General features: G+C 68.2%; 95 protein-coding genes, 3 tRNA genes and 3 pseudogenes (1 of these 101 running past the window's edge). 64 read left to right on the top strand and 37 right to left on the bottom strand.

All coding sequences use genetic code 11. The features are described 5' to 3' along the window. Window positions 1-1,081 carry the 3' portion of a tRNA dihydrouridine synthase DusB gene (gene dusB, locus ACIBJB_RS03730; RefSeq protein ID WP_398926124.1) on the top strand. It extends 44 nt beyond the left edge of the window, so the window shows 1,081 of its 1,125 coding nt (coding positions 45-1,125); its start codon lies beyond the left edge, outside the window; it ends in the stop codon at window positions 1,079-1,081. Window positions 1,082-1,513: 432 nt separating this feature from the next. On the opposite strand, the gene ACIBJB_RS03725 is transcribed toward dusB, so the two are convergent. The 3 genes from ACIBJB_RS03725 to ACIBJB_RS03715 form a co-directional block, all read right to left on the bottom strand. Then, window positions 1,514-3,244 (bottom strand): CDP-alcohol phosphatidyltransferase, encoded by a 1,731-nt coding sequence (locus tag ACIBJB_RS03725; protein ID WP_398926122.1) that lies wholly within the window; start codon window positions 3,242-3,244, stop codon window positions 1,514-1,516. Between the two features lie 222 nt (window positions 3,245-3,466). Further along, on the bottom strand, window positions 3,467-5,407 hold the full coding sequence (locus ACIBJB_RS03720) for a glycogen debranching N-terminal domain-containing protein (RefSeq protein ID WP_398926120.1): 1,941 nt from the start codon (window positions 5,405-5,407) through the stop codon (window positions 3,467-3,469). Continuing rightward, entirely contained in the window at window positions 5,404-6,828 is a 1,425-nt protein-coding gene (locus ACIBJB_RS03715) for an MGH1-like glycoside hydrolase domain-containing protein (RefSeq protein ID WP_398926118.1), read from the bottom strand. Before ACIBJB_RS03715 ends, ACIBJB_RS03720 begins: the two co-directional genes overlap by 4 nt. Before the next feature lie 120 nt (window positions 6,829-6,948). Here ACIBJB_RS03715 and ACIBJB_RS03710 point away from each other — a divergent pair, with 120 nt between their 5' ends. Both ACIBJB_RS03710 and ppdK read left to right on the top strand, forming a co-directional pair. Further along, window positions 6,949-8,151, top strand: a complete 1,203-nt coding sequence (locus tag ACIBJB_RS03710; protein WP_398926116.1) for an ROK family protein — start codon at window positions 6,949-6,951, stop codon at window positions 8,149-8,151. Between the two features lie 418 nt (window positions 8,152-8,569). Then, window positions 8,570-11,290: a pyruvate, phosphate dikinase gene (gene ppdK / locus ACIBJB_RS03705; protein WP_398926114.1), complete on the top strand. Its 2,721-nt coding sequence runs from the start codon at window positions 8,570-8,572 to the stop codon at window positions 11,288-11,290. Window positions 11,291-11,460: 170 nt separating this feature from the next. Here ppdK and ACIBJB_RS03700 read toward each other — a convergent pair whose 3' ends face one another. Further along, on the bottom strand, window positions 11,461-11,946 hold the full coding sequence (locus tag ACIBJB_RS03700; RefSeq protein ID WP_398926112.1) for an excalibur calcium-binding domain-containing protein: 486 nt from the start codon (window positions 11,944-11,946) through the stop codon (window positions 11,461-11,463). A gap of 177 nt (window positions 11,947-12,123) precedes the next feature. Here ACIBJB_RS03700 and ACIBJB_RS03695 point away from each other — a divergent pair, with 177 nt between their 5' ends. After that, a complete protein-coding gene (locus tag ACIBJB_RS03695; RefSeq protein WP_398926110.1) occupies window positions 12,124-13,050 on the top strand; it encodes an oxidoreductase in 927 nt (308 codons plus the stop codon). A 13-nt stretch (window positions 13,051-13,063) separates the two neighbouring features. Here ACIBJB_RS03695 and ACIBJB_RS03690 read toward each other — a convergent pair whose 3' ends face one another. From ACIBJB_RS03690 to ACIBJB_RS03665, 6 genes are all read right to left on the bottom strand, one after another. After that, complete coding sequence (locus ACIBJB_RS03690) at window positions 13,064-13,714, bottom strand: LysE family translocator (RefSeq protein WP_398926108.1); 651 nt, start codon at window positions 13,712-13,714, stop codon at window positions 13,064-13,066. Between the two features lie 72 nt (window positions 13,715-13,786). Next, on the bottom strand, window positions 13,787-14,548 hold the full coding sequence (locus ACIBJB_RS03685) for an SDR family NAD(P)-dependent oxidoreductase (protein WP_398926107.1): 762 nt from the start codon (window positions 14,546-14,548) through the stop codon (window positions 13,787-13,789). 88 nt (window positions 14,549-14,636) lie between these two features. Further along, window positions 14,637-15,221: a TetR/AcrR family transcriptional regulator gene (locus ACIBJB_RS03680; RefSeq protein ID WP_398926105.1), complete on the bottom strand. Its 585-nt coding sequence runs from the start codon at window positions 15,219-15,221 to the stop codon at window positions 14,637-14,639. Between the two features lie 46 nt (window positions 15,222-15,267). After that, complete coding sequence (gene nirD / locus ACIBJB_RS03675; protein WP_398926103.1) at window positions 15,268-15,618, bottom strand: nitrite reductase small subunit NirD; 351 nt, start codon at window positions 15,616-15,618, stop codon at window positions 15,268-15,270. Beyond that, window positions 15,615-18,218 carry a nitrite reductase large subunit NirB gene (nirB, locus tag ACIBJB_RS03670; protein ID WP_398926101.1) on the bottom strand — a complete coding sequence of 868 codons (2,604 nt, stop codon included), beginning with the start codon at window positions 18,216-18,218 and terminating at the stop codon, window positions 15,615-15,617. Before nirB ends, nirD begins: the two co-directional genes overlap by 4 nt. Before the next feature lies 1 nt (window position 18,219). Next, window positions 18,220-19,434, bottom strand: a complete 1,215-nt coding sequence (locus ACIBJB_RS03665) for an NAD(P)/FAD-dependent oxidoreductase (protein ID WP_398926099.1) — start codon at window positions 19,432-19,434, stop codon at window positions 18,220-18,222. Window positions 19,435-19,870: 436 nt separating this feature from the next. Here ACIBJB_RS03665 and cpt point away from each other — a divergent pair, with 436 nt between their 5' ends. After that, window positions 19,871-20,416, top strand: a complete 546-nt coding sequence (gene cpt, locus ACIBJB_RS03660) for a chloramphenicol phosphotransferase CPT (RefSeq protein ID WP_398926097.1) — start codon at window positions 19,871-19,873, stop codon at window positions 20,414-20,416. Here cpt and ACIBJB_RS03655 read toward each other — a convergent pair. Together ACIBJB_RS03655 and ACIBJB_RS03650 are read right to left on the bottom strand one after the other, a co-directional pair. Further along, a complete protein-coding gene (locus tag ACIBJB_RS03655; protein ID WP_398926095.1) occupies window positions 20,400-21,032 on the bottom strand; it encodes a class F sortase in 633 nt (210 codons plus the stop codon). The genes cpt and ACIBJB_RS03655 overlap by 17 nt on opposite strands. A 108-nt stretch (window positions 21,033-21,140) precedes the next feature. Beyond that, window positions 21,141-21,659, bottom strand: a complete 519-nt coding sequence (locus ACIBJB_RS03650; RefSeq protein WP_398926093.1) for a hypothetical protein — start codon at window positions 21,657-21,659, stop codon at window positions 21,141-21,143. A gap of 277 nt (window positions 21,660-21,936) precedes the next feature. On the opposite strand from ACIBJB_RS03650, the gene ACIBJB_RS03645 reads away from it, so the two are divergent. Together ACIBJB_RS03645 and ACIBJB_RS03640 are read left to right on the top strand one after the other, a co-directional pair. Beyond that, window positions 21,937-22,518: an NADPH-dependent FMN reductase gene (locus ACIBJB_RS03645; RefSeq protein ID WP_398926091.1), complete on the top strand. Its 582-nt coding sequence runs from the start codon at window positions 21,937-21,939 to the stop codon at window positions 22,516-22,518. A 63-nt stretch (window positions 22,519-22,581) separates the two neighbouring features. After that, window positions 22,582-23,010, top strand: a complete 429-nt coding sequence (locus tag ACIBJB_RS03640) for a VOC family protein (protein WP_398926089.1) — start codon at window positions 22,582-22,584, stop codon at window positions 23,008-23,010. Between the two features lie 111 nt (window positions 23,011-23,121). Here the strand turns inward: ACIBJB_RS03640 and ACIBJB_RS03635 are convergent, their stop codons facing one another. Then, on the bottom strand, window positions 23,122-23,466 hold the full coding sequence (locus ACIBJB_RS03635) for a hypothetical protein (RefSeq protein WP_398926087.1): 345 nt from the start codon (window positions 23,464-23,466) through the stop codon (window positions 23,122-23,124). Window positions 23,467-23,551: 85 nt separating this feature from the next. Then, window positions 23,552-25,207, bottom strand: a complete 1,656-nt coding sequence (locus ACIBJB_RS03630) for a M4 family metallopeptidase (RefSeq protein WP_398926085.1) — start codon at window positions 25,205-25,207, stop codon at window positions 23,552-23,554. A gap of 140 nt (window positions 25,208-25,347) precedes the next feature. On the opposite strand from ACIBJB_RS03630, the gene ACIBJB_RS03625 reads away from it, so the two are divergent. Next, complete coding sequence (locus tag ACIBJB_RS03625) at window positions 25,348-25,773, top strand: gamma-glutamylcyclotransferase family protein (RefSeq protein WP_398926083.1); 426 nt, start codon at window positions 25,348-25,350, stop codon at window positions 25,771-25,773. Window positions 25,774-26,194: 421 nt separating this feature from the next. On the opposite strand, the gene ACIBJB_RS03620 is transcribed toward ACIBJB_RS03625, so the two are convergent. The 3 genes from ACIBJB_RS03620 to ACIBJB_RS03610 all read right to left on the bottom strand — a co-directional run bounded on the left by ACIBJB_RS03620 (window position 26,195) and on the right by ACIBJB_RS03610 (window position 29,186). Then, on the bottom strand, window positions 26,195-27,601 hold the full coding sequence (locus ACIBJB_RS03620; RefSeq protein ID WP_398926081.1) for an alpha/beta hydrolase: 1,407 nt from the start codon (window positions 27,599-27,601) through the stop codon (window positions 26,195-26,197). Between the two features lie 449 nt (window positions 27,602-28,050). Continuing rightward, entirely contained in the window at window positions 28,051-28,386 is a 336-nt protein-coding gene (locus ACIBJB_RS03615; protein WP_398926079.1) for a hypothetical protein, read from the bottom strand. 41 nt (window positions 28,387-28,427) lie between these two features. Next, window positions 28,428-29,186, bottom strand: a complete 759-nt coding sequence (locus ACIBJB_RS03610) for a nuclear transport factor 2 family protein (protein WP_398926077.1) — start codon at window positions 29,184-29,186, stop codon at window positions 28,428-28,430. 111 nt (window positions 29,187-29,297) lie between these two features. On the opposite strand from ACIBJB_RS03610, the gene ACIBJB_RS03605 reads away from it, so the two are divergent. Together ACIBJB_RS03605 and ACIBJB_RS03600 are read left to right on the top strand one after the other, a co-directional pair. Next, on the top strand, window positions 29,298-30,173 hold the full coding sequence (locus ACIBJB_RS03605) for a helix-turn-helix domain-containing protein (RefSeq protein ID WP_398926076.1): 876 nt from the start codon (window positions 29,298-29,300) through the stop codon (window positions 30,171-30,173). A gap of 67 nt (window positions 30,174-30,240) precedes the next feature. Then, window positions 30,241-30,743, top strand: a pseudogene (locus ACIBJB_RS03600) (hypothetical protein); the annotation flags it as partial. Window positions 30,744-30,765: 22 nt separating this feature from the next. Here the strand turns inward: ACIBJB_RS03600 and ACIBJB_RS03595 are convergent. Then, a complete protein-coding gene (locus ACIBJB_RS03595; RefSeq protein ID WP_398926074.1) occupies window positions 30,766-31,626 on the bottom strand; it encodes an MBL fold metallo-hydrolase in 861 nt (286 codons plus the stop codon). A gap of 240 nt (window positions 31,627-31,866) precedes the next feature. On the opposite strand from ACIBJB_RS03595, the gene ACIBJB_RS03590 reads away from it, so the two are divergent. Beyond that, window positions 31,867-32,502, top strand: a complete 636-nt coding sequence (locus tag ACIBJB_RS03590) for a CGNR zinc finger domain-containing protein (RefSeq protein WP_398926072.1) — start codon at window positions 31,867-31,869, stop codon at window positions 32,500-32,502. Between the two features lie 691 nt (window positions 32,503-33,193). Here the strand turns inward: ACIBJB_RS03590 and ACIBJB_RS03585 are convergent. From ACIBJB_RS03585 to ACIBJB_RS03575, 3 genes are all read right to left on the bottom strand, one after another. After that, window positions 33,194-33,532, bottom strand: a complete 339-nt coding sequence (locus tag ACIBJB_RS03585; protein ID WP_398926070.1) for a hypothetical protein — start codon at window positions 33,530-33,532, stop codon at window positions 33,194-33,196. Between the two features lie 212 nt (window positions 33,533-33,744). Further along, a complete protein-coding gene (locus ACIBJB_RS03580) occupies window positions 33,745-35,826 on the bottom strand; it encodes a molybdopterin oxidoreductase family protein (RefSeq protein WP_398926068.1) in 2,082 nt (693 codons plus the stop codon). Window positions 35,827-35,936: 110 nt separating this feature from the next. Further along, window positions 35,937-36,626, bottom strand: a complete 690-nt coding sequence (locus tag ACIBJB_RS03575; protein ID WP_398926066.1) for a vancomycin high temperature exclusion protein — start codon at window positions 36,624-36,626, stop codon at window positions 35,937-35,939. A gap of 223 nt (window positions 36,627-36,849) precedes the next feature. On the opposite strand from ACIBJB_RS03575, the gene ACIBJB_RS03570 reads away from it, so the two are divergent. The 5 genes from ACIBJB_RS03570 (at window position 36,850) to ACIBJB_RS03550 (ending at window position 43,807) form a co-directional block, all read left to right on the top strand. Further along, window positions 36,850-37,680 (top strand): sirohydrochlorin chelatase, encoded by an 831-nt coding sequence (locus tag ACIBJB_RS03570; RefSeq protein WP_398926064.1) that lies wholly within the window; start codon window positions 36,850-36,852, stop codon window positions 37,678-37,680. Between the two features lie 56 nt (window positions 37,681-37,736). Further along, window positions 37,737-38,978, top strand: coding sequence for a deoxyguanosinetriphosphate triphosphohydrolase (locus ACIBJB_RS03565; RefSeq protein ID WP_398926062.1), 1,242 nt, complete (start codon window positions 37,737-37,739; stop codon window positions 38,976-38,978). Between the two features lie 188 nt (window positions 38,979-39,166). Beyond that, window positions 39,167-40,432, top strand: coding sequence for an NAD(P)/FAD-dependent oxidoreductase (locus tag ACIBJB_RS03560; protein WP_398926060.1), 1,266 nt, complete (start codon window positions 39,167-39,169; stop codon window positions 40,430-40,432). 29 nt (window positions 40,433-40,461) lie between these two features. Then, a complete protein-coding gene (gene dnaG, locus ACIBJB_RS03555; RefSeq protein WP_398926058.1) occupies window positions 40,462-42,369 on the top strand; it encodes a DNA primase in 1,908 nt (635 codons plus the stop codon). Window positions 42,370-42,517: 148 nt separating this feature from the next. Continuing rightward, window positions 42,518-43,807: an RNA polymerase sigma factor gene (locus tag ACIBJB_RS03550; RefSeq protein WP_398926055.1), complete on the top strand. Its 1,290-nt coding sequence runs from the start codon at window positions 42,518-42,520 to the stop codon at window positions 43,805-43,807. Window positions 43,808-43,883: 76 nt separating this feature from the next. On the opposite strand, the gene ACIBJB_RS03545 is transcribed toward ACIBJB_RS03550, so the two are convergent. The 4 genes from ACIBJB_RS03545 to ACIBJB_RS03530 form a co-directional block, all read right to left on the bottom strand. After that, on the bottom strand, window positions 43,884-45,812 hold the full coding sequence (locus tag ACIBJB_RS03545; RefSeq protein WP_398926053.1) for an ABC transporter ATP-binding protein: 1,929 nt from the start codon (window positions 45,810-45,812) through the stop codon (window positions 43,884-43,886). Next, the gene (locus ACIBJB_RS03540; RefSeq protein ID WP_398926051.1) at window positions 45,812-47,545 is read right to left on the bottom strand and encodes an ABC transporter ATP-binding protein; all 1,734 of its coding nucleotides are present in this window, start codon (window positions 47,543-47,545) and stop codon (window positions 45,812-45,814) included. Before ACIBJB_RS03540 ends, ACIBJB_RS03545 begins: the two co-directional genes overlap by 1 nt. 169 nt (window positions 47,546-47,714) lie before the next feature. Next, window positions 47,715-49,157: an FGGY-family carbohydrate kinase gene (locus ACIBJB_RS03535; RefSeq protein WP_387537810.1), complete on the bottom strand. Its 1,443-nt coding sequence runs from the start codon at window positions 49,155-49,157 to the stop codon at window positions 47,715-47,717. A gap of 141 nt (window positions 49,158-49,298) precedes the next feature. Continuing rightward, a complete protein-coding gene (locus tag ACIBJB_RS03530; RefSeq protein ID WP_398926048.1) occupies window positions 49,299-49,604 on the bottom strand; it encodes a YtxH domain-containing protein in 306 nt (101 codons plus the stop codon). Window positions 49,605-49,762: 158 nt separating this feature from the next. Between ACIBJB_RS03530 and ACIBJB_RS03525 the strand changes: the two genes are divergently transcribed. The 3 genes from ACIBJB_RS03525 to ACIBJB_RS03515 all read left to right on the top strand — a co-directional run bounded on the left by ACIBJB_RS03525 (window position 49,763) and on the right by ACIBJB_RS03515 (window position 50,156). Further along, window positions 49,763-49,835, top strand: a tRNA-Asn gene (locus ACIBJB_RS03525). A gap of 6 nt (window positions 49,836-49,841) precedes the next feature. After that, window positions 49,842-49,914 (top strand) — tRNA-Asn (locus tag ACIBJB_RS03520). A gap of 168 nt (window positions 49,915-50,082) precedes the next feature. After that, window positions 50,083-50,156 (top strand) — tRNA-Ile (locus tag ACIBJB_RS03515). Between the two features lie 126 nt (window positions 50,157-50,282). On the opposite strand, the gene ACIBJB_RS03510 is transcribed toward ACIBJB_RS03515, so the two are convergent. After that, complete coding sequence (locus tag ACIBJB_RS03510) at window positions 50,283-52,190, bottom strand: tyrosine-type recombinase/integrase (protein WP_398926046.1); 1,908 nt, start codon at window positions 52,188-52,190, stop codon at window positions 50,283-50,285. Between the two features lie 474 nt (window positions 52,191-52,664). On the opposite strand from ACIBJB_RS03510, the gene ACIBJB_RS03505 reads away from it, so the two are divergent. Then, window positions 52,665-53,693 carry a recombinase family protein gene (locus ACIBJB_RS03505; RefSeq protein WP_398926045.1) on the top strand — a complete coding sequence of 343 codons (1,029 nt, stop codon included), beginning with the start codon at window positions 52,665-52,667 and terminating at the stop codon, window positions 53,691-53,693. Here the strand turns inward: ACIBJB_RS03505 and ACIBJB_RS03500 are convergent. Beyond that, window positions 53,628-54,392 (bottom strand): hypothetical protein, encoded by a 765-nt coding sequence (locus ACIBJB_RS03500; protein WP_398926043.1) that lies wholly within the window; start codon window positions 54,390-54,392, stop codon window positions 53,628-53,630. The genes ACIBJB_RS03505 and ACIBJB_RS03500 overlap by 66 nt on opposite strands. 870 nt (window positions 54,393-55,262) lie before the next feature. Here ACIBJB_RS03500 and ACIBJB_RS03495 point away from each other — a divergent pair. From ACIBJB_RS03495 to ACIBJB_RS03450, 10 genes are all read left to right on the top strand, one after another. Beyond that, window positions 55,263-55,433 (top strand): hypothetical protein, encoded by a 171-nt coding sequence (locus tag ACIBJB_RS03495; RefSeq protein ID WP_398926041.1) that lies wholly within the window; start codon window positions 55,263-55,265, stop codon window positions 55,431-55,433. 164 nt (window positions 55,434-55,597) lie between these two features. Next, a complete protein-coding gene (locus ACIBJB_RS03490; RefSeq protein ID WP_398926039.1) occupies window positions 55,598-56,764 on the top strand; it encodes a ParB/RepB/Spo0J family partition protein in 1,167 nt (388 codons plus the stop codon). 59 nt (window positions 56,765-56,823) lie between these two features. Beyond that, a complete protein-coding gene (locus ACIBJB_RS03485) occupies window positions 56,824-57,159 on the top strand; it encodes a hypothetical protein (protein WP_398926037.1) in 336 nt (111 codons plus the stop codon). Next, window positions 57,156-57,407, top strand: a complete 252-nt coding sequence (locus ACIBJB_RS03480) for a hypothetical protein (protein WP_190197142.1) — start codon at window positions 57,156-57,158, stop codon at window positions 57,405-57,407. The genes ACIBJB_RS03485 and ACIBJB_RS03480 overlap by 4 nt, the downstream gene beginning before the upstream one ends. Window positions 57,408-57,422: 15 nt before the next feature. Further along, on the top strand, window positions 57,423-58,343 hold the full coding sequence (locus tag ACIBJB_RS03475) for a class I SAM-dependent methyltransferase (RefSeq protein ID WP_398926035.1): 921 nt from the start codon (window positions 57,423-57,425) through the stop codon (window positions 58,341-58,343). A gap of 237 nt (window positions 58,344-58,580) precedes the next feature. Next, window positions 58,581-58,790 carry a hypothetical protein gene (locus tag ACIBJB_RS03470; RefSeq protein WP_398926033.1) on the top strand — a complete coding sequence of 70 codons (210 nt, stop codon included), beginning with the start codon at window positions 58,581-58,583 and terminating at the stop codon, window positions 58,788-58,790. Window positions 58,791-58,914: 124 nt separating this feature from the next. Then, on the top strand, window positions 58,915-59,157 hold the full coding sequence (locus ACIBJB_RS03465; protein ID WP_398926032.1) for a hypothetical protein: 243 nt from the start codon (window positions 58,915-58,917) through the stop codon (window positions 59,155-59,157). Window positions 59,158-59,214: 57 nt separating this feature from the next. Continuing rightward, entirely contained in the window at window positions 59,215-59,886 is a 672-nt protein-coding gene (locus tag ACIBJB_RS03460; RefSeq protein ID WP_398926030.1) for a ParB N-terminal domain-containing protein, read from the top strand. Continuing rightward, window positions 59,883-61,328 carry a ParB N-terminal domain-containing protein gene (locus ACIBJB_RS03455; RefSeq protein ID WP_398926028.1) on the top strand — a complete coding sequence of 482 codons (1,446 nt, stop codon included), beginning with the start codon at window positions 59,883-59,885 and terminating at the stop codon, window positions 61,326-61,328. The genes ACIBJB_RS03460 and ACIBJB_RS03455 overlap by 4 nt, the downstream gene beginning before the upstream one ends. Window positions 61,329-61,530: 202 nt before the next feature. Next, on the top strand, window positions 61,531-61,860 hold the full coding sequence (locus ACIBJB_RS03450) for a hypothetical protein (RefSeq protein WP_398926026.1): 330 nt from the start codon (window positions 61,531-61,533) through the stop codon (window positions 61,858-61,860). A gap of 48 nt (window positions 61,861-61,908) precedes the next feature. On the opposite strand, the pseudogene ACIBJB_RS03445 reads toward ACIBJB_RS03450, so the two are convergent. Beyond that, window positions 61,909-62,103, bottom strand: a pseudogene (locus ACIBJB_RS03445) (transposase); the annotation flags it as partial. 206 nt (window positions 62,104-62,309) lie between these two features. Between ACIBJB_RS03445 and ACIBJB_RS03440 the strand changes: the two are divergent. After that, the gene (locus ACIBJB_RS03440; RefSeq protein ID WP_398926024.1) at window positions 62,310-63,107 is read left to right on the top strand and encodes a hypothetical protein; all 798 of its coding nucleotides are present in this window, start codon (window positions 62,310-62,312) and stop codon (window positions 63,105-63,107) included. Between the two features lie 191 nt (window positions 63,108-63,298). Here ACIBJB_RS03440 and ACIBJB_RS03435 read toward each other — a convergent pair. After that, a pseudogene (locus ACIBJB_RS03435) lies at window positions 63,299-63,439 on the bottom strand (IS5/IS1182 family transposase); the annotation flags it as partial. Between the two features lie 267 nt (window positions 63,440-63,706). Between ACIBJB_RS03435 and ACIBJB_RS03430 the strand changes: the two are divergent. The 7 genes from ACIBJB_RS03430 (at window position 63,707) to ACIBJB_RS03400 (ending at window position 71,548) form a co-directional block, all read left to right on the top strand. After that, window positions 63,707-63,856: a hypothetical protein gene (locus tag ACIBJB_RS03430; RefSeq protein WP_398926022.1), complete on the top strand. Its 150-nt coding sequence runs from the start codon at window positions 63,707-63,709 to the stop codon at window positions 63,854-63,856. Window positions 63,857-64,031: 175 nt separating this feature from the next. Continuing rightward, a complete protein-coding gene (locus ACIBJB_RS03425) occupies window positions 64,032-64,742 on the top strand; it encodes a hypothetical protein (RefSeq protein WP_398926020.1) in 711 nt (236 codons plus the stop codon). A 311-nt stretch (window positions 64,743-65,053) separates the two neighbouring features. Beyond that, complete coding sequence (locus ACIBJB_RS03420; protein WP_398926018.1) at window positions 65,054-65,590, top strand: hypothetical protein; 537 nt, start codon at window positions 65,054-65,056, stop codon at window positions 65,588-65,590. A gap of 128 nt (window positions 65,591-65,718) precedes the next feature. Then, window positions 65,719-67,125: a terminase large subunit domain-containing protein gene (locus tag ACIBJB_RS03415; RefSeq protein WP_398926016.1), complete on the top strand. Its 1,407-nt coding sequence runs from the start codon at window positions 65,719-65,721 to the stop codon at window positions 67,123-67,125. 125 nt (window positions 67,126-67,250) lie between these two features. Then, the gene (locus tag ACIBJB_RS03410) at window positions 67,251-69,083 is read left to right on the top strand and encodes a hypothetical protein (protein WP_398926014.1); all 1,833 of its coding nucleotides are present in this window, start codon (window positions 67,251-67,253) and stop codon (window positions 69,081-69,083) included. Window positions 69,084-69,165: 82 nt separating this feature from the next. After that, the gene (locus tag ACIBJB_RS03405) at window positions 69,166-70,641 is read left to right on the top strand and encodes a DNA phosphorothioation-associated putative methyltransferase (RefSeq protein ID WP_398926012.1); all 1,476 of its coding nucleotides are present in this window, start codon (window positions 69,166-69,168) and stop codon (window positions 70,639-70,641) included. Window positions 70,642-70,699: 58 nt separating this feature from the next. After that, on the top strand, window positions 70,700-71,548 hold the full coding sequence (locus ACIBJB_RS03400; RefSeq protein ID WP_398926009.1) for a hypothetical protein: 849 nt from the start codon (window positions 70,700-70,702) through the stop codon (window positions 71,546-71,548). Between the two features lie 101 nt (window positions 71,549-71,649). On the opposite strand, the gene ACIBJB_RS03395 is transcribed toward ACIBJB_RS03400, so the two are convergent. From ACIBJB_RS03395 to ACIBJB_RS03375, 5 genes are all read right to left on the bottom strand, one after another. Then, entirely contained in the window at window positions 71,650-72,450 is an 801-nt protein-coding gene (locus ACIBJB_RS03395; RefSeq protein WP_398926827.1) for a phosphoadenosine phosphosulfate reductase, read from the bottom strand. 225 nt (window positions 72,451-72,675) lie between these two features. Further along, on the bottom strand, window positions 72,676-73,323 hold the full coding sequence (locus ACIBJB_RS03390; RefSeq protein ID WP_398926007.1) for a hypothetical protein: 648 nt from the start codon (window positions 73,321-73,323) through the stop codon (window positions 72,676-72,678). 74 nt (window positions 73,324-73,397) lie between these two features. Further along, window positions 73,398-74,294 (bottom strand): phospholipase D family protein, encoded by an 897-nt coding sequence (locus ACIBJB_RS03385; protein WP_398926005.1) that lies wholly within the window; start codon window positions 74,292-74,294, stop codon window positions 73,398-73,400. Continuing rightward, window positions 74,291-76,174, bottom strand: a complete 1,884-nt coding sequence (locus ACIBJB_RS03380) for an ATP-binding protein (protein ID WP_398926003.1) — start codon at window positions 76,172-76,174, stop codon at window positions 74,291-74,293. The genes ACIBJB_RS03385 and ACIBJB_RS03380 overlap by 4 nt, the downstream gene beginning before the upstream one ends. Further along, on the bottom strand, window positions 76,171-77,742 hold the full coding sequence (locus ACIBJB_RS03375) for a DEAD/DEAH box helicase (protein ID WP_398926001.1): 1,572 nt from the start codon (window positions 77,740-77,742) through the stop codon (window positions 76,171-76,173). The genes ACIBJB_RS03380 and ACIBJB_RS03375 overlap by 4 nt, the downstream gene beginning before the upstream one ends. Window positions 77,743-78,253: 511 nt before the next feature. Between ACIBJB_RS03375 and ACIBJB_RS03370 the strand changes: the two genes are divergently transcribed. The 6 genes from ACIBJB_RS03370 (at window position 78,254) to ACIBJB_RS03345 (ending at window position 91,594) form a co-directional block, all read left to right on the top strand. Next, a complete protein-coding gene (locus ACIBJB_RS03370; protein ID WP_398925999.1) occupies window positions 78,254-79,429 on the top strand; it encodes a cysteine desulfurase family protein in 1,176 nt (391 codons plus the stop codon). A gap of 58 nt (window positions 79,430-79,487) precedes the next feature. Continuing rightward, window positions 79,488-80,576, top strand: coding sequence for a DUF4007 family protein (locus ACIBJB_RS03365; protein WP_398925997.1), 1,089 nt, complete (start codon window positions 79,488-79,490; stop codon window positions 80,574-80,576). Continuing rightward, window positions 80,573-84,154 carry an ATP-binding protein gene (locus ACIBJB_RS03360; protein ID WP_398925995.1) on the top strand — a complete coding sequence of 1,194 codons (3,582 nt, stop codon included), beginning with the start codon at window positions 80,573-80,575 and terminating at the stop codon, window positions 84,152-84,154. The genes ACIBJB_RS03365 and ACIBJB_RS03360 overlap by 4 nt, the downstream gene beginning before the upstream one ends. Next, window positions 84,151-84,984, top strand: a complete 834-nt coding sequence (locus tag ACIBJB_RS03355; protein ID WP_398925993.1) for a phosphoadenosine phosphosulfate reductase family protein — start codon at window positions 84,151-84,153, stop codon at window positions 84,982-84,984. The genes ACIBJB_RS03360 and ACIBJB_RS03355 overlap by 4 nt, the downstream gene beginning before the upstream one ends. A gap of 529 nt (window positions 84,985-85,513) precedes the next feature. Next, window positions 85,514-90,742: a sacsin N-terminal ATP-binding-like domain-containing protein gene (locus tag ACIBJB_RS03350; RefSeq protein WP_398925991.1), complete on the top strand. Its 5,229-nt coding sequence runs from the start codon at window positions 85,514-85,516 to the stop codon at window positions 90,740-90,742. Window positions 90,743-91,177: 435 nt separating this feature from the next. Further along, a complete protein-coding gene (locus ACIBJB_RS03345; RefSeq protein ID WP_398925989.1) occupies window positions 91,178-91,594 on the top strand; it encodes a hypothetical protein in 417 nt (138 codons plus the stop codon). A 201-nt stretch (window positions 91,595-91,795) separates the two neighbouring features. On the opposite strand, the gene ACIBJB_RS03340 is transcribed toward ACIBJB_RS03345, so the two are convergent. Then, window positions 91,796-92,812, bottom strand: coding sequence for a hypothetical protein (locus ACIBJB_RS03340; RefSeq protein WP_398925987.1), 1,017 nt, complete (start codon window positions 92,810-92,812; stop codon window positions 91,796-91,798). Between the two features lie 189 nt (window positions 92,813-93,001). Here ACIBJB_RS03340 and ACIBJB_RS03335 point away from each other — a divergent pair, with 189 nt between their 5' ends. The 7 genes from ACIBJB_RS03335 to cutA all read left to right on the top strand — a co-directional run bounded on the left by ACIBJB_RS03335 (window position 93,002) and on the right by cutA (window position 97,221). Further along, the gene (locus ACIBJB_RS03335; protein ID WP_398925985.1) at window positions 93,002-93,616 is read left to right on the top strand and encodes a hypothetical protein; all 615 of its coding nucleotides are present in this window, start codon (window positions 93,002-93,004) and stop codon (window positions 93,614-93,616) included. Window positions 93,617-93,765: 149 nt separating this feature from the next. After that, on the top strand, window positions 93,766-94,185 hold the full coding sequence (locus ACIBJB_RS03330) for a head decoration protein (RefSeq protein ID WP_398925983.1): 420 nt from the start codon (window positions 93,766-93,768) through the stop codon (window positions 94,183-94,185). A gap of 12 nt (window positions 94,186-94,197) precedes the next feature. Then, window positions 94,198-95,253 (top strand): major capsid protein, encoded by a 1,056-nt coding sequence (locus tag ACIBJB_RS03325; protein WP_398925981.1) that lies wholly within the window; start codon window positions 94,198-94,200, stop codon window positions 95,251-95,253. Further along, complete coding sequence (locus tag ACIBJB_RS03320; protein WP_398925979.1) at window positions 95,253-95,576, top strand: hypothetical protein; 324 nt, start codon at window positions 95,253-95,255, stop codon at window positions 95,574-95,576. Before ACIBJB_RS03325 ends, ACIBJB_RS03320 begins: the two co-directional genes overlap by 1 nt. A 67-nt stretch (window positions 95,577-95,643) precedes the next feature. Next, complete coding sequence (locus ACIBJB_RS03315) at window positions 95,644-95,970, top strand: hypothetical protein (RefSeq protein ID WP_398925977.1); 327 nt, start codon at window positions 95,644-95,646, stop codon at window positions 95,968-95,970. Window positions 95,971-95,976: 6 nt separating this feature from the next. After that, complete coding sequence (locus ACIBJB_RS03310; RefSeq protein WP_398925975.1) at window positions 95,977-96,795, top strand: hypothetical protein; 819 nt, start codon at window positions 95,977-95,979, stop codon at window positions 96,793-96,795. 99 nt (window positions 96,796-96,894) lie between these two features. Then, a complete protein-coding gene (gene cutA, locus ACIBJB_RS03305) occupies window positions 96,895-97,221 on the top strand; it encodes a divalent-cation tolerance protein CutA (protein ID WP_398925973.1) in 327 nt (108 codons plus the stop codon). 65 nt (window positions 97,222-97,286) lie between these two features. Here cutA and ACIBJB_RS03300 read toward each other — a convergent pair whose 3' ends face one another. Further along, a complete protein-coding gene (locus ACIBJB_RS03300; protein ID WP_398925971.1) occupies window positions 97,287-98,531 on the bottom strand; it encodes a helix-turn-helix domain-containing protein in 1,245 nt (414 codons plus the stop codon). 129 nt (window positions 98,532-98,660) lie between these two features. Between ACIBJB_RS03300 and ACIBJB_RS03295 the strand changes: the two genes are divergently transcribed. The 13 genes from ACIBJB_RS03295 (at window position 98,661) to ACIBJB_RS03235 (ending at window position 114,373) form a co-directional block, all read left to right on the top strand. Continuing rightward, window positions 98,661-99,251, top strand: a complete 591-nt coding sequence (locus ACIBJB_RS03295) for an ATP-binding protein (RefSeq protein ID WP_398925969.1) — start codon at window positions 98,661-98,663, stop codon at window positions 99,249-99,251. A gap of 169 nt (window positions 99,252-99,420) precedes the next feature. Beyond that, window positions 99,421-100,392, top strand: a complete 972-nt coding sequence (locus tag ACIBJB_RS03290; protein WP_398925967.1) for a hypothetical protein — start codon at window positions 99,421-99,423, stop codon at window positions 100,390-100,392. Window positions 100,393-100,458: 66 nt separating this feature from the next. After that, complete coding sequence (locus tag ACIBJB_RS03285; RefSeq protein ID WP_398926825.1) at window positions 100,459-101,979, top strand: amino acid permease; 1,521 nt, start codon at window positions 100,459-100,461, stop codon at window positions 101,977-101,979. Beyond that, on the top strand, window positions 101,979-103,349 hold the full coding sequence (locus tag ACIBJB_RS03280) for a glutamine synthetase family protein (protein ID WP_398925965.1): 1,371 nt from the start codon (window positions 101,979-101,981) through the stop codon (window positions 103,347-103,349). Before ACIBJB_RS03285 ends, ACIBJB_RS03280 begins: the two co-directional genes overlap by 1 nt. Window positions 103,350-103,462: 113 nt before the next feature. After that, window positions 103,463-104,668 carry a methyltransferase, FxLD system gene (fxlM, locus tag ACIBJB_RS03275; RefSeq protein WP_398925963.1) on the top strand — a complete coding sequence of 402 codons (1,206 nt, stop codon included), beginning with the start codon at window positions 103,463-103,465 and terminating at the stop codon, window positions 104,666-104,668. A 66-nt stretch (window positions 104,669-104,734) separates the two neighbouring features. Then, window positions 104,735-104,920 carry an FxLD family lanthipeptide gene (locus tag ACIBJB_RS03270; protein ID WP_398925961.1) on the top strand — a complete coding sequence of 62 codons (186 nt, stop codon included), beginning with the start codon at window positions 104,735-104,737 and terminating at the stop codon, window positions 104,918-104,920. 75 nt (window positions 104,921-104,995) lie between these two features. Further along, window positions 104,996-107,899 carry a lantibiotic dehydratase gene (locus ACIBJB_RS03265; RefSeq protein ID WP_398925959.1) on the top strand — a complete coding sequence of 968 codons (2,904 nt, stop codon included), beginning with the start codon at window positions 104,996-104,998 and terminating at the stop codon, window positions 107,897-107,899. Then, window positions 107,896-109,140 carry a lanthionine synthetase C family protein gene (locus tag ACIBJB_RS03260; protein WP_398925957.1) on the top strand — a complete coding sequence of 415 codons (1,245 nt, stop codon included), beginning with the start codon at window positions 107,896-107,898 and terminating at the stop codon, window positions 109,138-109,140. Before ACIBJB_RS03265 ends, ACIBJB_RS03260 begins: the two co-directional genes overlap by 4 nt. A 37-nt stretch (window positions 109,141-109,177) precedes the next feature. Next, a complete protein-coding gene (locus ACIBJB_RS03255) occupies window positions 109,178-110,080 on the top strand; it encodes an endonuclease/exonuclease/phosphatase family protein (RefSeq protein WP_398925955.1) in 903 nt (300 codons plus the stop codon). Continuing rightward, window positions 110,077-110,907, top strand: coding sequence for a thiopeptide-type bacteriocin biosynthesis protein (locus ACIBJB_RS03250; RefSeq protein ID WP_398925953.1), 831 nt, complete (start codon window positions 110,077-110,079; stop codon window positions 110,905-110,907). Before ACIBJB_RS03255 ends, ACIBJB_RS03250 begins: the two co-directional genes overlap by 4 nt. Beyond that, window positions 110,891-112,024, top strand: coding sequence for a hypothetical protein (locus tag ACIBJB_RS03245; RefSeq protein WP_398925951.1), 1,134 nt, complete (start codon window positions 110,891-110,893; stop codon window positions 112,022-112,024). The genes ACIBJB_RS03250 and ACIBJB_RS03245 overlap by 17 nt, the downstream gene beginning before the upstream one ends. 271 nt (window positions 112,025-112,295) lie before the next feature. Further along, window positions 112,296-114,179, top strand: coding sequence for an ATP-binding cassette domain-containing protein (locus ACIBJB_RS03240; protein WP_398926823.1), 1,884 nt, complete (start codon window positions 112,296-112,298; stop codon window positions 114,177-114,179). 5 nt (window positions 114,180-114,184) lie between these two features. Next, on the top strand, window positions 114,185-114,373 hold the full coding sequence (locus ACIBJB_RS03235) for a hypothetical protein (protein WP_398925949.1): 189 nt from the start codon (window positions 114,185-114,187) through the stop codon (window positions 114,371-114,373). Window positions 114,374-114,947: 574 nt separating this feature from the next. Here ACIBJB_RS03235 and ACIBJB_RS03230 read toward each other — a convergent pair. Beyond that, the coding region (locus tag ACIBJB_RS03230; RefSeq protein WP_398925947.1) for a right-handed parallel beta-helix repeat-containing protein at window positions 114,948-115,343 on the bottom strand (396 nt) is incomplete at its 5' end.

Raw genomic sequence — 115,343 nt, 5'->3', positions numbered from 1 at the left:
CCCCATGGCCGGGATCACCAACGCGCCCTTCCGCACGCTGTGCCGGGAGTTCAGCGGCGGGAAGGGGCTGTTCGTCAGCGAGATGATCACGACCCGGGCGCTCGTCGAGCGCAACGAGAAGACCATGCAGCTGATCCACTTCGACGAGAGCGAGACGCCTCGTTCGATCCAGCTGTACGGCGTCGACCCGGCCACCGTCGGCAAGGCCGTCCGCATGATCGCGGAAGAGGATCTCGCCGACCACATCGACCTGAACTTCGGGTGTCCGGTGCCGAAGGTGACGCGGAAGGGGGGCGGGTCCGCGCTGCCGTACAAGCGTCCTCTGCTCCGGGCGATCCTGCGCGAGGCCGTGAGCGGGGCGGGGGATCTGCCGGTCACGATGAAGATGCGCAAGGGGATCGACGACGACCACATCACGTATCTGGACGCCGGGCGGATCGCGGTCGAGGAGGGGGTCACGGCGATTGCTCTGCACGGCCGTACCGCCGCTCAGCACTACGGCGGCACGGCGGACTGGGACGCGATCGCCCGCCTGAAGGACCACGTGCCGGAGATTCCCGTGCTCGGCAACGGGGACATCTGGTCGGCGTCGGACGCGCTGCGGATGGTGGCGTCCACCGGCTGCGACGGGGTGGTCGTCGGGCGGGGGTGTCTGGGGCGGCCGTGGCTGTTCGCGGATCTGGTGGCGGCGTTCGAGGGGCGTACGGACGACGTTGCGCGGCCTTCGTTGCGGGAGGTGGCGGATGTCATGGTCCGGCATGCCACGTTGCTGGGGGAGTGGATCGGGGACGAGGCCCGTGGGGTCATCGACTTCCGTAAGCACGTGGCCTGGTATCTGAAGGGCTTCGCGGTCGGCAGCGAGATGCGCAAGCGGCTGGCGATCACGTCGTCGCTGGCGGAACTGCGGTCCGGGCTGGACGAGTTGGACCTGGACCAGCCGTGGCCGGTCGGCGCGGACGGGCCGCGTGGTCGTACGTCCGGCAATAACCGGGTGGTGCTGCCGGACGGTTGGCTGAAGGATCCGTACGACTGTGGGGCGGGGGTTGGGGAGGAGGCGGAGCTGGATACGTCGGGGGGTTGAGCGGCTTTCGGGCGCGGGTTCGGTGGGGGCGGGCGTTTTTGCGCAGTTCCCCGCGCCCCTTTTGTGCCTGCGGCGGCCCGTTTCGGCTCCGGTGGGGGCTTGTGTAGCGCGGGGGGGGGGGGGTGGGGGGGGGGGGGGGGGGGGGGGGTCGTTCTTGGTTCGGGCGGCTCGGTTGCTTTGGCGGTGCTCGGTAACGGACGCCGGCCGCTGCGGGCGGACACCCCCCACCCCGTCCCCTGCGCGCCGTACGCGGCCAACGGCCCGTCGTGGCGCACGGTGCGACCAACAGCCGGCCGCGGCGCGCGAGGTGGGGATCGGTCCGTCGTGGCCCGGGTGACTGCAACTCCTTAGGGGCGCGGGGAACTGCGCGACCAGCCCCCACCGGGCCGCAGTCGCCCGACTACCCGACCCGGCACCCCCGTAGGCGCAGCGTCACCCCTTTGACGGGTGTGGAGTCGAGCCGTATGCCGTCAGGAAGCGGTCTCGGAAGGAGCTCATCTTCCAGACCGGGGCGTTGTGGGCCGGCTTCAGGCCGTCCGTCCAGTTCCAAGAGGCGATCTTGTCCAGGACCTTCGGGTCCTTGGCGACGATGGAGATCGGCACGTCACGGCTGGCGTTCTCCCCGCTGACCCGGGCGATCGGCTGATGGTCGCCGAGGAAGACGAGGACCGTGTCGTCGTTGCCGTAGCGCTCCAGCCACTGGGTCAGTGAGGTCACCGAGTAGGAGATGGACTTGCCGTACTCCTGCTTGGAGCGGGTGGGGTCGGCGATGATGTCGGAGGCTTTGTTGCCCGCCTTCTGGATGGGCTTGAAGATCGAGCCGTCGCCGAGGTCGTTCCAGTCGACCATCTTCGGGATGGGTGCCCAGGGCTGGTGGCTGGAGGTCAGGATGATCTCGGACATCAGCGGCTTGTCGCGCTTCTTGCCGTGGATCTGGCGCTGGTAGGCCTCCAGGGCGTACTGGTCGGGCATCGTCGACCAGCTGAACTTGGGTCCCTGGTAGCCGAGTTGGAAGGCGTTGTAGACCTTGTCGAGGTCGTAGTACTTCTGCTCGGGCCAGCCCTTCTGGACGCCCGGCATCACCCCGACCGTGTCCCAGGCGCCGGTCTTCTTGAAGGCCTTGGTGAGGCTGAGGTGGTCGCTGGCCATGACCGTGCGGTAGCGCTGCTGGTTGTCGATCCACAGGCCGGTGAGGGTCGTCGAGTGGCCCAGCCAGCTGCTGCCGCCGTACGTCGCCGACGTCAGCCAGCCGCTCTTCGCGTGGAAGCCGGCCTTCGCGAGGGCCGCGGTGCTGGTGTCGAGGGTCCTGTCCACGCCGGGCGCGATCGCCGGGTCCTCGACGGCGCTGCGGCCGTAGCTCTCGATGAAAGTGAAGATCATGTCCTTGCCGCGCAGGTCGGGCACCAGCTGGGAGCCGGGCGTGTTCCCGAAGGCGTCGGCCTTGGCCACCTTCTGGAACTCCGCCTCGTCCCGCACGGTGTACAGCACCCGCTTGGCCTGGGTGGCGGCGAGCGCGGCGGTGTGTTCGGAGGCCAGCGGAATGCCGAAGATCTGCAGACCGAGCGCGGAGCAGGTGACCCAGACGGTGGCCGCGACGAGGGTGCCCCGGGTGGCGGTCTGCCGGTCCAGGACCAGCAGACCGCTCAGCCGGACCATCGCCAGCGCCATGAGAGCCAGCAGGAGGAGTACGAGGGCGACCGCGCCGACCGCGGCAGCGACCGCCACTCCCTTGCCCATCGAGTCCGCGACATACGACTGCGCGTCGTCGAGCAACTCCCAGTCGAGGACGGGATTGAAGGGGCGCCCGAGGTAGTCGTTGAATCCCATGTCGAGCAGGTTGATGATTGTCATCGCTCCGAGCCCTACCCCGGACACCACGGCCACCACCAGCCGCGGCCGACGCGGCAGCGCCAGCGCCACGGCCGCCCCGATGATCGCCTCCGCCGGAATCCGCACGAACGCCCGCGGGTGCAGATAGGGCACCTTGTTCGGGAGGAGCAGGGCGCCGAGGACGAGCAGGGCGGCCAGGATGTTGAGGGCCCACCGCGTGTTGCGTACGGCGGTGGGGTGCGTGTCCCGCCAGGACCGCTTCCCGGCCGGCGTACCGTCCGCATCCGTCGCCTCGGCCTCGGGTGACGTGCTCTCTGCAAGGGTCTCGGACACCCGAGGGTCCTTCCGTACGGTCCTGGTAGGAGGCGGACCCGATATGGGGTCTCGGATCCGCCACATTCCCGTACGTCCCGCTTCCGGCAGCAGTTCACCGCTGCGGGCAAACACCGGGCAAACGCGTGGTCAACGGTCAGATTCGGCTTTTGGGGGCGCGGGGAACTGCGCGATCAGCCCCCACTGCCCCGCAGACGCCACACAACCTTTCGGCCCCTGCGCTCACGCGCCTCCCACCGCCGTCAGCAGCGCGAGCGGCGCCGCGGCGGACCGGGACTCCCGTACGCACGCGTGCGGGTACGGCACCGGCTCCGCATGGGAGTCCCGCCCGTACCCGGCGAGGACTTCCGGCAGCCGGTGCCCGGTGGCCGTCGCCGCGTCCACCAGCCCGTGGGCCACCGCCCGTGCCTCGTCGTGCAGGCCGTACCGGGCCAGGCCCAGCGTGATCAACGCGTTGTCGTGCGGCCACACCGAGCCCCGGTGATACGAGAGCGGGTGATACGCCGCCTGTCCGGCCGCCAGTGTCCGGACCCCCCACCCGGAGAAGAAGTCCGGCTCCAGCAACCGCCGCCCCACCAGTTCTCCGTACTCCTTGTCGAGCAGACCGGACCACAGCAGATGCCCGGCGTCGGAGGCCAGCGCGTCGACCTGTCGGCCCTCGCCGTCCAGGGCGAGCGCGGGGAAAGTGCGGTCCGGCATCCAGAAGTCCCGCTGGAAGCGGTCCCGCAGGTCCGCCGCGGCCTGTTCGAGGAGCGCCGCGTAGGTCTCGTCCTCCCACACCGTGCGCGCGACCCACGCGGTCCGGCGCAGCGCGTCGTACGCATAGCCCTGGGCGCCCGCGGCCATCACCGGTCCGCTCGGGCGGCTCCCGTCGGCGCCGCAGATCGACCCGGGGGAGTCCTTCCAGTTCTGGTTGGCGAGGCCGCCCTGGTCGGCGCGGTAGACGAGGTAGCCGCGCGAGGTGAGTCCGCCGTGGTCGAGCATCCAGCCGATCGCCGCACGGGCGTGCGGCTCCAGGCGCCGGGCGAGCGGGAGGTCCCCGGTGTGTTCCACGTAGGCGCCGAGCAGGACGAGGAACAGGGGGGTGGCGTCGACCGAGCCGTAGTAGCGGCCGTACGGCACCTGCCCGAAGTGGGCCAGCTCTCCGTGCCGCACCTCGTGCACGATCTTGCCGGGCTGGGCCACGGAGGCCGCGCCGGTCTCGGTGGCCTGGGTCGCGGCGAGCGCGGGGAGCGTCGCGGCGGCCAGCTGGGGGCGGTAGGGGAGGGCGAAGAGCGAGGTGAGGAGGGCGTCACGGCCGAGGAGGGTGAGGAACCAGGGGGCTCCGGCGGCCGGGACACGCAGGTCCTCGCCGTCGGGGCCGGTCGCCGGGACCTGGAGCGAGGCGAGGTCGGCGAGACCGCGGGCGCAGGCGGCGGCGAGCTCCGGCCAGCCGGTCGGGAAGGCGATGCCCTCCACGAACTCGCCTTCCAGCGAGAGGAGTTGGCGGTTCAGTGCGGCCGGGGAGCTCGGTACCCGGCGGGCCCGCTTGTCGCCGTGCGGGCGGGCCATCACCCGCAGCGTCAGCTCGGCCGTGCCGTGCGGCTCCAGGTCCAGCGTCCAGACCAGGCGCCTGGCTCCGGTGCCCGTCTCCTCGACGCCGTCCGGGGCGGGGTCGGCCGTCACCGTCGTACACGAACGCCACTCGGCGCGTTGGTAGGTGAACTCCACGCCGTCGTCGAGGATTTCGCGGCGGCGGGTCGCGCCGGTCTTCGTGTAGGTGCGGTAGTCGGAGCGGAGTTCGAACTGGTCGGTGAAGTCGGCGTCCGCGGTGACCGCGAGGCGGACCGTCGTCGGCACCGGGCGGTTGCTGGTGACCCGGAGGGACTCGACGAACGAGCCGTCCCCCACCGCCTGTTCGCGGAAGAGTGTGCAGGCGGGCGGCTCCTGGCGGCCGCCGCGCGGGACGAGGACACAGCGCGCGGTGTCGCCGTCGGCCACCGGCGACAGCGCCTCCGGTACGGCGCCGTCGACCGTGAGCTGCCAGCGGCTCAGGTGCCGGGCGTCGCGTACGAACAGTCCGTCCGGGGAACTGCCGCCGCCCCGGACGCCGCTGATGTCCCCGCCGTCACCCACGGCCGCGAACGTCCCGCCGTGCACGAGCAGATGATGCCGGTCCGTCATCGCCGGTTCCCTCCCTTGAGTCCCATGTCCGCCGTGACTGTGGTGTCGCTGTGCAGCAGGTCGAGCGCGAGCGCGGCGGTCCAGCTGAAGCCGGTCGCCCCGCAGGCCTCTGAGGTGTACGGGTCGACGTACTCCGCGAAGTCGGTGGTCCCGGCGAGTTCCAGGGCCGACTCCCGCAGCGCGTCGGCCCGGCGGTGCTCGCCCTGGGTGCGCAGCCCGCGCTCCAGCAGCCAGGCGGTGTTGAACCAGGCCGGACCGCGCCAGTAGCGGTGCGGGTCGAAGGCCTCGCCGAGGAGGTCGTAGCTGGGGACTAGGCGGGTGGTGGTGCCGAGGCCGAAGTGGGGGCCGGAGGCCGTCCGCACGACCTCCGTGACGATGTCCCGCGGGAGGCTGGGGAGCAGCAGGGGGAGCAGACCGGAGACTCCGCGCTCGGGGATCAGGGCGCCGCGCCTGTCCTGGGCGGATCCTCGCAGGTCCCGGCAGAGGAACATCCCGCTCGCCGGGTCCCACAGCCGGTCCACCAGCGCCGCCGTCAGCCGCTCCGCGCGCGCGTGCCGGGCCGTGCCGGGCGCCCCCAGCTCCTCGGCGATCCGGGCGAGGGCGTGTTCGGAGGCGATGAGCAGGGCGTTGAAGGCCGGGTCCTCGACGGCGAACTCGCCACCGCCGTCGGCGTATCCGCCGTCCCGGTAGTCCGTCGCCAGCCGCACGTACCGTCCGTAGTCCAGATCCGTCGGCCGGTCCTCGGCGGCCCCGTGGTCGAGGTCGGCGCGGCGGAAGGAGCGGGCCGGCGCCGGTGTGACGCGGGAGAGCGGGAGGTCCCAGGCGGGGCTGTTGTCCATACCCTGTTCCCAGGGGTGCACGACGGACGCGAGGCCGCCGCCGCCCAGGTCGCGGCGGTGCAGGAGGTAGCGGTGCCAGGCGGCCAGGCGCGGGTACATCCGGGCGAGGAAGCCGCGCGCACGGGACAGACCGGGGTCGGCGCGGTGGACCAGCCACACCGCCAGGGCGTGCACCGGTGGCTGCACGATGCCGGACGTCTGTACGGTGCGCGGGGCGCCCGCGGCGTGCCCCGCGGTCGAGGAGCGCCAGAAGTCGGGGCTCGGGAAGTACGCGTCGAGCGGTACGGAGGGGTTGAAGACGATGTGCGGGACGCGCCCGTCGCCCCACTGGGCCGCCAGCAGCGTCTCCAGCTCGGTCTGGGCCCGCAGCGGGGAGAGGTGGCGCAGGCCGATCGCGATGAACGCGGAGTCCCAGGACCATTGGTGCGGGTACAGACTGCGCGAGGGCACCGTGGAGACGCCGGTCCAGTTGCCTTCCAGCACCCTCGCCGCCCTGACGTGCAGGGAATGTGACGAACCCGGCGGATCGTATGCGATCGAGCGCGCCGCGGAAGGGGTGATGAGCTGGGCAGTGCGATCCACTCGGGGCTCCCCGAAAGACGTGTGACCGAGCGGTTCGGTCAGGGCTACCTTAGGGTTACGTCTATTTAACACGCAAAACTCAGAATGTAATGCAGAGTTGAGAAACACAAGGGGGTGTGCATGACCGGACGGAGTCAGACCGGCGCCGGAGATCTGCTCGAACTGGTCCGCAGCGGGCGAGCCGTCACGCGCGGGGCGCTCCAGCAGGCCACCGGACTGTCCCGGGCGACCGTCGGCCAGCGCCTCGACCGGCTCTTCCGCGCGGGCTGGCTGCGCGAGGGCGCCGGGGGTCCCGTCGACTCCCCGCTGGGCGGCCGCCCCTCCATCACCCTGGAGTTCGACGACGCCCATGCCGTCGTCCTCGCCGCCGACCTGGAGACCCGGCACGCGCGCGCGTGCGTGGTGTCACTGACCGGCGAGATCCTCGCCGAGCACAGCGGCGCCCTGGCGATCGAGGACGGCCCGGACGCCGTGCTCGGCGAGCTGGGCCGCTGGTTCGCCGAGCTGCTGGAGAAGGCCGGGCACCGCGCGGAGGAGGTCTGCGGGATCGGGCTCGCCGTGCCGGGCCCGGTCGACCTGGAGAGCGGACGGGTGGTCCAGCCGCCGATCATGCCGGGCTGGGACGGCTACGACATAAGAGGCCGCCTGTCCGGAGCCTTCACCGAGCACACCGGGGCCGGTCCGGTCCCCGTGCTCGTCGACAACGACGCCAACCTCATGGCGTACGGCGAACAGCGCACGGCGTACCCCGACTGCTCGGCGTTCGTCCTGGTCAAGGTCTCGACGGGCATCGGTGCCGGAGTCGTGGTCGACGGCTCGGTCTACCGGGGCATCGACGGCGGCGCGGGCGACCTCGGCCACATCCGGGTCCCCGCGGGCGCGGAGGCGCTGTGCCGGTGCGGTTCCTACGGCTGTCTCGCCGCCGTCGCGAGCGGGGGTGCCGTAGCGCGGCGGCTGGCGGCGGCCGGGGTGCCGGCGGCCTCGGGCTCGGATGTGCGCGACCTGCTCGCCTCCGGGCATCCGGAGGCGGCGGCGCTCGCACGTGATGCGGGGCGGCAGGTCGGGGACGTGCTGGCGACCGTCGTGACCCTGCTGAACCCCGGGGTTCTGATGATCGCCGGAGATCTGGCCGGTACTCCCTTCCTCACGGGTGTCCGGGAGCTGCTGTACCAGCGGGCGCTGCCCCGCTCCACCGCCCGCCTCGAGGTCGTTACCTCGCGGCTGGGGGAGCGGGCCGGGCTGATCGGGGCGGGTGCGCTGGTCGTGGAGCATCTGTACGCGCCCGAGCGGGTCGAGGAGAGGTTGCTGGCCATGGGCGTATGACGTCCGTGTTTCCGCCTCCGTTTCCGTCCGGATGCGCGTCCGCATGGTGAAATCCGGCGCCCTGTGGCAGCGTGATTCTCGCCACCCTTGAGAAGGGTGCCGCTCGGATGAGCGGATCTTGGGCGACTGCACTTCTCCAAGGGGTGGCACTGAGTGCCACCCCTTGATCGTTCATCGATCGAAATCAGACGGGCGAATGGCCGCTCTGATGAGCGGTTGAAAGCGCTTGTGGGGGTTGCCGCGTTCAAGAAGTGAAAACATCCGCCGCCTGTCGCTTGCCAAGCTTTGACTTTCGATCCGCTGGCGGACGACTGGTTACGGGCGTATGACGCCCGAGTAGACGTACCCAGACGCCTTCGATCTGGGTATGTTCCTCGCCGTCAGGGCAGCCACCGCGTCCTCGAGGGAGTCGAGACCCGTGTCGGAAAACAAAGAACCCCACGTAGCGAAGTTCGTCTATGACTTCACCGAGGGAAACAAGGACCTCAAGGACCTCCTGGGTGGCAAGGGAGCGAACCTCGCCGAGATGACCAACCTGGGACTCCCCGTTCCCCCCGGCTTCACCATCACGACGGAAGCCTGCAAGGTCTACCTGGACAGCGGCGAGGAGCCCGCGGCACTGCGTGACGAGGTGAGTGCGCACCTCGACGCGCTGGAGCAGCGCATGGGCAAGAAGCTCGGCCAGGCCGACGACCCGCTGCTCGTCTCCGTCCGCTCCGGCGCGAAGTTCTCCATGCCGGGAATGATGGACACGGTCCTGAACATCGGTCTCTCCGACAAGTCGGTCCAGGGTCTCGCCCAGCAGGCCGGCGACGACCGTTTCGCCTGGGACTCCTACCGACGGCTCATCCAGATGTTCGGCAAGACCGTCCTCGGCGTCGACGGCGACCTCTTCGAGGAGGCCCTCGAGAAGGCCAAGGAGGCCAAGAAGGTCACGGTCGACACCGACCTGGAGGCCGCCGACCTCAAGAAGCTCGTCACCGCCTTCAAGAAGATCGTCAAGAAGGAGGCGGGCCGGGACTTCCCGCAGGACCCGCGCGAGCAGATGGACCTCGCCATCCACGCGGTCTTCGACTCCTGGAACACCGACCGCGCCAAGCTGTACCGCCGCCAGGAGCGCATCCCGCACGACCTGGGCACCGCGGTCAACGTCTGCTCGATGGTCTTCGGCAACCTCGGCCCGGACTCCGGCACCGGCGTCGCGTTCACCCGTGACCCCGCCTCCGGACACCAGGGCGTCTACGGCGACTACCTCCAGAACGCCCAGGGCGAGGACGTCGTCGCGGGCATCCGCAACACCGTCCCGCTCGCGGAGCTGGAGCAGATCGACAAGAAGTCGTACGACCAGCTGATGCAGATCATGGAGACGCTGGAGAACCACTACAAGGACCTCTGCGACATCGAGTTCACCATCGAGCGCGGTCAGCTGTGGATGCTCCAGACCCGGGTCGGCAAGCGCACCGCGGGTGCGGCCTTCCGGATCGCGACCCAGCTGGTGGACCAGGGCCTGATCGACGAGGCGGAGGCGCTCCAGCGCGTCACCGGCGCCCAGCTCGCGCAGCTGATGTTCCCGCGCTTCGACGAGAACACCAAGGTCGCGCAGGTCGGCCGGGGCATCGCGGCCTCGCCGGGCGCGGCCGTGGGCAAGGCGGTCTTCGACTCGTACACCGCGGTGAAGTGGTCGCGTTCGGGCGAGAAGGTCATCCTGGTCCGCCGCGAGACGAACCCGGACGACCTGGACGGCATGATCGCGGCCGAGGGCATCCTGACCTCGCGCGGCGGCAAGACCTCCCACGCGGCCGTGGTCGCGCGCGGCATGGGCAAGACCTGTGTCTGTGGCGCGGAGGAGCTGGAGGTCGACACCAAGCGGCGCCGGATGACGGTCCCGGGCGGACACGTCGTGGAGGAAGGCGACCTGATCTCCATCGACGGTTCGAGCGGCAAGGTGTACCTCGGTGAGGTCCCGGTCGTCCCCTCTCCCGTCGTGGAGTACTTCGAGGGCCGGATGCACGCCGGTGCCAACGACGCCGACGAGCTGGTCGAGGCCGTGCACCGGATCATGGCGTTCGCCGACCGCAAGCGGCGCCTGCGGGTGCGGGCCAACGCGGACAACGCCGAGGACGCGATGCGCGCCCGTCGCTTCGGCGCCCAGGGCATCGGCCTGTGCCGTACCGAGCACATGTTCCTCGGTGACCGCCGCGAGCTGGTCGAGCGGCTCATCCTGGCCGACACGGAGGCCGAGCGCGAGGAGTCGCTGAAGGCGCTGCTCCCGCTGCAGAAGCAGGACTTCGTGGAGCTGTTCTCGGCGATGGACGGGCTGCCGGTGACGGTACGGCTGCTGGACCCGCCGCTGCACGAGTTCCTGCCCGACATCACCGAACTGTCGGTCCGCGTGGCGCTCGCGGAGTCCCGTCAGGAGCCGCACGAGAACGAACTGCGGCTGCTCCAGGCCGTGCACCGGCTGCACGAGCAGAACCCCATGCTGGGCCTGCGCGGAGTGCGCCTCGGCCTGGTCATCCCCGGCCTGTTCACCATGCAGGTCCGCGCGATCGCGGAGGCCGCGGCCGAACGCAAGAACGCCAAGGGCGACCCGCGCGCGGAGATCATGATCCCGCTGGTGGGCACGGTCCAGGAGCTGGAGATCGTCCGCGAGGAGGCCGACCAGGTCGTCGCGGAGGTCGAGGCGGCGACGGGTGTGGACCTGAAGCTGTCGATCGGCACGATGATCGAGCTCCCGCGCGCCGCGCTGACCGCCGGCCAGATCGCGGAGGCCGCAGAGTTCTTCTCCTTCGGCACCAACGACCTCACCCAGACGGTGTGGGGCTTCAGCCGGGACGACGTGGAGGCGAGCTTCTTCACGGCCTACCTGGAGAAGGGCATCTTCGGCGTCTCCCCGTTCGAGACGATCGACAAGGACGGCGTGGGCTCCCTGGTGAAGCTGGCCGCCGAGGCGGGCCGCGCGACCCGCCCCGACCTCAAGCTCGGCGTCTGCGGCGAGCACGGCGGCGACCCGGAGTCGGTCCACTTCTTCCACGAGGTGGGTCTGGACTACGTCTCCTGCTCCCCGTTCCGCATCCCGGTGGCCCGCCTGGAGGCGGGGCGCGCGGCGATCACGGCGAACGGCAGCGACCACCGATAGGCAGCTGACGGGCCTGACGGCCCTGACGGCCCTGGAACCCCGGATCCGCCGCCCGTCCCCGACCCTCATCCGATGGGCGGCGGTTCCGGATCACGAAGAGAGGGCGGCACCCTTGTGCGGGGGTGCCGCCCTTTCGTTGCGGCTGAGGCCGCGAGTCCGCTGCCGACGGCTCAGCTGTCGCAGGCCACCCCGTCGTTGTCCCGGTCCAGGTGGGAGGCGTAGCCCGGCTCGCCTCGGTGGATCGGTGCGGCGCCGGCGGCGCGGGCCTCGGAGCAGTTGGCGTAGGAGACGCTGCCGGGGTCCGGATCGGCCCCGGAGCCGGTGTCCGCCTCGGCCTGTGCCGTGACCGTCCTGGTGACCTTGACGGTCTTCGTGGCGGTCACCGTGGCCGCCGGTTCCGGTTCGGCCGTCGCCGTCGCCGTGGTGGTCGCCGTCACGGTCACCGTCGGCTGCGGCTTGGCGGCGGCGGGCTTCGCGTCGTTCGTCGTCTTGTCCGGGTCGCCGGCGCCTATGCCGATGCCGAGAAACAGCGCGAGCGCGAGGGCCGGCAGGACGTACCGCTTACGGGCCCACTTCGGGGCGGGTCGGGAAGCGGGCGTCGGCGTCGGTGTCGGCTGCCACGGCGGGGTGGGTTGATTGTTGTACGGGTTGGCCATGTCGTCCCCCTGGAGGTGTTACGTGAGGGGATGACCGTAATGCCGGGGCCGCGATTGTGGAGGTGAAGTGTTCATTCCGTGACCATTACATGTCAGGCGGTGGTGGGGGAACGGATTACATCCGCTGCGCCGCGCTCGTAGGGTGGATCCCACCCCATCCGTGGAGGGAGCCCGGCCATGTCAGGTTGGAGTGCGAAGGCCATCCCCGATCAGAGCGGACGCGTGGCCGTCGTCACCGGGGCCAACAGCGGCATCGGGTACGTCACCGCGCGGGAACTCGCCCGCAGGGGTGCCCGTGTGGTGCTCGCCTGCCGCAGCGAGGCGCGCGGTGCCGAGGCCGGGAAGCGGCTGGTCGCCGAAGTGCCGGGCGCCGAGGTGGAGTTCGCCCGCCTGGATCTCGGCGACCTGTCCTCCGTACGGGAGTTCGCGACGGCGTATCCCTACGACCGCCTCGACCTGCTGATCAACAACGCGGGCGTGATGGCACTGCCGTACGGAACCACGGCGGACGGCTTCGAGACGCAGTTCGGCACGAACCACCTGGGCCACTTCGCGCTGACCGGCCTGCTGCTGCCCACGCTTCTCGAGACACCCGCCGCACGCGTCGTGACCGTGTCCAGCACGGCGCACGCGCTGGCCAACATCGACATCGACGACCTCAACAGCGAGCGCTGCTACCGCCGTTGGGTCGCCTACGCCCGCTCCAAGACCGCCAATCTGCTCTTCGTCCACGAACTGGCCCGCAGGCTGGCCGCCCACGGCTCGGACGTGGTCGCGGCGGCGGCGCACCCGGGGTACGCGGCCACCAACCTCCAGACGGCGGGCCCGAAGATGTCGGGCCGCAGGGCGGCGGAACGCTTCATACGGGTCGGTAACCGTTTCTTCGCCCAGTCCGCCGACGCCGGGGCCCTGCCCACCCTCTACGCCGCCACCGCCCCCGACGTACCGCCCGACTCCTTCACCGGCCCGTCCCTGGCAGGGTGGCGCGGTTCCCCGGCCCCCTCCTGGCGGGCCCCCTGGACACGGGACGACCGGGCGTCGCAGCGCCTTTGGGCCGCCTCGGAGGAGCTCACGGGAGTGGCGTACGACGCCCTGAAGGCCTGAGACCTCCGAGCCCTCAGTCCTTGCGGCCGGTCACCGCCACCGTCACGCCCAGCCCGATCATGGTCAGTCCGCCGACCCCGCCCACCAGGGAGAGGCGGCGCGGCGAGCGGGCGAACCAGCCCCGCGCGGTCGCCGCGACCAGCCCCCACACGGCGTCGGAGACCAGCGCGATGACGTTGAACACCAGCCCGAGCAGCAGCATCTGCACGGCCACGTGGTCCTGGCCGCGGTCCACGAACTGCGGCAGTACGGCGGCGAAGAACACGATGGTCTTGGGGTTGGTCACACCGACCGCGAACCCCTCCCAGAACGTCCGCAGACCGCCGTGCCCCGCCGCCGCGGCCGTCACGCCCTCGGCGAACACAGCGCGCAGCGACCCGCGCCCGCGCCACGCCTTGACGCCCAGGTACACGAGGTAGGCGGCACCGGCGAGCTTGAGCGTGGTGAAGACCAGGACCGAGCGCTCCACGATCGAGCCGACCCCGAACGCGACGGCCAGGACCAGCACATAGGCGCCGACCGTGTTCCCGGCCACCGTGGTCAGGGCGGCACGCCGTCCCTGAGCGAGCGCCCGGCCGATCACGAAGAGCACGCTGGGTCCGGGGACCACGATCAGCAGGAACGACATGGCCGCGAAGGCGAGAAGACGGTCGGTGGGCACCATGGCGCCATGCAAGCACGCAGGACCCGCGCCCTCCAGCGGATTTTCGCCGGCCGATCTTCGTCGGCGGATCTGTCAGGCCGTCGCACCGCTGTCCACGACCAGGTCGGTGCCCACCACCGACGAGGCGTCGTCCGAGGCCAGGTACAGGACGGCGGCGGCGATCTCGGACCTGGTCGAGACACGGCCCAGGGGGAGGGCGGCCTTCACACGCTCGGCGCGGTCCGCCTCCGTCTCGCCGGCGCGCAGGGACATCGGGGTGTCCACCGCGCCGGGACTGACCGCGTTGATGCGGACGCCGTCGTGGATGTGGTCCAGGGCCGCGCCCCGGGTGAGGGCGGAGACGGCCGCCTTGGTGGCGGCGTACGCGGCGGCGCCGGGGGCGCGGGTGTGGGCGCCGAACGTGGAGGCGATGTTCACGATCGCGCCGCCGGAGGACTGCGAGCGCATCTGGCGGATCTCGGCCCGGAGCGCCAGGAACATCCCGGTGAGGTTGATGTCGAGCTGCTCCTGCCAGTCCGCCGACGACAGTTCGGCCAAGGGCTGCCCGCCCCGGAACACCCCCGCGTTGTTGACGGCCACGTCGAGCGAGCCGAAGCGGTCCACCGCGGCGTCCACGACGGCCTGTATCTCGGCCTCCCGCGCGACGTCCCCGGTCACCATGAGCGCCTTGCCGCCCGCCTCCTCGATCAGCCGGACCGTTTCCGTCAGCGGCTCCCGCCCGCGTCCGGCGACGACCACCTGCGCACCCTCCGCGGCGAACGCCAGGGCGATGGCGCGGCCGATTCCCGAGCCCGCGCCGGTGACGAGAGCGGCCCTGCCGGTGAAGCGCGTCATGATCTCCCCTGATTCTTGACCGACTTATTCTTGACCGATCGGTTCAGTATGGCGGCAAAAAAAGGGGCGCCGCCTGCCCTGAAAGAGTTCAGTCGAGCAGCGCCAGCGCCTGTTCCGCCGCGTCCCGCACCCGCGCCGGGTCCGCCGACGCCTTGCCGACGACCCGCAGTCCCTGGAGTAGCACCAGCAGCATCCTCGCGAGGGTCAACGGGTCGCGGTCCGCCGCCAGTTCGCCCTGCGCCTGCGCGCGGACCAGCGCCGAGTGCAGCACGGTCTCCAGCTGGTCCCAGTTGCGCTCGACGTGCCGCGCGGCCGCCGGGTCGTGCGGGGCCAGTTCGGCCGCCGCGTTGGTGACCATGCAGCCGTTCCGGCGCAGTTGCTCGTCGGCCGCCTCCGTGGCGTACCGCCGTACGACTGCGCGCACGGCCGGCAGTGCGGGCCCCGGTTGGGACAACTCCCGCACGATCGGCGGGAGTCCTGCCCGGTCGTAGCGGTCCAGCGCCCTCAGATACAGCTCGTGCTTGCTGCCGAAGGTCGCGTAGACACTGGCCCGCCCGATGCCGAGATGCTCGACCAGGTCGGACATCGACGTCGCCTCGTAGCCGCGCCGCCAGAACAGCTCCAGAGCTGCCTGCAGCGCGGCCTCGGGATCGAACTCCTTGGTCCTGGCCACGTACGGGAGACTAGGACCATCGAGAACGATCGGTCAAGAAACCCGGTTACGCCGCCCGCACCGCGTACGTCGTGATCCGCACCGACTCGTCGTCCAGGCACTGCCCGGTCTCCAGGTCGAAGCGCTGCTTCAGGAGCGGCGAGGCCACGAACGGGCGGCCCTGGTGGGTGCCGGTGAGGCCGCGGGAGAGGACCGCCGCGCCGCCGAAGGGGTCGCGGTTGTCGACGGCGTACAGGTTGCCGGCGCGGTCGCGGAACAGGGCCGCCTGACGGCCGTCGGGCAGCAGGGCCGCCACGCCCCGGCCGGGGAGCAGCCGGGCCAGCTCGCAGACCGCGAACCAGTCGTCGTTCAGCCGGAGTTCGACCTTCAGGTCGGTGGTCTCGGGTGCCAGGGTCATCGCTGGGCGCTTCCTTCCAGGGGGCGGTGTCCGATGGTCAGCAGCGGCAGGTCGGGCTTGATCTGGTCGCGCTCGGGGACGAAGCCGACGACCGGGTCGGGGGTGTCGGGGGCGTTCACGAAGGACACGAACCGGGCGAGCTTCTCGGGGTCGTTGATGGTGGTCGCCCACTCGTCGGCGTAGTGCGCCACGTGGGCCGTCATCAGGGACTCCAGCTCCTCGCAGATGCCGAGGGAGTCCTCCACGACCACGTCACGGACGTGGTCCAGGCCGCCCGGGATGCGCTCCAGCCAGGTCGAGGTGCGCTCCAGACGGTCCGCGGTGCGGATGTAGAACATCAGGAACCGGTCGATCAGCTTGATCAGTTCGGCGTCGGTGAGGTCCTGGGCCAGCAGGTCCGCGTGGCGCGGGGTCGCACCGCCGTTGCCGCCGACGTACAGGTTCCAGCCGCTCGCCGTGGCGATGACGCCGAAGTCCTTCGACTGGGCCTCGGCGCACTCGCGGGCGCACCCGGAGACCGCCGACTTGAGCTTGTGCGGCGACCTCAGGCCGCGGTAGCGCAGCTCCAGGTCGATCGCCATGCGGACCGAGTCCTGGACGCCGTAGCGGCACCAGGTCTGGCCGACGCAGGACTTCACCGTGCGCAGGGACTTGCCGTAGGCGTGGCCGGACTCGAAGCCGGCGTCCACCAACCGGGTCCAGATCAACGGGAGTTGCTCGACGCGGGCGCCGAACATGTCGATCCGCTGACCACCGGTGATCTTCGTGTAGAGACCGAAGTCGCGGGCGATCTCGCCGATCACGATGAGACCCTCCGGGGTGATCTCACCGCCGGGGATGCGCGGCACGACCGAGTAGGAGCCGTTCTTCTGGATGTTGGCGAGGAAGTGGTCGTTGGAGTCCTGCAGGGACGCCTGCTCGCCGTCCAGGACGTAGTTGCTCGCGCCGATGGTCGGGGCGAGGGAGGCGATGATCGAGGCGACCGCCGGCTTGCAGATCTCGCAGCCGTCGCCGCCCTTGGCGCCGTCGCGGCCGTAGCGGTCCAGGAGGTCCTGGTAGGTGTTGATGCGCAGGGCGAGGACGATCTCGTAGAGCTCCTCGCGGGTCTGCGAGAAGCAGCCGCACAGGCCCTTGTCGACCTCGACGCCGGACGCCTCCAGCTCCGCGGTGACCAGCTGGCCGAGCACCTTGACGCAACTGCCGCAGGTGGTACCGGCCTTGGTGCACTTCTTCACCTCGGGCACGGTCGTGCACTGGTGGTCGGTGACCGCGGCGCGGATCGTGCCCTTGCGGACGTTGTTGCAGGAGCAGATGATCGCGTCGTCCGGCAGCGCGGTCGGGCCGAGCTGGACCGACTCCCCGGCACCGGCGGGCAGCACCAGCGACTCGGGCGAGACCGGCGGGACCGAACCGGTGAACGCCTTCAGCGTGCCGTACGCCTCCGCGTCGCCGACCAGGATGCCGCCGAGCAGCGTGCCGTCCCGGCCGATGACCAGCTTCTTGTACAGGCCCGAGCGGGAGTCGGAGTAGACGACGTCCAGGCAGTCCTCGGCGGTGCCGTGCGCGTCACCGAAGGACGCCACGTCCACGCCGAGCAGCTTCAGCTTGGTGGAGAGGTCGGCGCCGGTGAACGACAACTCCTCGCCCTCGTCGGCGGCGATGGTCGCCGCGGCCGTCTCGGCCTGCTCGTAACCAGGGGCCACCAGGCCGTACACCCGGCCGTCGGCGGCCAGCGCGCACTCGCCGATGGCGAAGACGTGCGGGTCGGAGACCGTACGGCACTGCTCGTCGACGGTGATGCCGCCGCGCTCGCCGACCGTCAGACCGCAGTCGCGGGCCAGCTGGTCGCGAGGGCGGACACCGGCGCTGAACACCACCAGGTCGGTGGCGAGTTCGCTGCCGTCGGAGAGCTTCATGCCGGTGACGGCACCTTCGGCGTCGACCACGATCTCCTGGGTGCCCACCCCGGTGTGGACGCTCAGGCCCATCTCCTCGATGGTGCGCAGCAGCGCCGCGCCGCCGCCCTCGTCGACCTGCACCGGCATCAGCCGCGGCGCGAACTCCACGATGTGGGAGGTCAGTCCGAGACCCTTCAGCGCGCCGGCCGCCTCCAGACCGAGCAGACCGCCGCCGACCACGGCACCGGTGGTGCGGGTCTTCGCGTACTCCTCGATGGCGAGGAGGTCCTCGATCGTGCGGTAGACGAAACAGCCCTGGGCGTCCTTGTTGGGGACCGGCGGCACGAACGGGTAGGAGCCGGTGGCGAGGACGAGGGTCTCGTACGCGAAGACCTGCCCGGACTTCGCGGTGACCTTCTTCGCCTCGCGGTCGACGGCGACGGCCGGGTCGCCGACGTACAGCTCGATGCCGTGCGTCTCGATGAACTCCATGTCCGTCATGGACAGGTCTTCTGGCGTCTTGCCCGAGAAGTACGAGGTGAGCGCGACGCGGTCGTACGCGGGACGCGGCTCCTCGCACAGCACGACCACGCGGTGGGTGGCGGTCATGCCGCGCTCGGCGAGAGCTTCGAGGAAGCGCTGGCCGACCATGCCGTGGCCGACGAGCACGATCGTGGGGGTGGGCCCCGGGGTGGCGGTCATCTCAGGAGCCTCCATCGTTGGTGAGCAGGTGGAGCAGCGGGCCGCCGTCGGAGGGGAGCGGCTCTGCTCCCTCCCAGGCGCGGGCGAGCGCGCCGACGGTGCCGAGTTCGCCGACGAGGACCCCGCCGACCAGGCGGTCGTCGCGGACGACGACCTTGCGATAGGTGCCGCGGGTGGCGTCCGCGAGCTGGACGACGTCGTCGCCCGGGAGCGCCTCGGTCTCGCCGAACGCCGCCAGGTCGAAGGCGCTCTGGCCGGGCAGCGTGAGCCGGGTCAGCGAACGGGTGCCGGTGTAGCGGGCGTTCGCCCGACCGGCCAGCAACTCGGCGAGCACATCGGCCTGTTCGAGGGCCGGGGTGGCGAGGCCGTAGACATTGCCGTCGTGCTGGGCGCAGTCGCCGATGGCGTGGATGTACGGGTCGGACGTGCGCAGTTCGTCGTCGACGACGACTCCCTTGCGGACCTGGAGGCCCGCGGTCTGCGCGAGACCGACACGGGGGTGGACCCCGCAGGCCAGGACCACGATCTCGGCGTCGAGGGCGTATCCGTCGGCCATCTCGACCGAGCGGACCGCGCCGCCGACGCAGCGCACGTCACGGACGCGCAGATCGGTGTGGACCTCGACGCCGAGGTCCCCGAGGTGGCGCCGGACCAGCTTGGACGCGCTCGGGTCGAGCTGGCGCTCCATCAGCCGCTCGGACTGCTGGGCCAGTATGACCTGGGCGCCACGCTGGGCGAGCGCGCGGGCCGCCGAGACCCCGAGGAGTCCGCCGCCGATCACGATCGCCTTCACTCCGGGCCGGACCGCCTTGGAAAGACCCAGGCAGTCGTCCATGGTGCGGAAGGCGTGGACGCCCTCCGGCAGCTCGTGGTCGGGGGTGAACAGACCGCGCAGCGGCGGCAGGACCGGGTTCGAGCCGGTGGCCAGAACCAGCCGGTCGTATGCGATCTTCGAACCGTCCGCGCACTCGACGGTCCGCGCCTCGCGGTCGATGCCCAGGACCCGGGCGCGGGTCAGCGCGGCCGGTGCCGGCAGCGCGATCACGTCCGGGGTGTACCGTCCCGCCAGCACCTCGGCGAGGAGCACCCGGTTGTACGGGCGGTGCTCCTCCTCGCCGACGAGCGTCACGGGCGTGCCGAGCTCTCCGAGCCGCCGGGCGAGCCGGACGCCCGCGAGCCCGGCGCCGATCACCACCACACGCGTATTCGAGGTCATGTCCACGAGCGTGCGTTGCGGGTGTTACCCGACCGCATCACGTCTGTTTCCCGCGGGGAACGCTGCCCTCAGCAGGTGCCGGGACCGGATGTGAGGGTTCGGCGCGCACGGCCGGTGCGCACTGTGAGGAGGACCGCGGTGCGGGCGTCGGTGCCGGTGAGGACGTACGGCGCGGCCTACGGCCCGTCCTCCGCCGGCCCCCTGTGCGGCGCCCCCGTTCCGCCGCGGTGTGACGGTACGCACGTTCCGCCGCCGCTATCACGCGGTCCGGGTGTCTTCGGGGGCCCTGTGCCGCACGGCCCTCGGGCCGGTCCTGCTGCTCGGCCTGCTGGCACCCCGGCCGCGTAAGCGCTCGGCACCGGCAAGGCGGTCGCCGGTGCCTTCCTCGGCATTTATTGCGTACGAACAACCGCTCGCCCGACGCTACCGTGGCGCCGTGACGACTCAGGTGATCGTGGTCAACGGTGGTTCCAGCTCGGGCAAGTCCGGGATCGTGCGTTGTCTGCAGGCGGTCCTGGCGGACCCGTGGCTGGCCTTCGGGATCGACGGGTTCGTCGAGTCGATGCCCGCCTCGCTCCGGTCCTCCGGCACGGGCATCGAGTTCGCGGCGGACGGCGGAGTGAGCGTGGGTGAGGAGTTCACGCGGCTGGAGGCGGCCTGGCGGGCCGGGGTCGCCGCGACGGCCTGGGCGGGCGCCCGGGTGATCGTCGACGACGTGTTCCTGGGCGGCGCGCACTCGCAGGAACGGTGGCGGAAGTCGCTGGACGGACTGGACGTGCTGTGGGTCGGCGTCCGGTGCGACGCGGAGGTGGCCGCGGGGCGGGAGATCGTCCGGGGTGACCGCTCGCGCGGGATGGCGGAGAAGCAGGCGGAACTCGTCCACCAGGGCGTGGTCTACGACATCGAGGTCGACACCACCCACACCGAGGCCCTGGACTGCGCGCGCACCATCGCCGAGGCCGTCGTCAGCGGTTCCCCGTGAGGTGCGCGAACACCACCACGTTCCCCCGGTAACCGGTCTGGCGTGAGTAGCCCCCGCCGCAGGTGATCACCCGCAGCTCGGGCCTGCTCGCGGCCCCGTACACCTTCTCGTCGGGGAAGTCCTTCGCGTCGTACACCTCGACCGCGTCCACGGTGAACACCGCGACACTTCCGTCGCGCCGGTCCACCTCGATCGCGCGGCCCTTCCGGAGGGCGCCGAGGTCGTAGAAGACGGCGGGTCCTTCGGCGTTGTCGACGTGCCCGGCGAGAATCGCGGTGCCCGTCTCACCCGGGGTGGTGCCGGCCTCGTACCAGCCGGCGAGGTTCTTCCGGCCGGCCGGCGGGACGTCGAGGCTGCCGCTCCGGGTGAGGGCGAGGCCCATCAGCGGCGCGTCCACGCCGATCGCGGGGATGCGCACGCGGTCCGGCGGGGAGGGCGGCAGGGCGGGCGCCGCGGCCCGGCCGGCGGTGCCCCCCGTGCGGGAGTGCGCCTGGGCCGCGGACGGCTGCGGCGGGGCGTGGGTCTCGGCGCCGCTGCGCAGCAGCCACGCGCCGGTGCCCAGGGCCACCACGGTGACGCCCGCTATGAGGGTGTTGCCGAAGCCGCGGTTGCGCACAGGAACCTCCTCGACGGCCTGCCCGTCCCCCTCCGGGCCGCGAGGGGCGTCGGACCCGGAGGGGGAGGGGACATGCGGTACCGGCGGACGGACAGCGGAGGGTGTCCGTCAGATCCCGTCGCCTCTCGCCCGGCGATGCAGGAGCCAGGTACCGCCCGCGGCGGCGACGGCGAGAGCCGCCACACCGGCCGCGGTCTGCACGGGATCGGGGCCAAGAGCGCCACCGACCCCCGTCTTCACACTTCCTCGGGGATGCACCGACTGACGCTGCGAGGTCAGTGTGACCACCAGGTCGCCGGTCACCCGCCGGCCGCCGTCCGCACAGGTCGCGGCGATCTCGTACGTCCCCGGCTGCGCGCTCGGCGGCACCCGGAACTGTCCGATCGCGTCACCCTCGTGCGTGCTGGGCGCCAGCGTGAAGGAGTCCGCGCCCACCGCGCTGGCGTCCCCCTGCGCCGTACCGCCGTCCCCGCACGCGGCCGTGTTCACCGTGACCTGGCCGCCCGGCACCGCGGACGACGGGAACACCTCGAGACCGTCCGAGTCTCCCGCGTACGCGGGCGCACAGACGAGGCCCGCGGCGACGACGAGCGCGCTGCCGGTCAGCAGCCGGGCGGTGGGGCGCATGGTGCTCCTTCGGGCTCTCGAGTGGATGCCTGTGCCTTCGAGGTAAGTGGCAGTGGGCCGAGCCCGCTTCCTGAGAGCCCGTCAGAAATGTGGTGAATGGGTGTCAGATCGCTGCGCCCCGGGCCGGTTCGGCCGGAGTTTCAGCAGGTCATCGCCGTGCCGCGGGCAGGTCGCCGAAGAGAACCCGAAGAAGTGCGGGCGCACGTGTGAACGGGTGACCCGTCGCCCGCGATCCGCGCTTGACCTCAACTTTGGTCGAGGTATCAGGCTGTCCTGCATGAAGACAGACACCGCTCCTCTCCACGTAGCCCTCGTCATCGGCAGCAACCGCCACGGCCGCTTCGGCCCCGTCGTCGCCGACTGGCTCCTCGACCGCCTCCGCGACCGCGACGACCTGGTCCCCGAGATCGTGGACGTGGCCGAGACCGACCTGCCCATGACCATGGCGCCGAGCCCCGAGACGACCGCCGCCCTCGCCTCGGTGACCCCGAAACTCGCGTCGGCGGACGCCTTCGTGGTCCTCACCCCCGAGTACAACCACTCGTACCCGGCCGGCCTGAAGAACCTGATCGACTGGCACTTCACGGAGTGGCAGGCCAAACCGGTGGCCCTCGTCTCCTACGGCGGCATCTCGGGCGGCCTGCGAGCGGTGGAACACCTCCGCCAGGTCTTCGCCGAACTCCACGCGGTGACGGTCAGGGACACGGTGAGCTTCCACAACGCCGGGGGCTCCTTCGCCGACGGCCGCCCGAAGGATCCGTCGGGCCCGGACGCCGCGGCGAAGGCGATGCTGGACCAGCTGGTCTGGTGGGGGCGGGTGCTGAGGGAGGGGAGGGCCGCCATGCCGTACGGAGGGTGAACGGCCGGCGGGTCGGGATGCCGCGCCGGACCCCCGTATCGGCGCTACGGTGAGGTGATGGGCATGGAACAGCGCATCACCCTGATCACGCTGGGCGTCTCGGACCTGGCCCGTTCCAAGGCCTTCTACGAGGCTTTGGGCTGGCGTGGCCAGGAGGTCGCGGAGACCGTCTTCTTCCAGGCCGGGGGACTGGGCCTGGTCCTGTGGAGCCGGGAGAAACTGGCGGCGGACTGCGGCCTCGAACCGGGTCCGGCGTACGGCTTCGGCGGTATCGCCCTCGCCCACAACGTCCGTTCGGAGGCGGAGGTCGACGCCCTCCTCGCGAAGGTGGCGGAGGCGGGCGGCACGATCACCAAACCGGCCGCGGTGAACGAGATCGGCTTCTACTCCAGCGCCTTCACGGACCCGGACGGCCATGCCTGGGAGGTGGCGTACAACCCGGGCTTCCCCCTGGCGGAGGACGGCACGGTCACGCTTCCGGACTTCGGCTAGGGCCCACTGGAGGGGTGCCCCGATCTGGAGGGGCGCCCCTATCTGGAGGGGCGCCCCAATGGCATCGCAGCCGGTCGTCCGGGAGGGCGTGCCGGGCCCCGCCTCCGCGATTCAGCCCTCCCGGCCCGAGAACCCCTCCGCGAGCGCGCGATGCCGCGATGCGGCCTGCTGGGCCTCGGCGGGGGTGAGGGACGAGCCCGGCAGCCGGCCGAGGCGCTCGATCTCGTCGGCGAAGCGCAAATGCTCCGAGCGGGCGTGCTCCCGGCAGGGCAGGCACGTCACGTGATCCGGTCGCGGCGAGGTCATGGCGTACGGCACCCGCAGTCCGCACCCGGTGACGACGACGCTCGGCAGGTCCCCGGCCAGGCCGAACGTGGCCGCGAGCATATTGCGGACGGCGGCCTCACCACGGACCACCTTCACCTCGACATGGATGTGCGGGTCGTCCTCTCCCACCCGTCCTCCTCGCCCGACTGCCCTCGTCCTCCCACGGGTACGGCCGCCCCGGATCGCGGGGCGGCCGTGTCACACGCCAGAACTCTCAGTTCACGTTCACCGCGCTCCAGGCCGCCGCCACCGCGTTGTACTCCGTACTGCCCGCGCCGTACAGGTCCTTCGCCGCGTTCAGGGTGGCCGTCCGTGCCCCCGCGTAGTTCGTCGAGGACGTCATGTAGACCGTCAGCGCCCGGTACCAGATGGCGCCCAGCTTGTCGCGGCCGATGCCGGTGACCGTGGAGCCGTTGGAGGTGGGGGAGTTGTAGCTGACGCCGTTGATGGTCTTGGGCCCGCTGCCCTCCGCCAGCAGATACGCGAAGTGGTTCGCGACGCCGGAGGAGTAGTGGACGTCGAGGTTGCCGACCGAACTGCTCCAGGAGTCGGCGGAGCTGCCGTCCTTGGAGGGCTTGTCCATGTAGCGCAGGGCGTCGCGTCCGAAGCCGGAGCGGACGATCTTCTCGCCGATCAGGTAGTCGCCGGTGTCCGAGGAGTTGCCCGCGTAGAACTCCACCAGCGTGCCGAAGATGTCGGAGGTCGCCTCGTTGAGGCCGCCCGACTCGCCCGAGTACGTCAGCGCCGCCGTCTTCGAGGTCACGCCGTGGGACATCTCGTGGCCGGCCACGTCCAGCGACACCAGCGGACCGAGCTGCGTCCCGTCACCGTCGCCGTACGTCATGCAGAAGCAACTGTCGTCCCAGAAGGCGTTGTTGTAGTTCGTGCCGTAGTGGACGCGGTTGTAGGAGCCCTTGCCGTCGCCGCCGATGCCGTTCCTGCCGTGGACGTTCTTGTAGTAGTCCCAGGTGACGTCGGTGCCGTACTGCGCGTCCACCGCCGCCGTGGCCCGGTCCGAAGTCGCCCCCGTCCCCCAGTGGTTGTCGGCGTCGGTGAACACGGTGGACGGCGCCCGGCTGATGCAGATGGTCAGGAAGCACAGGTCGGTCTTGTTGGCCGCGTCGCCGGTGTAGGTGTTCCCGCGGGTGGCGTCCTTGAGCTGGTACGTCGACCCCGACTGCGTCGTCTGCAGCGAAACCGTGCCGCTGTACAGCGACTTGCCGTCGCCGGCCGCCTGCTCGATGCTGTCCCACGCGTCGATCTGCGCACCCGTCCGCGCGTCCGTCAGCACCGTCCGCGCCACCGGGTTGCCGAGGGAGTCCTGTGCGGCGGCGTTCGTCTGCCAGGCCAGCTTCGGCGCCCCGTGCAGGGCGTCGACGACCAGCTGCGGCTTGGCGGTCAGCTTCTTCAGCGTCTCGCCGAGGTTGGCGGCCTTGAGGGCGTTCGCCGCGAGGTCGGCCGCCTTCGGGGCGGACAGGACCGGGGTGACGCTGGACAGGGATATCGCGCTCCTCGTGGCGCGCGAGGAGCTCTTGTACGCCCCGTCCGGCGCCAGGTGGACCACGAAGTCTCCGCCCAGTACGGGCAGTTGGCGGTAGGTACGGTCGTAGCGCACGTGCTGCGTACCGTCGGCGTCGACGATCACGTCACGGACCTTGGTGTCCTGGCCGGAGGTGAGGCCCAGTGCCGCGGCCCGGTCGGCCAGGACGGAGGCGGCGTTCTCGAGCGCGGTGGCCCTGGTCGGTCTGTCGGCCGCACCGGCGGCGGGGGAGAGGGCGGCGGCCAGCAGGGTGGCGGCGGTGGCGGCGACTCCGGCGGTGGCGAGACGGCGGGAACGGGCACCTCGGACGTACGGCCGTATCCGACTCATCGGTCTCCTCTGAAAGGCGCCATCCAACGCGGCGCGGCGTGTGGGGGGTGGCGCGGACGTTGACCAAGATTTAAGAGGTCATGACAAGCCGTGTCCATACCGCGTCACGTGCAGGTTTGTGAGGGGAGAGAATCGTTTCTGTGACCCCTGCGAGACTCCCGTTCTTCGTCTACGGCACCCTCCGCCCCGGCGAGGCCAACCACGACCTCTTCCTGCGCGGCCGTATCCGCTCCGAGGAACCGGGCCGACTCACCGGCGCGCTGCTCTACGACGGCCCCGGCTATCCGTACGCCGTCGAGGAACCGGGCGGCGGACCGGTTTCCGGCGAGCTCGTGACCGCCCGCCCCGAGGAGTACGACGAACTGCTCGCCGCGCTGGACGAGTTGGAGGAGTACGCCCCGGGCGACCCGCGCAACCTCTATGAACGGGTCGCCCGTGAGGTGACCAGGACCGCCGACGGCACAGCCGTGCGCGCGTGGGTGTACGTGGCCGCGCCCTCCGTCACGGTCCGCCTACGGGCGCGCGGCAAACTCATCGAGAGCGGCGACTGGCTGTCCCACCGCTGAGCGATGCGGGCGGTGCGGGCGGTGTGAGCGACCGGACCGACACGGGCACCCCGCCCGTCGCCGTCGGCCCTGAGGGGAAGCGCACCGCCCTGGTGTACCGGGCTTGTTGACAGAATACCGACGGCCGTTGCCTCGGTGACGGGCCACCGCGAGCCGGCGACAGGGGCCTGGTCCCAGCCCCGACAGGCGGGATGCACAGCAGGGCGCCTGCGGCGAAGTGCTTCGTGCCGCGCTGCATGTCGAGGCCGGCTCCCACCTTGCCGGGACCCACCGCACCTCCGAGGGACGGGACCGGCCACGACGACACTCACGGCGCCGCGGGCGAGAACGGGGTCGTCCTCACCCGCTGCACCGCTGTCAAAAAGACCACGGCCGGCCGATCGACCGTTCGAGATGCCGTGGGCGACTGAGCGGTCGTATGTCAGTGGCGGGTGGGGTACGCCGGGCGGTCGTCGCGGCCGACGGACAATTGGGCCGGGTAGTACGGGACATACGCCGCGCCGTCCAGACCGATCGCGGTGGCCGACTTCTGGAGCGCGACCGGAGTCGCGACGTTGTCCCAGCGGCCGGTGCTGACGCGGTGTTCGAGCGCGTGCAGGGCGGCCACGGTCTCGGCTGTGGTGAATGTGCAGTGGCCCTGTCGCTCGACGAACGCCTGCCGCAGCAACGCGCCGTCGCCGGAGGCGCGCACACGGGCGGCGAAGCGGTTCTCCTGCTCCACCGGAACCAGGTTGTCGCCGGTGGTGTGGATGTCGAGCAGGGGTACGTCGAGTCCTTGGCCGGCGGAGGACGTCTGCTGCGCTCTGCGGACGGCGGCGGCATCGGCGGTGATGGTGGCGCCCTTGGTCAGCGCGCTCAGGTCGGCCCGCAGGTCGAGGCCGGCCGCCTGATAGAGGGCGTGGACCTGAGGTGCGTGTGGGGAATTGGCGAACAGGCCGGCGTAGTCCACGCCTCGGTTCCAGGAGTTGTTGCCGCCGACGGACTGCTCCATGCCGTACCGGGGGATCTCGAGGAAGGACAGGAGGCCCTGCGCGAACCAGTCGTACTGCTGTGCCTCCTGCCCCGCCCAGTCGGTCGCGGCGGGCCGGTCCTTTCCGGGCGACCAGCCGGGCAGGTTGAGGTAGGCGGCGGCCAGCGCGATCCGGGCCCGGCCCTGCGGTGTGGCCTGCGCGTCGGTGACCGCCTTGGTGAGCAGGGTGGCGGTGGCGGTCGCCTCGTCGGCGGAGCCGAAGCGGACCAGTTTGACGTCCTGCTCCGGCAGGAGCAGCTGGGCGATGGTGTGTTCGGCGTCGAGCTGGTAGTTGTCCAGGTCGGTGCCGCCCGCGACCAGGCCGCACTGGTCGAACGCGCCGTCGATGCGCCCGCCGCCGTCCCGGGCGATCTGCGCGTTGATGAGCCCGCCCATCGAATTGCCGATGGCCAGCGTGCGGCGTGGGGTGCCGATCTTCGCTGTGACGGCGTCGAGCGTGGCGAACTGGTCGCGTTCGGCGCTGTTCAGGGCCCACGACGAGCCGTTGGGGTCGTACGACGACCCGGCCATCGCGTAGCCCTCGGCGAGCAGTTCGGTGTGTACGGCGTCGGTGGGGGCGTCCTGGGCGGTGAGGGTGCCGAAGCCGTGGCTGAACAGCAGCAACGTGCCGTTCCAGTGGTCGGGTACGTCCGCGACCCAGGTGGCGTCGTCGGAGAGGGTGCCGGTGAGGTGGGTGGTGGCCGGCGTGTCCGCCTCGGCGACCGACAACGGAATGGAGACGAGGGCGACGGATGCCAACGCGGCCAGGGCGATACGCAGGCGTGTGCGACCGACGCGAGGACGGATGCTTGCAGACATGGAACAGCTCCTTGAGAGCGGCTGCGGAAAGGGACACGGGCTGATACTCAGTGCACTGAACGAAGATGCCGAGGAACGTTGGGCTTGTTTCTTGCAGCCCTCAAGAAAATGCACAACATTGATCGTCCGAGGGCAGGTCGGCCCACTTGGCGCCGTTGTCGGCCACATAGCGGACCGCGTCGATCATCTGCCTGTGGCAGAAGCCCTTCGGCCGGCCGCCCCGTCCTTCAAGCAGGCAGGAACTGGCAGCACGACCCGGATGACCTGCCACTCCGCCTCCGGCATGTGGGAGGCGTGGGACGGGGTGCGGTCCGGCCGGTCCGCCCGTTGCCGAACCTGTGCGCGAGGCAGTCACACGACAGGGACGGCGAGTTGGACTCCACGCACACGGGCACGAGAGGCTGCGGCAACAGGACATCCTGGTGATCGGTTTGGTTTGCATCCCCGAGCTACCAAGAGGCCCTGCTGTCATGCGCCGGCCCTTGCGCGATCACCCGATCATGAACCCTGTCCGGCCAGGCCGGCCCCGTGATCGGTAAGTGGATGGCGTCCAAGCGGCGGCCGGCGCAGCGGCACGAGGTCGGCTGCTTGTAGCCGCTGAGGCTGCGCGCGGCGAGTGTTTCCAACGCCGCCGGATCGACCGTCAGACTTGGTCGTGGCTGCACATAGGCGACGACGACTTCTCCCCATTTCTTGTCGGGGACGCCGATCACAGCGGTCTCGAGGACCGACGGATCACCGGCCGACAGTTGTCGGCGCTGAGCTCGATCGTCTTTCCGGCCCATCGGGGTGTGCCCGTCGCGTCATCGCCTTTCTGGTCGGGCGATCAGAACAGGCCGTTGTCGTGGGGCAGGGCGTCCGGGATGGGGGCCACGATGTCCCAGTGCTCGACGATCTTGCCGTCGGCGACCCGGAACAGGTCCCAGTACGCGACCGGAACATCGAACACGCCCTCGGTGACCACCAATACGAAGTTGCCCTCGGCGATCACCCGGTGAGTCGTCCCGTAGGCGATCTTCTTGCCCTGCTCGGTCCACGCCGCAAAGGCGGCACCGAGCCCGGCAAGCCCGTCAGCGACCTCCGGGTGGTGCTGGTCGTACTGCTCGGTGGAGATGAAGTCGGTCACCACGGAGAAGTCACCACCCTTGAGGATGTTCTCGACGAACCCGAGGACCAAGGCACGGTTGGCCTCGGTCTTGTCGAGGTCGCTGACCTGCGTCGGGCCGTCGACCTGCGTGCGGCCCGAGACGGTCTTGGTGGCCTGGGGGGTGAGCGCGTCCCAGTGCTCGGCGAGCTTGCCGTCGGCGACGCGGAACAGGTCGAGGGCGACCAGCGGGTCCGGACCGAAGCCGTAGTAGACGCCGTGGACCGCGACCAGGTCACCCTCGGCGATGACCCGGGCGACCTCGTGACGGACGTCGCCGCTGAGGGACTCGATCAGCCCACGCAGGCCTTCGGGGCCGTCGGGTGCGGCCGAGCTGTGCTGGCGGTAGTCGGCGGCGACCCACCGGTCGACGGCGGTCACGTCCTTGTCGCCGAAAAGCTCCTTGACCGCGGTGAGGACGGTGGTTTTGTTGTCGCTCATGTTCGTCATTCCCTCGTGCTGGTGACCTGATGGCCTGGTGGGCGGCTTGTGGTTCTGGCATCAACATTGGGCCAAAATTCGGTCGGTGCTGCGGTAGGTTCTGGTCTCGTGATGGTGAATTTCGGACAGAGCACCGGCATCCTGAGGGTGGACTTCGACGCGGGCGTCGGAACTCCGGCCGGCGTCGAGGTGATGTCACTGGCCGAGTTCCGGCGGCGTGGGGCCGTCAGGTTCACGACGCCGCAACGCCCCGATTTCCACCACCTCATCGCCGCGGTCAGCGGGACGCTGAGGCAGGAGGTCGACTTCACCACCTACGAGGCGACCCCCGGGAGCTGGTTGTGGGTCCGTCCGGGGCAGGTCCACAGGTGGGGAGACCTGCGCAAGGTCGAGGGGCATCTCGTGCTCTTCGAGAGCGACTTCCTGGATCCGATGGTCGCGGCGCGCTTGGAGACGTCGGGTGGCCCGGTGCAGTACGACGCCGTCGACGACCACGCCGTCGATCTGGCGATCGAGCACCTCTGTCACGAGTACGGCGCCGTCGGCACGAGTCCGCTCGACGTGCACATCGCCATCCTGCGGCACCTGCTGTCCGTGCTGGTGCTCCGGCTGGCCGACCGGCCGGGTGGGCATCCCGGCACCACGGAAGACAGCGAGACCTTCCGCCGATTCCGCGAGGCAGTCGAGCGTGACTTCACCAAGACCCATCAGGTCGCTGACTACGCGAGAGCCCTGGGCTACTCCCCGCGCACGCTGAGGAGGGCAACCGCGTCAGCGGTCGGCACCAACGCCAAGGAGTTCATCGACGAACGCGTCACGCTGGAAGCCAAGCGCCGCCTGGCCCACAGCGACGAGACCGCCGCCCGCATCGCCGCACACCTCGGCTTCAGCAGTGCCACCAACTTCAACAAGTACTTCCAGTCCCGGACCGGACAGAGCCCGATCCAGTTCAGGAACGCGGCCCGCCATCCGCGAGGTGGGGCCTGACGCCGCGGACGGCACTCGACGACGCGACCTCGGCACGGCCACGACCACCGGAGCGACCGGTCCCCACGGCCACGACCGCCAGAGCGACCGGCCCCCACGGCCGCACCGCAGTCCCGCCCGAACCACCCAGCCGCAGATCCGCAAGATCGCGCACCTGCGCTGGAAGCAGCGGCTGGCCCGGTACCAAATCGCCGGACGGCTGGGCATGCCCGCCTCGACCGTCCACGCGGTCCTGACCCGGTGCCGGATCAACAGCCTGTCCCACATCGACCGCGCCACCGGCGAGCCGGTCCGCCGCTACGAGCACGACCGTCCCGGCGCCATGCTCCACATCGACGTCAAGAAGCTGGGTTACGCCGAGATCCGCGACGACGAGAGGGCCGCCACCGCAGTCGACGTCCGGCGCCGGGCGGTGGCCTGGTTCGCCGACCGCGGGATGACTGTCGAGCGTGTCCTGACCGACAACGGCGGCCTACCGCTCCCGGTAATGTTCCCAGGCCTTGCGACTGCAGCGAATCAGCCCACCGCAAAGCACTGCCGGCCTGGCTCCATCATTGCAATCACCACCGCACGGACAGGCCGGTGTTCGCTGTCAGTTGCCGAACAGCTGAAGGGCGCTGAGCCAGATCGCCCACGGGTTCACACGCTCGGGGTAGCGCTGCTTCATCGCGTTGAAGAATTCCGCGGGGTTCGTGGACTGCTCGAGGACGACGGCGCCGGCGTCGAGGTAGCGCCGTGTTTCTTCGATGTCCGATGCGGGATTTCCTCGTTGGGTGTCCTTGTGGCTGGCGACCACGAACCGTGGCTTCAGGGCGGCGACCTTGTCGAGGGCCCGGTGCCACGCGTCCAGGCCGCCGTCTCGGCCTTCTCCGAGGTACTGGTGCACGTTGTTGTAGACGACGTCACCGGCTACGACCAGGTCCAGTGAGGGCACGTGCAGCACGCTGGTGTCGTCGGTGTCGGAGTGGCCGACCTCGTGGGCGAGGAGCTCGTGGCCGTCGAGGAGCAGCCCGTCGGCGGGGAACACGGAACCCTGGACGGTCAGCGGAGGCTCGGGAAGGGCGTCGCCGAAGATGTCCCTGTACACGCCGGCCAGCACTCCGCCGGGTGTCTGGCGGGCGATGCCGGCAAGCACCGCGTCGCTCGCGACCACCGTCACGTCGGGGAACCGGCGGAGCAGGTAATTCGTGGTCGCGAAGTGATCGAAGTGCGCGTGGGTCACATAGATGTAGCGCAGCGCCACATCGTGGCTCTCCACCCATGTGATGAGCCTGCCGGCCTGCCCGCGTGTGACCGGCGGGTCGGTCAGCAGCGCCTCGGTCTTCCCGTAGATGAGCGTGTGGGACATCGATGACCACAGTGACGGCCCGTCGTCCGGCCGCGGCGGAGCCGCGACCGTCACCGGCTCCATGTCCGAGACGAAGACCTCGTAGCGAAGATCGTTGCTGCTCATCGGGTTTCCGCCCGTCCGCCGTCCGCTGCGAGGTTCTCCCGCCGCGGGAAGTGCTTGCCGTACGCGGTGTCGGCGACGTACCTCGCGACACCTCTGTCCGGATCAGTGATCACAATCGATCCTCTCCATCGTCGTGACATAAGCGTATGGCTGACACTTCTGTCACCGCAAGGCCGGATGGTCTCTGTCTTCGCAAAGAGGGCGTCGGTGTGGCGCATGCAAAATGTGTACAGTTATGTCATGGAGAAGCGTGGGAAGGGCGATCCCGACATCGGCGCCGCGCATCCGGGCAGCGACGGCAACGGCCGCTTCGGCGTCGCGGTGGCGCCCGGTGAGCTGCGGATCGTTCAGGACCTGCTGAACACCGCGTCCATCCGGAGCGCCGGTGGCGATGTTCCGGACCTCCTGGACGCGCCGGATACCGCGGCGCGGTGGCTGGATGCCTACGGGATCGCGGGCGACAGCCCAGGCCTGAGCGATCTCCGGGCGCTGCGTGACGCCATACGGCGGTCGTTGGTCGAGCGCGACCAGGGCCCGGATCGCGACGACGGCGCCAGTCCGGCAGCCGTCGAATCAGTCGTCCGCGTTCGACTCGAAGCAGACGGGATGGTGAGACTCGTGCCGGGCTCGGTGGGCGTTCCCGCGCTCGGCCAACGGGTACTTCTGGCGATCTACGATGCCCAACTCGCTGGAACGTGGCGCCGCTTGAAGTTGTGCCGTAATCCGCTGTGCGCGGTGGCCTTCTGGGACAGCTCCCGCAACACCAGCGGTGTGTGGCACGACGTGCGCACCTGCGGCAACGTCGCCAACCTGCGGAAATCACGTGCGCGGCGCGCGCGACCGGGCCCCAACCCTCCGACAGGTCGCCCGGACTAATAAGTACGCCTCAGGCGGGATCCTGTTCGCGCTGAACACCGGCAACCATCCAGCCCGGTCGACCGCACACGACCGGGCAGCAAGTGGCACGTTTGCCTGCCGGGTTTCACCATGCCCACCATCGCCATCGTAGGAGCCGGCCCCGGCATGGGCCTGTCCATCGCCAAGGTCTTCAGAGCCCGCGGCTTCGACATCGCGCCATCAATTGCACCACCCGCAGCACCAAGGCACCTGTGATCGACGCGGCCACACCGACACTCGGCTCGCTGCCCGGCGGGACGAGGGTCTCATCTGCTACTCCTGCCACCGCGTCGACCCGGACGTCGTCGAAGAATGTGTCGCCTGCGGCCAATCGGCATGCCGGTCACCCGCCGCCCGGACAACTCGCCACTTGGCGCGTCCTGTTGGACAGGACCCCAGTACACCCGCGTGGGCTGCGGCACCTTCGGTCCAGCCAAGTCGACCGGCCTTGATGGGCCGCTCTGCGCGGGCGAGGCAGAAGACGGCGAGGAAGCGGTACGGCTGACGGAGGAACTCGCCCCCGACCTCGTCGTGATGGACCTCCGGATGCCCGGCATCGAGGCCATCCGGCTGATCATGATGGGCACCGGCTCCACACGCGTCGTCGTCATCACGACCTTCGACGACGCCTACGTCAGTTCCAGCTGCCCGCGAACCAGGTGGGAAGCCGTTACGGCGTCGTCAGGTCCAGTGGCGCAAACGTGTGCTGCTCCCAGAGCCGGCGAGATGCCTCCTCGGGGTAGGTGGCCACCGTGGGTTCGGTGCCGAGGAGCTGGACGAGGTGTCGTTCGGTGTCGTAGGTGGGCCAGCCGGGGTCTCCGGTGGTGGCGAAAGCGGTCCAGGCGGCGCGGAAGCGGGCCGAGAGCGCCTCGGTCTCGGGTGAGGACGTGGGGCCGATCAGCTCGGAGCCGAGGCCGCCGTACATACCGAAGGTCAAGGGCACGTCCAGGCCGTGGCAGGCGCCCAGGGCACCGCCGTTCGCCGGCGCGGACCAGGTGGGTTCGTACACGGGCGTGCGGCCACCGCCCGCCGCGTGCGCCTGAGCAAATACCGACAGTCCACCAGTGGGTGTGCGTCCTGGCGTACCGGGCTCGGCGTCCGTCCTGGCACACTGGCTCGGCGTTCGCCCCGGCGCACCGGACCGGCGTACCACCGCGGCGCGCGCCCCGTGGCTCCCCCGCGGCTCGGCTTCGCTCGCGCGGGCCAGCAGCCGCCCAGCCCCTACGACTTGACCGCCTCCACCCGCACCGCGCATGCCTTGAACTCCGGCATCCGGGACGTCGGGTCCAGTGCCGGGTTGGTGAGGGTGTTGGCGCGGCCCTCGCCGTACCAGTGGAAGGGCATGAAGACGGTGTCCGGGCGGATGCCGAGGGTGATGCGGGCCGGTGCCACGGCCCGCCCGCGCCGCGAGACCACGGCGACCGGGTCGCCCTCGGCCGCCCCCAGCCGCTCCGCGAGCCGTGGGTGCAGCTCCACGAACGGTCCCGGCGCGGCGGCGTTCAGCTCGTCCACCCGGCGGGTCTGCGCCCCGGACTGGTACTGCGCCACGACCCGGCCGGTCGTCAGCAGCACCGGGTACTCCGCGTCGGGCTCCTCCGCGATCGCCCGGTGCGAGACGGGGACGAAGCGGGCCCGGCCGTCCGGGGTGGCGAAGCGGTCCAGGAAGAGGCGAGGGGTGCCGGGGTGCACCACCGTGTCCTCGGTGGGACATGGCCAGAACACGCCGTTCTCCTCCGCCAGCCGCCGGTAGGTGATCCCGGAGTAGTCGGCAGGGCCGCCCGCGCTCGCCCGGCGCAGCTCCTCGAAGACCTCCTCGGGGTCGGTCGGGAACCCCTTCTCCACCCCGAGGCGGTCGGCGAGTTCGTGCATGACCTCCAGGTCGCTGCGGATGCCGTCCGGCGGCGTGATCGCCTGCCGGCGCAGCAGCACCCGCCCTTCCAGGTTGGTCGTCGTGCCCGTCTCCTCGGCCCACTGCGTGACCGGCAGGACCACGTCCGCGAGGGCGGCCGTCTCCGAGAGGACCACGTCACACACGGCAAGGAAGTCCAGGGACTTGATGCGCTCCTCGATGTGCGCGGCGTGCGGCGCCGACACCACCGGGTTGGAGCCCATCAGCAGCAGCGACTTGATGTCCGTGCCGAGCGCGTCCAGCAACTCGTAGGCGCTGCGCCCCGGTCCGGGCAGCGCGTCGGGGTCCACGCCCCACACCTCGGCGACATGCGCCCGTGCCGCCGGATCGTCCAGCTTGCGGTAACCGGGCAACTGGTCGGCCTTCTGGCCGTGTTCGCGCCCGCCCTGTCCGTTGCCCTGCCCGGTCAGACAGCCGTAGCCGCTGAACGGCCGCCCTGCCCGCCCGGTCGCCAGGCACAGGTTGATCCACGCGCTCACCGTGTCGGTGCCCTTGGACTGCTGCTCGGGCCCGCGCGCGGTGAGCACCATCGCGGACTCGGGCTCGCAGAACATCCGTACGGTCTCCCGGAGCTGGGGCACCGGAACGCCGGTGATCCGCTCCACGTACTCCGGCCAGTGGGCCATCGCGGCGGCTCGCGCGTCCTCCCAGCCGGCCGTGCGCTCACGGACGTACTCCTCGTCGACCAGCCCCTCGGCGACGACGAGGTGCAGCAGACCGAGCGCCAGCGCGAGGTCCGTCCCCGGCCGGGGCATCAGATGCAGGTCGGCCTGTTCGGCGGTCTTGGTGCGGCGGGGATCGATGACGATCAACGTGCCGCCGTTCTCCCTCAGTTCCGTGAAGAACCGCAGGGACGGCGGCATGGTCTCGGCGAGGTTGGAGCCGACGAGGATCACACAGCCGGACTTCGGGATGTCCTCCAGGGGGAAGGGCAGCCCCCGGTCCAGGCCGAAGGCCTTCATGCCGCCGGCCGCGGCGGACGACATGCAGAAGCGCCCGTTGTAGTCGATCTGCGAGGTGCCGAGGACGACCCGCGCGAACTTGCCCAGCGTGTACGCCTTCTCGTTCGTCAGGCCGCCCCCGCCGAAGACCCCGCACGCGTCCGGGCCATGCTCCGTGCGCGTGCGGGACAGCCCCTCGGCGATCCGGTCCAGTGCCTCGTCCCAGGTGGCGGGCACGAGCGTGCCCCCGGAGCGCACCAACGGGGAGGTCAGGCGCACCCGGGACGACAGCACCGCGGGTGCCGTACGGCCCTTGCCGCACAGCGCCCCCCGGTTCACCGGGAAGTCCGCGCGCTCGCTCACCTCGACGGTCCCGTCCGGAGCGGGGGTCAGGTTCATGCCGCACTGCAGGGCGCAGTACGGGCAGTGCGTGGGCGTCACGGAGTTCTGCATGCCCTTCAGCGTGCTTCGGCCGTGTTACGCCGAGGACGGCTCCGTGTTACGCGGCCAAGACGGCGACCTCCCGATCGGCGCCCGGGAGCGGTGAGGAACGCCCTCGGAGTTCATCCGGCCTGCTCGGCGAGTGCTTTGCTCACGCCCGGTTCCTTCGGTCCGAGGAACCGGGGGTCCGGCTCGAACATCGCGTCCAGCGCCGCCTTGCCCGCCGCGAAGAGCTCCCGGGTGCCGCCGTAGTACCAGGTGGCGTCGTGCTTGGCGTCGACGCCGATGCCGTACGACGTGACACCCGCCGCCTGGCAGAGCGCGACCGCGCGGCGGATGTGGAACCCCTGGCTGATGAGCACCGCCTGGTGGACGCCGAAGATCTTCCTGGCGCGGACGCAGGAGTCCCAGGTGTCGAAACCGGCGTAGTCGCTGACGATGCGCGTGTCCGGGACGCCGTGCCGGGTCAGGTACGCGCGCATGGCGTCGGGCTCGTCATAGTCCTCACGGCTGTTGTCGCCGGTGACGAGGACGACCTCGATCCGGTTCTCCCGGTACAGCTTCGCCGCCGCGTCGAGCCGGTGGGCGAGATACGGCGACGGCTCGCCGTCCCACAGTCCGGCACCGAAGACGACGGCCACCTCGGTGCGCGGCACGTCGGCCGTCGTCCGCGGCCGGTCACCCGTCACGACGTACATCCAGGTGGACGGCAGCAGCGCGAGCACACACCCCGCCATCACGGCCTGCACGAGCCTGCGCCGCCCGGCACGCGTGCGTGGCAGACGCGGTCTGCGCACCCTCGGCAGTCGCATGGACGGTCCCTCCCCGGTCGGCCTTTCGCCAGGCCTTTCGACAACGAGAGACGTACCGTCAGGCCGATCGGTTCGCCCGCCGACGCGTGACCAGCCTCACTGCCCGACGAGAACGCGCAGGTCACGCCGCCTCACACCCCCGCGCCCCGCATGGTGAACCGTCGGAAAGCACGCGTTATTGCCGTGAAACGGGGTGGCAACCTCAAGCGGTCACCATCGTTCCATGAACCGGATCAGCAGCCAGCCCGGCCTCGTCTCCCTCGACGACAGGCGCCGCCCCGAGCAGCCCGCGCTCGTCCTGGTGGCCCACGGCAGCCGCGACCCGCGCACCCTGAACACGGTCCACAGGCTCCTGGACCAGGTCCGCGAGCAGCGCCCCGGCCTGCCGGTGCACCTGGGCCACATCGAGCTGAACGAACCCCTGCTGCCGGACACGCTGGCGTCCCTGGGCACGGCGGAGGCGGTCCTGGTCCCCCTCCTCCTGTCCCGCGGCTACCACGTCAAGCGCGACATCCCGGAGATGGCGGCGGCCTCCGCGGCACGCACCCGCGTGGCCGCTCCACTTGGCCCGCACCCGCTGCTCGTGGAGACCCTGCACGCTCGCCTGATCGAGGCAGGCTGGAGCACGGACGAGGAGACCCGCCGTACGAGCGCGGTGGTCCTCGCGGCGGCAGGCTCCCGCGACCCCGACTCGGCCGTGGACACCCGCCGCACCGCTCACCTTCTGTCGGACCGCCTGGGCGTCCCGGTGGTCCCCGCCTACGCCTCCGCGGCGACCCCGACGGTCGACACGGCGATCCGCGCACTGGCGGCGCGAGGGCGCGACAGGGTGGCGGTGGCGTCGTACTTCACGGCCCCGGGTCTGTTCGCCACGCAATGCGCACAGAAGGCCCCGTGGATCGCGTCGGCCCCCTTGGGTACGCACCCGGCGATGGCCGACCTGATCCTGCATCGCTACGACCAGGTGACCAACCTCAGGGGCGCGGGGCCGTGTCAGCTTGCGGCTCCGCCGCGGGGCGCGACCAGCCACGGACTGCCCGCACTCGCCGTATAACCGCCCCCCGGCAGACGTACAGGCGAATTGTCAGTCCCTGCCCGTACTGTCGACACATGCCGTACGACCTGCAGTCAACCGAACGCTGGGCCCCAGAACCCGACAAACGCCCCGGCCGCACCGCCTTCCAGCGCGACCGTGCCCGCATCCTCCACTCCGCCGCGCTCAGAAGGCTCGCCGGCAAGACACAGGTCGTCACACCGGGAACCCGCAGCAACGCCTGGGATGCCAGCCCCCGCACCCGGCTCACCCACTCCCTGGAGTGCGCCCAGGTCGGCCGTGAGCTCGGCGCGGCGCTCGGCTGTGACCCGGACCTGGTCGAGGCCGCCTGTCTGGCCCACGACCTCGGCCACCCCCCGTTCGGCCACAACGGCGAACAGGCGCTGAACGAGTTCGCGGACGACTGCGGCGGCTTCGAGGGCAACGCCCAGTCCCTGAGGCTCCTCACCCGCATCGAGCCCAAACGCTTCACCGACGAGGGATCGGTCGGACTGAACCTCACCCGAGCCACCCTCGACGCCGCCACCAAGTACCCCTGGCCCCGCGGAGCGCACGCGTCGCGGAAGTTCGGCGTCTACGAGGACGACCGCCCCGTCTTCGACTGGATCCGCAAGGACGCCCCGGGCACCCGCACCACCTTCGAGGCCCAGGTGATGGACTGGGCCGACGACGTGGCCTACTCGGTCCACGACGTCGAGGACGGCCTGCACGCGGGCCACATCGACCCCAACTACCTGCACGCCGAACCGGAACGCCGGGCCGTCTTCGAGGTGGCCCTCGGCCGGTACGTCCCCGCGGACACCGACCCGGCGGAGCTCGCGGAAGCCCTCGACCGCCTCCAGGACCAGCCATGGTGGCCGCACGGCTACGACGGCTCGGCCGTCGCGCAGGCCCGCCTCAAGGACGCCACCAGCCAGCTCATCGGCCGCTTCTGCCTGTCGGCCGAAGCCGCCACGCGCGAGCGGTACGGCACCGGGAGACTCACCAGATACGACGCCGAACTCGTCGTACCGCACGAGACCCGCCTGGAGTGCGCGGTCCTCAAGGCCGTCGCCGACCGGTACGTCATGCAGCGCGCCGAGCAGGAGCGGCTGCGGGCCGACCAGCGGATCGTCGTCGCCGAACTGGCCGAGGTGCTCACCGCCCGCGCCCCGGACGGCCTCGAGCCGCAGTTCCGCGCGCTGTTCGACGACGCGCCCGACGACCGCGCGCGCAAGCGGGTGATCGTCGACCAGATCGCGTCCCTCACGGACGCGTCCGCCCGTTCGCTTCACGCCCGTCTCACGGGTCACCTGTGATGCTTGCGGGACACAAGTTGTGTGGAGGGGACGGGAGTGACGTGATTCAAGACCGAATGTGACCCTCCGTGGCCTGATCGGGCCACTCCCTCTTCCCCCCTCACACTCCGTGCGGGACGCTCCCATGTGGCGGCACGCGCTGTGTTTACTGGGGGGACACCCCCCAGACCCCCCGTAGGAGGCATCAAGTGGTCGACGCGGATCAGACATTTGTCATCGTCGGAGGAGGTCTCGCCGGCGCGAAGGCGGCCGAGACGCTCCGCACGGAGGGCTTCACCGGCCGCGTGATACTGATCTGCGACGAACGCGACCACCCCTACGAGCGCCCGCCGCTCTCCAAGGGCTACCTCCTCGGCAAGGAGGAGCGCGACAGCGTCTTCGTCCACGAACCCGCCTGGTACGCGCAGAACGACATCGAGCTGCACCTCGGCGAGACCGTGGACGCCATCGACCGTACGGCGAAGACGATCCGCTTCGGCGAGGACGGCACCGTCGTCCGCTACGACAAGCTGCTGCTGGCGACGGGCGCGGAGCCGCGTCGGCTGGACATCCCGGGGACCGACCTCGCGGGCGTCCATCACCTGCGCCGCCTCGCCCACGCCGAGCGTCTCAAGGGCGTCCTGGCCACCCTGGGCAGGGACAACGGCCACCTCGTGATCGCCGGCGCCGGCTGGATCGGCCTGGAGGTCGCGGCTGCGGCCCGGGAGTACGGCGCCGAGGTCACCGTCGTCGAGCCCCTGTCGACTCCCTTGTACTCGGTCCTCGGCCCCGAGCTCGGCAACCTCTTCGCCGAGCTGCACCGCGAGCGCGGTGTCCGCTTCCACTTCGGGGCCAGACTGACGGAGATCGTCGGGCAGGACGGCATGGTCCTCGCGGCCCGTACCGACGACGGCGAGGAGCATCCCGCGCACGACGTCCTCGCGGCGGTCGGCGCGGCCCCGCGCGTGGCGCTCGCGGAGGCGGCCGGGCTCGAACTGGCGGACCGGGCACACGGCGGCGGTGTCGCCGTGGACGAACAACTGCGCACGTCCGACCCGGACATCTACGCGGCGGGCGACGTGGCCTCCTTCCACCACGCGCTCTTCGGCAACCGGCTGCGCGTCGAACACTGGGCCAACGCGCTCAACGGCGGCCCGGCGGCGGCGCGAGCGATGCTGGGCCGCCAGGTGACGTACGACCGGGTGCCCTACTTCTTCTCCGACCAGTACGACCTGGGAATGGAGTACAGCGGCTGGGCGCCCCCCGGCTCGTACGACGAAGTGGTGATCCGGGGAGACGCCGGGAAGCGTGAGTTCATCGCCTTCTGGGTGCAGCAGGGCCGTGTGCTGGCCGGGATGAACGTCAACGTGTGGGACGTCACAGAGCCGATTCAGGGACTGATCCGATCCAGGGCTCAGGTGGACACGGAGGCGCTGGCGGACCCGCACGTTCCACTCGTCAGCCTCGTCCCGTAGGTGTCAGTACCTCCCCGTAGACTTCACGCGTGGCAGGACGGATCAACGACGAGGACGTGAAGGCGGTACGGGACGCGGTCCCGATCGACGCCGTGGTGTCCGAGTACCTCCAGCTGCGCAACGCGGGCGGTGGCAACCTCAAGGGCCTGTGCCCCTTCCATGACGAGAAGTCGCCGTCCTTCCAGGTCAGTCCGAGCAAGGGCCTCTTCCACTGCTTCGGCTGCCAGGAGGGCGGCGACACCATCACGTTCGTGATGAAGGTCGACCACCTCTCCTTCTCCGAGGCGGTCGAGCGCCTGGCGGGCCAGGCCGGCATCACCCTGCGGTACGAGGAGGGCGGCTACAACCCCTCCCACCAGCGCGGCGAGCGCATCCGCCTGGTCGAGGCCCACAAGATCGCCGCCGACTGGTACATGGAGCAGCTGGCCACCAGCCCGGAGGCCGACACCGGCCGCCAGTTCCTCGCCGAGCGCGGCTTCGACCAGGCCGCGGCCGCGCACTTCTCCGTCGGCTACAGCCCCCAGGGCTGGGACCACCTCACCCGCTTCCTGCGCGGCAAGGGCTTCACCGACAAGGAGCTCCTGCTCTCCGGTCTCTCCCAGGAGGGCCGCCGCGGCCCCATCGACCGCTTCCGCGGCCGGCTGATGTGGCCCATCCGCGACATCGGCGGAGACGTCGTCGGGTTCGGCGCCCGCAAGCTCTACGAGGCGGACAACGGCCCGAAGTACCTCAACACGCCCGACACGGCGATCTACCGGAAATCCCAGGTGCTCTACGGCATCGACCTCGCGAAGAAGGACATCGCCAAGGCATCCCGCGCGGTCGTCGTCGAGGGCTACACCGACGTCATGGCCTGCCACCTCGCCGGCGTGACGACCGCGATCGCGACCTGCGGCACGGCCTTCGGCGGCGACCACATCAAGATCCTGCGCCGACTGCTGATGGACAACGGCTCGGCCCGTGTGATCTTCACCTTCGACGGCGACGCGGCCGGCCAGAAGGCGGCCCTGCGCGCCTTCGAGGACGACCAGAAGTTCGCCGCCGAGACCTACATCGCGATCGCCCCCGACGGCATGGACCCCTGCGAGCTGCGCCTCGCCAAGGGCGACGAGGCGGTCGCCGACCTGGCCGAACCCCGCACCCCGCTCTTCGAGTTCGCACTGCGCCAGATCGTCGTCCGCTACGACCTCGACACCCCCGCCGGCCGCGCCGCGGCCCTGGACGAGGCCGCCCCGATTGTGGCCCGCATCAAGAACAGCGGCGCCCAGCACGAGGTCGCCGTCCAGCTCGCCGGCATGCTCGGCATCCTCGACACCCAGTTCGTGGTCAAGCGGGTGGCCCAGCTGGCCCGTTGGTCCCGGGACCGCGGCGGCAGGGGCCCGGCCCCGTCGGGACGCGGCCCGCAGCAGCCGTCGTACGACGGAGCCCACCGCCCCGCCGTCTCCGGCCCCGCCCTCACCCTGCGCAACCCCGTCTACGCCACCGAGCGCGAGCTGCTCAAGCTCGCCCTCCAGCGCCCCGAGCTGGTCTCCCCGGCCTTCGACGCCTACGGCATCGACGAGTTCACCGCCCCGCCCTACGCCGCCGTACGCCAGGCCATCATGGACGCGGGCGGCGTGGAGTACGGCGTCCAGGACTCCCAGGACTACCTCGTCCGGGTCCGTGAGGCCGCCCCCGACGACGCGGTCCGCGCCATGGTCACGGAGCTGGCCGTCGAGGCGATCATGCGCAAGACGGTCGACGAGAACTACGCGGGCGACCAGCTCGTCACCGTCCGCCGCCGCGCCGTCGACCGACGCATCCAGGAGATCCAGGGCACCCTGATCCGCCTCGGCTCCGGCGGCGACCCGGCCCACCTGGCCGCCGTACAGAACGAGGTGTGGGTCCTCCAGCAGTACGGCCAGGCACTGCGGGAGCAGGGCGTGGCCGCTCTCTAGCCCGGTTCCCGTACGCCTTTCAAGTGGTTTCACGGCCTTTGGCCTGCGTACTCGTCAGGCAAAGTAACCAGGCGGTCACGGACCGGACTCAAAAAGTCCTCGCACGCCCCTCGTGGCGGCGATGTGTCGTACTCCACACTGGGTTCCGGTGCCTGAGTCCTCGGAGCGCGGCCGATCCGTCCCCAGCGGGTCCCAGACCCCCGCGGTTCCGCTCATCGCGTACGGGACGGACAGCGGCGAGGCCGCCGACTCCGCCCCCGAAGTACCGCTGCCGCACTCCTTGGCAGCGATCATCCTGGAGGTCGCCCCCGTGCAGACCCAGACCCTGACACAGACCGAGAACAGTACGGACGACACGACAGAACCGGACGCCGAGACCGACGTACTCGTCGCGGTGCCCCCGCAGAGCCGTGTCGCGCACCACCCCGAGGCGGAGCCGGACACGCCGGCCGCGGAAGCCCTCGAGCACGTGGAGACCGAGCCGGTCGAACCGCCCGAGCCGCCCCGCGGCCGCGTCGACACCGCCGGCCCGTCCTCGGACCTGTTCCGCCAGTACCTGCGGGAGATCGGCCGTATCCCGCTGCTCACCGCGGCCGAGGAGGTCGACCTCGCCCGCCGCGTCGAGGCCGGCCTGTTCGCCGAGGAGAAACTGAGCAACGCCCCTGATCTCGACAGCCAGTTGGCCCTCGACCTGGACCGCCTGGTCGTGCTGGGCCGCATGGCCAAGCGCCGCCTCATCGAGGCGAACCTGCGTCTCGTCGTCTCCGTCGCGAAACGGTACGTCGGCCGCGGCCTGACCATGCTCGACCTGGTGCAGGAAGGCAACCTGGGCCTGATCCGGGCGGTCGAGAAGTTCGACTACGCCCGCGGCTACAAGTTCTCCACCTACGCCACCTGGTGGATCCGCCAGGCCATGTCCCGAGCCCTCGCCGACCAGGCCCGGACGATCCGGGTCCCGGTCCACGTCGTCGAGTTGATCAACCGGGTCGTCCGCGTCCAACGCCGCATGCTCCAGGAACGCGGCTACGAACCGACCCCGGAAGAGGTCGCGGCCCACCTCGACCTCGCCCCGGAACGCGTCAGCGAGGTCCTGCGCCTGGCCCAGGAACCGGTGTCGTTGCACGCGCCGGTGGGCGAAGAGGACGACGTGGCCCTCGGCGACCTCATCGAGGACGGCGACGCCGCCTCACCGGTCGAGTCGGCGGCGTTCCTGCTGCTCCGGCAGCACCTGGAGGCCGTGCTGTCGACCCTGGGCGAGCGTGAGCGCAAGGTCGTGCAACTCCGGTACGGGCTTGCCGACGGCCGTCCGCGCACGCTGGAGGAGATCGGCCGGATCTTCGGGGTGACCCGGGAGCGGATACGGCAGATCGAGTCGAAGACGCTCAACAAGCTGCGGGACCACGCTTTTGCGGATCAGCTGAGGGGCTATCTGGATTGACGCCGGGTGCGGGTGTGTGGGGGCTGGTCGCGCGGTTCCCCGCGCCACTGAAGGTCGGACCAGCCCCCTCGCTCCATCAGTCGACCTCCGCCACCGCCTGCGCGAACTGTGCCTTGTACAGGCGCGCGTACGCCCCGTCGGCCTCCAACAGGTCCGTGTGCGTGCCCTGTTCGACGATCGAGCCGTTCTCCATCACCAGGATCGTGTCCGCGTCCCGGATCGTCGACAGGCGGTGGGCGATGACGAACGACGTGCGGCCGTGCGCCAGTTTGGCCATCGCCTTCTGGATCAGGACCTCCGTGCGGGTGTCCACCGAGGACGTCGCCTCGTCCAGCACCAGGATCACCGGGTCCGACAGGAAGGCCCGGGCGATGGTGATGAGCTGCTTCTCACCCGCGCTCACCCCGCTGCCCTCGTCGTCGATGACGGTGTCGTAGCCGTCGGGGAGGGTCCGGATGAACCGGTCCGCGTGGGCCGCCCGGGCCGCCTCCTCGATCTCGCCCCGGGTGACCTCGCGCGAGGCGCCGTACGCGATGTTCTCCGCGATCGTGCCGCCGAACAGCCAGGTGTCCTGGAGGACCATGCCGATTGCGGCGCGCAGGTCGTCCCGGGACATCGTCGCGATGTCCACGCCGTCGAGGGTGATCCGGCCGCCCGAGACGTCGTAGAACCGCATGAGCAGGTTGACCAGGGTGGTCTTTCCGGCTCCCGTGGGGCCGACGATCGCGACCGTGTGCCCGGGTTCGACCTTCAGCGAGAGGTCCTCGATGAGGGGCTTCTCGGGGTCGTAGCGGAAGGAGACATGCTCCAGGGCGACCCGCCCGCGCAGTTCCTCGGGCTTCGCGCTCGACACCGGGTCCGCCTCCTGCTCCTCCGCGTCCAGGAGTTCGAAGATCCGCTCGGCCGAGGCGACACCCGACTGCACGAGGTTCGCCATCGACGCGACCTGCGTGAGCGGCATCGAGAACTGCCGGGAGTACTGGATGAAGGCCTGCACATCACCGATGGACAGCGAGCCGGACGCGACCCGCAGCCCACCCACGACCGCCACCAGCACGTAGTTGATGTTCGAGACGAACATCATCAGCGGCTGCATGACCCCGCTGTTGAACTGCGCCTTGAACCCGGCCTCGTACAGCGCGTCGTTCTGCTCGGCGAACTGCGCGGCGGACTCGTCCTGGCGGCCGAACACCTTCACCAGGTTGTGCCCGGTGTACATCTCCTCGATGTGGGCGTTGAGCTTGCCCGTGGTGCGCCACTGCTGCACGAAGTGCGGCTGCGAGCGCTTGCCCACGCGCGTGGCGACGACGAACGACAGCGGCACGGTGACCAGCGCGACCAGGGCCAGCAGCCAGGACACCCAGAACATCATCGCGAGCACACCGATGATGGTGAGCAGCGAGTTGATGAGCTGGCCCATCGACTGCTGGAGGGTCTGCCCGATGTTGTCGATGTCGTTCGTGGCCCGGGACAGGACCTCGCCGCGCTGGCGCTTGTCGAAGTACGACAGCGGCAGTCGCGACAGCTTCGTCTGCACGTCCTCGCGCATCCGGAACATCGTGCGGTTGACGGTCCGGTTGACCAGCCGCGTCGCCACCGCCATCAGCAGCCCCGCGACGAGGAACACCCCGACGGCGAACAGCAGCACATGTCCTACGGCGGTGAAGTCGATGCCCTCGCCGGGCGTGAAGTCGGTGCTGCGGAGCATGTCGGCGACCTGACCGTCGCCGCGTGCCCGCATCTGCGCGAGAACCTCTTCCTTGCTCGCGCCGGCGGGCATCTGCCGTCCGATGATGCCCGCGAAGACCAGGTCGGTGGCCTCGCCGAGGATCTTCGGCCCGACCACGTTGAGGCCGACGCTCAGCACGACGCAGAACAGCATCGCGTAGAGGGTCAGCCGCTCCGGCTTGAACTGGGCGAGCAGCCGCCTGCCGGACACCTTGAAGTCGATCGACCGGGTCTCGGGACCGCCGCCCGCCATCATGCGCCCCATGGGCCCGGCCATCAGGCAGCCTCCGCTTCCGTGAGCTGGGAGAGCACGATCTCCCGGTAGGTCTCGTTGTCCGCCATCAGCTCGCGGTGGGTGCCGGTGCCGACGACCCGGCCCTCGTCGAGGACGACGATCCGGTCGGCGTCCCGGATGGTGGCCACCCGCTGCGCGACGATCACGACGGTCGCCTCCGAGGTCTCCTCGGCGAGCGCCGCGCGAAGGGCCGCGTCGGTCGCGTAGTCGAGGGCGGAGAAGGAGTCGTCGAAGAGGTAGATCTCCGGCCGCTGCACGAGCGTGCGCGCGATGGCGAGCCGCTGCCGCTGACCACCGGAGACGTTGGTGCCGCCCTGCGCGATGGGGGAGTCGAGGCCGTTCTCCAGCCCCTCGACGAAGCCCTTGGCCTGCGCCACTTCCAGCGCGTGCCACAGCTCCTCGTCCGTGGCGTCCGGATTGCCGTAGCGAAGGTTCGTGGCGACCGTGCCCGCGAAGAGATACGGCTTCTGCGGCACGAGCCCGACGGTCCTGGCCAGCAGCTTCGGATCTATGGTCGACACCTCGGTGCCGTCGACGAGCACCTCGCCGTCGGTCGTGTCGAACAGCCGGGGGACGAGCCCGAGCAGCGTGGACTTGCCGCTGCCGGTCGAGCCGATCACGGCGGTCACCTCGCCGGGCCGGGCCACCAGGTCGATCGCCTTGAGCACCGGCTCCTCGGCGCCCGGGTAGCGGAAGCCCGCACCCCGGATCTCCAGATGCCCGTGCCGCCGCAGCTCGCGGACGGGGGCCAGGGGAGGCACCACGCTGGAGGAGGTGTCGAGGACCTCCTGGACGCGCTCGGCGCACACCTCCGCGCGCGGCACCATCATGAACATGAAGGTGGCCATCATCACGGACATGACGATCTGCATCAGATAGGCGAGGAACGCGGTCAGATCGCCGATCTGCATCCCGCCGCTGTCGATCCGGTGGGCACCGAACCACACCACCGCGATCGAGGACAGGTTCACCGTCGTCATCACCACGGGGAACATCAGCGCGAGCAGGTTGCCGGTCTTGAGGGACATCTCCGTCAGGTCGCTGTTCGCCTTCCGGAAACGGTCCTCCTCGTACGCGTCGCGCACGAACGCCCGGATGACCCGGTTGCCGGTGATCTGCTCGCGCAGCACCCGGTTCACCGTGTCGAGACGCACCTGCATGGACCGGAACAGCGGCCGCAGCCGCCGTACGATCAACGTCACGCAGATGCCCAGCGTCGGCACCACGGCCACCAGCACCCCGGACAGCGGCACGTCCAGGCCGAGCGCCAGCACGATGCCGCCCACGCACATGATGGGCGCCGACACCAGCAGGGTGAACGTCATCAGGGCCAGCATCTGGACCTGCTGCACGTCATTGGTCGTACGGGTGATCAGCGTGGGCGCACCGAACTGGCCGACCTCGCGCGCCGAGAACGACTGCACCCGGTCGAAGACCGCCGCCCGCAGGTCCCGGCCGAGCGCGGCGGCGGTCCGGGCGCCGTAGAACACGGCCCCGATGTTGCACACCACCTGCGCCAGCGAGATGCCGATCATCAGAGCGCCGAAGCTCAGGATGTAGCCGGTGTCTCCGTTCACGACGCCGTGGTCGATGATGTCCGCGTTGAGCGTGGGCAGGTAGAGGGTGGCGCAGGTCTGGAGGAACTGCAGCAGCACCAGGACGGTGATGGGTTTCTTGTAGGGCCTGAGATAGGTCCGCAGAAGTCGTATGAGCACGCTACGTCTCTCGGAGTCGGCGACGGGGCGGGTGGTTGCCCCTGGCCCCTATCGTCGGACACTCCACCCGTGTTACCTCAACCGATTAAGCCGACAGCAGTGCTTCGTACGGGCTGACCGGTCCTCGTGCGCCCGGACTCCTACCGGACTCTTACGTTCCGCGCCTTGCCTACCGGAACGCTCCCGGGTACGTCTGCTCCCGCACCGACACGTACTGCTGCCGCACCGCCTGCCCCACCGCCAGCTCCTCGCCGGGCTCCAGGACCTGCGCGGCCGGGCCCTGCCACATCGGCGGGGTGCGCGGGTCGAGCGTGCCCTGCGAGACGCCGAGCGCCCAGGCCGCCTGCCGGGCGGCACCGATCGCCGCGTAGTCCGCCGGCTGCGGCACGACCACCTGCGCGCCGAACAGCGCGGGCGCGGCGGCCTGTACGGCGGACAGCTCGGCGGCGGCCCCCAGCAGGAAGACCCGCCGGACCTCGACCCCCCTGCCGCGCAGCACGTCGAGCGCGTCGGCGAGTCCGCACAGCATGCCCTCGAACGCGGCCCGCGCCAGGTGCTCCGGCTTCATCGACTCCCGCCGCAGCCCGCTCAGCGTCCCCGCGGTGTGCGGCAGGTTCGGCGTCCGCTCACCTTCCAGATAGGGCAGCAGTACGAGCCCATGGGCGCCCGGTGTCGACTTCATCGCCAGCTCGGACAGGCTCTCCAGGTCGTTCAGCCCGAGCATCTCGGCGGCCCCGCGCAGGGTCCGTACGGCGTTCAGGGTGGTGACGACGGGCAGGTGCATGCCGGTCGCGTCGGCCAGGGAGGTGATCATCCCGCTGTTGTCGACGAGGGCCTCGGGGTGCACAGCCATCACGGACCCGGAGGCGCCCAGCGACACCACGGCGTCGCCGAGCCCGATCCCGAGGCCGAAGGCGGCGGCCATGGTCTCGCCGGTCCCGGCGGAGATCAGCAGCCCCTCCGGGGTCGTACCGGCCGCGTCCGAGGGTCCGATGACCTCGGGGAGCATCGCCTGGTGGCCGAGGGCCAGCTCGACCAGGTCGGCGCGGTAGGCGCCGGTGGCCGCGGACCAGTAGCCGGTGCCGGAGGCGCCGCCGCGGTCGGTGGTCCTTCTGACCGGCCGGCCGAGGAGCTGCCACACCAGCCAGTCGTGCGCCTGGAGGAGCACAGCGGTGCGCAGGGCGGCGTCGGGCTCGGTCTTGTTCAGCCAGCGCAGCTTGGTGACCGGCTGCGCCGCCTGCGGCACACACCCCACCGCCTGGGCCCACGCCTCGCGCCCGCCCAGCGCGTCGACGAGATCGGCCGCGGCGACCTGCGCCCGCTTGTCGCCGCCGACCATGGCGGGACGGACCGTGTTGCCCTGGGCGTCGAGGGGCACGACGGCGTTCTGCTGCGACGACACGCCGATGGCCTGCACGCCCTCGAGGAGACCGCCGCCGGCGGCCTCACCGAGGGAGAGGAGCCACGCCTGGGGGTCGACGTCGGATGCGCGGCCGCCGCCTTCCACCGGGTGCGCGGCATACCCCTGTTTGAGCACGGCACCGGTGTCTGCGTCGCAGACGACGATGCGAGTGAAATCGGGTGAGCTGTCCAACCCGGCGACTATCCCCATGGCGCAAATTCTATGGGCGTAGCGTCGTGGCGGCGCGCACGGTTTCGCGGGCGCCGGCCCGCCGTGACCGGTCGTGCCCTGCGGCGGAGCCGCTGACCGGCACCGTCCCGCGCCTGCGGGTGGTGTGCGTCACTGTCGGCTTCACGTGCTGCTGGTGCCCCAGTCGTCCTCCGGCGCACCGTTCGCGTTGCGGTCCCGGAGCGAGCGCACCCGCTGGGTCACGGACTCCGGCACCCGGTCGCCGACCTTGTCGCTGACCGCGTGGTAGGCCTTGCCGGCGAACTGGCGGCCCTGCTGTGCCGCCGTCTCCGCGGTGTTGCGGACGGCCGGGTTCTGCGAAACCTGGCGGGCGGACTTCTTCAACTGTTCGTAGCGCTCGCGCCCGGCACGGGTGCCCAGCACGTATCCCAGAGTCAGTCCGACCACGAACGTGAGCTTGTAGCGCATGGCGGCCACCCTTCCCTTGTGTAGGTCTCCGGTGCGATGTCGGTGTCGGCGGAACCGATTGGCGGAGCACCCCCCTGCTTGCGCTAATGTATGTGTCGCAGCGAGCGCCCGCCCCCTGGCGAATACCCAGGGAGGTACGTTCGATGCAGACGAGGCAATCCTCCGTAGCTCAATTGGCAGAGCAGCCGGCTGTTAACCGGCAGGTTACTGGTTCGAGTCCAGTCGGGGGAGCTTCGATCTTCCGTAGCTCAATTGGCAGAGCAGCCGGCTGTTAACCGGCAGGTTACTGGTTCGAGTCCAGTCGGGAGAGCAGGAAGAAGGAGGACCCCGATGGGGTCCTTTTTCATGTCCGCCGCAACCGTGCAGGTCACGGCGTAGTCCTCAAGGGCATGCGAAGTCGCCCCTGCGAGGCAGGAGATCGTATGAGCGGCTATGCTGCGGCAGACGGCGCGCACGCATGTACGCGACACGCCGCTATGGGGCGGTAGCTCAGCCGGTTAGAGCAGCGGACTCATAATCCGTCGGCCGTGGGTTCGAGTCCCACCCGCCCCACTCTTCGCTATGCGAGGAGAAACCTTCTGACCAGGCACTTTCCTGGTCGGGGCGATGGTGTGAGGGTCCTGGCGACCCTGTGGTGATCATGATTTCATGATCGTCTGGACAAAGTCTGGACGCAGGTCACGCGGCGCGTGGACGAGCCCTCTTCTGCCTGTTGTTGCGGCCGACAGCCGAGGGGCGCGAGGTGTCCCACCCCGCTATGCTCGGCGTCTCCGTTCGGGCGAGCGTGAAGCGGAGAAGGGCGAACTCCTGGCGCTGCTCACCCTGGTACTGGTCATTGAAGTTCTCGATCCGGACCAGCTCTAGATCGTTGCTCGTGCAGTGATCGCGCATCCATTTCACGGCGGCATTGGCGGCGTCGTCCTGACCCCGGCCGGCGAGGGTCACCAGGCCGAGGAGATCGGAGTCGGGCCGGGTCTGGGCGCCTACAGACCAGTTCTCACCCGCCTGGCGCGCGCCGTGGGCGAAGAAGACGGCGAGGTCGCCCTGCCAGGCCGTCTCAGGGATCTCCAGCGGCGTGTGCACCTTGTAGGGGATTTCGCGGGGGACGACGGCGATGACCGACTCGGCCTCGGCCCGCATCATCTCGGGCAGGACGCTGGTGTAGGTGTCGGAGGTGATCTGGCGTGAGGAGTGCCCCAGCTTCTCCTGGACCACCTTGATGTCGTTCCCGGCGAGCAGGGAGAGCGTGGCCGCCAGGTGGCGTAGGTCGTGGAGGCGGACCGGCGGCAAGCCGGACAGCTCCACGAGGCGGGTGAAGCGCCGGGAAATCCAGTCAGGGTGCAGCGCCTCACCGTTCTCGTGGGTCCACACGCGACCGGTCTCGACGTAGGCAGCCCCCCACTCCTGGCGCTTCTGTTCCTGCTTCGCACGGAAGCTCACCAGGTTCTCGGCGGACTCCAGGCTCAGCGACACGGTGCGGACGCTCTCGGCCTTCGGCGCCTCGCCGTACAACTGGTAGGCGACTTCCACGATCTGCTGGGAGATCCGGAGCCAGAGGGCGTCAATGCTGACCTCTGTCCACGGCACTGCGGCCATCTCGCCGCGGCGGGGGCCGAGGAAGATGAACGAGTGCCACAGCTCGTAGAGCCAGTCGTCCTTGACGAAGTCGAGGAACTCCCCGGTTAGCTTGGGTGTCCAGACCATGACCGGGCCGGGCTTCTCCCCGGTGCGCTTCCAGTGCTCGACGCGCTCCGGCGTCCATACGATCGGCTTCGGCCGTGTGACCGACGGAAGCTCGACGAACTGCGCCCAGTTCCTGGCGAATGCCTGCTCTCGCTTGATCCCCCAGGAGAGTGCCGAGCTGAGGGTGTCGTTGATGCGGTGCATGGTCGCGGGGGAAGTGACCTTTCGCAGGCCCCGCTTGCCTTCACGTAAAGCCTTGTTGGCCTCCAGGAAGGCCTGGCGGTACGGACGGCGCTCCTCCCTCTTGGCGTAGCCAGCGGTCTTCACCCAGGCCCGGTGAGCCTCGTCCCGTGCCTCCTGGAGCTCTTTCACGCGGAGCCGGTGAAGGATCCGCTCTGCGTTCTCCTTCTCGATCGCGTCGTACATGAGATCGAGGTGGCGGACCTTGAGGTCGCGCCGCTTGATGTGCCCCAGGTGAGGGATCAGGTAGTTGTCGATGTGCTCCTGGTAGCCGTGGCGGGTGGTGCGGGCGAGGGACTTCTTCGCCTTGATCCAGCGGAGGAAGAAGTCCCCGCAGGTCTCGTCGGACAGAACGTCGGTGCCGGCGGTGGCGGCGTCGTACAGCTCCTTCGCCTTCCGCTGGGCATCCGTCTTTTTGGCGAACCCGCCACGTCGGACGCGCTGGCGCTCGCCGCCCTCGCCGGGCTCCAGCTCGAAATACAGGTGCCAGGTGCCATGGTCCTTCTCTTTGAGCTTCGGACAGCTCGCGCCGATCTTGCGCATCTTCGGCTTGCCCTTGGCGTCCGTCTCCGGTCTGCCGTCCTCGCCTATGACGGGCTCCCGGCAGGCGCAGCGCCGCGTGTAACTGGGGTCGAACACGAACATCCCCTTCGTGGACTTCACTTGTGGAGCTTCTGTGCCGGTCTATGTCGACCGATCTCCTATCTTGCCCCAACACTCCAGTGTTGGAGTATCCTTATCGAGTGTTGGCGCGGGGGAGATCGCGACAACGGGAATGACAACGAAGGACGCATCTGTAGCCAGGGAAGCCGGGGCCAGCTCGATGACCCGGGAGGAACTGCTCGCGCTGCCGCCGACAGTGAACGTCACGACGGCTGCGCGGGCGCTGGGGATCGGTACGCACAAGGCCTACAACTTGATCAGACAGGGGTCTTTCCCCGTGCAGACGCTCACTCTGGGAAGCACGGTGAGAGTCCCCACAGCTGCACTCTGGAGCGTGCTGGGGGTGACGCCGCCAGAGCAGCGATCTGCGTAGTCCTTGATCAACCGGTCTTCTCTGGTCATAGCCCATACCCGGGTGGTGTGGCCTAGGATCGGGCGGCTACAGGGGCGCACGAGACGAGAACGGACCACCGCATGCCACGGCTCTACGGTTTCGACGATCAGTCGCGTCAGCGGCTGCGTGATGACGAAGTGGACCCGCTGCGCCAGATGGTCAGCCGGGCGCTAGTCGACTCGTCTGTGTCCAACCAGGATGTTGCCGTATGGGCGAACGGGCAGGGCTACCGAGGCACACTCGGCGGGGAGTGGAAGGACGCCTCCGTCGGACGACTCTTCCGCAATCCAGCCATCGCAGGTCTGCGCTACGACGAGAACGGTGAACTCGTTGACGCTGGCCACCCCGGCGCCATCACCCGCGAAGAGTTCGAGGCCCTGTTGGCGCGCGAGCAGAGCCGGAGGACAGCCGACGCGGACGCGCCGCACGACTACCTGTTGAACGAAGGTGCCAGTACCTGTGGCAAGTGCACCCTCGCTCTTCAAGGCGCGCGCACCAATGCGGGGACCCCTGGATATCGCTGTCGCCCGAAGGACAAGGACGGGCGGGGCGGGTGCGGGGAAGTCCGTATCGACGCCGAGCTCTTGGAGAACCATGTCGGTGAGTACGTCGTGGCGGAGCTCCTGAAGCCCGGCGTCCGAGACCTGATCCTTCAAGCCCAAGCCGCTGTGCGAAAGATGGTCGAGGATCTCGACCAGGACATCAAGGACCTGGAGGCACGACGGGCTGACGCGGGGACGCTGTTCGGGCAGCGCCGGATCAGCAGGGACGCACTAGTGGCCGCCGACAAGGAGATCACTGGGAGCCTCAAGGAAGCGCGATCCCGGAAGAGGTACGCGGAGCAGATGGCGAACTTCTCTCTGGGAAGGGCGAAGGACCTCGTGAGGTGGTGGAACACAGCGCCTACCGCCTCGAAGAGGAGTATCGCCATGCTGCTGTTGGAAAAGGTCGAGGTGTTCCCGGCGAGCGCCCGCGGCGTCCGAACGGTGGAGCCGGGGCGCGTCGTCCTCCACTGGCGCGAGTTGGCCAATTTGTCAGGTGGATCAGACGATCGCCTTGCGGGAAGCGAGCCGCCTGCCGATCATCGCCATGGTGAGGCCGGTGATTAGCGCGATCACGGCGAGTCCGGCCAGGAGAGGCGAGAGGATCTCTTCCTTCTCCAACGGCCAAGGGTGCCCGAGGTAGTGAGCCACCAGGTACGAGCCCTTGCTGGCGGCGTACCCGACTCCGAGGAGTGCCGACGCCGTTGACAGAGCCAGCCCGCGAGCCGACCAGGTGTGCCCGCGCCTGCGGGCGACGAGAGCCATCCCAGAGCACAGAAACGCGATCTCGCCGCAGGTGATCGCGACGTACCCCAGGTAGACCATCAGGTAAACGGTGACGCCCGGGATGCTGGCGTACTCGGTCGTGAACTCGACACCCTCTTCAGTGGTGTAGACGAACAGCGGCAGCATTGCTGTGAGGACGCACGCCGCGAACGCGACGCGCGCGTACAGGCTTGCCTTCAGCACGTCCTGGTTGTACGACCAGTCCACGAGCATGAGTTGAAGGCTGCCGCACCACAGCACTGCGCAGATGTGAGCGCCGATCTTCGCCGCGTTGTTCATGCCGGTCATAGACTCGACCAGGCCTTCAATTGCGGGCACGGCCAGGAGCACGCCTACCGTGCAGACGCCGAAGGCCGTGGCCCGGGCGAATCGAGCGATGCGGTACTCGGTTTGGTCCCGATGGCGCCAGGCTTCGCGCGCGGAGAGCACGGTGCCCGCTATGCCGAAGAGCGCGCACAGTCCGAAGACGATGCCGTCCATTTGGTTCAGTTTCCTTCCAGATCAGAGACCGCGCGCTCTGCTGCTTCGGTGAAGCTGAGGCGCCTCCGCCGGCCTGGCCGCGGTGGTTCAGCGACAGGGGGGAGCGGCTCGGGCACCTCTGGGACAGCGAGATCGCTGCGCCCGTGCCGCAGACGGATCTCACGTGCGGCCTCCAGTAGTTCAGCGGCGCCGGCTTCACCCAGGTCATGGATGAGCCGTAGCGCCTCGCGAGCGTCTTTGTGTTCCTCGTAGACCGACAGGGAGGTCAGACCGTTGTAACCCGGGAGTAGGTAAGCTACCGGACCTCCGAACGCCCTTGCGAGTCCGACCAGTTGGGAGCTCTTCGGATCGGACTTCACCCCGTTCAGGAGATCGTTGACGACCTGGTGGGTCATCACCGGTTTGCCCCCTGGTGTTGCCGCCGTTGCAGCGGCAAGCGCACGCGTGCTGGGGGTCTTCCCCTCGGTCCCGCGTTTCCTGCGGAGCAGTAGGGCGAGTTTGCTGGAGAGAGGGGTGTCCGGGCCGAACGGCATGTGACGGCTACTCCTCGGTGGTGTGCGGGCCCGGTTGGGCGGAACATGGCAGGTCAAGACGCACACAAAGTATCCGTGTATGGGGCTCCTGTGTCTCGTGGCCCGCTCAATGTCTAGGTTAGTTGACAATGGGTAACGCGCTGGGCAAGATCGGTAGCCGAAGTAGAAAGTGCACTCAGTGCCGGGTTGCCGCCCCCTCTTCTACCTCCCAGGCTGCGAGATCGTGTCCGGCACCCTTCAGGTCAGCTGATGTGTGCCGCCAACTTGACTGTGTGGGGATCTAAGTGGGATGCCGCTCGTTATGGGGGCTGAACACCGCAATACGGGGAGGGTACGGGTGGGGATCGAACTGGACCGGGTACTGGCCCGCTTGGAAGAGTCGGGCGGCGTGGAGAACGTCACCCTGGACGAGGAGGCTGGGCTCCTTGCGCTCGGGGCGCTGGCGATCGTCGACCCGAAGCGGGTCGGCTGTGGCAGGCAGTGCCCGGACGAGGTCGTCGCGGGCTGAGCTGGGCGAGTAATCGAACGCGGATCCCTCGCTGGGGTCCGCTTTCGCGCGTCTGACCTGCAAAAACTTCTCGATAAATGTGGACCCACCCTCTGAATGCATATAGAATAGAACCACAAGGAAGGGGGAAGGAAGAAGCCCCCACCGACCTCCTGGAGTCTGAAATGTCGCACAAGTTCGCCACCCTGAAGATGCGTCAGATCCGCCGCAACGAGAACCAGCCCCGCGAGACCTTCGACGAGGAGGCGCTGAAGGAGCTGGCCGACTCGATCAAGCAGCACGGTCTCCTCCAGCCGATCGTCGTCCGAAAGGTGGCGGAGGGGGGCTACGAGCTGGTCGCCGGTGAGCGCCGCTTCCGCGCCAACGAGATGGCCGACAACATCACCATCGAGGCGAAAATCCTCCTGCCCGACGGCGACGACGCCGAGATCAGCGACATGGACTCCTTCAAGAAGGCGATGGCCGAGAACCTCAACCGCGAGGACATGCTGCCGCTCGAGGAGGCCCGCGGCTTCAAGAAGGTCCTGGACCAGGAGGAAGGAGCCACGCCCGAGAGCGTCGCGAAGACGTTCTCCAAGTCGGTCCAGTACGTCAACTTCCGCCTGGCCCTGCTCAACCTGCGCCCGGAGATCCAGACCGCCGTCGACATGGGCCACATCGGCACGCAGGCGGCCGTCCAGATCGCCGCGCTCTCCCCCGGCAACCAGAAGGCGGTCTTCGAGGACTGGAAGAAGGGCGACAAGACGGACAACCAGCTGGTCCACATCGCCTACGCCATGCGCAAGCAGGAGAAGGCGGCCAAGCAGGACTCCATGGTCGACGTAGAGGAGATGACGGACGAGGAGAAGGCCGAGCGGAGCCGCACGCAGGCCAAGACCAAGAGTGACCTGGACGCGATCGAGCGGATGTGCATCCTGCTGGAGGACATCGGCAAGGCCGACCCCATGGACCTGGCCAACAGTCTGGAAGGCGAGGTCGGCAAGCGGCTTGAGCAGATGGACCGGGTCGCTGCCCTCGTCCAGAAGGCCCGCTTCCAGCTCCGCCAGGCCAAGGCGCACGCCGACGCCAAGGAGATCATGGTCAACCCCGCCGCTGTGGCGCCCGACCTGGCTGCCGAGGCCGACGCCTTGCTCACCCACTTGGAGCCGAACGCGGGCGACGCCGCGCCGGAGGCGCAGTCCGAGTCCACTCCGGAGGCTGACGAGTCCGCTGTGGAGCCGGAGGTGCGGGCCGAACCCGCTCCCGCGGCCGAGGCGGAGCCCGAGAGCCCGGCCGAGCCGGAGGAGGGCGACTCCGAGACGGTGACCGAGCCGATCGCCGTCGCGGCCTGACCTGTCCGTCAGGGGGCGGCCCACCGGGGCCGCCCCCCTCTCTATGGAGCCTTAGTTCGATGAACCCGATCCCGAGCATGCGCAACATAAACCGCAACCTGTTCGACGTGCCGGCCTCGGCCAACGCCCTGGAGGAGTACGACTCCACCGTGGCCGAACTCGTTCGCCAGGCTGCCAATCACCTGTTCACGGCACGCCGTGACGACGATCAGGCGGCCCTGGACGAGGCGTACAACCTGACCCTCCTCGCCGCCGCCGACCTCATGAAGGGTGCCGGTAGCTCGGTGTACGTACGCACCCACATCATGATCACGGCCCGCTTGGTGGAGCTCGAAGCGGCGCTGCTTGCCGCTGGAACCAAGACCGCGGGGGAGCGAGGAGGGCGGACGGCATGAAGCGCCCCGCCCACATCAACGGCTTGAAGACCTGGCCCGACGACGGCACGCTGCCGCCCTCCGTCTGTCGCCTCTGTGACACCGACCTGGCCGATGCCTACAACCGGCTCGCCTCCGCGATCTGTGTTGTCTGCGGCTATTGGGTCTGCGAGCTGTGCGATGGCGGTACCGACCCGAACACGGGCGATGCCGTCTGCGACGACCACAAGGGCCATCCGCTCGCCGCCACCTGCACTCAGTACTCGTGATCAGGAGACCCAGCCATGCAGATAGGTCCCGATGTCCTCGACGTGATCCGGGCGGCCACGGCCGACGGCCCGATGCTTCGACTTCCCGGTCAGCTCGACCGCAAGCTGTACGAGCGCGTCAACCTCGCCTTGGGCGCGGCGGGTGGCCGGTGGAACCGCTACAAGCGCGCTCACCTCTTCCCCGGTGATGCCGCCGAGGCCATCGCCGGACTGCTCGCCACCGGTGAGGTAACCACCGATGCCGAGCGCGGCTACTATCCGACGCCCGATCCCGTCGTTGAACAGCTCTTGGAGCTGGCCGAGCTCGAACCCGGCTGCGAGATGCTGGAGCCGTCGGCCGGCCGCGGCGCCATCGCCAAGCCTGCCGCCGCCCGCGGCGTCATCGTCGACTGTGTGGAGCTCGACGCCACCCGGGCCGAGCACATCCGCTCCGGCGGGTACGCCCGAAGAGTCATGACCGCAGACTTCCTCGACGTCAAGGTTGAGCGTCGGTACCACCGGGCAGTCCTCAACCCACCCTTCGCGGACCGGCAGGACATCAGGCACGTGGAGAGGGCCCTGCGCTTCGTTCAGCCGGGCGGCCTGGTGGTTGCGGTGATGTCCGGCGGCCTCACCTTTCGCTCCGACCGCCTGACCAAGGACTTCCGGGCGCGCGTCCAGGAGGCGCGAGGCACCATCACGGAACTGCCGGACGACGCGTTCCCCTCGGTAGGGGTGCGTACGGTCGTCGCGGTGATACCGGTCCGGGACGCGCCGCCGCCCTCCGGATTCAACCGGTTCGCGCCGAGAGTCGAGGACTTCCGAGCGCGACCTCGCGCGGTCCAGCAGGACCTGTTCCTTGTCGACGCTCCAACAGCCCACGGGACGGCCCCCTTTGACGGACTCGGATATGGAGCAGCCCTATGGGCGGAGATAGATCCCAACACTGAAGCGTGATACGTTCTATCTCGTTGGCGGGAACGGCCACAGCCGAGGAACCGGCCCGTCAGCACGCCGTGGCATGCGGCATCCCCTTCGGTGTCTGGCGGGTGGCCAATCCCCCGCGCCCTACCCGCCAGGCACCGGCCCCGCACCGAAAGCGGAGCCACCCAGGACGCCGCCAAGATCCACGATCGCGACCGGACCCGCCCCCAGCTCACGCTGGGGGCGGGTCCCCGTGCACTCAGGAGTGCCATGAACGCAGAGGACTTCAAGGGGGATCCGGGAGACCGGGAGCTGTACGAGCGCCTCCTCGTCGAGCGGGACGGTCCGGTGGCCAAAGTCCTCGCTGAGCGGGACCCCGTCCCCGGACTCCGGGGAGGCCCGGATCCCGACGCAGCAAGGCACTTGGCGGAACTCGAACAGGCCCTATCCCCCCGACGCCGAAAGGACACAGCAGCATGACCGCCAAGCAAGCGCCCCAGCCCGAGCCGGAAAACCGGACCCCTCCCGTACCTGGAGCTGTGTGGTGCGCATCCTGTGATTCCTGGTGCCTGCCGCCTGGCATCTGCCGCTGCAACAACCGGTGATGGGCACCCTCCTTCGCCTCGCCGCCGACGCGCTGGCCGCCCTGCTCATGGCGCTTATCGCCGTCATCGCCTGGGTGATCGTCCAGCTCGGCGGCGGCGGGGCCTTCCTCGCGAGCCTCCTTGCCATCCCCGCCTGCGCACTCATGGCAGCCTCCATAGAGCACGCCCAACGTCGGATGAGACGCCGGCCACCCTCGTTCAGGCGGAGTGCTCGATCCGGCGACCATCGCGGCGCGGTGTAGATCGTCTACTCTGAGCAGCTGTAGGGCGCGGGGAACGACCTACACAAGGGATCCCCCGTGACGTCGACGCCCGCCAATATCCCCGAACTGCTCCTATCGCTGGCCGTCCCCATCGGGGACCTCACGCCGTACTACCGCAACCCGCGCAACGGCGACCTCCCCGCCATCGCCGAATCGCTCACCGTCAACGGCCAGTACCGCGCGATCGTCGTCAACAAAGGGAACCTCACCGGACGGCCCAATGAGATCCTCGCGGGCAACCACACCTACGCCGCCGCCCAGCAGCTCGGCTGGGAGCAGATCGCCGTCACCTGGGTGGACGTCGACGACAGCGCAGCAGACCGCATCGTCGTCGTCGACAACCGGACCAACGACCTCGCCGGATACGACTCCGTTCTCCTGGCCGAGATCCTCTCCGACATCCCCGACCTCGCAGGCACCGGCTACGACCGCGAGAGCGTAGACCGACTCCTGGACGACACCTCCCTCCCCGAGACGCTCGAACTCACCTCCGACGGAGCGGGCACCGGGGCCGCAGCCACCGTCGACTACCTCCAGTGGGGCTACCTCCAGTGGGAGTCCAAGCGCGTACGGATCACCTCCGAAGAGGTCGAAACCCTCAACGCGATCTACACGAAGTTCGTGGACGACACCAACAGCGACCTCGGCTTCGGCTGGCACGTCATTCAGCACGCCCACCAGGAGGGCCAGGAGGGGCAGACCGCATGAGTACCGCGCCCACCACACAGTTCTACGAGGCGTACCCGCTCGACCAGCTCCGCCCGGCTGACTACAACCCGCGCCGCCTCAGTGAGGACGCGTTCGTCCGGCTCCAGGCTTCCCTGCGCCGCCACGGCGTAGTGAAGCCGGTCATCCTCAACGCCGATGGCACGCTGGTCGCAGGTCACCAGAGAACCAAGGGACTCAAGGCCATTGGGCTGACGCACACGCCCGCGGTCATGCTCGGGACGAAGGTCCGCTTGCAGGACGAGATCCAGTTCAACCTTCTGCACAACCGAGTCGAGACCGAGGCCAGCGTCGTCTACGCCGAGCCTGGCCCGATCGGCGCGTGGTCCTGGATTCCCTGGCAGTCCATCCGCGTTGCCGAGCGTAAGAACCTCAGCTTCGTCAACGCCATCGGCCACATGACCGCCGGCCACGGTCCCTGGGGCAGTGTCGTCATTGACGACCAGGGCCGCATCGTGCTGAACGCTGAGTACGCCGTCGTCGCCTCTATCTCCCGATTCGACCTCCTTGCTTGGACCGTGACATCAGGCGACGCTGCCCAGCTCCACGCCGACCTCACCGGCGAGTACGGCGTCTACGACTGGACGGCCATTGAGGACAAGGCCCCCGTCTGGAACCAGCACATCGTCCAACCGAAGCGCCTGCGGAAGTTCTCCTCCAAGGCCAAGGCCGGAAAGCTCGCCTACGGATCCGAGACCTGGGACCAGTTGGTCACCCCTTGGCTCAAGCCCACACACAGGGTTGTGGACTTCGGCGCCGGATACGGCGACTACGCCAAGCACCTGCGTGCCAAGGGCTTCAACATCCACGACTACGAGCCCTACCGCTGCCGTGACGGCTCGTACGCCGTCGACGTCCGCGCCGTCGTCGGCATGATCCGCGACATCAACACCGACATCGAGGCCCACGGCCTCTATGACGTCGTAGTCCTCGACTCGGTCATCAACGCCACCACGTCCCTCGACTACCAGCACTGGGTGCTGACCACAGTCAACGCCCTGTGCGCGGCGGACGGAGTTGTCTGCCTTGGCACGCGCAGCCTCGCCCGCGAACTCCGCGACGAGCAAGCCAAGCGCGTCACCTCCCAGACAGCCACCACGAAGATGAGCTTCCTCGACGAGAACAACGTCGAGATGAACTTCGTGAAGGGCAAATGGCAGAAGCTCCGATTCCACACGCCGGAAACCCTGGAGGCCCTGCTGAGGCGCTACTTCAGGGACGTGCAGCTCAGCGACCTCAGTGGCTCCAACCTGAAAGCCACCTGCCGAAACCCCATCCCACTTCCCAAAGAGGAATACGAGAAGGCGTTCGAAGAGGAATTCAATATGCCTTACCCGAACGGCTTCCGGCACGACAGGCATCTGGAATTGGTGGGAAATTTGATAAAATTGACAGTAGGGAGAAATTCCTCTCTTGGTGATTAGGGATTTCAGATAGGGAAGCATGACACGGCAAATAAGGGTTGCAATTGAGGCGCGGGATCAATATCACATCATGTGGCTGGCGGGTGTGCGGCACGTAGCTCTGGACCAGCACTGCCTCCGGAGTTTCGGTCAGCCCGATCGGCCGCGGGTGGATGTCCGCCGTCGGCATCAGGTTGTTGAGCTGCCTGAGCAGAATCCCCCGTTGGCCTGGTATCTCTGCGCGCTGCCCAACCCCTGGAAGTGGAGCGACAACGCGCACCTGGCCTTCGAGGGTGCTCCGGGTGAGCAATGGGAGGGTCCGGCCCTGGTGCGGGGCTTGTACGTCCGCCTCGAAAACGCTCGCCCCATCACGGGATGGGGCGAGCACAGCATTCCCGAGACCGAACCGCGGCGGCGCTCGTACCGCTTCCGGACCTGCCGCAACTACCAGTTCGCCTGGTGGCTGCGGACGGAGCGCGATGCGCCGGACGCTCCGCCCGAGTACATGCCGCCGAAGAGGCCCGGCGAAGGCGAGCAGATGTCACTGATCTGAAGTCGGCGGGGCCGGAGTCCTGGGATCCGGCCCCGCTCCAGGCGAGTCCGGCTTGCGGCGGGGACGGCCGACCCGACCCCGGGCCGGCGGGATCGCGTCGAGCAGGGGCAGAAGTTGGGTGACGTCGTTGCGGTTGCCGCCGGTCAGCAGGACGGCGAGCGGGATGCCGTGTCCGTCGGTAATGAGGTGGTGTTTCGAGCCGGTCCTGCCCCGGTCGACCGGAGAGGAGCCCGTGTGGTTTCCTCTTTTAGGGCCCTGAGGTGGGAGGAGTCGGAGGAGTTCGGTCTCGCACACCTTCGCGACGTGGGGCTCGGTGTTCGGTGCAAACTCGCGCACTGCCACGGGTGTGTCCTTGTCTCCCGCGCGATCATCCGGCCCAAAACCAGCGGCGTACCGGAAGCGTGGAACACCGAACCCCGCAGACGCTCCGGGCGTAGATCATGTGACTCATGGATCTCGAAGGAATCGGTGCGTTGGCCGCGGCTGCCGTCGCAGCCGTCGGCATACCGACAACTCTCGTCCTCGGCCGTTGGCAGTTGCGGGGGGCGCTACGCGGGGCGGAAGAGACTGCTCGCGCCGGTCTGGCCCAAGCAGATGCGAGCTACCGGGCAGCACTTGATGCCGTGCGAGCACAGGGTCAGAACGACCACCTGCAGTGGCGGCGCGGCGTCCAGCGAGACGCTTACGCAGCCTTCCTCCAGTCGGTTCTCAGCTACACCGATACCGCCCGCAGCAACTTCGGCGGCGGCATCTCTCGGCTTGAGGAAACCCGGAATCACATCGCTGCATTGAAAGCTCTGGAGACGGACATGTCGCACAGAGCCTGGGTAGTGCGGCTGGAAGGTCCCGACGGAGTTGCCGACGCAGCCACCACCCTTCAACTGTCCGCCACTCTCTTGGTGCTGGTGGAGCAACAACACGCGCTCCGAATGGCCGCCATGCGCGAAGTCAATGACCGCACTCTCGCTCACCCGCACGAGGCGACACGCATCTGGGAGTTGGTCCCGGTCGCGCAGGGCTTCTGGCGCGCCATCGGCACTCCCGCCATGGAAGACAGCTCCACGGAGGTGTTGCAGGAACTGCGCGATCTGTTCAGCACGTGCGAGATACCGGGAGGACTGCTGGCCACTCTCTGCCAGCCGCACGAGCCGGCGCCTGAAAACGTCACCCCGTTTCAGCACGCCATCAACGACTTCATCCGGGCGGCGAGTGAGGCACTGCACCCCGCAGGGCCGCCCGCCCCATGAACGTGTGGCAGCCGCCTCCGCACGTCTTGGCCGTGCGGGTGGGGACTCGTACGGCCTGGGTCCGTTGTTCGCGCCGCACTGCTCCTCGTCCCACGACTCCAGGTCGTCGTCGAACTGCGACTCCGACAGCTACTGACCAGCACGCCGAGGGCCCCCGGAGGCCTTCCCGCGGGGCCCTCCGCATATCTGGGCTTTTTGCGACCTGGATACCGGAACCTACGCTCGCGCTGCGGCAGCAGCGGATCCAGGTGATCCCACAGCTCATCCGACGCGACCCACGGCGACGTCCCCACGCCGGACCGAACGCTCAACTCCCGCCCAAGACACGGCAACCAGGAAGGATCTACCTCATTGTGTCAGCCGCTATGAGAGTTGCCCCGCGATGATCGTGCGGAACAGTGTCGCAGGCGGCTGTCGACTGGTTGGGGAGTAGTCCAGGCCGGAAGTCCATGCCGTCAGCGCGACGCAGTCGTCATGGCAAGGCCGCATCGGGGTCAACCCGGTGCAGTAGGGACGGACTCCCTGTGGCGGTATGTAAAGTTCTGTCAAGTAGCGTCCACTGTCGTCTTCCAGCTCACTGCGGCGCCAAGACTGGATCCATGGACATCGACGAGAGGCCCGACTCGGAGATCAATCCCGAAGACGGGAAGCGGGGGAGCGATTGGCCCCTCCGGGTGTTGATCGCTCTCCTATCGGCCATCGCCGGCGGGGTAGCTCAAGCCGTCGCCGAAAAACTGATGGAGTCCTGACCAACAGTAAGGGAAGGGGTATTTTGTGGCGGGGGGAAGGCTTAGGCGCATTGCAATGCCGCCGGAATCGCATTTGGGTAAGGGGCCCCATCGGGTGTTGCTGAGGGAAGTGCATACGCTTTATCGGAATGCTGGATGCCCAAGCACTCGCCGAATCAGCTCGACTGTAGACAAGATGGATTCCGCCAAAGATGTGATCTCGCATCAGGCGGTTGCGAATATCTTGAATGGTCGGAACTTCCCTGCTTGGCCCAAGCTGGAGGTGCTGGTTGCTGCTCTGCTCTTCCTGGCGGATTTGAGGGTGGACCGGTTTGAAATGGATAGAATTCGCGAACTTTGGCTCGCTGCGCACTACGAAGAAGAAGGTGTCGCTCCTTCAGTTGGGTTCATCAATAGCTCGTCTGTCGATGCGCCCTCGTCGCTAGACCAGTCGGACCGCGCAGCCGAGTATGATCCCTTGTCCGAGACGGATCCCTCCACCGCCTCCCCGCCCGAGGAATCTTCAGGGGGAGGATCTGAATCAGAGAGCGTGATGGAGGAGGAAGCCCCCGATACCCACACCGAGGGCGAAGAGGCCGGCGCAGCCTATGAGGAGATGCGCGTTCGCTTCATCTCGGGCGCTTCAGACGGACCGGCAATGTTCTCGCTTGATCTCATGGCCGGGATGCTGCAGGTGATTGTGAACAGCCAGCACCCTCTGGGGGCGTCGATAGCTCGGGTGATGGAGCGCAATGACGATGAGGCTTCCCTGCTCGTAAAGCTCATGCTCATTTCGTGGGCGCGCATGGAAGATGAAATCCCCACCCAGCGGATGCGGAACCAAGTCGCGGACATTCGGAATGACTGGGGCCGCTATGCTCGCTTGCTACAAGAGCCCGAAGATTAAGGACAGTCCCGCAATTGGTCTAGGAAAGACCTATTGGCCTGCCGCGCTCCTTGGTCAGGCGGCGACTGCGAGGTTGTGCCGTTACCGAGAACAACCCGGCTGGGAGACAGCCCATGGCTGCCGTGCACGCAGGCCGGTCAGTTGTCGAAGGGCTCGCCTCGTCCGTGCGACCGGAGCCTGCCCAGAGGTCAATGCGTGGGATGGACGAGGTGCCGTCATTTTTGGAGCTGGAGCGGTCATTGCGGACAGCCGGTTAGTGCGATCATGGAGTTGGGCGCGGGGGCGCACCCGAGCTGTGAAGGACCCCCGCCGTGGGACGCCCCGACAAAGCCGCGCGTGCGGCCATCGCGCGCCGCCGCTCGGACGCCATCGACCTACGCCTCGCAGGCGTGGACTGGTTGACGATCGCGCGCAAGCTCGCCGCCGACCCGGTCATCAACTCCGACGGCATCGCCTACCCGCAGGGGTACGGGATCGAGCGGTACCGCAAGAACCAAGACCCGCCCACCAGTGAGGCACTGATCCACGCCGCGTGCCGGGACGTCCGTACCGCCCTCGCCGACCGCCGAGCCGAACTCAACGATGATGTTGACGAGCTGCGTGCGCTCGAGGCGGACCGGCTCGACCGCCTGTTCTTCGTCGCCTACAAGAAGGCAGTCCGCGACCAGGACCTCGCAGCCATCGACCGCACACTGCGGATTATGGAGCGCCGCGCTCGGCTGCTCGGCCTGGACATGCCCGTCAGGACGGAACTGTCTGGTCCGGACGGCGGACCCGTCCAGGTAGAGGACGTCACTGCGGACGAACTTAGCGCCTTGATCGACCTCACCGATCCGGACGGCGCATGAGGCAGCGAAACCACGCGAACGCCGTAGCCCACTACAGAACGCTCCCACCAACACAGCGACGCGCTATCGCTCGGGCCGCATCGCCTGCGCTGCGCGCCGATCTGGCTCGAGTCGAACGCCAGATGGCCATGGACCGATCACCCGGCTCACTCGCCGCCGTCCTCACGGGGGGCCGCGAGATGCAGGCTCCTCACCTCGACCTCATCGACCAGGCGTTCATCGACATGGCGGAAGGTCGATGCGACCGCGTCTTGCTCACCATGCCCCCGCGGCACGGCAAGAGCCGACGAGCCTCCCGCTGGGCACCCCTCTGGTATCTGCGGCGCAACCCCGGCCACCGCATGATGATCGCCAGCTACTCCGCCGACCTGGCCGATGACCATGGCCGGTGGATCAGGGACGCCATCACCACCTGGGGCGACGACCTCGGCATCCAGCTGAAGCCAGGCAGCCAGGCCGCCAACCGTTTCGACATTGTCGGCGGCGAAGGCGGACTACTGGCTGCGGGCATCGGCGGTGGCCTGACCGGACGCGGCGCGCACATCGCCATCGTCGACGACCCGGTCAAGGACATGGCCGATGCCGACAGCCCCACCATGCGCAAGCGCGCCTGGGACTGGTGGACGTCGGTACTGCAGACCCGACTCGAACCCGTCGGCGCCATCTGCCTCATCCAGACCCGGTGGCACGAAGACGATCTCGCCGGACGAATCCTCGCCACCGAGCGCGACGCCTGGCGAGTCATCGACCTTCCCGCCCTCGCCGACAGCCCCGACGACCCGCTAGGCCGCAAACTCGGCGAGCCCCTCTGGGCCGAACGCTTCGACGTCGCCCACCACGCCAAGACCCGCAAACGAGTCGGCGAACGGGTCTGGGGAGCCCTCTACATGCAGAAACCCCGGCCCCCGGAGGGAGGCGTCTGGAAACGCGAGTGGATCGACACCGCCCGCATCAACGCCGTCCAGTTCTCCGGCATCGACCTGGCGCGCATCGTCGTCGCCGTCGATCCTGCCGGCGGAGAGTCAACCGTCGGCGACGAGACCGGAGTCATCGGCGTCGGCCGCGACTACGACCGGCACCTGTACCTCCTCGCCGACCGATCCGGCTCGATGGGCGCCAACGACTGGGGCCTGGCCGCGTGCCGACTGGCCCTCGAACTCAAGGCCGACGCGATCGTCGTCGAGAAGAACTACGGCGGAGACATGGCGCGGCAGATCGTCACCCAGGCATGGGAGCAGTTGCGCCGCGAAGGCGTCACCAAGGGCCTCCTCATGCCGATGATCCTGGAGGTCACCGCCAAGGTCGGCAAACGCCTTCGCGCTGCCCCCGTGGCCCAGCTGTACGAACAGCAGCTCGTTCACCACGTCGGCGAGTACCCCGACCTGGAGGACCAGATGGTCACCTGGGTAGAGGGGATGGACAGCCCGGACCGCATGGACGCCGCCGTTCACGGACTAACGGAACTTGCCGACCCAGACCAGCTCGACACTCTGCCGACCGACACGGACGACGGCCGCTTCGACGGCCGCCGTTAACCCAACCCTGCTCATGCGCAGGCTCGATCTTGCTGGGCCACACTCAGCGCCCAGGCTGCTGCTCTGGCTGCCGAAACCCCGTAACCTGATCTTGCGGCGCGGGGTCGACTGCCTGGAGGGGCACTGTGGGCCTGCGCGAGCTGATCACTGACGCCTGGAGCTGGCTGGACTACAAGCCAGCCATGGCCGACCCCCGTCGACCGAGCCGTAACTCCTGGGCGGAGCTGACGCGCTCATGGGTACCGGACGAGGACTTGCGACGACTGGCCGCCTACCGGCTCCTGGCCGCGTACGACTCCAACCAGGCCGGCCAAGTCGCGGAGGTCACCGGGGATGACAAGGCGGGTACGGAGCGTAGGGAACTCGGTGACGCCTCCAAGCTCGTCGACACTGCACTCGGCTACCTTCTCGGCTCCGAGCAGACCATCAGCGTCGCTGGTGCGGAGCACACCGAACACGAGCCCACAGCTGAGTCGGCCGCGGCGCTCGCCGTGCAAGAGAGGCTCAGGAGTTGGGCGGAGAAGGAACTACTGCCTCTGCGTCTTCAGCAGGCCGAGCGAACCGCGATCCTTCTGGGCGACGCTGTCTACACCCTGGCCTGGGACCCCGGGAAGGGACGCGTCTTGCTACGTACTTGGGATCCGGGGCTGTACTTCCCGGAGTGGCCCGAGGACGGCGAACAGGACGGAGCCGAGTTCCCGGTTCGGGTGCACCTGGCATGGGAACTGCCTGAGGACAAGCGGCGCGGCATCAAGGCGAGGCTCCGGCGCGTCACGTACGAGCTTGGCCCGATCGGTCCGGCCAGCCGCCGCGGAGAGGCTAAGGATGGCAGCCCGGCACGCGAGTACCTGTACGCCGATGGGGGCGAACCAGTCCTGGTCACGGGCGACACGATCAACGCCGAGACCGGCGTCATCACACGTACCTACCCCTGGGCACCAAACCGGCCCTCCCCATGGACGTGCTACCTCACCGATGCGGAATGGAACCTGGACGACCTCAAGCATGCCGATCTGCTGTACGACCTGCCGATGCACAAGGCCCGCTACCGAGTCCGCTCAGACGGCGAAGTCCTGGATCGGCTCGACTTGCGGGCGGACTTCATCCCCGTCGTCCACATCACCAACAGCATCCCCGCCAGCGGAGAGCACTGGGGGAAGCCCACCGTGGCCACGGTTCTCCAGGCCCTGGACGAGCTGTCCGCTACCGACACCGACAGCTCCGGGGCGTCGGCCACAACCGGCTCACCGATCATCGGCCTGGCCGGGGCTCGACTCCCCATCGACCGCGCCACCGGGCAGCCGCTCCCCGTGAAGGTCCGCGCGGGGACGGTTTGGCAGCTGAACGACAACGGACGCATGGACGTCCTCGACACGTCCGCTCAACTCGCCGAGCTGCGGGCCCGCGTCGACCACATCCTCGACCGCATTGCCGCCAACAGCCGCCTCACCGCTGCCGGCCTAGGCACCCTCGACCCAACGGCCCTGCCGTCCGGGTACGCGCTGCAGCTGGCACTCGGCCCATTGGATTCGCTCGTCGCAAGCATGCGGCTGGCACGGAACCACAAGTACGCGATCCTGCTGCGCCTGGTGCAGCGCCTCCACCAGGCGGGACAAGCCGAGGGCTGGCCCGCAGGGGAGTCGCTGCCAGCACGTCTCATGTGGGGCCCCCACACGCCGACGGATCGTGCCGCTGTTCTCGACGAAGTGGTCAAGGGTGTCGGGGCTGGTGTGCTGTCCGTCGAGACCGGCATCCGGATGATCACCGACGCGGGCTACCCGATTGACGATGCGCAGGCAGAGATCGAGCGCATTCAAGCGCGGGCTTTCGATGCTGCCGCCCGGCTTGCCGACGCGACTGGTGACAACGCTGCTGTGCGCCAATACCTCGGTCTGCCGGAAACCGCAAGCGACATTCCGCAGGTCCCGCTTGGGCAGGGTCAAGGCGCGGCTGATTGAGGGACTCCCGGCGACCTCATAGGCTGCGCCTCGTTGAAGGCCGAGTGCGCACAAGGCGCGACGTAGAGTTCCATGCTGTTGCATGCTGGCCTGTCCGTGGAATCAGAGGACACCGATGACACAGCAGCTTTGGACCAGTCAGAGGCACCGCACTGCAATCGGGCGTGTCGGTCTCTCACTACCTGCTCGTCGTGCCGTTGGTGACCTCCAGCTGGGGCCTGGCCTGGGAGTACTGGACTACGGCTGTGGCAGGGGCGGTGATGTACGCGCTCTCCAGCGACTGGGCCTGGACGCTACAGGGTGGGATCCGGTGCACTTCCCCGACGGGGAACGGAAGCCGGCCGAGGCTGTCCTTCTGACGTACGTGCTGAACGTCATTGAGGATCCCTCCGAACGCCGCGAGACGCTGCTACGTGCCTGGGATTTGGCCAAGTCCGTGCTAGTGGTATCCGCGCGGTTGCGCTGGGAGCGCAACCAGATCAAGGGGACTGAATACGGTGACGGCATCCTCACCCAGCGCCGTACCTTCCAACGCCTCTACGCAGCTGGTGAACTTCGCGACTACGTTGAGGAAATGACGGGCGTGCGCTGCGTGTCGGCAGCGCCCGGTATCGTCTACGCCTTCAAGGACGACGAGACCCGCCTACGGTATTTGGCCCGACAGATTGCCCCCGAGGGTGAATGGCTGGCGTCCGAGGACACAACGTCGGCGATCACCTCCGTCGTCGCACATCTCGAACAGCGCGGTCGGATGCCGCATCTTGAAGAAATGCCGCAGCCGATCATTAGCCTGCTGGGCCACCTTCGTCCTGCCGAGCTGAAGCGCCTTGCCGAGCAGGAAGCGGACCCTCTCAAGGTGGAACGCAGTGCAGAACGCAGTGCTGTCGAGGCCTTGCAGTTCCTCGCTCTGGAGCTCTTCCACGGCCGAGGTCCCGTCAGCAGTTTGCCGCTGCCCATTCAGCTAGACATCCGCGCCTTCTTTCCTTCGTATGCCGAAGCGTGTCAGCGAGCGGATCGTCTGCTGTTCAAGTTGCGCGATGACGCCTACATCCGCCGGGCCATGAACGGGTCGATCGCTGGCAAGTTCACGGCGACCGCCCTCTATGTGCACCGCCGGGCACTCCACCGGATCCCCACCGTGCTGCGCCTGTACGAGCAGTGCGCCAGTATCGCCGCCGGCCGACCTGGCGAGTGGTCCGTTGTGAAGCTCCGCCACCAGGGCCGCGGTGTGAGCTGGCTCGACTACCCCGAATTCGACACTGACCCGCACCCGCGCCTCGCGGCGTCGTACGCTGTCGACCTCAAAACCCTCAAGTCTTCCTTCACCTCGTACGCCGACTCGACCAACCGCCCCCTTCTGCACCGCAAACACGAGTTTCTTGCGGAGGACGATCCCGACGCGCCAAAGTACCGGCGTCTCACCGAGGCCGAAGTACGTGCGGGCCTCTACGAGAGTCCGCACCTGATCGGCACGGAAGAGGGCTGGGAACGTGAACTGAGCCGCTGCGAAAGAGAGTTGCGGGGCCACCGGCTCGTAAGGCGAACCGCCAGCAAATGACGCTCACGTCGGCACTCGTCCCGGTGAGATTGTCAGCCGCGCATGAGACGCTCCGCCTATGACCACCACTCGCACGGAGGGCGCCTGCCTGCCTTCTTACCGAACGCCGTCAACGCTCGCACTGTCCGAACCCGAGGACCATGTCCGTGAACTCACCGACTGGGTGGAGCATGCCTCCGTCGTCGCCGGAGCGCCGGGCGCGCAGGAAGGTTGGGACAGCGCCTACAAGTGGCTTCGCCTCGCCCAGGGGCTGCGCAAGATTACCTTCGACATGTCGTACGACGACGGCGGCATGTGCTCGGCAGGCGGCGACTTCGACGTTGTTTGGACAGAGATGATGGAGGAATGGCAGCTGCACCAGGTCCGGCTCGGTTACCTGCGCGCAGCTCTTGAAGGATTCGTCCAGGTGCTGCACCCCCACGCCGCTCAGCCCGGACTCGCCATCGAGGTAGCAGAGCAGCAGCTGCAGCACCACGCCGAAGCATTGCCCCTGCACGCACGAGCGGTGGCCGAGCATCTCGGAACACACTTCCCGGACCGTGTGGGCGGGAGCGAGCCGGTCGCGACAGGAGTGGCGCAGGTGATTGCCCAACACGAGAGGGCAGTGCACGGCCGTGCATGCATCCCCGAGCCGACCAGTGACGCGGACATGAAGATCCTCGCTGCTGGGCACGCTGAGGTCTGTGCCGGCAGAGAAGCCTGCACGATGCTTCTGCTGGGGGTCCAGTTGCTGATGGCGGCAGCGGTGAAGGAGGACCGCGTCGCGGTCTTCGACGACAAGTACCTCCTCGACGGAAAGTGGGTTCCCGACTCTTCCGGTGGTGGCCGGTGGGTGGACGAAGAGATGCCGTACAGCGAGTATCTGGCCGTTCTCCACCTTGCCCCTGGCGAGCCGCCCGAGCTCTGAGTTCGCCGCACCTGCTGCTCTCGGGTGGCGGGCACTTCTACATCCTGAGGGCGGCGAGCAGGGGCCGGAAGCTGTGGCTTCCGGCCCCCGCTCGCTGCACTTCAGGTCATACACCAACCTGAGTCGCAAGCACCCTCGGCCTCATCGACGTTGCCATCATTCGAGGTCGCACCGGGGATGGCCTGGGTGAGGGGGACGCCGTACCTCGTGAGAAACACGGCGTCCCGGCCGAGCGCGGTCCTGCGCCGATTGATCGTCTCCTCCAGCTGGACCGAGAGGGCGAACAGCTCCGGTTCGTGCCTACGCTGGTGGCGCCATGCTTCGACCGTGCGGAAGGGGCAGAAGAAGCAGGAGCTCTTCGGCGGCACTGGCAGGCCGGCTTCGGTGATGATGCGCTCGCAGTCGTCCCTGCGGAGCCTGAGGTCGAGAAGCGGGTATTCGATGACCTCGTGGGACTCGCTTCGTCGGCGGTTGGCGCGATGGATTTCGTCGAGCGATATGCCGATGCCAACCACCGCTGGATTCTCCGCGGTGGCGCCGTGCTCGCGAAGCCACCGTCCGATCACCTTGATCTTGAAGTCCGCCGTGCAGTTGCGTCGGCCCGGAGCGCCGTTGGCCATGCGGACTGGGATGGGGATCGACCGCGTGTCTGGCCGGTTCAGCCGCTGCATGAGCGTTTCCGTGGTTCCGTCCCGACGCCACCGCTTGAGCTCTTGGATTTCAAGTCCGGCACGGACGGCGTACGGGACGGCGACCTCGCGAACGTAGGCCAGCGTCGCGGGGTGCTCACTGTCGTCCCCGACGTTGGCGAAGAGGAGCGTTTGAAAGTCGATTTCTCCTTGGGCGGCCAGCACGAGCAGGGCTGTCGACTGGACGCCGCCGCCGTAGGAGATGACCTTCAAGATTCCGCCGCTTGCCCGGTTCTTGGCGTCGGCGGTAGCGGCTTGAGGCGTGGAATCGCTCGGGTTGGCGTGGTGGGCTCCAGAGGCTTGCTGCAAGATCGACATATGAGAGACAATATGGATGAACGATGGAGCGATCAAGTGTTTCTCTCAACATTGCCGGCGGAAAGTGGGGCAATCGACTGGGCGGTGGACGCGAGGCTGCGCGGTGGGTGGTGAAGTCAGTTACGGCCGAGGCTCGATGACGACGGAATGGCCCTTTCCCAAGACCGATGCCAGAAATTCTGCTGCGGCGCCATGCTCGGTACTGGTGAATGTCCGTGCGGCAGGTCGTGGTTCTCGCGGCGGACTGGAGGTGGGGACGTTGGGCCTTCGTCCGCGAGGTTTCTGAGGAGCACGCTGCCCTGCACGGAGTGCAGCAACCTCGGAGACTGCGATGGCTCGCTGCCGCTGTTGGGCGTCTGCCAAGATCGTGTCAAGGAGCCAGAGCGGAGAACCGGAAAGGAACAGGTCGGCCGCGGCGATCCTCTGACGGTTGCGCCACCGGGATACTGCCTGCGCGTCCCGCCCGAGAACGCGTGCTGCCTCCTGGATGCCGACGATGACGGGGAGTCGCTCCTGGGCCTCCAAGTCGTAGCCCAGAGGGATGCCGGCCTTGTACGTCGCCAGTCGTTCCCGGTCGATCCTGCGGTCGCCTTCTCCGTCGAGCTGCATGACCGTACGAAGCAGCCAGTACGGATTGCCGGACGCGATCAAGTCGGGCTCGCCGAGCGTGCCCTCTGTCCGCCACTTCTGCGACGTCTGTCGCTCCACCTGGAAGAGGAAGGCAATCTCAGCGTGCCCCAGCAGGAACGGGGCCCGTACCTGTGCCATGAGATGGCCTTCCTCATCAACCTGTGCTCGTGCCTGCCGGCGATGAGCTGCCAGGCCACGCCGCAGATGTGATCTTAAGCGTGCTCCCTGCCGGGCCGCAGCTCCCACGAGCCCACTTCGGTGTAGTACTGGCCGAAGTGCTTGAGCCAAGCTGCGAGTGTCTCCACCGTTCTGCGCGCCTGCTCCTCTGTGTCTCCCGTACGTTCGGCGATGGCCTGTTGGAGCTCGATGCTGTTCAGGCGCTGGTCCGCGGTCAGCTGGCCGAGCTCCGGAATGGTGTGGAGGCGGCCCTCGACCTCGACGTTGAAGGCGTCTTCGGGCAAGCCGGCAGGAACATCGAGCATGGCGAGGTCTCGCACGATGCCAGCCTCGACGAGAGACGTGAATCTTGAACGTCCACTGTAGAGGGCAAAGACGTTCTCCGGCCTCCTCGTCTCCGGGTACCAGGAGGGGGCTGCTTCGTCCTCGGCCTGCGGGGCGATTTTCTCGTTCTTCAGCAGCTCTGCCTGCTGCCGTATGAGGGCTGCCGTTCGGGGCGTAGCGGTTGTCGAACGAGACTCGATCTCACCGAGGACACGCTGCACCTCGGGATGGCCGCTGGGGACCTCCAACAGGAGTTCCACATTGGCATTCGGAACGCGACCAGTGGCCTTACCGGTCAGGTTGGCCGAGCCCACGAGACAACGGCCGTCGGCACGGTAGAGCTTGGCATGAAGAGACGGACACAGAGCGATGGAGATCCGTTCGTCACTCTGGGCGACTTCGATGATCTCTGGGTCGGAAACCCCGGCAGCAACTTCCGCCGGGGTCCAGCGCGTGACGCACGTGACCTTCTGGACGGATGACGGCACCGAGGCGATGGTCTCCTCGAAGACTGATTTCTTCACGAAAGGCGCGATGAGGAGCACTTCCTCGGTGGCGTCCTTCATCAGGTCAGCTATCTGCCGCCAGACGTGGTCCGGCTGTGTCACTCCTCTTCGCTCCCGTCCTCGATGAAGTCGCGGGCGTAACGGCCCCAGTCGCGCCGGGCGTCTGCGATCCGAGTGCGGTCCCGCTTGCTGGGAATTTCGTCCTCCATCCGGGCCCAGGAGAAAATGAGCAGCTTGAAGGTGTCGGAGGCGCGGGCGAGCCGCTCGCGGAGTTCGGCCTCGCTTGCTTTCTCGGGTACGTCCTCAAGGACGGTCATCAGCTCGCTGTGTAGCGGGTGCTCCGTGTTGAAGGACACCTGCAGCATGCCGGCGAGCAGGTCGATGTTGAAGAAGGCCGATGAGTCCTGAGGGCTGGAGATCCAGCGCACGCGCCAGTCCTTCTCCAAGGCCTCGTCAACCATGGACTGCGCGGTGTCCTCGTCGACGTGGTGTCGCTCGGTCAGCGCGGTCAGCTGCTCCTCGCGTTTCTCGGCCTCGGTCGCCTCCACCGCGAGGCGGTCGGTCGTGCCGGTGTGCCCGTCCTCCTGCCGGCGTTTGACGGCGTCCGTGGCCTTGGAGGTGACTTCCTCGTCGTGCCGCTTCCTGCTTGTACGATTGCCAAGCTGCTGCTGGCGCAGCTTGCGGCGCATCTTGCCCAGAAGGTCCTTGAGATAGTGAGCGAGGTCAATCAGCGGCAACCGAGGATCGCCGAATTCCCGAAGGCGATCCTTGAACTCCTTGGGAGTCTCCTTCTCGTCCATCTCGTCGGACCAGTCGAAGTCCGCGAGCGACGAAAACACCACAGCCGTTTGCTTGTTGTTCGTGACACCGAAGACTTCGTCGAGCTCTGGAGGGAAGTCCACCTCGACGCCCCACCACCGCTCGACGGGGTTGTAACCAATCGCCCAGGAAGTATCAAGATCCAGCTCTCGGCCCTTTCGGACCAGCGAGATTCCGACGTTCCTGCGGGCATGCTGGCCCCATTTCTGGTGACCGGCTTCCACGTTGGGGTTGGCGGTGTCGGGCCACGGGTGGCCAGGAACATTGGGGCGACGGGCTTCAGGCCGCGCGATGGACGCCCGCACCTTGACCGTGTACTTCTTTCCGTCCGGAGCGGTGATCGGGTAGTCGTAAACCCCCGGCTCAGCCTCGGTGCCCATGCTGAACGGCTCGAACATGGGAGTATCAGTGAACGGAGCTGGCGTTCCAGTCTCCTGCATGAGGTACAGGGGATCGTTTGGCTCTGCGTAGTACCAGCCGTTCTTTCCTTCTATTACCTCTCCGTCGCGGACCGGGGCCATCTTGATGGTTACGGACCCGTCATCGAGGTAGTGCCGGTAGACGCGGCCTATTAGCTCGGCCGTGTTACGCAAGGTGGTTCCTGCGCCGTGCCACTTGACGCGGTCGAGGTCCGTCCACACAACAAGGGTGCCGCTTGATCCCAGAGGCGCTTCACTGAGCTCGTCCCAGTACTCCGGCACACGACGGGGCTCAGGGTCTGGGACCTCGTCTCGCCCGTTCGTGATCTCGGCAAGGTCCAGGTAGGTGTACATGGCGTTCGCGGAACCATTGGTCCATGACCACACTTCGACCTTGGTGCACTGGGACATGCTGGAGTTGGGCAATCCCATGCCGAAGCGGCCGATACGGGTGCGGTCGTCACCGAGGCCGTCTCCGTACTTAAGCGCGCGTCGGAGAAGCTTCGCATCCATCCCATCGCCATCGTCGAGGACGGCGATGGTGTCTACCTTGTGCCTTGTCTGGTTAGCGCCCTTGACCGGGCTTTCACAGGCGAAGACCTGGACCAGCGCGGCGTTGGCGTCGATGCTGTTGTCGATCAGCTCCGCGAGCGCGTAGGCGGTGTTCTTATAGCCGCTGTCCCGCATAGCCTTGACGGTCAGCGAAGGGCTGACGATCCGGTATTCGCTTCCCTCGCCGGTCACGCTTTCTCCCATACGTCTTCCCAGTTGGTGAATGCATCGGCCACATCTCCAAACCCGGGGAGTTCCGGGTCGACGACGGTGACGATCTCGCAGGTGGTGGTTCCGCCAGCCTTAGGTCCGCGAATGACTCGGCCGACCATCTGGCTGTACAAGACCAGAGACTTGGTCGGTCGAGCTATGACGGCGGCGCTGGCCGCCGGGGCATCGAACCCTGTGGTCAGAACCCCGAAGTTGATGAGAATCATGGGGCGCCGGGCAGCACCCTTGAATCGCCGGATGGCATCGCTCCGATGTCGGGGCGAGGATTCGCCCGTCACGAAGACGGCGTCGAGACCGGCTGCTGACAACACGGCTGCTATCAGTCGGCAATGGTCCACCGACGCTGCGAAAACGAGGATGCGGCGATGCTGCTTTTCGAGCAGTTCCATGATCGTCTGGACGACCTTCAGGTTCCACTGCTTGTCCCGTGCAAGCTCGGCGATGATGCCAGGCGGGATGTCGAATGATCGCGCCAGGCTCTGCTGATCCCGTGCCGACAGGTGCATCCCGGCTTCTGAGGCCACAGTCCGCATGATCGGTTTGGCTAGGTACCCCTGGTCGATGAGGGCCGTCACCGGGTTGGTGTAGCCCTCAATCTCCAGCATGACTTTCTGACGGGAGAAGAACTCGGCAAGCTCCTCGTCCTTGGCGATGTCCGCCCACGTACGGCCTGGAGTTGCGGTGAGTCCGAGCAAACTTGAGTCGTGACGTGTCGTTAGCTCGTCCACGACGCCCTGAAATGTGGGCGCAATGATCTGATGCGCTTCGTCGAAAACGGTCAAAGTGCTGCGGGCGGCAAGGGTACGCAGGAACTGAGGGTTCGACTTGGTGGTCGAGACGGCCTTCTCCAGCCCGAGCACCACCAGTCCGTCGGTCACGCCTGACAGGTCTACAGGGGCGCTGCCCCACACGCGGAGGACCGGCAGGGGGCGGTCACCGACCTTGGCCCAAGCGCGCTCGAACTCGGCTGCCGCCTGTTCCAGCAACTCCTGCCCGTGGGCCAGCCAGACTACGAGCGCGGGGCCGTACTGCCGCAGGTGATCGCAGATCATGCTCATACCGGTGCGGGTCTTACCCACGCCTGTGGGCAGGTGGAGCACGACCCGCCGGGGCCCGTCATACAGCAGGTCCTTGACCCGGCGAGCGGCGCGGAGCTGATGCGGGAATAGGGCGTACTCGGGTGCCGTTTCCTGCACAAACGAGGGAAGTTGAGGCTGTGCACGGTCGACGGTGAAGCCGAAGAACTCCAGAAGTTCTCGGCGCTCGTCGGGAGTCCACTTCAGCCCGTGCAGGTACTCCAGCGGCTGCCCATCGCCCAGCGACCCCAACCTTTGGGCCAGCTCTGCCTGCTTCGGTTCCGGAATGTGGGCGATCAAACCGTTGCGTTCGTCGACGTCCGCGACCAGGAGCTCGGCGTCGATCGCGACAGCGGCGACCGCTCGCAGCCGATCGTCTCCGGCCGTGCCGCCCTCAATAAGATCGAGGAGGGCACACAGTTCCTTGCCGAGGTGTCTGCGGATGTATTCCATGGGGGCGTTTGCGAGGACCGCTTCGAACGGCAACCCCGGTGACCATGTCGTCAAAGCGTCACCGGACCGACGTGCCAGGCGGCGAGCCGGAAGCAGCTCGCACCGGACCGACCACCATCACGAAGTTCCTCCCCCAGCTCGACGCACACCAAGCAGCGCCCCAACGTGCAGTACTGCGCCGCTGCAGCGTGCGGACCACCCTAATCGGGACCACTGACAACAGGAGCACCATCAACAGAAAAGCCCAGCCAGGCACAGCATTTGGTCACACGGCGGTCCATTTTCCCGCCTGTGGCGTGGATCTTGCTGCGTGCGACTTGCGCCAACGGCACAGGGCATAGAACAGTCGTTCGGTAAGCGGCCTGCGACACCCCGCGTTCGAGCTTTTCAAACGGTGGATCTTGACGCATGGCTAGGATCACTTCGAGCTCCTGGTGGAACCCCGGATGCGAGGCGAGCTTTCCACCAGCAGTACATTGGTGTGCGACACGAGCGAGGCGGGGAGGCAGAGATGAACGGGCCGAATGGGTCGGATACGTCCTATCTTGACTACAATGCCACCGCGCCGATCCGGCCCGAGGCTGCCGCAGCCGTTATCGAGGCCATGCAGTCGGTCGGAAACGCCTCAAGCATGCATCAACCGGGGCGGCAGGCGGCCTACCGGGTCGACGTTGCCCGTCGACAGCTAGCCGACCTCCTCAACTGCTCACCCGGCGAGCTCATCTTCACGTCCGGGGCGACCGAGGCAAACAATCTGGCTCTCCGCGCGGCCTACACTGCCGGAAAGCCCCTGGTGACGACCCCTGTTGAGCATCCTGCAGTGCTGGAGACGGCCCGCACGGTCACCGCTGGGCAGCCCGACGATCTTGTGCTGCTGCCTGTCGGAGCCGACGGCGTGGTGGATCTCGGCGCCCTGGAGCAGGTCTTCGAGGCGCGCCATGGGGGCGTGGTCTCCCTGATGGCCGCGAACAACGAAACCGGCGTTCTCACTGACCTTCGCGTCGCGGCCAAGGCGGCTCGTGACGCCGGCGCACTCGTCCATACGGACGCCACGCAGATCATCGGCCGCCTTCCCACGGATGTCGCTGAACTCGACGTCGACCTCTTGTCGTTGTCTGCGCACAAGTTCGGCGGACCGCAGGGAGTCGGTGCCCTGTACGTACGGCGCGGGGCGCCGCTGCCGCATCGGCCACTCCTCGTGGGCGGCGGGCAGGAGCGGGGTTGGCGCGCGGGCACGCTGAATGTGGCAGGGATCATCGGCATGGGTGCCGCAGCCGAAGCCGCACACCGTGGCCTAGGTGAGGAGGCTGAGCGGGTTGCCTCCCTGCGTGACCGCCTCGAACTCCTACTGACTAGTGCCCTGCCCGAGTGCCGTTTCAACGGGCGGCGGGACCAGAGGCTCCCTGGAGTGACGAGCGTCACGTTTCCGGGAGTGCCTGCCGATGCTGTCCTGGCGGCCATGCCCGACGTCGCCGCATCGGAGGGCAGCGCGTGCGCTTCGGGCGCCCCTACGCCGAGCCACGTGCTACTGGCGATGGGGCTGTCCCGGGAAGACGCCGACAGCACGATCCGCTTCTCATTGGGCTACGCCACCACAGGCCTCGAGGTCGAGCACGCGGCAGAGGCCGTTGTACGCGCCGTGACGCAAGTTCGCTCCGCGCTGGCCGAAGCCCGCGGTCCTCGCTGAGCGTTACCTCGTTTAACACCTTGTTAGAGCAATCGCATTGGACACAGAGAGGTCCCGAATGTCAGACAGCCGGCTTGGGGAAGCCGCCCATTTTGCCTTCGCGCGACACGAGACGTTCGCGCCCCGCTTCGGCTGGCTGCACAAGGCGTATATGCAGGTGAAGGATGACCCGAGCGCGTTCCTCGCGGATGACGCGCCGGTGATGTTCGGCGTGGGCAAGAACATGGTCAACGCCATGCGGTACTGGTCGAGGGCGTTCAAACTGACCCGTGAGCACTACCCGACGCAGGGGGCACGCTCCAAGTACTCCTTCCCCACCTGGGAAGCCCGATGGCTTCTCGACGAGGACGGCGCCGACCCCTATCTAGAGGAGAACGGCAGTCTCTGGCTGCTTCACTGGTGGCTGGTTTCGTCCCGTCCCGGGGCCAAAAGCTGGGCGCCGACCTGGTACACGGCCTTCCATCTCGCGCCGTTTTCCCGGTTCACGGTCGCGGACATGACGCAGGTTGTCACCCGCCACGTGAACTTCTCCTACAAGGAGAGCCCAGTCGAAGCGTCGATCGTCCGCGACATCGACTGCGTCACCAAGATGTATGCGCGCAGCGCACCGGAGAAGGCCGGCTCCCCGGGTAGCTACGAGGACTTGCTCGCGTGCCCCTTCCGCGACCTTGACCTGCTCACCTTCGTCGGCACACGCGGCAAGCCCGAGTGGCAGTTCACCAGCGGGCACCGCACCACGTTGCCCGCTCGTGTGCTGGCCTACGCCTGCCTTGACTTCGCCGCCAAGTTCTCTCGCCAGCCCAACTCGATCTCCGTAGCCCGCCTCGCCAACGAGCCGGGTTCCCCGGGGCGCGCCTTCCGCGTCCGGGAGAACGAGATTGTTCTGGCGCTGCAGAAGATCGCCGCGGATCACCCGCAGCTCAACCTGACCGAGGCCGTGGGACAGCGCAGCCTCGCCTTCACCGCCGACCCCTTCGTCTTGGCTTGGGAAGTGCTCGACGAGCAGTACGACTTCGTCACTCGCCGCCCCGGCTTCCCCACCCGTGAAGAGTGGGCCGCCAAGTTCCCCAAGCTTGCTGAGGCTGAGCAGAAGGAACTCACCACGGACACCGAGAACACCGAGCGGCTCTTTGAGGAGATCGCGTGACCACCGCAACCCCCACGCGGACCTTTAGCAGCCCGGCGAGCACCGCCCAGCAGTTCCCCGCCGGCATCGAACTCGTCGGCTCCCAGATGCGCTCGACCAATCTCGAGCGCGACGTCGAGGACACACTGCACGACCCCTACGTCGGCGCTCGCGCCGTCGACGTCCTGGAGCGCATCGCGAGTGCGCTGTCCGACCAACGCCGCACGCGCGCTTGGTCGTTCACCGGTCCATATGGGTCCGGCAAATCCACCCTGTCCAACTTCATTGACGCCCTCCTCGGCCGCGATGCTAAGCGGCGCAGCGAGGCCGAGCGCATCCTCGACGAGGCCAGCCCCGCCCTTGCCCAGCGCCTGGCCACAGCACGCGATGCCATCGCACCTGAGGGATTCCTCGGCGGCGTAGCCACCGCACGCCGCGAATCCCTGGTCACCACCCTTGCCCGGGCCCTGAACACCGCGGCGGAGCGACGCTGGGGCAAGCGCGTCCCGAAGGCCATCGCCGTAGCCCTCGCTGCGTGCGCCGACCCGGACAGCGCCGGCGCCAAGCACATCCTCGACGCCGTCACCGCGCTGACGGCAGACGGGCAACAACCCCTGCTCCTGGTCATCGACGAGTTCGGCAAAACGCTGGAACACCTCGCCGGCCACAACGAGTTCGCCGACGCCCAGCACGACCTGTTCCTCCTGCAGGAACTCGCAGAGAAGGCTGCAGGCCCCAACGGGCTGCCCGTCTATCTGATGACCCTGCAGCACCTGTCGTTCATGGACTACGCCTCACGGTCCAGCGAACTCAAGACACGCGAATGGGCCAAGATCCAGGGACGCTTCGAAGACATCACCTTCGTTCCCCACCACGGCGACTCCCTGCACCTACTGCGCCGCCGGCTCGACCGCTCCGCTGTCAGCCCTGCGGGACAGACCCTGATCACCACGTCGGCCGAAGCGGCCGCGGACATCTGGACGGAACACGGTCTCGGGGTCCTTGCCGAACTCGGCCCCGACCATTTCGCGGACCTCTACCCGCTGCACCCGATCACGGCCCTCGCCGCGCCGATCCTCGCCGCCCAGATCGGCCAGCACGACCGCAGCCTTTCCGGCTTCCTGAACAGCGGTGAGCCCAACACCGTTCGCCACACACTGGCCCGGCACAGCACCGAGAACGCGGACCACGCCAGCACGGTGCGCCTACCTCAGCTGTACGACTACTTCCTCAACTCCGGGCGCACCACCCTCCTGGCCTCCTCCAACGCAAGCCGGTGGATCGAGGTCGACATGCGCATCCGGGACGCCAACGGTCTCTCGGAAGCCGACCAGGACGTTCTGAAGACCATCGGCGTTCTCAACCTGATCGACTCCGACGGTGCCCTGAGCGCCACCGCGCCGATGATCCACTTCGCCCTCCACGACCCCACCGACGTCGCCGACGCCGAGGCCTTCACCGCGCTCGAAGAACGGCTGGCCGACCTCGTCCGCCGGGGCTTCGTGGTCCACCGCGAATTCAGCGGCGAATACCGGGTCTGGCAGGGCACGGACGTCGACATCGACGGCCAGATCAAGGAGATCATCGCCCACCTCGATGCTCCCTCGGTCATCCGCCGGCTCAGCAGCCTCGTCCCGCAGGCATTCGTGGCTGGCCGCCACAGCCAGGTCACCGGCATGATGCGCGTGTTCTACACCGCGGTCAGTGGCCCCGAGACTGGGACGGTCGCTGCCCCAGACAAGTTGAAGGAACCCGCCGACGGCCTCGTCGTGTTCCACCTTGGGACCGAGGAGGACCGGCCCACCGTCGATGCATCTCTGCCGGTCCTCGTCGGTACCACCCCTAACCCCGACGTGGTGCTGACCACGGCCACATACCTGGTCGCGCTGAAGGAGCTCGGCAACGAGCAGGGCCTCGACCACGTCGCCAGGCGAGAAGTCACCGAGCGGATCGTTCAGGCCGAGGCTGAGCTGCTGGAACTGCTGCAGGAAGCCTTCTACCCCCCGTCGGCCGAAGCGTCCTGGAGCCTGTGGCACACCGGCATCGCTGCCGGTGAAGAACCTGCTGCCGCCGGACTCACGGCCCGCAGCCTCAGCGGACTGGTCTCCCTGGCCTGCGAGTCGGTGTACCCGCACACGCCCCACATCCGCAATGAGATGCTCGGGCGCCACGTCCTGACGAGTCAGGCCGCCCAGGCCCGCGGCATACTGCTGACTGCCATGCTCGCTGCCTCCGGCGAGAAGAACCTCGGCTTTAGTGACGGCTACCGGGCCGAGCGCGCCATGTACAGCGGTGTCCTGGCCTTCCTCGGCCTGCACCGCGAAAACGGTGTGGCCCAGGCCGAGAACCATGTGGAGAGCCTCCTTCCGTACGGGTTTTCTCCGCCCGGTGAAGGCCACGAGCACGCCCAGCCCGCCTGGAATGCCCTCAACGACGTCCTGACCGGTGCCACCGAGCGCCTGAGTATCGAGGAGGTCATCCGCAACCTCATGAGCCCGCCTTACGGGCTTAAGGCCGGCATGGTCCCGGTGTTCTTGATCCCGGCCCTGGTCATCCGCCGCCACGACGTCGCCCTGTTCGAAGAAGGCACCTACCTGCCTCGGCTGACCATCGACGTGGTCGAGCGCCTCGTCAAGGGCCCGCAACGCTTCTCGGTCAAGTACACGCCAGCCGGAGACGGGCAGCGTGGCAGCATCATCAAGAAGCTGATGGTGTCGCTTGGTGTGGAGGCACCGCGCTCCAAGGCCCTGCGTAACCCCGACCTTCTGTCCGTGGCCAGTGCGCTGATCATGCGCGTGGCCGATCTCCACAAGTACGCGCGCACTACCAAGAACGTGTCTGCCGACGCCCGCGCCGTGCGAGCCACGATCGCCGGCGCGTTGGACCCCGACGAACTGATCTTCCACGCGCTGCCGAAGGCGCTCGGACTGCCCGAGATCCCGGCCCGTACGCGCGCCAACGTGGAAGCGGCGAACGCCTACGTCGAACGGCTCACCGAGGCGGCGGACGAACTTGTCGCCATCGACAGTCAGCTGCGGGCCGAGGTCGTCGGCGTCCTCGCGAAGGAGTTCCGCCTGCCGGCCGAATTGCCGGAGCTGCGTGCACAGCTGGTTGCCCGGCTGCGAGGCTTCGCGGACGCGGTGCTGACCCCGGAACTCCGAGGCTTCGTCGACTTCGTCCTCAGCGACAGCCTGGAGGACAACGACTGGCTGGAGCCCATCGTCGTCCGCCTGACCAACTCCGCGCTCGGCGACTGGAACGACCACGAAGCCAAAGTCTTCCCGCAGAAGGCACGCGCGATGGCCGCGGCCCTCGACCGGGTCGGACACCTGCACCATGCCGGGAACGAAATCCAGGGCCGGGAAGAGAAACTCGACGCGCAGTTGTTGACCTTGACCGACAGCGCCGGTGTGGAACAACGCACCTTGATCTATGTGCCGGAGCAGGCCCGCAGCGAGGCCAGCAGCCTGGCTGCTGACGTCCTGAAGCAGGCGGAGAAGGCTCTCGGCCCGGACGGGGCCCGAATTCTGCTTGCGGCACTCGCTCAGCGCGTGACCGATGCCGCGACAGCGGCGAGTGAAAGGAAGGCACAGGGATGACCGACGGAGCCGACACTCAGAAGGTCCGGCACGTGCTCGGTATCTCCGGCGGCAAGGACTCCTCTGCGCTCGCCGTCTACATGCGCGACCGAGTCCCGGAGATGGAGTACTTCTTCTGCGACACCGGCGCTGAACTACCGGAAACCTACGAGTACCTCAACCGGCTTGAGGCCGCCCTCGGCAAGTCCATCGTGCGGCTGAACGCCGACCGCGACTTCGACCACTGGATGGAGGTCTACCAGGGCACGCTGCCCAGCCCGCAGATGCGCTGGTGCACCAAGAACCTCAAGATCAAGCCCCTGGAGGACTGGGTCGGCGACGACAAGGTCATCTCCTACGTCGCCATCCGAGCCGACGAGAACCGAATCGGCTACGTCAGCACCAAGCCGAACATCGATGCGGTCTTCCCCTTCCGCGAGGACGGCATCGACAAGGAAGGTGTGATGCGCATCCTTGACGAGGCGGGCATCGGTCTGCCCGACTACTACGAGTGGCGAACGCGCTCGGGATGCTACTTCTGCTTCTTCCAGCGCAAGCACGAGTGGGTCGGCCTCAAGGAACGCCACCCCGACCTGTTCGATCGGGCTGTCGAGTACGAAGAGAAGGTCCGCTACCGGCACACGGCTATGAAGGGCCGCAACTACACCTGGTCACAAGGCGAGTCGCTGCCTGAGCTCATAGAGCGCAAGGACGAGATCGAGGCCAAGCACGAGGCGGCTCTAGACCGTGCGGCCAAGCGCATCAAGCCTAACCGGCCTCTCCTGGAAGTCCTTTCGGACGCGCTCGACTCCGACGACGACGAAGCTGGCTGCTCCGTCTGCCACCTCTGACGCGCAAGTGAATGGGTGGCCCGGCCGGTGTCCACCGGCCGGGCTACGAGTCCGCCGCCGCGTCTCCCGCCAGTGCCGTCCCGTCAATTGGCCCGCTGCTAGTGCAAACCCTCGCTCGGGACGCACGCAGTCGGACGCACTCGACAACCGACCGCCCGCTCCATCTTGACCTGGAGCGAGCGGTCGCGGTGCTGGCCAGCGTTCTGCATGTAGCTGCAGATCTCGCGGCTTGTCTGGAGTCTGTTGACGATCTGCGGTCCGCGAGGCGATCTTCTCGCCTGCAATCGGGCGGCGTCCGCGAGGACGGCGACGCCGTTGTTGCGCTTGCCCCTCTTCCCATGGCCCTCACGGATCGCGCGTGCGATGTCAGTGGTCGCCCGTACTGTCGGCGTCAGGACTTTTGGGTGCCGAGCGCCACTGCGGCGTGACGGCGTTCCGAAACGCATCGGGGGAGCGAAGAGTGGCCGACGGGCAGAGGCGAGTAAAGCCGTCCAAGGGCCTTGGTGGCTCGGCCAGGCGGAAGCGTGTCGTGGCCACGGCGGTCATGGAGGCGGAGGGATGTCTCGCGGATCTTGAACGCGGACGCCTCGCTGCTCTCGAGCTCAAAGAGATCACCGAACAGATGCTCTCGCCCGAGTACGAGGGCCGCGTGTTGGTTGAACTGCTGCAGAACGCGCATGACGCCCACCCGGTTCGTCACGGCGGCGGACGCGTCGAGTTGCTGCTCGACGAGGACGAGGGCGAGCACGGTGTTCTCTACGTGGCGAACGGCGGAAGGCCTCTCGGCCCGAGGAACTTCAAGGCGCTGTGCAGCGTCGGCCTGTCGAGCAAGCGACCCGACGAGGGCATCGGCCACAAGGGCGTCGGATTCAAGAGCGTACTGCAACTTACCGTCGCCCCCGAGGTGTACAGCGTCGTGGGCCCGGCTTCCAAGAGTTTCGACGGGTTCTGCTTTCGCTTCGCCCGGGAGACCGACTTCGACTGGCTTGCCGAACAGGCCGCCCCCGGCCGGGTCGACGCCGCCGATCAACTACGAGCGAACCTTTCGTCGTTGAAGGCACCGGTGCCAGTGGACGCCGTCCCGACTGCCGTGATGCCGTTCCGTCGCCGTGGGATGGTGACCGTGGTCCGACTTCCGCTGCGGTCCGTCGAGGCGAGACGGGAGGCTGTACGCCAACTGCGTGAACTGACCGATGATGGGGCGCCGTTCGAACTCTTTCTGGACCGCCTCGGAAAGGTGACCGCGGTTCACCGGGCGGAGGGCGAGGAGCGGCGCAAGGTCTACACACGCCACGTGGAGACGCTCTTCACTTCCCGAGGTCTCAGGGTCCAGCGCATCACGCTGCGCCGCCGCCTGCGTCTAGTCATGGTCACGGCAGCTGTGAACCGTGAGCGTGCGCACCAGGCCGCTGCCGCGGGCCTGGGGTCCGGACCATTGAAGGCCGGCTGGCAGGCGCTGGCCGACTCGGCTGTGGTCAGTGTGGCGGTTCCGGCGGGTGAGCCGTTGACGCGCGGGAGGCTGTACACGTTCCTGCCCATGGGACAGCAGACAGCCTGCCCGGTCCGCGGCTTCGTCAACGCCCCCTTCGTGACCGACGTAAGCCGTCAGAAGATGTCCGAGTCCCTCCCGTGGAACGACCTGCTGCTCGACACCGCAGCCGAAGTGTGTGCGAATGCGGCCATTTTGGCAGACGAACGGCGCGTCGAGATGCCCGCGGGTTCCCTCGTCGACCTCATGTGCTGGGAACACGGCCAGTTGCGCCGCCTAGAGGTGGCCTTCAAGGCGCGGGACCGTGAGTTCAACGACGTTCCGTTCATGCCCGTACTGCACCCCGCCGGTGCCTGCACATCGTTCCGGTACGGCTACTTGTGGCGCCGCCCGGAGCAGGCCCGGGTGTTCACCCCGCAGGCCGTGGCCGATGCCGGAGTCGGACAACTGATCGACCCCGCGCTCCACCCCCGGCGCATTGACAGGCTGGTCGAGCTGGGGACAGCCCGCGGTCTGGGGCTCGTCCCGCCGCCTTCCGTACTCGCCGGCTGGGCCGAGCGGCTCGCATCGGCTCTCGCTCAGGGAAACTTCGACGCGGGGCGGTGGGCGGACTACTACTACGACCTGTCGGTCTGCTTTCCTCGCACCGTTGAGGAGCTCAAGGGCAAAAAGATCGTCTTCACGGCCGACGGGAGGCTGGCTACGGCGGGAGACGCGGGGCTGTTCATCCGCAGCACGGGCAGTGCGGCGGCGGCCGTGACCGGCCTTCCGTCCGGACTCGCGGAGCGCATCTCCTTCGTCCACGGCGAGATCGCCTGGACCGGAAGGAAGGGAAGTCGTCGGGCGCGTGGCCGAAGCTGGCTGGCGGAGCAGGGTCTAGTGCGGGATTACAGCCCGGAAGCTGTCCTGGACGTACTGGGTGAAGCCATGCGGACGGCCCGCGAAGACGACGAAGCACTGCGCGACTGCCTCCTGTTCGCCTGCACCATGTGGGCGTCGTCCCGCAGCCGCGGCGGCAAGGGAACCGTGGTCAAGGGATTGCTGGTGCCCGGTCGAAAGGGCTGGGTCCCGGCTTCGGAAGCCATGTTCGGAGAGGGCTGGCCGGGCGAGCACAGCAACATCGACGGGACGCTGCCCCGTTTTCTGGAGCGCACCGCAGGGGTCTCCCGGGCCCTGGCCACCGCCGCCGACCGAGTCGTTCGACCGGCTCAGGAGATCTGCGCGGGCACCCCAACCGACGCACAGACCCTCCGGCTCTTCCTTGAAGACCAGGGCGTCTGCCACGGTCTGCTGCCGACGTACATCACCTCGCATCAGCCGGTGAAGGGGGAACGCCTCAACTACCCGTCAGATTTTCCCGGTCTGTGGGCAGTAGACCTCAACCGGGACGAACTGACCCAATGGCGTTCGACCGCCGAGCAATGGCCCAGCCGACGTGATGACCTTTACGCGACCGTTGACTACCGTCCGGCACAGAAGAAGGTAGCCATGCTTCCCGGTCAGCGGGACTACGCCGCTTTCGACGAGGAGAGTCGGCGACTCTATGCAGAGCTGATTGTCCATGGCCTGGAAAGATGGCCCGCGAAGGCGCTTGAGTTCCGCTTCACGGGAGGCTCCGACCGAGAGGGCACGCCATGGCCGACCCCGCTGGCGGCGTTCCTGAGCCGGGCGCCGTGGATTCCCCAGTCCGGCGATGACGAGGACGCACCCGCCTTCACGACGGCCAGCGCCGTGTGGTGGTGGGCTGATAGGGACGCGCCGCCCGCATTCCTCACAGTCGCCTCTCCCGTGCTGCGCCGACGGCAGTCGAACCGCGTCCTAGAGCGGCTGCGTCTGCTCGGTGTGCGCCGGTGGGACGCTTCGGAAACCGCCGCAGACCGGCTACGTCACCTCCCCGACCTCCTTCGCCGCAGGCCCCAACTGCGGCAGGGGCCACTCGGGCACCTTGTGCGCAGGGCGTACGAACAGGCATGGGCGGATCTGCTTCCTCGTCCCGGTACACGATCCTGGCAGCAGCCCGGAACGCTGACCGAACTCCTCGTGAGCCGTGCCGAGATGCTGGGTGTCGTCACGCCGGACCCCGAAACCGAGACGGTCTATGTGCCTGATGTACGGGGAACGCAGAATCGGAAGCTGCTCGACCAGGTGCCCGTGCCCGTCCTCCCCGTCGACGACCGGGCTCTGGGCGAACGCGTCCACGCCCACCTGGCGGCGCAAGGACGATTCGCAATCCGGCGCACCAGCGAGGCGGAGATCGACATCCGCGTAGACGTACTGCCTATCGCCGACGCACCCCGCGTACCTCTGCTAACCCTGGCCGGCCCCTGGCTGCGGACGCTTATGACAGCACTGGTCGAATTCGACGACGAGCGGTCCTCCAGGACCAGGGTCCCCTCCGCGCGACGCGTGAGGCGTCGGCTCCAGAGCTGCGGTGTCGTCCTGGCGGGGACGGCGGTCACGCACGTCGCCGGGCACACCCTCGACGATCCTGGCGACGACCGTTCCCTGCTGCACGAGGATCCGGATGAGCCCTGTCTCATCGTCGTGTGCGCGCGGCAGCGTTCCGACTGGCACGTGTTGCAGACCGCCGCGGCAGCTCTGAGCACGTTGATCGGAGCCCCGTACCTGGGCACGTCGGTACGGTTGGCTCTCATCGAACTGGAGCGTCGGGGCAGGTCCGTCACGGACGTCACGGAATCGGACATCGCCTCCGTGCTCGGGATCTCACCGCGGCGGCTGGAGGCGATCGTCGCCGACCGGGCCTCCATCCGCTCCGGCAGCGCACGTCTCGTCCCGTTGCTCGCTTGCCTCGACATCGGCCTCGCCGAAGAGCTGCAGCGAGCGCAGGAGAACCTGCACGACCGCGGAGAACTCCACGACTGGCTTGTCGCCCGGCTCCCCGTGGACCAAGCCGACCTGCTGCTCGGGCTCGTGGACGAGAACGACTGGCAGCGGAAGCTGTCGGTCGTGGGAGTGCCCCTGGCCGAGGCCAACGTGGCCTGGCGGACGCTGGGATTGCCCACCGTCGACAACTCGGAGACGCACCACCGGCAGTTCCAGGCATGGCTGCAGCAGAACCGCGCCCGACTGACCGACCGGGTCCGCGACGCCTACGCGGCGGAACACAAGGCGGGCAGACCCCTCACCGACTACGTACGGCTGCGATCGCTCCCCGGGCTGGAGCGGGACCCTCAATGGGCTCAGCGCCACTGGGACCTCTCCTCCGACCTCCTCGACGCCCACGCCGAGCAGTGGGCCGCCACGCACCTGCCTGCGCCACTGGCTCGGCAGGTGCGAGCACGCCCGGTGGCCGAGATCCGCGAAGCCTGCATTGACACCATCCACGCCCGCGTCCCCCGACTGCGCGCCCGCACGGAGGCGTGGCTGAACCGTCAAGGCAGCGAGAGCTCCTCGCTGCCGTCGGCCACCGATGTCGCGTATGCGATGGACTCTGAAGGGCTGCTCGACTTCGAGCCGATTGGCACCCGCGACGTGATCGCCTGGCTGCGCACGCATGGGTACTGGCCGGAGGGGATGCCAGCCACGGACCGGGCGGCCGACCTAGGCCTGCACGAACCTCCGACGCTCGCATCGAGCCAGGCCTCTGGAAACGGGCAGCCATCCGCTTCTCCAGGGCCATCCCTTCCCTTGAACGGCCGTGCCCTTCCGATCGGCCCCGACCACCTCCGAGAGCTGGCCCGGCAGGTGGCCGCCGACCTCACCCCCGAACAACTCGCCGCCCCGACACGCCCCGACACGCCAGCGACGCCGACCCTCCCCAGACAGCGCGCCTCGTCGGGGCGGGAAGGGCGCAGCGGTGGATTCCGGGTCATTACCCAGGACCCTCAGAAGAACATGGCGATCGGACTGGCCGGCGAAGTGGCCGTGGGCGCGTGGTTGGAGCGCCAGTTCGGCGTTCCCCGTGAGGAATCTTGGAAGTCCGGACTGCGTAGATATGTATACGCAGACGACTCGGGCGACGACACGCTCGGCTACGACTTCCGCATCCATGACGGTGAGCAGACGCTCCTCTATGAGGTAAAGGCATCGACCCAGGCCCAAGGCGAGATCATCCTTGGGGAGTCTGAGATCGAAAGAGCCTGTCACCTGCAGCGGGGCGAGACGTACGTGATCGTCTACGTCTCTTACGCCATGGATGGCGAGCGCCGCCGTATCACGCCGCTACCGAGCCCCTTCAGCGCCCCGGGACTCGCTGGCTACCAACTTCTCGGCACGTCCATGCGGTTGCGGTTTGAGATGCCGACCTGACCGGTAGCCGACGCTGGCCGCGCGTGGGAATTCCGATGATTAGTTGAGAGAGAACCGTACGGATCTGCGCACCCATCGCCCACAGCCCTGGGCTACGCCAGCGGGGTGAAGGAGCATGGCGAACCGGCATGGGCACCATGGGTCGGTTCTGCTCAGGCAGAGGATGAGGGTATGTCTCATGCCGTGACACCAGCCAGCCCGTCCGCCGCCTCCGTCAGATGTCTTGGGCGAGCGGCGGAACGGGACCTCTGACACGTGGCAACGATCGCGATGTTGGTCCAGCATTTGCAGGCACGCAGCGTACAGCCGCGAACCGCTCCTTTCCTCCACGATTCCCCAGCCTGGCGGTTGCTCAGAACGCCAGCGTGGTCCCTGGGCAGTACGGCTGCCGCTCAACTTAGAACCGCCCTTGCGGCGGCAGACCCACCGCCACGCGTGGAATTGCTGGGTTCCTGGACGACTCTGCAGCAGCAGCTCCAGAAGTCCCTGTCCCTGTTCGAAGGGCTACAGCCCCCGATCTACTCCCGGGAGACGTTGCGGGATACCCGGAGCCTTGTAGCCTCCTACGAGGAGAGCCGGTTCACCCAGCTAAGCGACAGCCTGGAGGCACTGGACGACGAGGACAACGACACGATCCAGACAGTGATCGACAGGGTTTCGTCCGTCCTCACCAACCTGCCACCAGAACAAGCGCGCCGCTGGAGAGCCGAGCTCGTAGCGGTCCTCGTCCTCGGGGACTTTCGCGAGCAGACCCGCGACATGAGCCCCGAAGACGCCGTCAGTTTCCTAGACGACACGATGCGCATCGTCCGAACCGTGATCCAGCACTGGGAACGGTGGGATCCTGCGTAATGGGCCTGCCGGCGGCTCGGCTTCGATGCCGTGACACCCGAGTGAGCACGCCTCAACGAGGTGCACCCGACAGCCTGCGCCGGCATGACCACCAGAATTGGCCTCGACATGAGGTGAGACGGCGCCGTGGACGCTGCTCGGCAACGAAGGCGGCCAACCGTGGCGGCAACGACCTCCTGGGCGCACGAACACCATGACAACTCAACCGCTCCACCAAGGCGTTTCGTCGATGTAGGACTCACTCCAGTCCTCCCGCCTGAGAGCCTCGGACCACTTGGTGGCCATGTGGGTTCCGTCGAGGAAGTACCCGCCAGGTCGTTCGGCCGGAACCTGCTGCTCTAGCAGTTGGATCACGTCGTTGTGAAGTCCTCTGAGGCGTCCCTCGTGGGCTAGCTCGACGCGATCAACGACGGACCGAAGAACCCCCATCCTGATCCCGGAATCAATGGATACAGAGACGAAATCTCCTTGCGTGTCTCTCGAATCACCGAAATCGAGGGCTGCCAGGAACGGTTCGTAGTACGCCTGGATGAACTTGTCAGGGTCAACTGGGAGTTCGATGGCTTCGGGCTCCTCCTCGACCGGATCAATGGCGAGGACCTTAAGTCTTTCACGGCCGTAGATATCCTTCGGGAAGTGAGCCGCGCAACCGTATGCGATGTCAGGCTTCTCCCTTCCGACTAGGCTGATAGTGCGCTTTTGATCCCTCATTGCCCGCTTCGTCTTGAGGTCCACATCGCCTGAGCGGCCTTTGGCCTCGGCTACGACCCAGCCACCGCTCGTCGTCTGCCCGAAGAAGTCGGCACGCCTCCTACTGCCAGGTACGAACGCGAGTCCGTGACGAGCCGCGTACCGATCTACATGCATGAGAAAGCGAACGGAGAGGACGCGCTCGCTGAAGATGCCCGTAAGAGCCTGTCCCAGGGCGTACGACAATGAGACCTTCTCGGACTGATCCAGTTCACGTGCTAGGTCCGAGCGCACCAGTGAGCCGTCGGACGTCCGCCTGATGTAGGCCGGGATCAGCGTGCTGCGGTGGATCCACTCGTAGACCGAAGTGACGCCGTGCTTCGACCGGTCCTCCGGCGCCCGCCCTGTTACGAACAGCGCGTGTGCGAGCTCGGCGGCTGAGAAGGTCATGAGGTCCGTGGGCCGGACATCGGACGGGAATTTCGTCGCCGTGTACCAGACGTTGAACTGATCCTGCTGCGCCGCCATGAAAGAACACTAGGCGACGGCACTGACACGCCGCTTGGACTCTTAACATGGCTGGTCGGCCAGGCAGACCATCACCCGACGCCCAGCGGCCGACCAGAGTTACTGCCCCATGAAGAAACGGACCGGTGCGGCTGATCGCTACACTGATCACTGGCGTGGGGGCGCTGGAGACCTGTGGACGGTTCACGCATGACACGCCCCTCGCCCGACGACGATTCCAACAAGCCCGGTGAGGCCACCGACATTGCGAGCGGCGGCGTCACGCAGGAGGATCTGTCGCGGCTGCTGGCCCGCGAGAAGACCCAAGGCGGCCGAGCCGCCGTCAAGAAGCTGCTCGGCGACCTCGGCTTCGAGACCTCCGAGTCGCTGATCGAGTTCGTCACCACGAAGCGCGACGCGGACCAGGCGGCGCTGACCGAAGTTGAGCGCCGCGAGCAGGCAGCCGAGGAGAAGCTGAAGGCGGCAGAGTTGCGCGAAGCCCAGGCGCTGGCTAGGGAACGTGCCGCCATCCGACGTGCCGCCCTCGCGGGGCTCGGTGCGGCGGGGGAGGACCTGGACGACGCGGTACTCCTCATCAACCGCGTTCTCGGAGACCAGCCCGACACTGACGAGGAGACGGTCATCTCTGCTGCTGAGCAGCTGAAGGAACGGCGTCCCGAACTGTTCGGCCCAGTCCGAGAGACCGCGCCGCCCGCTCCAGGCGGATCTCCTGCCGGTGGCCCACCGGCGCGCGGGGGCGTTCCGCCCAAGCCTGGAGCAGCAGGCCTCGACATGGCCCGGAGACGAGGGTTCATCACCGACTGACCCACGTCAGCCCTGTCATGGAAAAGCCCATGACCCCACCGGCGGGCAGGCCGGATACGGGGACCACGCCCCTACCCGATCCGTGGACGGCGCCACCAGCCCGGTGAGCGCGCGGCAGTTTCCGCGACCGTCCACTGGAGGTAGGGGCATTGTCCATCCAGCCCGTATCCCGGTCGGCGACGTACAGCGCGAACCGTGACTGGCTCGCCTCGCTGCACGGGACCGATCAGACCGAAACGATCACCCTCGACCTGTCGAAGTTCACGGCGAATACGCACTACTTCGCGTCGACCGACACCGATCAGCCGTACTCCCGCGTCGTGTCCGGCATCCCCGTCGGCAAGATCACCGCCTCCGGCCTCTTCGCGCCGTGGAACCCGGCGGCATCCGACGGCACCCAGGTCCTGGCCGGACTTGTCTTCGCCGAGGCGCTGTTCGCTCCCGGCTTCACGAAGGTCCCGGCCGCGCTCCTGTGGCACGGCGTCGTCAAGGCGTCCAAGGTGCCCGGCGGCATCGACACCACCAAGGTCACCTGGTCACCGACCGGTGCACAGATCCGGTTCGTGTGAGGTGACGAGCAAATGACCATCCAGGACCTCATAAAGGACGTCACCGTCCAGGACCTCACCGCATTCGCGCGGGCACTGCCCACGCCGGCGGACTTCCTCCTGAGCGGAGGCACGAACCCCGTCTTCCCGCAGCTTCAGCTCAACGACGTGAAGTGGCGGATCAAGGACTCCGGCCGCTACGTCTCCACCGCGAAGTACCGGGCGTACGACGCGTCGGTGCCGTTCGCATCCCGCGAGGCGTGGTCGAACGTCCGCGAGGGCATGCTGCCGCCCCTCGGGCAGAAGCTCGTGGTCGGTGAGCAGGAACAGCTCCTGCTGGAGGCATCCCGCAATGCGGACATGGACCGGCTGCTGGAGCTGCTGTACGACGACGTGGAGCGGCACGTCGAGGCCATCAAGTCCCGCGTGGAGCTGGCCGCTGCGGACGTGCTCCTCGACGGCAAGCTCACCATCAACGAGAACCAGTTCGTGACCGAGGTTGACTTCGGCGTCCCGGCCGGGAACATGCCGACGGCTGCGGTCCTGTGGTCCGATCCCGCCTCCGACCCGATCCGGGACGAACTGGCGTGGATTCAGTACCTCGATGACCTCGGCGCTCCCGAGCCCGCGTTGGTGCTGACCTCTCGGCGGGCGTTCAGCTACCTGGCCCTCAACAACGCCTATCGGGCGGCGTACTACGGATCGGTGAACCCGTCGACCACGCCGACCGCGAGCCTGACCCCGGAGCAGGTGAACGTCGTCCGGGGCAACTACGGACTGCCGCCGATCACCTTCTACAAGGCCCAGGTCCGCGTCGACGGCACGGCCGTGAAGTGCCTCCCGGACGACCGGTGGATCATGCTGCCACCTGACCGCTCGAAGTGGGGCAACATCCAGTGGGGCACGACCTCGGAGTCCCTCGTACTGTCCCGCGGCTCCAACCCGGCGATCGTGCGGGAGGACGCTCCCGGCCTGATCATCACGCGGGGAACGCAGGACGACCCCCCGCAGATCTGGACCAAGGGCGCGGCAGTCACCATGCCGGTACTGCACACGCCGGACGCGCACATCGTGGCGAAGGTGCTGTGATGGGGCGCCGACTGGTGGTCGCCGTGCACATTCGGCATCCGGTCACTCATGAGCCGCTCGTCCTCCTGCCGGGCGGGGAGCCGGATGAGGACCTGGCGGCGGCGATCACCAATCCGGACTGCTGGGAGCGGGACGAGGGATCTGGCGACGAGGAGCCGGAGGGCGGTGCGGTGACCGAGGCTGGGCAGAATCCCCCGGAGCCGGAGCCGGAGCCGGAGCCGGAGCCGGAGCCGGAGCCGGAGCCGGAGCCGGAGCCGGAGCCGGAGCCGGAGCCTGCCAGGACACCGCGGCGGCGTACGCCGAGGAAGACCGAGGCTGACTAGCAGACCACCCCGTGAGGCTCGGCACCGCCACGGTGTCGAGCCTCATCTCGTACGACAGGAGCACCCTGTGGACGACACTGTACGGGCCTGGCTGCTGGCCCAGCTCGGACCCACCACAGACACCACCGACCTCGACATCCGCTACGCCCGTCTGCAATCGGCCCGTGCCGTTGCCAACGAGATCCTGGCCGAGAGGCGCGCGAAACTGCTCGCCGAGCCCCTCCGCATGACTGTGGACGGCGTGGTCACCATCGACCAGAGCAACAACCTCTCTGGGATCGAACGGCAGATTGCTGACCTCGTCGACCTTGTCGCGCCTGACGAGCCGACGGAAGCCGAACTAGGCACCGACCTTCTGACTGCTCCGCTCTGGCACACCCACCGGGCACGGTAGAGCGACATGCCCTACGAGTGGCCACCGCTGGTACCAGGCGACCAGGGCGAGATTGCCCGCCGGGTCGCCGCGGTGCTCGAGGAAGCCTGGCAGCGCCTCGCCGACAAGCAGCGCGCCGTCATCGCCCAGTTCGCCGACAGCCCAAGAGCGCCGCGCACCGCAGCGACCCTGGAGGAGTTCAAGAAGGCGATTCGTGCCTTCCGACAGCGTGTCGACCAGGAGGCGCAACAGTTCGTCCAGCGGCAGCTGCCCAACCTCTACGCTGTTGGCGCCCGCTCGGCTGCCGAGGCCCTGGGCGAGACGTTCACCTGGACGGTGTTCCACCGAGATGCCCTCCAGTCCTTGGCGGCCGACTCGTACGCCGACTTCCTGCGCCGTTCCGAAGAGGCCCAGAGAGTGGCGAACCAGTTCTACCGAGCAGTGCGTGAGGCGGCACGCCGGGAAGTCCCCCTGCTTGCGGCGGGCAACATGACGGCCAAACAGGCTGCGAGGAATCTGGCGAGCAAGCTCGCGGCCAGTCACCAGCTGACCCACGTCATCTACCGCAACGGTGCCCGCGTTCCAGTCCGTGCCTGGGCGGAGGCCGCGACGCTCGCCAAGTCGGCCGTCGCCTACAACGCAGGCACTCTCAACCGGACACGCCAGGCCGGAGTCACCATGGTCGAGGTCTTCGACGGATCCGACTGCGGCTGGACTGCGCACCAGGACCCTGACAAGGCCAACCGCACCATCCGCACGGTCGAGGACGCTGCGGAGTGGCCAATCTCCCATCCACGCTGCCGGCGTGGGTTCGGGCCGCGGCCAGATGTGGTGGACGTTACCTGAGGAGATACGGACCCCGTCAACGGCGGACTTGGACTACCACGTGAGTTCGGTCAGTGGAGGCTAGGTAGGGTCGTTGCACATCGACCAGGAGTGGAGTTCATGGCGAGCGAGATCGTGGTGGCGCAGACCACCATCGATGACGAGGACAAGGCAACGGTGCTGGCACGAGGCGCGGTTGAGAACCGGCTGGCCGCTGGCGCCCACATCGACCCGCCGCTGACCGCGGTGTACTGGTGGAAGGAAAAGATCGAGACCGCCCGAGAATGGCGGATCTCGTACAAGACGACCACGGACCGTCTCCCGGAACTTGAGGCGTGGGTCGCCCAGGAACACAGCTACGAGGTTCCAGAGTGGGTCGTCCTGCCGATTACCGAAGGGTCTGCGGCCTACCTGGCCTGGGTAGCCGAACAGTCGACCGCGAGGTAGAGCGCGGACCATCACCGAGAAGCGGCTGCTGCGCGGACCGTTGCGTGCGGCAGCCGCATGTCAGTTCACGCTGCCAACTGTTGCAGGTGCCAGGCGAGTTCGTTCTCCCGGCTGGGAAGCAGCGTTGCGATGTCCCGCGCGCGTGCTCTGCCCATGGTGTTCGGCCGGGCCTCTGCTGCGGCTGCGAATTGATGCGACACGTAGACACCTTGTTCGATGTCTCCCCCACGCAGCAGTGCTGAGGCCAGGTCGCCCAATACCACGACCCCTGAGTCGGGTAGCTCATCACCGAGGCGGCTTACGGCGTTGTCGGCGGTCTCCGTCAACTCCTGCCGCCTGAGCTGCCCGTATACCGACAATGACAGAGAGTCGAGGCGGTACGGGGTCATGAAGCGCACCCATGCTTGCTCGGTGGTGTGGTCTGCGAAGTCGTACACGGCCTGGGCACGCTCCAAGGCCCGCAGCGCGCCGATGTCATCGCCGGCGGTAGCCGCTTCTTCCGCATAGCGGCCGTGGACCCAGGCAGCGGCGGCAGCGTTACCCGGGCCTCGTACATCTTGGGCAGCCTGGGCCAGGAGCTTCATAGCCTTTTCTGGCGTGGCAGCCCCGTAGCTGGCGTAGGCCAGAGCCAAGGCCCGCAACGGGGGGTGTCCGGCGGCCTCGGCACACTCGCTCGTGACCCCGTAGTAGGCCCGCGCCCTTTCGGAGTCGCCCAGATCCCAGGCCACCCAACCTGCCAGGGCGGCCGTCTCACCAGCAGCAATGGTCACAGCACGCTCGCTCTCGCCGACGCGGGGCAGAACGGCAGTGATGGCGTCAAGATGTGCCTCAACCCTGCTCTGAAGCTGGCGGGCTGTGAGGTGATGCTCGCTCACGTGGAGGTCGGCCGCGTGACCGGCGAGAGCCTCCACCCCCGCTGAATCGACCTTCGTTCCTCGTTTGAGGGCGTGCGCGAGGCGCCCCCACGGCTCGGCGGCAGCAGCTGCGCCGAGAACGGCGCCACCAATCAGTGTCCTGCGGTTCACGTCGTCCAGGTCCTCCCCTTCACGGCGGCGTCCCTTCCTCCGCCGGGCGCGGGCGGCTGCTGCCTCCCGCTGTAACTGTTCAGGGGGTAAGCCGCAGGCCGTCGCAATATGCGCGACCGTGTGGTTGGTCGGGATGTTCTGCCCGTGTTCGTACCGGTTGATCTCGCGGCGGGTCATGGTTTCCCGGCCGGAGGCAGCGTTGATGGCCTCTGCTTGTTCCTCCTGTGTGCGTCCTGCTTCCTTACGCAGTCGGAGAAGCAGCTCAGCGAACGGATCTGCTGGCATGAGTGTGACCTCTGTTGGTGGACTGGGCCAATCATGGCTCGAGATCCCCCCGCTGGTTTCCCCCTTGACGGGATTTTCCCCCTCTTGTTTCCCCTGGCAGGCTGTCCGGGCGCGCGGTGCGATAGGTCCATGACCACGTTCCGCAAGGCGCCCACCTACGAGGACCGCCGGGGGTGTTGCTCTCAACGCCTTCCGGCTGGATCGGCACAGGCAGTCATCCGTGACTTCGAGGTGACCTTCGCTCCGGCCGACGAACGCGTTTGGCATATGCGACGGATCACCGCAGCGCACCTGCGCCATTGGGACCTGACGGCACTCAGCGACACGGCAATTCTCGCCGTTTCGGAACTGGTCACCAATGCCGTGCGGCACTGCCGAGGCGACGCGATCGCGGTTCGGGTCATGATCTTGGTAGAGGAATTGCGTATCGAGGTTACTGACGGAAACCCCGCTCCGGCCCGACGACGCAAGGTAGGCCTTGACGCCGAGAGTGGCCGGGGGCTGCTGCTCGTTGCCACCCTGGCAAAGGAGTGGGGCGTTAGCTCCGACGGCACGATGACGTGGTGCTCCCTCGCCATCCCCTCCCCGGACGCACGCTGCGCTGAAACGCAGTTGGCCACCAGCGCCGATTCGGGAGGGCGTCGAGCAACTGACCTTGATGAGCTGCCGGTTTCTGCCCTGGCGGTTGACCAGACGTTCCTCCCCATCGGGACCCCCTGAGCAGCCGCCGGTCCGCAGTTGCCTACCCAAGGTCTGTGCCCGATTGCCGCCCCGCGGTCCTCCGACCCCCACACGAGGCCTCCATGCCCCTCTTACGTGTTCAAGGCCGGCCTACCCCTTGCCACCGTCCCCACAACGTCGGGCGGGTGCTCCAGTGACGGATACTGACATGCCCCTGACCCCGCATCCGGCGGGTTACGACGAAGACTTGCGCCTAGCCCTCGAAGACCTCCTGCTCGATCGGTGGCTGTCCACCAAGGCTCTGCTCGCCAACACCCTCAGCTGGGCGCTGCGCACGTCCCGCAGTCAAGTCTTGGCGGCCGGCGCGGCGAAAGGTGACGCCATCGCGGCCTGGTGCGCGGAGGAGCCCGGAGACGCGAACGCCATGATGATGCGGGCCCGCGTCATGACTCACCGGGTTCTCGCTGCTCGCCACAGCACAGCAGACCGTCACACGCTGCTCCTCAGGGTCAGCGCCGCACGAGTGGCATGTGAGGACGCTGCTCGCCGCTGGCCAGTGGACCCCGTGCCCTGGGTGTGCCTGCTGGCCCTCTCCCAGTTGGACATCGACCCGAGGAACTGGCATCAGGTCGATCACTGGGCGAATCCGCCAGAGGCCATGCTGCCGCGGGGGCCCTGGCCGCTGCTTTGGCAGGTAGACCGGCGGGACTGGCCCAACAGGGAGGCGTATCACCGGATGCTCCAGTGCTTGCAGGCCCGCGGCACTGGATCCGTGGACTTCACACGGTGGGTTTCATCCCAGGCGAGGCCGGGGTCCGTGCAGCTGACCTTGCCCCTGTACGCCTGGGTCGAGGAGTACCGGTCTCGGATGGCGAGCAGGCAGGTCGCCAGCACGCTCGGCTTCTGGGACAACGAGCAGGTCCGGCACTACGTCGAGCGGGCGAGAGATGGCTGGTTCGCTCACGTCACCGACATGAGCACCTGCTCCCTGCTGGACCTGAACTATCTGGCCTACACGCTGACTGCCTGTGGTCTGCCCGGCGCGGCAGAGGTGTTCACCGCGATCGGCCCCTTCGCCACGCCCGCGCCCTGGCAGCACGTCAGCGAAAGCCGGTGGTGGCAGGACGACTTCCTCCAAGCGCGCAACTACGCGATGAAGCGCGAGCGGAACCGCAGATGAGAAGCCGCGCACCCCCGCCCCGAGCCCTCAGCGCCATCCCCGTCCCTCACCCCTTCGATCCAGAGGATTCTTTCGGTGTCTCCGAGAAGTGCCGCCCACCGGCTGGTCGACGACGATGCTGTCCTGGCCGGGCTCGGCTACCAGACCGTACTGGCACGCCGCATGGGCCCGTTCGGCAACTTCGCGATCTCCTTCTCCGTCATCAGCATCCTGTCCGGCTGCATGACTCTCTACGGCTTCGGCCTGAGCACCGGCGGACCAGCCGTGATCATGTGGGGCTGGGTCGGCGTCGGCCTGATGGTCCTGCTGCTCGGCATGTCGCTGGCCGAGGTCACCTCCGCCTACCCCACCTCCGGCGGCCTTTACTACATGGCCCACCGCCTCGGCGGACCCCGCTGGGCTTGGGTGACCGGCTGGCTGAACCTGCTCGGGCTGCTCGGCGCCATCGCCGGGATCGACTACGGCGCCGCCACGTTCGTCGGTGCGTTCGCCAACCTCCAGTGGGGCTTCACGCCAACACCGGAGAAGAGCATGATGATCTTCGCTGGGATCCTGCTGCTGCACGCCCTGTTGAACGTGGCCGGCGTCCGCCTGGTCAGCCTCCTCAACTCCGTCTCGGTGTGGTGGCACCTCATCGGCGTCGCGGTCATCGTCGGCTGCCTGACCCTCGCCCCGGCCGATCACCAGAGCGCCGACTTCGTCTTCACCACGTTCAACAACGACACCGGTTTCAGCAACGGCCTGTACGTGACCGCACTCGGGCTGCTGCTGGCGCAGTACACCTTCTGTGGCTACGACGCCTCCTCCCACCTGTCCGAGGAGACCACGCACGCCCAGATATCCGCGCCCAGGGGCATCGTCCGCTCGATCTGGGTCTCGTGGATCGCCGGGTTCATCCTGCTGGCCGGCCTCACCTGGTCCATCCAGGACTACGCGGGCACGCAGAACAGCGCCACCGGAGTGCCGCCTGCGCAGATCTTCGAAGACGTCCTCGGGCTTTCCGGCGCAAAGGCCCTGCTGCTGATCGTGATCGTGGCCCAACTGTTCTGCGGCAACGCCGAGACCGCCGCTGCCTCCCGCATGGTGTTCGCGTTCTCCCGTGACGGGGCGGTCCCCTTCGCCGCCACCTGGCGTCGCGTCAGCACCCGCACTAAGACGCCAGTTGCAGCCGTGTGGCTGTCGGTGGGAGTCGCGCTCGTCCTGGCTGCACCATCGCTGTACTCGCCGACCGCGTACGCAGCGGTCACAGCCATCAACGTCATTGGCATCACCCCTGCCTACGCCATCCCCGTCTACCTGCGGCTGCGCGCGGGGGATCACTTCCGGCCCGGACCGTGGAACCTCGGCCGGTGGAGCAGGCCCATCGGCTGGACGGCCGTGACCTGGGTCGGCTTCGTCACCGTCCTGTTCTGCCTGCCGCAGGTGGCCCCGATCACCACCTCGTCGTTCAACTACGCCGGCGTCGCTCTCATCGCCGTGCTCACGCTGGCCTGGATCCTGTGGATCACTCAGGGACGCCGCAACTACCGAATCCCGACCCTGGGCAACACCGCCACGCACGCTTCCCTCGCGGAGGACATGGTCTGATGAACAGCCATCACACTGACCCGGAACACGAACTGTCCCGGCTCGCCGGTCTCATCTCCGCCGAGGACTTCCGGGCCGCAGTCGAGCGCGAAGACATCACCACCGTCATGGTCTGCCTCCCCGACATGATGGGGCGCCTCAAGGGCAAGCGGCTCAACGCCTTCACCTTCCTTGACCGGACCGCCAAAGAGACCACGGTGTCGGAGGCCTGCGCCTACATCCTGGCCACCAACGTCAGCATGGACCCCCTTGGCGGCTTCGACCTCACGGGTTGGGACAAAGGCTTCCAGGACCTCGGCATGGTCGCTGACCTGAGCACGCTGCGTGTCCTGTCCTACATGCCTGGCCTCGCGCTGGTGCACTGCGATGCCGTCCAGCCCGACGGGACGCCCGTTCAGATCGCTCCGCGCCGCATGCTCCGCACGCAGCTCAATCGGCTGGAAGATCTCGGCTTCGAGGCGCGTGTGGGGCTGGAGAGCGAGTTCGTTCTCTGCGACGGCTTTCAGCCCGTAGTGCCGCACAACCTCGACTATGCCCTCAACCTTCCGCCGACGCTCAGCGACTTCCTCCGATATCTGGAAGACGCTCTACCCGAGGCCGGTGTGCCGATCGAGGCGACCAAGACAGAGGGCGCTCCCGGCCAGGTGGAGATCACCTTCCCCTACGGCCCGGCGCTGGAAGCATGCGACGCCTACACCGTCTACAAGCAGACCGTGCAGCACCTGGCCAGACGCCAGGCCCTGACGGCGACGTTCATGAGCGCACCGTTCACCGGCGTGGGCAGCGGACTGCACCTGCACCTGTCCCTCTGGAAGGACGGCGCGCCAGCCTTCGCAACAGCCCCCGGCGAGGAACTGCCCGAGACGATGCGCCAAAGCATCGCCGGACTGCTCTCCGGAATGCCGCACCTCGCCCCGCTGTACGCGCCCAACCCCAACTCCTACAAGCGGTACGCGACGGCGCACTCCTTCGCACCCCAGTACATGAACTGGGGGCACGACAACCGCGGGTGCGCAGTCCGCGTCACCGGACACGGCGAGGGCACGCACCTGGAGATCCGCCTGCCCGGAGCCGACGCCAATCCCTACCTCGCGCTGACCGCCTCACTCGCCGGGATCGTGCACGGCCTGGCCGAGAAGCTGACGCCACCCGCTCCCTGCAGGGGCGACGCCTACGCAGACCGGCAGTCGCCCCGTGTCCGACGTGACCTCGCCGAGGCGGTGGCGTACTTCGACGGCAGCAACTTCGCGACGAGCGCGCTCGGAGCCGCGGTGGTGCATCACTACGCCGTCGCGGCCGAGGTCGAACTCGCCGAGCACCGCCGACAAGTCACCGACGTCGAGCGGGAACGGGGGTTCGACCGTGCCTGAGCGACCGGCGCGTAACGGCCCCCAGCGACGGCGTCCTGGTTAGCGTCCTCGCTGACCACCAAGCCCATCTGTGCCATCGCTAGCACCACCCCTCAACAGAAATAGGTAAACGGATGCCTGTTATCGACGACTCGACCGATCGCGATCCCGGCGCGTGGCGTGCGGACATGGTCCGCGCCCTTCGTGACCAGGACGCGATCACGTCCGACTCGGTTGCTGCGGCCTTCGCCGCCGTGCCCCGGCACCGGTTCGCGCCGGAGGCGTCCCTGGAGGTCGTTTACGATCTCCACCGGATTGTGCCGGTCAAGAAGGACGAGAGCGGCCTGAACGTCAGCGTCATGTCCGCTGCCCACCTTCAGGCTGTGATGCTGGAGCAGGCCGACATCGCGCCCGGGATGAAGGTCCTGGAGATCGGCTCGGGCGGCGTCAATGCCGCCTACCTCCAGGAACTCGTGGGCAGCGACGGTGAGGTCACCACGGTCGACATCGACCGCGACATCGTCGACCGTGCCCGCCTGTGTCTGGACGAGGCCGGATACCGGCAGGTAAAGACGGTCCTCGCCGATGGCGAGAGGGGTGTCCCCGACGGAGCGCCCTACGACCGGATCATCGTCACCGCGGCGGCGTGGGACATCCCCCCGTCGTGGATCGACGGGCTCACGGAGAAGGGCAGGCTCGTCGTTCCGCTCACGGTGTGCGGCACGACCCGCTCGATCGCCTTCGACCGTGACGGTGCGGGCCTGCTCAGCCGCTCCTACCGTCTGGCGCACTTCGTTCCGATGCAGGGCGAGGGTGCCGCCGAGGAACGCAAGGTGCTGCTGCGGGAGGGCGTCGTCGCGCAGACCGATGACGTGCGGGTGCCCCTCAACGCGCAGGCGCTGAACCATGCCCTGGACACCCCCCAACTGGTGCGCTGGTCGGGTGCGGCATGGGACCTGCCAGACGAGCTGGACCTGTACCTCACGCTGAACCTGCCGCGTGCGGTGCGGCTGCACGCGGCCAAGGACGTGGTCGAGCGAGGGCTGGTGACACCGGCGGTCCAGTTCGGGGTGCCCGCCCTGGTCAGCGAGGACAGCATCGCCTACCGCACCCGCCGCGACAACGAGGCCGCCGGCGGCTTCGAGAGCGGCGTCATTGCCCACGGTCCGCAGGCCGAAGCCCTCGCCGACCAGTACGTGGAGCTGCTGCGCCGCTGGGCCGAATACCACCGTCGGCGGGGAGCTGCGACGTTCCGGTACCTGCCGGGCCCCGCTCCGTCGCCTCTGCCGCAGGACGCCGTACTGCGGCGGCACGGGATCGTCACCGCGTCCTGGACCTGAGACTCCGGGGCCCAGCGAGGGCTCCGGGACCTTTGCACCATCCCCCATTACCTCAAGGAGGCACACATGACCGTTCAACTGGAGCGACCGGCCATATCCACGCAACCGGCCGCCGAAGCGAAGGAGTTCGCTGACTTCGTCCTGGACATCTCCATCGTCGAGGGCGGTCCCTCCGCGGACCAGCTCATCAGGATGACGGACGACGGCTGCAACTCCACGTGCGCGACCGCGTGCACGAGCTGCCCGGCGTAACACCGACCGCGTCCACCGCAGTGCCCGGCCGCACCATGAGCGCGGCCGGGCACCGCGCAGTCCCAGGAGGGGCGTATGTATCGCCACGTTGATGCGGCACTGGTCCGGGCATCTGCATGGCATCCCGACCGCCCGACGGTATGGCCGGACCTTACCGGCGCGTTCGCGGACCCGACGTCCTGGCAGGCATGGCTCCAACGGACCTGGAACGACATCGACTTCGCGGCCGCCGTCAGGGCAGCCAGCCCCGACCTTGCGACCCGGGTGGAGCAGATCTGCGCCGGCCAACCGGTCCCGGTCCCTGCCGTGAGGCGCACGGTTGTCGCCGTGCTGCGCTATCTGCTGCGTGCTCGCACTCGGGCAACTCCGTTCGGCCTGTTCGCCGGCATTGCGGCCGTACGAATAGGTACGGTGCCCGCGCTCCGCGTCGGCACCGATCACCGCGCCACCGCCAGGGCAGACGCGGCACAAAGTACGGCCCTCATCGACTACTTCGAGCAGCATCCGGCGCTGCGGCCCCGCCTGATGCTGCTCGCCTCCAGCCTCCTCGTCGAACGCGACGGGTACGTGGTGATCGAGCACCGCCCGAGCGGAACCCTCGATCGACGCCCAGACCACGTGCAGGTCCGCTTGACTGCACCGGTCCGCGAGGCCCTGGGCGGGGCACAGACTCCGGTCTTGTGGAGCGACCTCGCTGTGAAGCTGTCGACCAGCTTCCCGAGCGCGCCGCCCTCCGTGATCGACCGCCTTATCGCAGACCTGGTCAGGCAACGGGTCCTGCTCACGAGTCTCCGCCCGGCGATGACGGTCACCGACCCGCTCACCGCCCTCGTCGAACAGGCAGCCCACCTCCCGGCCACTGAGGCAGCAGAGATCTGGTCCACCCCCAGGTCCGCGCGAGACCTGCGGGTGGACTGGGACCTGACCGTACCTACGGCCGTCGTGCAGGAGGCGGCAGCGGCAGCGAAGGCGCTCATCCGCCTCGCACCACAAGCGTCCTTGACCGGCTGGACCGAGTGGCATCGCCGCTTCCTGGACCGGTACGGGCCGCGGGCGGCCGTCCCCGTCCTGGACGCGATCGACGTGCTCGGCTATCCGCCCGGTTACCTCGGTGCCACCACCGCGCCGACGGCTTCCCCCCTGCCCGACCGTGTCGGCCGCCTCATCAAACTCGCGCACACCGCCGGCATGCAGCGCCGCCTTGAAATCCAGCTCGACGATGCGGCGATCGAGGACCTGGCCACCGTCGATCCGGGCCGTCCCATCCAGCCGAGCACGGAGCTGACCGTCCGTATTGACGCCGAGAGCGTTGCCGCCCTCCAGCAGGGGGAGTTCACCCTGAACGTGGTCGGGGTGGCGCGCTCGGCCGGAGCAACCACCGGCCGCTTCCTGCATCTGCTCGACGACGAAGACCGCCGCCGCATGACCGAGACCTACGGCGCTTTACCCCCAGTGCATCAAGGCGCGCTCCGCGCGCAGATCAGCTCCACCCCCCTGTCGGCGCCAACAGAGAACGTCGCCCGCGCCCCGCAGGCGACCGAGTGGGTGATCTCGCTCGGCGACTACCACAGCCCGGACACCCGCCTCGTTCCCGTCACAGACCTCGCGGTCACCGCCGACGCCGAACAGCTGCACCTCGTCTCGCTGTCCCACCGCCGTCCCGTCCACACAGTGCTGCTCAACGCCGTGGACCTGGGCCACCACTCCCACCCGCTGTGCCGGTTTCTGACGGAGGCGCCCGCTGCGTTGACCGTCCCGTGCACCGGATTCAGGTGGGGGACGGCCGCGTCCAGCCTGCCGTTCCTGCCCGCGTTGCGCTACGGCCGGACGATCCTGTCCCCAGCCCGCTGGCTCCTGACGCGAGAGGACCTGCCTTCCGCATCCGCACCATGGCCGCAGTGGGACGAGGCCCTGACCCGATGGCGCCGCGAGGTCCACCTGCCTGAGCGGGTGTACCTGAGCGAGGACGACCAGCGCATGGCCCTGGACCTGGCGGAGCCGTCCCACCGGGCCCTGCTGCGCGTCCACCTGGACCGCGACGGCACCGTGACGCTGTGCCCGGCACCACGTGTGAAGGACCTGGGCTGGACCGGAGGCCGTGCCCACGAAGTCGTCATCCCCCTGAGCACCGAGCAGAACATCATCCCCGTCCGCGTGGCGGGCCGCGCGGTCAATCGGGAGCACGGTCACCTGCCTGGATGCGAGAACCGCATCTCCCTTCACCTCCACGGCCATCGCGACCGGCAGAACCCCATCCTGACCCGGCACCTGGCGGCCCTGCTGGACGAACTGGGCGATCCTCCATGGTGGTTCATCCGCTATCGCGACCCTGACGACCACCTTCGCCTCCGCCTGACCTACCAGCCCGGGACCCTCGGCGCCGTCTGCGAGTCGATCGGCGAGTGGACGCGCCGCCTGCGGCAAGGCGGTCTGATCACGCACGCCGGTGTGGAGACCTACCACCCGGAGACCGCCCGATTCGGCGGCCCCACCGCCCTCGACGCGGCCGAACGGTACTTCGCCGCCGACTCCGCCGCCGCCGCAGCCCAGCTCGCTGCCCAGACCGGAACGGAGGTCCCCGACCTTCGCGCGGTGACCGCCGCGAGCATGGTGGACATCGCCGTGGGCGTGCTCGGCGACAGCACCGCGGCGATGCATTGGCTGATCGAGCACACGCGCACCGAGCCGGACGCCCCGCCCCGCACCGTCTACCGCCAAGCCGTCGACTTGGTGAACACGCCCCCAGCCGGCCTGAGCGAGCACGTCACCGCTGCCTGGTCCGCGCGGCGTGGGGCACTTGCCGACTACCGCCGCGCGCTCACGGACACGGCCGTCCAGCCGGACGAACTGCTGCCGGACCTGCTGCACCTCCACCACGTCCGGATGCGCGGGCCGGGACTGTCCGAGGAACGCACCCACCTTCACCTGGCCAGAGCCGCTGCCCTCAGTTGGACGGCCCGCGCAAGGAGTACACCGTGATCACCACCGCTCCCGCCCTCACCGCACTGGAAACCGTCGACCGTCTGGCCGCCGCGCTGGCCGACCCGAGCACCGCGTGGCCCGGCGGACGTCCCGACGGCGGCCGGTCCTGGCCCCAGTCGCTGGCCGGAGGAGCCTCGGGCATCGCCCTGCTGCACATCGAGCGCGCCCGGACCGGGCACGGAGACTGGTCCACCGCACACGCCTGGTTGAAGGCGGCCGTGCACGGTGAAGTCAGCGCCGCAGCCAACGCGAACCTGTACTTCGGCGCTCCCGCCCTCGCGTACGTGATGCATCGGGCGACCAGCGCATCGAGCCGCTACCTGCCAGTCCTTGCCCGTCTGGACACCGCCACTCTCACCCTCACCCGCAACCGGCTGGCCGCCGCCCACCAGCGCATCACCCGTGCCGAGCGCCCCCTCATGGAAGAGTTCGACCTGATCCGCGGCCTGTCCGGCCTGGGCGCCTATCACCTCAGCCGCCACCCGCACCACGAAATCACCTCGGACGTCATCGCCTACCTGGTACGCCTGACCGAGCCCATCCCCGACCCCGCCGGGCTGCCGCCGTGGTGGACAGACGTCGCCCCCAGCGGGGTCCTTCACCCCGACTACCCCGGCGGGCACGGCAACATCGGGCTCGCCCACGGCATCGGCTCCACCATCGCCGTCCTCTCGCAGGCCCTGCTCGGCGGACTGACCGTGCCGGGCACGGCCGACGCGATCGCGAGGATCTGCTCCTGGACGGACCAGTGGCGGCAAGGCGACGAAACCGCGCCTTGGTGGCCGGGACACCTCTCGATCCAGCAGGTGACCGACGACCAGGTCCATTCCTCGCTTCGGCCCCGGCCGTCCTGGTGCTACGGCGTCAGCGGCACCGCCCGTGCCCAGCAGCTGGCCGGACTCGCCCTCGGAGACCCGGCACGCGTAGCGATGGCCGAGAACGCCATTCTTGCCGCCCTGCAAGACCCCCTCCAACTGGACACGCTCCCCGAGACCGGGCTGTGCCACGGCATGGCGGGACTCCTGCACGCGGCATGGCGGATGGCCACCGAGACGGACAACCCCGAGATCAGCGCCGAGCTGCCGCGGCTGACCGACCGCCTGATTACCGCGCTCAGCCAGAGCGACCCCAACCCGGAACTCCTCGATGGCCAAGCCGGAGCAGCACTCGCTCTGCACACCGTGGGCACTGGCTGTGCGCCTGCCCCGCACTGGGACACCTTCCTCGCTCTGGCGTGACACCGCGCCGATCCATACCGACACCGAAAGGTCTGAAGTGACCGACCTCGTGACCGCCGCCGTGTGGAACATCAAGGCGGACGGCGGCCGCAACGGCGAACACCGGCATCTCGCACTCGACGTCCTCACCGAGTACGAGCCGGACATCTTCCTCCAGCAGGAGGCCAAGTTCAGCCGCGAGCGGGGCAGTGAACTCGTGCACGCCACGGAAAAGCGGCTGAGCCTGCGAGGCTTCCTCTCCGCGCCCAACCCGTACGCGGACGCCGACATCGCGACCGCCGTCTACCTCCGCCCCACGATGTTCGACGTTGTCGAAGCCCGCCCCCGCGCCAAGCCGTGGTGGCTGCACCCCTGCCACGTCGTCGCGCGGCTCGGCACCTGTCCGGTACCACTCAACCTCATCTCCCTCCACATGTGCTGCTTCGACGCCAACCAGCGGTTAACGGAGGCGTGTTGGACGGCTATGCACGCGGGAGCAGTCACTCTCGCCGCCGGGGACACCAACAGCTACCCGCGCAATCCCGAACGCCTCGCCCTGCCCGACTGGGCCGCGGTGACCGATCGAGCACACATGGTCCACCGGACCTACCTCGATGCCGACGGACACCGCCGCAGCGACACCCGCCCCGACGCCGCCCTGACCGACGCCGGCTACCTCGACCTCGCCCGCTATGCCGCCGACCATCTCGGCCAGCCCGAGGCACTCAACGCCACCGCTGGACAGTGCAAGCCCGACCAAGGCGGTCCCCAGCGCATCGACCGCGCCTACGGGACAGGCGGCCTCGCCTCCGCTCTGCACAGCGTCGAAGTCGTCGACAACGACGACACCCGAGAAGCCTCCGACCACTCCCTGCTGATCCTGCGTTTCTACCGGGTGCGCCTCGAACGCGTGCTGACACTGCCTCTGGCCGCTGCACACACCGCGGAGGCCCTCCGATGACCCCGCCTGCCTGGCGCCAGGCCAATCTCGTGTTCCCAGAATGGGAGAACGCCGAGACCATCGCTGTGTCCCGACTCGCCCCCATACTGCGCGTGGGCGAGGACGAAGGCGCCCTGGCCCGGTGGTTCATCATCCGCAAGCACCCGTGCTGGCGGGTGCGCTACCTGCCCGCCGCCGGAGGCGCAGAGCACACAGCCCAGGGCCTCGACACGCTCGTTGCTGAGGGGGCCATCACTGCGTGGACAGAGATCGTCTACGAACCCGAAGAGCATGCCTTCGGTGGCACCGAAGCCATGGCCAGCGCGCACCGCCTTTTCCACCACGACAGCCGTAGTCTGCTCGAACACCTTCAGCGCAAGGGCGGCCCGCACCGGCGCGAGACGTCCCTGATGCTATGCAGCATCCTGATGCGCTCCGCCGGGCTGGACTGGTACGAACAAGGCGACGTCTGGGCCCGCGTCGGCGCCCACCGCGAGACGCCCACAGGTGCCACACCGGAGAGCCGCGAGCAACTCCAAGCTGCCGTACACCGGTTGATCTCCGTGAATGGGGACGAGTTGATGCATACAGGCGGGCCGCTGGCCCACCTTGCGGACTGGGCCCGCGCCTATCGCGACGCCGGGCGGGATCTGGCCCACCTCATGGAGCTGGGGTTGCTTCACCGCGGGCTGCGCGACGTGCTCGCCCATCACGCGCTGTTTGCCTGGAACCGCATCGGCCTGCCCTACGCCACCCAGGCCGCCCTCGCCGCCGCCGCGAAAACCGTTGTCTTCGGCCCGGACCCCACCACGGAAAGGAGCGTCGCGGACCGTGTGGATAATCCCTGACGCCCTGGCTCGGCGCTTCCCCCTCATCGCTCGCCCCCGCCCGGCCTGCCTCCCCCTGCCCCAGCGTGTTCGTGCGCTCGCCGAACTCGCCGACAGCGCGGCAAAGACGGGCGACCCGAGCATGGCCTCCACGGTCTACAACCAGGCCGCGCTGATCGCCTCCGATACCGGTGTCCGGGACATGGCCCACACGCTGTGCCACCAGCACGCAGCCGCCTACCTAGACGCCGCTCCCTTGCCCGGCAAGGCCGCGATCCGAGCCCTGGAACCCATCATCAACCTCGCCCGCCTCGCCATCCGCGCCGGGCAATACGACGACGGCCGCCGTACGCTCCTCCAGTTGTTCGATGCGATCAGCACCAACGCCCCTACCACCTTGTTCGAGGACGTGGCCGTGCCATCCGGCCTCACCTCAACAGCCAGAGACCGCCAAGAGGTCCGCGCCTGGCTATGGCGAGTTCTACTCGCTGACGGAACGCGCGCCCTGACCACTGCCGGCCGCTGGACTGAAGCACTCGCCCACGTCGAAGCACACCACGGAGTCGGACAGCGCATGCTCGACGGCCGCCAGGTCGCCGTCCTCGCCGCTCTCACCGTCGGAGACACCGTCCGCGCCAACAGCCTCCTGGCCGATACGAAGCCTGGTGAACCTTGGGAAGTCGCCGTGACCGACTGCCTGAGCATCGTGTGCCACCGAACCGCAGGACTGCCTTGGCAACACACCCTGCAGAACCTGGTGACCAAGCACCTCGGGGCTCTAGACGGGGACGACATGACCGTGTTCAACACGCGGCTCGGGCTCGCCACGCTGGACCTGTTCACCTTGCCCGAAGGGCCTGAAGCACGCCTCGCGGTCGAGGAGTTGCACCGAAGGGCGATCAAGACCTCCGACGGCTATGCCGCCCGAGAGATCCTGGCACACCCCCTGTGTGCCGCCCTCGCTACCGATCGAGAGGCACAGGAATGCCGAACTCTCCTCACCTCCTGCGCACTCGGAGCAGGAACCATCCCCGAGGAGTTGCGTGACCAACTGGACCAAGCGGTGCGTACCAGCGATCACACAATCCGGGAAAGCGTTGCCCTCCAAGATCATTGTTGCCCAATTGGGCAACAATGATCTTGGTTTGGCCGAGTCCCTTGGTGCCATCGCGAGCCGATCACCGCCCGAAACCTCATGGGGCACAGGCGCCACAGGCATCGGCGATTCGGTCATACCTGCACCGTCCCTGGGCCGCCCCGGCATGGCGGTCACAGGTTCACCCCTTGCGGTTCAAGGGCCCCTGCACGTCCGAAAGCGAGCGCGTTCGATTCTGGCGCCGCGTCGTTATGCCGTGCACCGCCGAGCCATCCAGGTGCGGCACCACCCCCAAGGAGGGATGCAGGTGACTGTGACTGACGCCTCGACTGCAAACGCGGAGACGCCGCCCCCTCCACCGCCGGCCACCATCACCTTCGAGGGCAAGTTCGGGAAGAACCCGCTGGCAGATGCCAGTTTCGGAGCAATGTGCCGGCGCCTTCCCTCCGTGCTTGCGCACACCGCGCGGATGGCCTGGGCTGTCGACAGGACCGGCGTCGTGCTGCTCCTCGTCTGCCAGTTGCTCGCCGGCATCGCGGCCGCCGTCGTCCTCACCTTCACCGCTCAGGCGATGACACACATCCTCGCCACCGGCACCGTGTCCGAACGTCTGCACGCCGCACTGCCCGCCCTGGTCGTGGTGACCACGGCTGCGGGCATCGGCCGAGTCAGCAGCGCCCTGTCCTCATACGCAGACGGTCGGATCACACCTCTGCTGATGACTGAAGCGGACATCACCCTCGTCACGGCCGTGTGCCGCGTGGAGTCATCCGCGTACGGTGAGGATGGATTCGCCGATCGGCAGGAGGCCGCCGAAGTCGGAGTCACACGGACCCGGCTGATGGTGCAGGACGCCCAGCGGTTCATGTCCGCCCTCATCCGCATGATCGCAGCGAGTGGGGTCATTACCGCGCTGCACCCGCTGATGCTGCCTCTGCTCCTGCTGGCCGTGCTCCCTGCCGGCGCTGGGGCCGTTCTGTCGGCGCGCGTCGACTACGAGACCCACTACCTCAACGTCGGCGACCGCAACGTGCGCTCCATGATGCGCTGGTGGGCCACCTACTCCCGCTATGGCGACGAGGTCCGCGCCAACGGCATGACCGGCTACCTCATCTACTGGTACCGCGCCCTGTCGGACCGGATCGATCAGCGCACCTTGACCGCCGCGCCGCGGATGCTGCGCATCGTCCTGTCGACCAGCGCCCTGAGCGGAGTCTTCCTGCTGTTCACCTGGGCCACCCTCGCCTGGCTGGCCACCACGGCTCGTGTCGCCTTGCCCGTCGCGGCCACCGCCGTGGTAGCTGTCCAAACCACACTGGCCGCCCTCTCCCAGTTTGTGATCCATGGCGCCGCGATGTTCCACACCTCCCTCTACCTGGCCGACATGCGGTCCTTCCTCGACATGGCCAGTGAACGCACACCCAAGCGCGGGGAGTTGACGATCCCGGAACGCGTGGATGAGATCCGACTCGACGAAGTCGTGTACCGGTACCCCGGCAAGGAGGAACCGGCCGTCGCAGGTGTATCGCTCACGCTGCGCCGCGGCGAGATCCTGGCCATCGTCGGCGAAAACGGCTCGGGAAAGTCGACACTGGCCAAGCTCATCACCGGCATCCTTCTCGCCGACAAGGGCCGCGTCGTGTGGGACGGCATCGATCTCGCCCAGGCCGATCCCGACGCCGTATGGAAACGCACCGCGCTGGTCCCGCAAGGCTTCGCGTGCTGGCCCCTGCGCGCCCGCGAGAACATCACGCTGGGCCAGCCGAAGACATACGACGACGGGCCAGTGTGGGACGTCGTCGACGCCGTCGGCATGCGCGAAGCGATCGAGAAGCTGCCCCAGCAGCTCGACACCCTCCTCGCCAAGGAGCTGTGGGGCGGCGCCGAATTGTCCGGAGGGCAGTGGCAGCGACTCGTGTGCGGCCGTGCGCTCTACCGGCAGACCCCCCTCTTGATCTTGGATGAGCCGACCTCACAGATGGACGCCCGCGGTGAGCACGCAATCTTCCTGGAGATCAAGCGAATCGCCGCCGAGCGCATGACGATCGTCGTCACCCACCAACTCGAGAACACACGGCTCGCCGACCGCATCCTCGTCATGGACAAAGGCCAAGTCGTCGAACAGGGGACGTACGAGGACCTTGTAAACGCCGCGGGACTGTTCGCAGAACTCGTCGCCCTGGCCAAGGACCGGTGAGGTCCATGGACTTCGCCAGCTGGCCCGCGCTGCTTGTTGTCGACGTCGAGGGCAACGGCGCCGACCCTCCGGACTTGGTCGAGGTCACCCTGGTGCCCGTGCGCGAGGGGCGCCCTGACGAGGGCACTGGAGGCGCGTGGCTGACCCAACCGCGTCGCCCCTTCACACCGTTCGCGGCCGAGTGCACGGGTTGACCAACGAGGTCCTCGCCGAGGCACCAGCCTGGGAGAAGATCGCAGACGAGCTTGGTGCACTGTTGGGCACTGCGTGGATCGCCCCGCATCACACGCACGTCGACGACAGGGTGCTGGCGGCGCACCTGCTGTAGTAGCGGCCAGCCGGAGTCATCGACACGCTCCGGCTGGCCAAGGCAATTTGCCCCGGACTGCCCAAGTGCACCCTCGAGCCCTCATCGAACACCTGGCGCCGAACCTGCGCCAGGTCCCCGCGCAGCGTCATCGCGCGACCTTCGACGCCTATGCGACCGCTCAACTCCCGTCGCCGTGGCCAGCCGCTACGAGACCTGGAACCAGCTTGTCGCCTCTGCCGTGCCGCCCGGACTACATGCTGCCGCAAACCAGAACAAGAGCCCCTTCTGTGGTGACCCCCTCCGCGCCACACGAAACAGAGGTTCTGACCTGAGTGGGAACTGACCTGGGTGCGACAAGGCGGCACCACCCAGCGTGACGGAGCCGCGCCATGCGATCGCGGCCAGACTTTCTGCAGAGGGAAAAGATTCTTGGATGGAGAGGCCATCGCGACCAAGAACTACTTCCCATCGAGGATGCGGCAGTCCTGAACGGTCGGACTGCCCCCCGCCTCGATGGTGATGCTGTCGCCTGCGTTGTGGTAGATATCGCATCGGGTGATAGTTCCCCGGCCCTGATTCATGCGCACGCCCTCCTGCTTTCCGTCGTGGATGCGGCAGTTCCGGACGGTCGGGTCGCCGCCGGACAGGATGGCGATGCCGCTGTGGGCGTTGTTGTGGATGTCGGATCCGGTGATTGTGCCCCATCCCTCTTCGACGTACACGCCGCTTCCTTTACCGTCGTGGATGTGGCAGTTTCGGACGGTCGGGTCGCCGCCGGACAGGATGGCGATGCCGCTGTGGGCGTTGTTGTGGATGTCGGATCCGGTGATTGTGCCCCATCCCTCTTCGACGAC

The sequence above is a fragment of the Streptomyces sp. NPDC050759 genome (genome assembly GCF_044456945.1).
GTDB lineage: Bacteria > Actinomycetota > Actinomycetes > Streptomycetales > Streptomycetaceae > Streptomyces.
This window is presented reverse-complemented; position numbering and strand designations above follow the sequence as displayed.

What these genes read in the sequence shown, in the direction of transcription:
- ACIBJB_RS03720 (WP_398926120.1), bottom strand. Translation starts at nt 5,407, where the DNA reads ATGACGGACCGGCATCATCTGCTCGTGCACGGCGGGACGTTCGCGGCC.
- ACIBJB_RS03710 (WP_398926116.1), top strand. Translation starts at nt 6,949, where the DNA reads ATGACCGGACGGAGTCAGACCGGCGCCGGAGATCTGCTCGAACTGGTC.
- ACIBJB_RS03700 (WP_398926112.1), bottom strand. Translation starts at nt 11,946, where the DNA reads ATGGCCAACCCGTACAACAATCAACCCACCCCGCCGTGGCAGCCGACA.
- ACIBJB_RS03695 (WP_398926110.1), top strand. Translation starts at nt 12,124, where the DNA reads ATGTCAGGTTGGAGTGCGAAGGCCATCCCCGATCAGAGCGGACGCGTG.
- ACIBJB_RS03690 (WP_398926108.1), bottom strand. Translation starts at nt 13,714, where the DNA reads ATGGTGCCCACCGACCGTCTTCTCGCCTTCGCGGCCATGTCGTTCCTG.
- ACIBJB_RS03685 (WP_398926107.1), bottom strand. Translation starts at nt 14,548, where the DNA reads ATGACGCGCTTCACCGGCAGGGCCGCTCTCGTCACCGGCGCGGGCTCG.
- nirD (WP_398926103.1), bottom strand. Translation starts at nt 15,618, where the DNA reads ATGACCCTGGCACCCGAGACCACCGACCTGAAGGTCGAACTCCGGCTG.
- nirB (WP_398926101.1), bottom strand. Translation starts at nt 18,218, where the DNA reads ATGACCGCCACCCCGGGGCCCACCCCCACGATCGTGCTCGTCGGCCAC.
- ACIBJB_RS03665 (WP_398926099.1), bottom strand. Translation starts at nt 19,434, where the DNA reads ATGACCTCGAATACGCGTGTGGTGGTGATCGGCGCCGGGCTCGCGGGC.
- ACIBJB_RS03650 (WP_398926093.1), bottom strand. Translation starts at nt 21,659, where the DNA reads ATGCGCCCCACCGCCCGGCTGCTGACCGGCAGCGCGCTCGTCGTCGCC.
- ACIBJB_RS03645 (WP_398926091.1), top strand. Translation starts at nt 21,937, where the DNA reads ATGAAGACAGACACCGCTCCTCTCCACGTAGCCCTCGTCATCGGCAGC.
- ACIBJB_RS03640 (WP_398926089.1), top strand. Translation starts at nt 22,582, where the DNA reads ATGGAACAGCGCATCACCCTGATCACGCTGGGCGTCTCGGACCTGGCC.
- ACIBJB_RS03630 (WP_398926085.1), bottom strand. Translation starts at nt 25,207, where the DNA reads ATGAGTCGGATACGGCCGTACGTCCGAGGTGCCCGTTCCCGCCGTCTC.
- ACIBJB_RS03620 (WP_398926081.1), bottom strand. Translation starts at nt 27,601, where the DNA reads ATGTCTGCAAGCATCCGTCCTCGCGTCGGTCGCACACGCCTGCGTATC.
- ACIBJB_RS03615 (WP_398926079.1), bottom strand. Translation starts at nt 28,386, where the DNA reads ATGGGCCGGAAAGACGATCGAGCTCAGCGCCGACAACTGTCGGCCGGT.
- ACIBJB_RS03610 (WP_398926077.1), bottom strand. Translation starts at nt 29,186, where the DNA reads ATGAGCGACAACAAAACCACCGTCCTCACCGCGGTCAAGGAGCTTTTC.
- ACIBJB_RS03605 (WP_398926076.1), top strand. Translation starts at nt 29,298, where the DNA reads ATGGTGAATTTCGGACAGAGCACCGGCATCCTGAGGGTGGACTTCGAC.
- ACIBJB_RS03595 (WP_398926074.1), bottom strand. Translation starts at nt 31,626, where the DNA reads ATGAGCAGCAACGATCTTCGCTACGAGGTCTTCGTCTCGGACATGGAG.
- ACIBJB_RS03590 (WP_398926072.1), top strand. Translation starts at nt 31,867, where the DNA reads ATGGAGAAGCGTGGGAAGGGCGATCCCGACATCGGCGCCGCGCATCCG.
- ACIBJB_RS03580 (WP_398926068.1), bottom strand. Translation starts at nt 35,826, where the DNA reads ATGCAGAACTCCGTGACGCCCACGCACTGCCCGTACTGCGCCCTGCAG.
- ACIBJB_RS03575 (WP_398926066.1), bottom strand. Translation starts at nt 36,626, where the DNA reads ATGCGACTGCCGAGGGTGCGCAGACCGCGTCTGCCACGCACGCGTGCC.
- ACIBJB_RS03570 (WP_398926064.1), top strand. Translation starts at nt 36,850, where the DNA reads ATGAACCGGATCAGCAGCCAGCCCGGCCTCGTCTCCCTCGACGACAGG.
- ACIBJB_RS03565 (WP_398926062.1), top strand. Translation starts at nt 37,737, where the DNA reads ATGCCGTACGACCTGCAGTCAACCGAACGCTGGGCCCCAGAACCCGAC.
- ACIBJB_RS03545 (WP_398926053.1), bottom strand. Translation starts at nt 45,812, where the DNA reads ATGGCCGGGCCCATGGGGCGCATGATGGCGGGCGGCGGTCCCGAGACC.
- ACIBJB_RS03535 (WP_387537810.1), bottom strand. Translation starts at nt 49,157, where the DNA reads ATGGGGATAGTCGCCGGGTTGGACAGCTCACCCGATTTCACTCGCATC.
- ACIBJB_RS03530 (WP_398926048.1), bottom strand. Translation starts at nt 49,604, where the DNA reads ATGCGCTACAAGCTCACGTTCGTGGTCGGACTGACTCTGGGATACGTG.
- ACIBJB_RS03505 (WP_398926045.1), top strand. Translation starts at nt 52,665, where the DNA reads ATGCCACGGCTCTACGGTTTCGACGATCAGTCGCGTCAGCGGCTGCGT.
- ACIBJB_RS03500 (WP_398926043.1), bottom strand. Translation starts at nt 54,392, where the DNA reads ATGGACGGCATCGTCTTCGGACTGTGCGCGCTCTTCGGCATAGCGGGC.
- ACIBJB_RS03490 (WP_398926039.1), top strand. Translation starts at nt 55,598, where the DNA reads ATGTCGCACAAGTTCGCCACCCTGAAGATGCGTCAGATCCGCCGCAAC.
- ACIBJB_RS03485 (WP_398926037.1), top strand. Translation starts at nt 56,824, where the DNA reads ATGAACCCGATCCCGAGCATGCGCAACATAAACCGCAACCTGTTCGAC.
- ACIBJB_RS03480 (WP_190197142.1), top strand. Translation starts at nt 57,156, where the DNA reads ATGAAGCGCCCCGCCCACATCAACGGCTTGAAGACCTGGCCCGACGAC.
- ACIBJB_RS03475 (WP_398926035.1), top strand. Translation starts at nt 57,423, where the DNA reads ATGCAGATAGGTCCCGATGTCCTCGACGTGATCCGGGCGGCCACGGCC.
- ACIBJB_RS03470 (WP_398926033.1), top strand. Translation starts at nt 58,581, where the DNA reads ATGAACGCAGAGGACTTCAAGGGGGATCCGGGAGACCGGGAGCTGTAC.
- ACIBJB_RS03465 (WP_398926032.1), top strand. Translation starts at nt 58,915, where the DNA reads ATGGGCACCCTCCTTCGCCTCGCCGCCGACGCGCTGGCCGCCCTGCTC.
- ACIBJB_RS03455 (WP_398926028.1), top strand. Translation starts at nt 59,883, where the DNA reads ATGAGTACCGCGCCCACCACACAGTTCTACGAGGCGTACCCGCTCGAC.
- ACIBJB_RS03440 (WP_398926024.1), top strand. Translation starts at nt 62,310, where the DNA reads ATGGATCTCGAAGGAATCGGTGCGTTGGCCGCGGCTGCCGTCGCAGCC.
- ACIBJB_RS03430 (WP_398926022.1), top strand. Translation starts at nt 63,707, where the DNA reads ATGGACATCGACGAGAGGCCCGACTCGGAGATCAATCCCGAAGACGGG.
- ACIBJB_RS03425 (WP_398926020.1), top strand. Translation starts at nt 64,032, where the DNA reads ATGGATTCCGCCAAAGATGTGATCTCGCATCAGGCGGTTGCGAATATC.
- ACIBJB_RS03415 (WP_398926016.1), top strand. Translation starts at nt 65,719, where the DNA reads ATGGACCGATCACCCGGCTCACTCGCCGCCGTCCTCACGGGGGGCCGC.
- ACIBJB_RS03405 (WP_398926012.1), top strand. Translation starts at nt 69,166, where the DNA reads ATGCTGGCCTGTCCGTGGAATCAGAGGACACCGATGACACAGCAGCTT.
- ACIBJB_RS03400 (WP_398926009.1), top strand. Translation starts at nt 70,700, where the DNA reads ATGACCACCACTCGCACGGAGGGCGCCTGCCTGCCTTCTTACCGAACG.
- ACIBJB_RS03390 (WP_398926007.1), bottom strand. Translation starts at nt 73,323, where the DNA reads ATGGCACAGGTACGGGCCCCGTTCCTGCTGGGGCACGCTGAGATTGCC.
- ACIBJB_RS03375 (WP_398926001.1), bottom strand. Translation starts at nt 77,742, where the DNA reads ATGGAATACATCCGCAGACACCTCGGCAAGGAACTGTGTGCCCTCCTC.
- ACIBJB_RS03370 (WP_398925999.1), top strand. Translation starts at nt 78,254, where the DNA reads ATGAACGGGCCGAATGGGTCGGATACGTCCTATCTTGACTACAATGCC.
- ACIBJB_RS03365 (WP_398925997.1), top strand. Translation starts at nt 79,488, where the DNA reads ATGTCAGACAGCCGGCTTGGGGAAGCCGCCCATTTTGCCTTCGCGCGA.
- ACIBJB_RS03355 (WP_398925993.1), top strand. Translation starts at nt 84,151, where the DNA reads ATGACCGACGGAGCCGACACTCAGAAGGTCCGGCACGTGCTCGGTATC.
- ACIBJB_RS03340 (WP_398925987.1), bottom strand. Translation starts at nt 92,812, where the DNA reads ATGGCGGCGCAGCAGGATCAGTTCAACGTCTGGTACACGGCGACGAAA.
- ACIBJB_RS03335 (WP_398925985.1), top strand. Translation starts at nt 93,002, where the DNA reads ATGACACGCCCCTCGCCCGACGACGATTCCAACAAGCCCGGTGAGGCC.
- ACIBJB_RS03325 (WP_398925981.1), top strand. Translation starts at nt 94,198, where the DNA reads ATGACCATCCAGGACCTCATAAAGGACGTCACCGTCCAGGACCTCACC.
- ACIBJB_RS03320 (WP_398925979.1), top strand. Translation starts at nt 95,253, where the DNA reads ATGGGGCGCCGACTGGTGGTCGCCGTGCACATTCGGCATCCGGTCACT.
- ACIBJB_RS03310 (WP_398925975.1), top strand. Translation starts at nt 95,977, where the DNA reads ATGCCCTACGAGTGGCCACCGCTGGTACCAGGCGACCAGGGCGAGATT.
- cutA (WP_398925973.1), top strand. Translation starts at nt 96,895, where the DNA reads ATGGCGAGCGAGATCGTGGTGGCGCAGACCACCATCGATGACGAGGAC.
- ACIBJB_RS03300 (WP_398925971.1), bottom strand. Translation starts at nt 98,531, where the DNA reads ATGCCAGCAGATCCGTTCGCTGAGCTGCTTCTCCGACTGCGTAAGGAA.
- ACIBJB_RS03295 (WP_398925969.1), top strand. Translation starts at nt 98,661, where the DNA reads ATGACCACGTTCCGCAAGGCGCCCACCTACGAGGACCGCCGGGGGTGT.
- ACIBJB_RS03290 (WP_398925967.1), top strand. Translation starts at nt 99,421, where the DNA reads ATGCCCCTGACCCCGCATCCGGCGGGTTACGACGAAGACTTGCGCCTA.
- ACIBJB_RS03280 (WP_398925965.1), top strand. Translation starts at nt 101,979, where the DNA reads ATGAACAGCCATCACACTGACCCGGAACACGAACTGTCCCGGCTCGCC.
- fxlM (WP_398925963.1), top strand. Translation starts at nt 103,463, where the DNA reads ATGCCTGTTATCGACGACTCGACCGATCGCGATCCCGGCGCGTGGCGT.
- ACIBJB_RS03270 (WP_398925961.1), top strand. Translation starts at nt 104,735, where the DNA reads ATGACCGTTCAACTGGAGCGACCGGCCATATCCACGCAACCGGCCGCC.
- ACIBJB_RS03265 (WP_398925959.1), top strand. Translation starts at nt 104,996, where the DNA reads ATGTATCGCCACGTTGATGCGGCACTGGTCCGGGCATCTGCATGGCAT.
- ACIBJB_RS03250 (WP_398925953.1), top strand. Translation starts at nt 110,077, where the DNA reads ATGACCCCGCCTGCCTGGCGCCAGGCCAATCTCGTGTTCCCAGAATGG.
- ACIBJB_RS03235 (WP_398925949.1), top strand. Translation starts at nt 114,185, where the DNA reads ATGGACTTCGCCAGCTGGCCCGCGCTGCTTGTTGTCGACGTCGAGGGC.